Origin of the sequence: Amycolatopsis sp. lyj-112 (assembly GCF_046549055.1) — a bacterium.
In the GTDB taxonomy this organism is placed as follows: Bacteria; Actinomycetota; Actinomycetes; order Mycobacteriales; family Pseudonocardiaceae; genus Amycolatopsis.
Genome location: NZ_JAJPWS010000009.1, coordinates 168,757 through 284,099 on the forward strand (window position 1 = coordinate 168,757; position 115,343 = coordinate 284,099).

The window sequence follows — 115,343 nt, forward strand, 5'->3', positions numbered from 1 at the left end:
CGGCGGGCAGACCATGCCCAGCTCGAACTTGCGCTCGTCGATCAGCGGCTTTTCCACCACGGCCACCGGCTCCGCGACGCCGTCGCGCACCAGGACGTCGACCGCGTACTCCGGGCCGCGCAGCAGGCCTTCCACGAGGAACACCTTCACCGGGTCGATCGGCGACGGTCCGCCACCGACGAGCCGGTGGTAGCGGGCGTCCTCCGACAGCGGCAACCGCTCGGCCAGCAGCCGGTACGCCGCCGCCAATTCGTCCACAGTGGACACCGTACGCACCAGATTACTCGCCGCGCCGTTCACCGGCTTGACGATCGCCGGGAGCCCGACCGCCGAAGCCACCGACGCCGCCTCGGACTCGGCGGAGATCAGCGCGCAGCGCGGCCCCGGCAACCCGGCCGCGGCCAGCGCCTGCCGGACCGCGAACTTGTTGTGCGTCACGGTGAACACCGACGCCGGGCAGCGCGCGACGCCGAGTAGCTCGGCCGCACGGGCGACACTCGCGATGATCCCCTCGGCGGCGGTCACCACCCCGGCCGGACGCGCGGTCCGCGCCCGGATCGCCCCGGCGACGGCTTCGGCGTCACGGACGTCGTCGACGACGACGAAGCCGTCCACCAGTTCTGTCAGCTGCGCCTGCTCGGCCGGTTCCAGGGGCTGGGTGACCAACTCGGCCCCCAGCCCGGTCGCGCGCACGGCGGCCACGACGTCGGCGATCCACTGCCCCGCGGTCTCCCGGACCACGAAAACGGTGTTCACACTTCCTCCAGGTCGAGCCGGACGAGCTTGCTCGCCTCCGCGTGCAGGGCGGCGAGGTCGTCGTGATCGGCGAACCCCGCCACGACGATGTTGACCGCGTAGGTCTCCTGTTCATCGGTGAGCACCTGTCCCGGCGAGACGGTGGTGACGACGTCGATCACCTCGGGCAGCTCGGCGATCTCGTCGAGCCCGCCGATGCTCGTCAACCGGCCCGAACCGGCCGCGTAGAGGATCAGCATGCCCAGCGGGATCGGCAGTTTCGCGGGTTCCCGTACCGGCGGCGGAGCGCCCACCGCGAGCGCCCCCAGCTCGGCGAACACGTCGATGCCGGTGCGCAGCTTCGCCAGCAGCGGCATGATCGACCCGGCGGGCCTGCCCGCGTTGACCTCGACGATCGTCGGGCCGCGGTCGACGTCGTCGATCACCTCGACGTGGGCGCAGGTGTTGTCGAGTCCCAGCGCGCGGACGGCGGCGACCGCCGCCGCGGTGACCAGCTCGGCCCGGTCGGCGGTGAGCCCGGTGGGCGGGCACGACAGCGCCAGCTCGAACTTCCGCTCGTCGATCAGCGGTTTGTCGAGGATCTCGACCGGCTCGGCCACCCCGTCTCGGACCAGCACGTCCACCGCGTACTCCGGGCCGCGCAGGAACCCTTCGACGAGGAACGTCGCCGAAGGGTCCAGTGTCCCCAGTGGACGGTGATAGCGCGGATCCGCGGACTCGGGCAGTCGCGCGGCCAGCAGCTCGTACGCTGCCGCCAGTTCGTCCACAGTGGACACGGTGCGCACGAGATTGCTGCCCGCCCCGTTGACCGGTTTGACGATCGCCGGGAGCCCGGCCGCCGAAGCCACCGACTCCGCTTCGGCGGCCGACGAGATCAGGGCGTATGCGGGTCCGGGCAGCCCGGCCGCGGCGAGGGCCTCCCGGACCGCGAACTTGTTCGCGCACAGGGCGAACACCGACGCCGGGCAACGCGCCACCCCGAGCAGTTCCGCGGCGCGGGCAGTGCTCGCGATGGCGCCGTCCGAGCCGGTGAAGATCCCGGCCGGCGCGCCACCTGCGATCTCCCGGACCTTCGCCGCGACGGCTTCCGGGTCGTGGACGTCGTCGAGCGCGACGACGTCGTCCACCACGCCGGCCAGTGCGGCCCGTTCGGCGGCGTCCATCGGCGGGGCGAGCAGCACCACGCGGTGCCCGGCCGCCCGCATCGACGGCGCGACCTCGCCGACCCAGTGCCCGCGGGCCTCCCTGACCAGCACTGCCGTGCTCATGCGGCTTCCTTCCCGGCGAGCTTGCGCTCCCGTTCCTGCGCCCCTACCAGGTCGTCGGGCAGCGAATCGGGCACCTCGGTGTCGAACCGGCGCAGCCGCCGCATCGAGAACCCACCCACGTTGATCAGCAGCAGGATCAGCGCGAAGACGACATAGGCGAGCCCGATGCCCCGGGTCTCACCAGTGCCGAGCACGGCGCCGACCGACCCGGTCAGCGCGCCGCCCGGCGCCAGCAGCGGCGAGAACCAGCCGACGGCCAGCGGCGCCAGCACGGCGAACCCGATCGGCAGCGTCGACCACGTGATCGTCTGGTTGATCGCGAACACCCGGCCGTGGAACCGCTGCGGCACCTTGACCTGCACCAGCGTCGCGTAGATGCCCTGCGACACGGACATCGCGGCGGCCAGGAGGAACACACCGGCCGCGACGACGATCAGCGACGGCCGCAGGCCCATCATGAGGCTGCCGACCGCGATGCCGATGTTGCCGGCGAGCACGCCGACCATCCGCCGGTGCCGCGGGCCGCCCCACAGCGCCATCCCGATCCCGCCTGCCACGGCGCCGACGGCTTCGGCCAGCGCCACCTGCGCGACGTCGGTGATCGAGCCGAACGACAGCACGAGCGGCGAGACCAGCACCAGCGCGGGTGCGAGGAAGACGTTCGCCAGCGCGAAGTACAGCAGCATCGTGCGGAAGCCGCGGTGGTTCCACGAGTACCGCAGCCCGCCCGCGATCGCCGTCAGCAGCGGTTCGCGCGGGCGCCAACCCAGGAGATCCGGGAACCGCACCAGCAGCAGGCCCACGATCGCGAACGCGTAACTCGCCATGTCCAGGATCAGGATGCCGGACAGCTGGATCGTCGCCAGCAGCCCGGCCGCGAGCACCGGCATCAGCAATTGGGCGAAACCGGTGGACAGCTGCGCGAGGCCCATCGCGTGCCCGAGGTACTGCTTCGGCACCAGCTGCGCCACCGACGACTGGTAGGCGATGCGCTGGAACGAGGCGGCCACCGACCCGAGCGGGATCAGCACGTAGAACAGCCACAGCTGGACGTGCCCGGTGATCAGCAGCAACGCCAGTACCAGCTGGATCCCGCCTGCCGTGCCGCTGGCCGCGATCATGATCCGCCGCCGGTCGCCGCGGTCGACCAGTGCGCCCGCCACGGGCAGGACGAGCACGCCGAACAGGAGCGCGAGCGCCCACAGCAGCCCGAGGTCGGCGACCGAGCCCGTGCGGGTGTAGAGCCAGATCGGCACCGCGAACGACGTCAGGGCCGAGCCGGTCGAGGACACCAGTTGCCCGACGGTGATCGTGAGGAACCGGGCCATACTCGGCCGCACCACGGGTTTTTCGTCCACTTCCGCCCGATGGGTCTCGTGCACCGCCCAGGCCGCGTCCTCCCCGCGGGCCTGGACGTCGAGCTCGCCGGGATCGTCCAGCACCGGGTGCACTTGCGTGACGATCTCCGCGAGTTCGTCGGCCCGGTAGCGCAGGAAGAAGTGCCCGGCCCGGTCGAGCACCACGAGCGCGGTGGTGTCGGTGAGGAACTCCCATTCCCGGTACCGCTCGGTGTAGTAGTCGGTGACCGGGTCTTCGGAGCCGACCACCGACACGATCGGCGCGCGCAGCTTGGCCACGCGGGCGTCGAGCAGGCCGCTGAAGTACTCCTCGGCGGCGCGGCCGTCGGCGCGCATGTTCGTGATGATCCGATCGGCCTGCGCCGGGTCGAGGTCGTCGGTGTCGACGCCCATCCCCTTGAGCCAGTTCGAGTAGTACCGATTGCTGCGCAGCTTCTCCAGCCGGGTCCGCAGCGTGCCCACCGCACCCTTCATGCGGGCGAACGGGAAGATCGCGCCGATGTAGACGACCTCCAGCTCGCGGCCGCGCTCTTCGAGCAGCCGGGCGACGGCGACGGCGAGCGCGTTGCCGACACCGCAGTGGCCGTAGATGGCCAGCGGGCCGTCGACGCGGTCGAGGATCTCGCCGGCCAGCCGCTCGACCAGGTCGTCGAAGGGCACGGCCTCTTCGGACAGTCCGACGTCGTGGCCGGGGATGGCGACCGAATAGAGCGAGTAGCCCTCCGGGAGCGCGTCGGCCAGCGGCTGGTAGACGATCGCGCTGCCGCCGCCGTAGGGGAAGCAGACGTAGGTCAGCGTCCGCCGCGTCGTCGACTTGGTCAGCTCGTACAGCAGGTGGCGCGGCCGGTCGGCGGCGTCACCGTCCATAAAGGACGCCAGCTCGCGGATCGTGCGATGCTGGAACAGGTCCATGACGCCGACCTGGCCCGCGTCCGCCTTGCCGATCCGCGCCACCACCTGGGTGGCCAGCATCGAGTGGCCGCCGAGGTCGAAGAAGTCGTCGTCGACGCCCAGTTCGTCCACTTTGAGCACGTCCCGCCAGATCCCGGCCAGCAGGACCTCGACCGGGGTCGACGGCGCGACCAGCTCCTTGGTCGCGTCCCGGGACGCGACGGGAGCGGGCAGCGCCTTGCGGTCGAGCTTGCCGTTCGGGGTGAGCGGCAGTTCGTCGAGCGGGACGAACGACGGCGGGACCATGTAGTCCGGGAGGCTCTGCTTGAGCGCCGTCCGCAGCGCGCCGGGGTCGGCGTCGCCGACGACGTAGCCGACCAGCCGCTTGTCCCCCGGCGTGTCCTCGCGGACGATCACGGCGGCGTCGCGCACACCCGGCTGGGCGCGCAAGGTCGTCTCGATCTCCCCCAGCTCGATGCGCAGGCCACGCAGCTTGACCTGGTGGTCGATCCGGCCGAGGAACGCGATCGTCCCGTCCGGGCGCCAGTGCGCGAGATCGCCGGTGCGGTACATCCGTCCACTGTGGAACGGGTCGGGCACGAACCGCTCGGCCGTGAGCTCCGGGCGGTCGTGGTATCCGAGGGCGAGGCCGACCCCGGCGATGTGCAGTTCGCCGGGCACGCCGACCGGGCATGGCCGCCCGGCACGGTCGAGGACGTAGATCCGGATGTTCTGGATCGGCGCCCCGATCGGCACCGACGCGACCTCGGCGAGCGCGGCGGGCGTGCAGTGCCAGGCGGTGACGTCGATGGCGGCTTCGGTCGGGCCGTAGAGGTTGTGCAGCTCGCAGTCCGGCAGCCGCCGGGTGAACTCGCGGGCGGCGTCGAGCGGCAGTTCCTCGCCGCTGCACACCACCCGCCGCAGCGCCGCGCAGGTCTCGACGCCTTGTTCGGCAAGGAAAAGCGTGAGCATCGACGGCACGAAGTGCGCGGTGGTGATGCCTTCGGACGCGAGCAGCTCACGCAGGTACGCGGCGTCCTTGTGGCCGCCGGGTTCGGCGAGCACGAGCCGCGCGCCGGTGCTCAGCGGCCAGAAGAACTCCCAGACCGACACGTCGAAACCGGCCGGGGTCTTCTGCAGCACCGAATCGGTGCCGTCGAGGCGGTACGCGCGCTGCATCCAGTCGAGCCGGTTGACGATGCCGCGATGACCGTTGGGCACGCCTTTCGGCAGGCCGGTCGAGCCGGACGTGTAGATGACGTACGCCGGGTCGCCCGGTCCGGCGAGCGGCTCGGGCGGGGTGCCCGGCCCGGCCGTCTCGGCAGGATCGGCAGGGTCGTCCAGCACGACGACGGTCGCGTCACCTGGCGGCAGCGTTTCCCGCAACGCCGCCTGCGTCAGCACGACGGGCGCGGCCGCATCCCGCAGCATGAACGACAGCCGGTCGGCCGGGTACTCCGGGTCGAGCGGGACGTACGCGCCACCGGCCTTCAGCACGCCGAGGAGCGCGACGACCAGCTCGAACGACCGCTGCGCGAACACACCGGTGAGCACGCCCGGTCCGACGCCGAGGCCACGCAGCCGGTGCGCGAGCCGGTTGGCCCGCTCGTCCAGCTCGCGGTAGGTCAGCGACGCGCCGCGGAAGGTCACCGCGGGCGCGTCCGGCGTCCGGGCGGCCTGCTCCTCGACGAGCGCGTGCAGCGTGGTCTGCGGGAAGTCGGCCGTCGTGGCGTTCCAGTGCTCCAGGACGAGTTCGCGCTGCCCGGCGTCGAGGATGTCCAGTTCGGACAGCCGCCGGGCCGGGTCGGCGACGATCGAGCGCAGCAGCGTGACCAGCCGCCCGGCCATCCCGGCGACCGTGTCCGCGGTGAACAGCGCGGTGTTGTGCACGAACTTGGCGATCAGCCCGCTTTCGACCTCGATCGCGTGGAACTCGAAGTCGAATCGGGTCGCGGGCAGGTCCATCGGCAGCCAGCGGAAGTCCACATCGGACTTTCCGGCCGCGCCCATCCGGCCCATCTCGTAGTTCTGCAGCGCGAACATCGCCTGGAACACCGGTGAGCGGCTGACGTCGCGGGGTACGCCGAGCGCGTTCACCAGCCGCTCGAACGGGACGTCGGCGTGGTCGAACGCGTCCAGCACGTGCCGCCGGGTGCGGTCGAGCAGCTCGGTGAACGTCGGGTCACCCGCCAGCTGGGCACGCAGGGGCAGCATGTTGATGAACATGCCCGCCACACCCTCCAGCTCGGGCAGGCCACGCCCGGCCGACGACGAGCCGATCGCGAAGTCCTCCTGGCCCGAGTACCGCGCCAGGAGGACCTGGTAGGCGGCCAGCAGGGTCATGAAGAGCGTGACTCCGTGCCCGCGGCTCAGCTCGCCGAGGGCACGGGCGAGGTCGCGCTCGACGAAGAACTCGTGGATCGCGCCGTCGAAACTCTGCTTGGCCGGCCGGGGCCGGTCGGTGGGCAGCTCCAGGGGCTCGACCCCGGTGAGCTGCGCCCGCCAGTGCTCCAGCTGCCGGTCGAGTTCGCCGCCGGTGAGCGTTCGGCGCTGCCAGTGCGCGAAGTCGCCGTACCCGATGCTCAGCGCGGGCAGCTCGGCCGTGCCGCCGGTGCTCAGGGCGTGGTACTGCGCGGCGAGGTCACGCAACAGCAGATCGACCGACCAGCCGTCGCCCACGATGTGGTGCGTGCACAGGACCAGCAGGTGCTCCTCGTCGGACACCCGGGCCAGGGTCGCCCGCAGCAGCGGGCCCGCTGCCAGGTCGAACGTCGCGGCCGCGGCGGCGTCGACGACGGCACGGGCCGCTTCCTCGCTTTCGACGTCCACAATGGACAGATTGACCATGGCCGAGGGTTCGATGTGGACGGTCGGCTGTCCGTCCTCCCCTGCCGGGAAACGCATCCGCAGCGCCTCGTGCCGCACCGGCAGGGTGTCCAAAGCGGACTGAAGCGCGGCGACGTCGAGCCTGCCGGTCAGCCGGATCGGCACCGGGATGTGGTACGACCGGGTGTCCGGCGCGAACTGCTCCATGAACCAGACGCGTTCCTGCTGATAGGACAGCGGGACAACGGCGTCACCGGGACGCGGTGTGATGGTGGCGGCCTGCTCCATGCGCCGTCGCAGCCGCCGTTCGAGCAGGGCGCGGCGTGCGGCCGCGCCGCTGGTTTCGTCGATCGTGGTCATGAGAGCTCGCCTTCGGCCAGCTGGCGCTGGACCTCTTCGTCGCTGAGCTGGTCGAGGTCTTCGGCGAGCCGCCGCTCGATCTCGGCGGCGAGCTCGGCGACGGTGGTGAAGGAGAACAGCCCCCGCACCGGGATGTCGACTTCGATCTGCTTGCGGAGCCGGGACATCGCGCGGATCGCCAGCAGCGAATTGCCGCCACGGGCGAAGAAGTCGTCGTGCACGCCGAGGTCGCCGATGTCGAGCAGCTCGCCGAGCACCTCGGTGACGAGTTCTTCGGCCGCGGTCCGGGGTGCGACGTACGCCGTCCCCTTGCCGGGTTCGGGATCCGGCAGCGCGGCCCGGTCGAGTTTGCCGCTGGCCGCCATCGGCAGCGCGTCGAGCGTCACGAACCGGGTCGGCACCAGGTATTCGGGCAAGGTCTTCCGCAGGGCCTCGGCCGCCCCCTCGGTGCTGCCGACGACATAGCCGACGAGCGTGCCGCCGCGTACCGCCACGGCCGCGTCCCGCACCTCCGGCAGCTCGCGCAGCGCCGCTTCGACCTCGCCGGGCTCGATGCGGTAGCCGCGCAGCTTCACCTGCTCGTCGACGCGGCCGAGGTAGTCGAGCGTGCCGTCGCGGCGCCAGCGGACGAGGTCGCCGGTCGCGTACATCCGGCCGGACGGACCCTCGGTGAACTTCCCGGCGGTCAGGTCCGGCAGCCCGAGGTAGCCGCGGGCAAGCTGCGGCCCGGCGACGTACAGCTCGCCAGGGACCCCCGGCGGTACCGGCTGCCGCCGGGCGTCGAGGACGTACACGCGGGTGCCGGGCACCGGACGGCCGATCAAAACGGGTCCGGACGGCAGCTCGTCCCCGGGTTCGATCCGGTGCACGACGCAGCCGACCGTGGCCTCGGTCGGGCCGTACTCGTTGACGACGAGCGTGCCGGGGTGCCGGTCCCGCCACGGCTGAACGGCCTCGGCGGTCAGCGCTTCGCCGCCGAGCACCAGCTCACCCGTCGGGAACAGCTCCTCGGCGAGGACGGCGAGGTGTGTCGGGGTCGCCTTGACGAACGTCGGCCTGCCGCCGTCGACTACGGCGCCCCCGGCGGTGAGGGTGCCGAGCAGCGTCGTCACGGTGAGGTCGAACGACGGCGACGTGTGCAGCAGTGCCCGCCCGGCCAGGCCGGGGTATGCCTCACGCGCCCAGGCCAGGTAGGTGTCGACAGCCCGGTGCTCGACCTCGACGCCCTTGGGCCGCCCGGTCGAGCCCGACGTGTAGATCACATAGGCGACGTCGCCTGGCCCTGACGCCGGTTCGGGGTCTTCGGTGGCCGCGGCGGACCACTCGGCCGGCTCGTCCAAGGCCAGCGTCTTGGTGTCCAAAGTGGACTCTCCGGTGACCAGTACGAACGGGACACCCGCGTCGGCGAGGATCAGCGCCTGCCGGGGCGCCGGGTTGGCCGGGTTGAGCGGGACGTAGGCCGCGCCGCTCTTCAGCACCCCGAGCACGCCGGTCAGCAGGTCCGCCGAGTTCGGCACACAGACACCGACGACGGTGCCGGGACCCGCGCCCAGTTCACGCAGCCGGTGTGCGACGCGGTTGGCTCGCGCGTTCAGCTCGGCGTACGTCAGGCGAACCCCGCCGAAGTCGACGGCCGGCGCGTCCGGGGTCCGCCGGACCTGGGCCTCGAACCGGGCGGGCACGGTCATCGCGTCCGAATTCGACACTGTGGACAGTTCCGCCGTGTTCCACCCGGTCAGGACCAGCTCACGCTCGGCGTCCGACAGCAGGGGCAGGTCCGCGATCGACCGAGCCGGATCGGCCAGCGCTGAAGTCAGCAGCCGCAGGTACCGCTCGGTCACGGCTTCAGCGGTCTCGCGGTCGAACAGGTCGGTGCGGTAGACGAGCCTGCCGTCCACGGCGGTCAGGTCGATCGTGATGTCGTCCTTCGCGGTGGCCGAGCGGGTCGGCTCCAGCCCCGAGTCGGGCAGGAAGTTGAACCCGAGCTGATACAGCGCCTGCACGCCGGGGTCACGCTCGGCCACGGCCGCCTCGGCGACCGCCTGGAACGGCACCTGGCTGTGGTCGATCGCCTCCAGCAGCGTGGTCCGGACCCGGCCGACCAGTTCGGTGAACGCGGGTGCGCCCGAGCAGTCGACACGCACGGCCATCTGGTTGACGAACATGCCGATCAGGTCGGCCAGCTCGGGCAGGTCGCGGCCGGCGACCGGGACGCCGACGACGACATCGTCCACTCGGGACAGTCGCGAAAGGAGTGCCGCGTAACCGGCCAGCAGCACCATGAACGGCGACGCCGAGAGGTCCCGGCTCAGCTCGCCGACCCGGTCGATCAGTCCGTCCGGGAGGGCGAAGTCCACCTGGTCACCGGCGAACGTCAGCGCCGCCGGCCGCGGCCGGTCGGTGGGCAGGCCGTGCACCGGCGGCAGCCCGGCGAGCTGTGTCCGCCAGTAGTCCAGCTGTTCGCGGGACGTTTCGAGCTGCCCGCGCTGCCAGGCCGAGTAGTCCGGGTACTGGATGGCCAGCTCGGGCAGCTTCGGCTCGCGGCCCTCGAACACGGCGTCGCACGCCTCGCTCAGCTCGGCCTCCAGCACCAGCACCGAGCGGGCGTCGAACACGGTGTGGTGCACGACGAACGTGAGCACCCACTCGTCGTCGGCCACGCGGCAAATCTGGGCCCGCCACGGCGGCGGCGAGTCGAGCGGGACGGCCTCGCGCAGGACGGCGCCGACGAGTTCGGCGAGCCGGTCGCCGCGAGCGTCGGCGGGCAGGTCCCGCAGGTCGTGCACCTCGGGCTCGATCGGCACCTCGGCGTGCACCACCTGCACGAGCGCGCCGCCGTCCATGCGGAACGTCGTGCGCAGCGCCTCGTGCCGCCCGACGACGACGCCGAGCGCGGTGCGCCACTGCGCGGCGGTCAGCGGTCGGTCCAGCCGGGCCCGGCAGTGCAGGTTGTACACCGGGGACGCCGGGTCGAGCTGGCCGGACAGCCAGATCCGCTCCTGCCCGAACGAGGCCGGGAACGTCCATTCCTTCGTGTCGCTCATGGTTTCCTGTTCTCAGTGTCTGTTGGCGGGTTCAAGACCCGACGGGGGTCTCGGCTGCCGGCCTGGCTGGTGTGCGGAATGGCAGATGGTGTTGGCGTGGCTCAGGCATTGGTCCCGAGAGTCGGCGAGTGTCGACACCCTGCCGCGACGTTGCGAAAGCCACTTTCGCAACGTTGAAGGTTGCGAAAGTGGCTTTCGCAACCCGCCGCCTGACCGCCGAGGCCCACCCGGCCCGAATCCGCCAACGGTCTCAGCGCTCGAGCTTCGGGATGGTGGTCCGAGCGGGTTCGGCCGGCGTCTCGGCCTTGTCGGCGCGCAGCTCCTCGATCCGCTCGACCAGAGTGGCCACTGTGGACGCTTCGAACAGCGTCTTCATCGCCAGCCGCGTTCCGGTGGCCTTGCGCACCTGGGCGATGAGCTGGATGGCGACCAGCGAGTTGCCGCCGAGGGCGAAGAAGTCGTCGTGCACGCCGATCTTCTCCACCCCGAGCAGCTCGGTCCACTGGCGGGCGATCTCGGCCTCCAGGTCGGTGCGCGGGGCGACGTAGTCGTCCTCCGACACCGCCACCGGCGCCTCGGCGGGTCCGTCCAGTTCCTCGGCGCTGACCCGGCGCTCGATCAGCTCCCGCACCGGGAGGGTGCTGATCACCACCTGCCCGCCGAGACCGGGGGCCAGCGCCCGGACGAACGCCTCGGCGCCGTCCACCGGCCGGATCCCGGTCGACGTCTTGTCCACAGTGGACACAGTGGCCGCTGTGGCCGCCGAAGTCAGGCCGCCGCCGACGGCGTCCTGATCGACCTGGCGCAGCACGAAGTCCTCGATCGTGACGAGCACGCGGCCGGTCTCGTCACATAAGGAGAGGTCTGCCGCCACCACCTGGTCGCCGCCGGAGTCGCGGTAGCGCAGGTGACTGTGGAAACTCGCCGGGAGCGCGTCGTGCACGACGATCCTTCCGTAGCCCATCGGCAGGTAGGCGCCGCTCCCCCGGCCGCGGCCGAACGCGGTCGCGACGTCCAGCAGTGCCGGGTGCAGCCCCCACGCGGCGGCGTCACCCGCCGCCGCGTCGGGAGCCGTGATCGTGGCCAGCTCCTCCTGTGCGCCGATACGGTGTTCGCGCAGCGCCGCCCAGCGCGGGCCGAAGGTGACCATGCTGGTGCGGCCGGTGCCGAAGCCGTGCCCGTCGTCGATCGGCTCGGTCCGCCCGGTCACCGCCTCGATGTCCACAGTGGACGGTGATCCGGCCGCGACCCACCCGGCGGATCCGCGCACGTGGGTCCGGCTCGCGCCGGCGACGTGGCTGGTCACGGTGAATTCGTCGTCGCCGAATTCCACGCGGTACTCCGCGGTGGCGCCGTCCGGGACGCCGAACGGCTCCAGGAACGCGACGTCCCGCAGCTCGACGACGTGCCCGTCAGCAGGCTTCGGCAGCGCGGAGGCCACCGCCGCGCGGACGGTCTCCAGATGTCCCGTGCCCGGCACCACCGGCACCCCGGCGATCCGGTGCTCGTCGAGCAGCCAGTGCGTGGCCGCCGAGACGAGCCCGTGCGCGCCGTCCTCGGTGCGCGTGGTGAGCACGGGGTGCTCGACCGGGCCGAGCGCCCGCGACCGGGCGGTACGGATCGTGGCCGGCGCGGCCACCTCCGCGGCCATGCCGACCTCGTCCCAGCCACCCCAGGCGTGCGAGACCAGCCGCGCCTGCCAGCCGTGACGGCCCCGCGCGTAGGCGTCTAGGAAGTTGTTGGCGGCGCAGTAGTCGACCTGCCCGATGCCGCCGACCACCGCGGTGATCGACGAGCACAGCGCGACGAAGTCCATCGGCAGGTCGGCGAACGCCTCGGCCAGGGCCAGCGTCCCGGCGATCTTCGGGGCCAGCACGGCCTCGGCCGCGGCCCGCTCCTTCACCTCGGCGACGCCGCCGCCGGGCATCCCGGCGGCGTGCACGATCCCGTCGAGCCCACCGAACTCGCGCTCGGCCAGCTCGCGTACCTCGCGCAGGCGCGCCGCGTCGGTGACGTCGGCGGCGGCGACGTGCACCACCGCGCCCGCGGCCTCCATCCGCCGCACGGCGAGCATCGTCCGCCCGGCGCGGTCGGTGCCGCCGTGCGCGGCGAGGTGCGCGTCCCACTCCGCCCGCGGCGGCAGCCCGGTGCGGGCCAGCAGCACGAGCTTCGCCCGCACCCGGCGGGCGAGGTCCTCGGCGAGCGTGATGCCGATGCCGCCGGTACCGCCCGTGATCAGGTACCGGCCACCGTCGACCAGCACCGGCTCGGTGGCCGAGGGCAGTTCGATCTGGGTGTGGTCGAGCACCCAGCGGCGCCCGGAACGCAGCGCGACCTCGGCCGCCGCGTCGGCCGGGCGGAACAGCTCGGCGACGACGTCCTCAAGACGGGCCACGTCAGCGTCGACGACGTCGATCCGGCGCACCACCATGCCCGGGACCTCCAGCGGCACCACCCTCGCGATGCCCGCGAGGGTCGCGTGCTCGGGACGGGTCAGGTCGGTGCCGGTGACGTCGGCGGTGCCGGTGCTCAGCACGTCGATCCGCACCGGCTCGCCCCAGGCCTGGACGAGGTTGAGCAGGCTGAAGAACCCGTGGTCCTGTGCGGCCATGCCGCGCTCTCCGCCGGCCAGCGTCCAGGCGTGCACGACCCGCTCGGGCCGGGCGGGCAGCGCGGCCACGAGCGCGTCGTAGTCCTCGCGCACCCCGGGCCGGACGGTGAATCCGGTCTCCGTCGCGGCGAACCCGTCGCCGGGGCGCACTTCGGTGACCGTCACACCCGCGTCGCGCAGCAGGCCGGTCAGGACGTCGCCGGCGGCGAAGACGAGCGCGTTCGCGAAGGGCTCGCGTCTCAGGTCCGGTTCCGCCTGCCGCCACGCCGGGACCGCGAACCACTCGGACAGGGGCAGCGGGCCGCTCGGCCGCGCGGGCCGGGTGGCCGTGACCGGGTCCGGATCGACCCAGTACCGCGTGCGTGCGTACGGGTAGCCGGGCAGCGGTACCCGGTGGCCGGGCGCGCCGAACGTCCGTGCCTGGAGGGAAACCCCGTTCGTCCACAAGAGACCGGCCGCGCCATACAGTGTTTCGACGTCGCCGAGGCGCTCGGTACGGCCCGGCAGGCTCGGCTGCGGCGCGGGCATGCCCTTCGGGACCTGGCCGCGGGCCAGCCCGGCCAGCTGGTGCCCCGGGCCGCATTCGACGAGTACCCAGCGGCCGCCACGCGCGAACAGGGTCTTGACGCAGTCGCCGAACCGGACGGCCTGGCGCAGATGAGAGGCCCAGTAGGCGGGGTCGGTGGCCTGGGCGTCGGTGATCCAGTCGCCGGTGACGTTCGACAGGAACGGCAGCGCGGGCGCGGTGCGGGCGACGGCGGCGACGGCCTCGGTGAACTCGGCCAGTACCGGATCCATCATCGGCGAGTGGAACGCGTGCGAGGTCACCAGTTCGCGGCACTGCACGCCGCTGGCCTTGAGCGTCGCCGCGAAGTCCGCGACCGCGTCCGACGGCCCGGCCACGACGCACGTGCCGGGCCCGTTCACCCCGGCGACCGAGAGGGTGCCCGGCAGCCGGGCGGCGACGCTCTCCTCGTCGAGCTGGACGGCCAGCATGGCCCCGGCGGGCATCGCCTGCATCAGGCGGCCGCGCGTGGCGACCAGGTTCAGCGCGTCCGGCAGGGTGAAGACCCCGGCGACCGTCGCGGCGACGTACTCGCCGATCGAGTGGCCGATCATCGCCGCGGGCCGCACATCCCAGCTCTGCCACAACTTCGCCAGCGCGTACTCGACGACGAAGAGCGCGGGCTGGGTCACGCGGGTTTCCCGCAGCGCCTGCTCGCCACTGGATGAGAAGATCAGGTCGCGCAGCTCCGGCAGCTCGGGTTCGAGCAGCCGCAGGCACTCGTCGACGGCCGCGGCGAACACCGGCTCGGCCTCGTACAGCTCGGCGCCCATCCCGGCGTATTGGGAACCCTGACCGGAGAAGAGGAACGCCACGTTCGTCTCCCCGGCCTGTCCGGACACGAGGCGCCGGGAGTCCCGCAGCCCGTCGACAGCGTCCTCGGAGTCACGGGCGACGACGACCGCGCGGTACGGGTACTCGGTGCGCCCGGCGGCCAGGGTGTGGGCCACGTCGGCGAGGTCGAGGTCGACGTCCCCCGCCAGCCGCTCGGCCAGCCTCTCGACCGCGGCCGAAAGCGCTTCCGCGGTGTTGGCCGACACCCGCAGCAGGTGCGCCGGATGCGGTGTCCGGCCTAGCTGCGGGGCCGGCGCCTCCTCCAGCACGACGTGCGCGTTGGTACCGCCGACGCCGAAGGAGCTGACGCCCGCCCGCCGCGGCGCCTGGCCCGCCTCCCACTTCGTCAAGCCGCGCGCCGGGTAGAACGGGCTCTCCGGGAAGTCGATACCCGGGTTGGGTTCGTGGTAGTTGACGGTCGGCGGGATCAGCCCGTGCTCCATGACGAGCACGGCCTTGATCAGCGAGACCACGCCTGCCGCCTGCGACAGGTGACCGATGTTGGACTTCACCGAGCCGATCGCGCACCAGCCGGTGTCCGCGACCCTGTCCCCGTACACAGTGGACAGTGCGGCGATCTCCATCGGGTCGCCCAGCGCGGTGCCGGTGCCGTGCGCCTCCACGTAGCCGATGGTGCGCGGGTCGACACCGGCCATGCCGACGGCCTGCGCGATCGCCTCGGTCTGCCCGGCCACGCTGGGCGCGGAGAAGCCGACCTTGGTGGCGCCGTCGTTGTTGATCGCGTTGCCCAGCACGACGCCCCGGATGTGGTCGCCGTCCTCGATCGCCTGCGACAGCCGCTTCACCAGCACGACCCCGGCGCCGCTGCTCCAGACCGTGCCGTTGGCGCCTTCGTCGAACGCGCGCACGTGGCCGTCCGGCGAGGTGAAGCCGTCGACGCCCAGGTAGCCGATGCCATGCGGCATTTCCAGGTTGACCCCGCCCGCCAGCGCCATGTCGCACTCACCGTTGCGCAGTGCCTCGCAGGCCAGGTGCACCGCGACCAGGGACGTCGAGCAGGCGGTGAACACCGCGAGGCTCGGGCCGCGCAGGTCGAGCTTGTACGACACCGAGGTCGTCAGGTAGCTCGGCTGGTTGCCGGTCGAAATGCCGATGCCGCCGTGCTGCGAGGCGAGGATCCGCTCGTTGCGCAGCAGGTTCTCCTTCAGGTAGCCGGTGCCCCCGGACCCGCCGTAGACGCCGATCGCGCCGTCGAAGCGGCCCGGGTCGTAGCCCGCGTCGGTCAGCGCGGCGTGGCACGACTGGAGGAACAGCCGATGCTGCGGGTCGGTGATCTCGGCCTCGCGGCTGGTCATACCGAACAGCTCGGCATCGAACTCGTCGAAGCCGTCGACCACGGTGGTGGCGTTCACCCAGCTCGGATCGTCCACAGTGGCCGGTTCGGCGCCGCGGGCGATCATCTCCTCGCGGGTGGCGGGCACGATCGACTCGACACCGTCGACGAGGTTGCGCCAGAACTGCCGCGCGTCACGCGCGCCGGGCACGCGCACGTCCAGTCCGACGATCGCGATCGGTTCGGCTCCGGGATCGCCGGCGCCGGTTTCGGGGAGGTGGGTCACGGTGGTGCTCCTATCCGAGGCCGGCTGGACCGGCGGTGCTACGGGGTCTTCTGGTCTGGGTGCGGCCGCGGCGGGCGGCGACGCGTTCGGCCGCGCGGGCCAGCTCCGGGCTGGGGGCGCCGCCGGAGTGCAGGTGCGCGGCGAGGGCGCGGACGGTGGGATGGCTGAGCAGGTCGACCATCGGGATCCGGCGGCCGAGCCGGGCGGTGACCTGGGCATGCACCCGGGCCAGCGCGAGCGAATGCCCGCCCACGTCGAAGAAGTTGTCGGTGTGCCCGACTTCGGCGACGCCGAGGACGTCGCACCAGGCACGAGCGATCACCGCCTCGGTCACGGCGAGCGCCGCCGGGTCCGCGGCGGCCGCCGGTGGCCGTGCCAGTGCGCGAGTCATCGCGTCCGGCGTGGCGGTGCGGATGCCCGCCCGCGGCAACTCCGGCACGCTCGTCCCGACCGGTGTGTCCGGCGCCGCGGCCAGCGCGTCGAGCAGGGCGACGTAGTCCTCGGCGAGCCCGGCCATCCGGGCGTGGTCGAACAGGTCCGGGTTGTACAGCAGTTCGACGCCGTCGTCGTGCACGTACACCGTGAGGTCGAACGGCGACCCCGGCTTGTCCACCGGCAGCCACGCCGACCGCACGCCGGGCAGGCCCAGCCGCGGCTCGGTGAAGTTCAGGACGTTGAACATCACCTGCACGAGCGGGGCATGCGCGGGATCACGGCGCACGCCGAGCGCTTCGACGAGCCGCTCGACCGGCGCGGCCGGATGCGCGGTCGCGGCGAGGAGTTCCGCGCCGCCGCCGCGGACGTGCGTCGCGAAGTCCGCGGCGTCGTCGGCCCGCAGCCGCACCGGCACGATGTCCACGAAGAACCCCGCGACCTCCTGGAACTCGGCGAGCTGCCGGTCCGCGACGACCGTGGCGACCAGATGGTCGGCCGCGCCGGTGAGCCGCCGCAGCAGCTCGCCGAACGCGGCGAGCAGCACCCCGGCGCGCGTCGTGCCGGTGCGGGCGGCCAGTGCCCGGACCGATTCGGCGGCACCGTCCGGAAAGGACTGACGCAGGCTCGCGCCCCGGTAGGTCTGCACGGCCGGGCGCGGCCGGTCACGTGGAAGGTCCACTGTGGCCGGTGCGCCGGCGAGATGTCCGGTCCACCAGGCGACGTCCACGGCCTCCCGGCGTTCGTCGCGTCCGGCCCGCCACACCGCGTAGTCCGCGTAGGACGCCACCGGCGGCGGCAGCGGCTCGCCCCGGTAGGCAGCCGACAGGTCGGCGCAGAGCAGGTCCTGCGACCAGCCGTCGAACACCGCGTGATGCAGCGTGAAGCCGAGCACGTGCTCCGTCTCGCCGAGCCGGTAGAGCCGCACGCGCCAGGGCGCGTCGCGGTCGAGGTGCACCGGCGTCGCGGCGTCGGCGGCCAGCCGGGCCCGCAGACCGTCCTCGGTCACCGGCGCCACCGGCAGCGGAACATCCGACGGCGGCAGGCGATCCGCCAGTGGCGCGCCGTCGACGGACCGGATCCGCCAGCGGAGCACGTCGTGCCGCTCGGCGACCGCGCGCAACGCGTGGCGCAACGCGTCGACGTCCAGCGCGCCGGTCAGCCGGAACGCCATCGCGATGTTGTACGGCGCGGCGTCCGGGGCGAGCTGGTCGAGGAACCACAGCCGCCGCTGCGGCGGGGACAGCGCGGGCGCGTGCCCGGTGGTCAGCCCCGGCCCGATCAGTGGCGGCGCGGCCGCGACCCGCCGGGTGAGCCCGTCGAGAGTGCCGCCCGCGAAGACGTCCTCCGCGGCGACGTCCGCGGCCAGCTCCGCCCGCAGCGCCGCGACCAGACGCATCGCGGCGATCGAGTTCCCGCCCGAGCCAAGGAAATCCGTCCCCGCACCGGCGCCGAGCACCCGCCGCCAGATAACCGCGACCGCGCGTTCGGCCGGGGTGCCGAGCGGGCCGAGGTCCTCCCGTTGTCCCGCGAGCGCCGCTTCGGCCAGGTCGCGCAGGGCAGGCCGGTCGATCTTGCCGGTGACCGGGTCGACCGGCAGGCGGTCGAGCACCCGGACCGCGGCCGGGCGCATCGCCGCGGTGAGCCGGTCCCGGCCGAGTGCGTCCACATCGGACGGTGCGGACGCGGGTGTCAGGAAGGCCACCAGCCGGATGCCCGCCGGGCCGGGGACGGCCGTCACGGCGGCGGCGTCGACGTCCGGGTGAAGCGTGAGCGCGGCCTCCACCTCGCCCAGTTCGATCCGCTGGCCGCGGACCTTCACCTGCCGGTCGGCGCGGCCGGCGAACTCGAGACGGCCGTCGGGCAGCTCGCGGGCCAGGTCGCCGGTGCGGTAGAGCCGTTCCCCCGGCGTGGTCGGGTCGTCGACGAACTTCGCGGCGGTCAGCTCCGGGCTGTCGAGGTAGCCACGCGCGACGCCCGGACCGCCGATGAGCAGCTCGCCGATCTCGCCGGGCGCGACCGGCCGCAGGTCGGCGTCCACGACGTACGCCCGGTGGTTCGGCGTCGGGCGGCCGAGCGGCAGTGGGTCGGCAGGGATGCCGGTGACCTCGTCGGTGACGACCACCACGGTGGTCTCGGTCGGGCCGTAGGCGTTGAAGAACCGCCGGCCCGGCAGCCAGCGCGCGGCGAGGTCCGCGGGCACCGGCTCGCCACCGCAGGCTATGACACGCCAGCCGGGAACGGCCGCGGGATCCAGCATGGACAGCAGCGTCGGCGTGACGAAACCCCACTCGACGTCGTGCTCGACGAGAAACCGCCGCAGCCGTTCGGGGTCGGCCCGATCGGCGGTACCGGCGAGCTGGACCGATCCGCCGTGCGCCAAGGGGACGAACACGTCCATGGTGAAGGCGTCGAAGGCGGGCGAGGAGATGCCGAGCGCCCGGGTGCCGGGCCGGAACCCGAGGGCGGCGGCGAACCCGGTGACGAACGCGACCACGTTGCGGTGACTGGTCAGCACGCCCTTGGGACGGCCGGTGGAGCCGGAGGTGTAGAGGAGGTGCGCGAGGTCGTCCGGCCCGGCGGGGCACTCGGCGGGCCCGTCCGACGGCGGGGGTACGTCGAGAGCCTCGATGCCTTCCGTGGCACCGAATTCGGCCTTTGCGCAGTCGCCGACGACGACGGAGATCCCGGCGTCCGCGGCGATTTCGGCCAGCCGCGCCTTCGGGCCGCCGGGTTCGAGCGGCACGTAGGCGGCTCCGGACAGCATCACGCCCACGACGGTCGAGATCAGCTCCGGCCGCCGGTCGGCGCAGACGCCGACGCGGGTGCCGGGCCCGGCACCCCGGGCCCGCAGCAGCCGAGCGACGCCGGTCGCCGACGCGACCAGTTCGCGGTAGGCGAGCCGGGTGTCACCCTGCCGGACGGCGACGGCATCCGGGGTGCGCGCGGCCTGGGCGAGGATCAGCCCGGTGATCGTGGTGTCCGGATAGGACAAGGGCGGGCCGTGGCCGCCCACGACGGGCAAGGTGTCGGTCACCGAGGGCTCCCCTGGTCGGATGTGTGCTGAGGCGGTGGGTCGATCCAGTACCGCTCCCGCTGGAACGGATAACCCGGCAGGGGGACGCGGCCCGGTTCACCGCTCGCGAACCGCGTGGCCCACTCGACCTCGCCGCCCCCGGCCCAGTGGACAGCCAGGTCCCGCACCGCCCCGGCCGGGCCCTCGACGTCGGTTCCGTTCACCAGCAGCGCATCGAGCGCGGCGACCGCCGACGCGACCGAGTCCGCCACCACGGCGGCCCGGCACGCGAACACCCGCCGGACCGAAAGCGTGTACGCCGCGTCCCCGAGGTCCGGCGCGTCCGTGGTGAGCCGGTCGCGCAGCCGGGACACCACCTCGCGCAACGCCTTCGCGTCACGCGCGGACACCGGCAGCACGAACGGACCGCTCGCCGCCTGCCGTGGTGGGCCGGCAGGCGCCTCCGCCACGATCACGTGCACGTTCGTGCCGCCCATCCCGAACGAGCTGACCCCGGCCACCCGCCGTTCGCGGACGGGCCAGTCGGTGGCCTTCGCCGGGACGTACCAGGGGCCGCCCGCCAGGTCGGCCTCCGGGTGCGGGGCCGTGAAGTGCAGGCTCGGCGGGATGACGCCGTGCCGCACGGACAACACGGCCTTGATCAGCCCGGCGACGCCGGCCGCCGCGTCCAGGTGCCCGATGTTCGTCTTCACCGAGCCCAGCGCGCACGTTTCCGGCGGCGCTCCCCGATAGACGCGGTTGAGCGCGGCCACCTCGATCGCGTCGCCGAGCGGGGTGCCGCTGCCGTGGGCTTCGAGCAGCGCGACCTCGTCCGGGGCGACCTCCGCGACGGCCAGCGCCTCGGCCACCGCGGCCGCCTGACCGGCCGGTCCCGGCACGGCGTAGCCCGCGCGGTCCGGGCCGTCGTTCGTGATCGCCCAGCCGGGCAGCACGGCGTAGACGTGGTCGCGGTCGGCGAGTGCGTCCGCCAGCCGCCTCAGCACGACCACCCCGGCGCCCGAGCTGAACCCGGCGCCCGCCGCGGCGACGTCGAACGCACGGCACCGGCCGTCCGGCGAGACGAGCCCGCCGCCGCGGTACCGCGGCCACGTGACGTTCGCCCCGCCTGCCAGCGCGACGTCGCATCGGTAGTCCGCGAGGCTCTGCGCCGCCAGCGCCACCGCGGCGAGCGAGCTGGAGCACGCGCTCTGCACGGCCACCGCCGGCCCGGTCAGCCCGAGGCGGTAGGCGACCTGGCCGGGCAGGTGATCGGCGAGCTGGCGTCCGGTCAGCCGCCCCTCCCAGTCGTCCGGGTCGACGTCGCCGGTCACCGCCGGGTTGCCGAACAGGTGGAACAGGAAGTAGCGATTCACCGAGGTGGCCGTGAACACCCCGACCGGCCCGGTCTCGGCGGCGGGGTCGCGTCCGGCGTCCTCGAGTGCCTGCCACGCCGTTTCGAGGAACAGCCGGTGCTGCGGGTCGGTCCGCGCGGCCTCGTCGGCGGCGAACCCGAAGAACCCGGCGTCGAACTCCTCGACACCGTCGATCCGGCCACCCGACCGCACATACGCCGGGTCGGCACGCAGGCCCGGCCCGACGCCCAGCGCCGCCAGCTCGTCGTCGGCGTAGTCGTGGATCGAGTCGACGCCCGCGCAGAGGTTCCACCAGAACGAGGCGGCGTCCGGCGCGCCGGGGAACCGGCAGGCCAGCCCGACGACGGCGATGAGATCCCCGGCCTGCTCCTCCGCGACAACCGGCGGCGGAGTGTCCGAAGTGGACTCCGCGAGCCAGGCGGCCTGCCCGGCGATCGTCGTGCGCTCGAACAGGGCGAGCAGCGGGACGTCCACCCCGAACTCGTCGGCCAGCCGCGCCTGCACCCCGCCGAGCCGCAGCGAGTCGCCGCCCGCGTCGAAGAACGCCTCGGTGCGCCCGACCCGGTCACGGCCCAGTACCGCGCACCAGATCCGGTGCACCCGTTCCTCGGCCGGGGTCAGCCGCTCGGCTGGGACGGTCGCGGCCGCCCGCGGGTCCGGAAGCGCCAGTTCGTCGAGTTTTCCGGTGACGGTCAACGGAAAACCGTCCAGCACGGCGACGGCCGCGGGTACCGAGTGGCCGGGCAGGACGTCCGCCAGCGCGGCCCGCAGCACCCGGCCGTCCGGACGCGGGCAGGCCGCGGTCACGTAGGCGAGCAGGTCGCCGTCGCGCACGATCGCGCGGGCTTCGGCCACGCCGGCCTGTTCGGCGAGTCTGGCCTCGATCTCGGTCAGCTCCACCCGGAAGCCGCGGACCTTGACCTGCCGGTCGAGCCTGCCGAGGCAGACGAGGTTCCCGTCCGGCAGCAGCTGGCCAAGGTCACCGGTCCGGTAACGACGGACGCCGTCGGCCGTCACCCCGAACGCCGGGCTCGGCTGGTCGAGGTAGCCGTCGACGAGGTGCCGCCCACGCACTTCGAGTTCGCCGCTGTCCAGCACGGTGAGGGTGAACCCGGGCAGCGCGCGCCCGATCGGCAGCGGCCCGTCAGCGTCCGGGCCCAGCTCGGCGACGGTCGTCCGGTACTGCGCGGCGAAAGTCACCTCGGTGGCGCCGTAGCCGTTGACGAACACGCACTCCGGCGCGAACCGGCCGCGGCGGACGTCGGCGTGGGTCGCCTGCTCGCCACCGAGCAGCACGGTCCGCACGGACGGGAGGCCGGTCTCGCCGAGGACGTCGAGCAGGTGCCGGTAGACCGTGGGCGTCGAGTGGTAGACGGTCACCTCGTGCCGGGCAAGCTCGCGCGCGGCGTGGGCGAGGCCGTGCGCGCGCAGGTCGACCGGCACGAGCGCGGCGCCGGTGAGCAGTGCCGGGTAGAGGTCGGGAATCGCCGCGTCGAAGCCGAACGACGCGAGCAGGCTGAGCCGGTCGGCCGCGGTGATACCGAGCGCGGCGACCTGGTTGTCGACGACGTGCAGGAGGTTGCGGTGGGTCTGTGCGACGGCCTTCGGCAGGCCGGTGGACCCGGACGTGAACAGCACGTACGCCGGACCGTCCGGATCGGATTCGGGCACCGGGAGCGGCGCGGACTCCGAGCCCGAACGCACGAGCCGCGCGGATCCGTTGCGGCACAAGGACTCCGCTAGCTCGACGTACCCCGGATCCGCGAGCACGGCGGTCACCCGCGCGGCCGCGAGCTGGTGGTCGAGACGCGCCCGGGGGAAGGTCGGGTCCAGCGGGACGTAGGTGCAGCCCGCGGCGAGAGTGCCGAGGATCGCCGCGATCGCGGCGCTGCCGTGCTCGGTGACGAGCCCGACCCGCTCCCCCGGCCGGACACCGGCGTCCCGCAAGCGCAGCGCGCGGCCACCCGCGAGCCCGGCGAGCCGGGCGTAGGTGAGCCTGGTGCCGTGCTCGAAGACCGCGATCCGGTCGGGCGACTGCCGGGCGTGCACGTCGAATCGGCTGACGCAGCCGGGTCGTGTCATCGGGCGTCGAGCAGTCTCTCCGAGGCTTTTCGGGCACACGAAAACAACGACGTGAACTTCATCTTGCTCCCCCAGGGACGATCAGGTGAAGAATCACGCAAGGTTACGGCGACCGGCCGCGTCGAGGAATACGATTTCTGCGGATTTAGCCCGAACGATCTATCGATATTGGACCATACGTCGCAGTTATCCACGCCTTACACGCGAATCGGCGACCCGGACAGCGCCTCGCGACTGGCCCCCGGCCACCATCTACACTCGCTTGATCACATTCGGTGACACGTCGGATATTAACCGACACTGCGCCGCAGAATACGTTTTCAGGCAACCGGCGAGCCAATTCGCACAATCGATTCAGAAATACGATCCGGACGCCTTTGGCGCATTCGCCGACGTCGGCCCATCCGATCAGCAGGAGCGAGCCGACTGCGTCGGACAGTGCCAGGCCGATCTCCCCAGCGATGAACGGTTCAGCACCGATGACCGCCTCCGCGCTCCAGTCCTCGGTGTCGGTGCTCACCTGGAATCGGGCGCCACGGCGGTCACCGTCTCCGAACGGCGGATCGGGAGTTCGTACGAGTCCACGGGGCAGCTCAGCGCCGGCGAACGTGCGCCTGGATGGCGTCGGCGATATCGGGCAGGGCCAGCACATCGTGAACCAGGCCGGTGGCGATCGCGGCGCCGGGCATGCCGAAGTGTTCAGAGGTGACTTCGCTCTGGGCGAATACGGTGCCACCGCAGTGTGAGATGGCACGGATCCCGGCCTGGCCGTCGGTGCCGCCGTCGGTGAGCACCACGGCCATCGCTCGGGGTCCGCAGGTGACAGCGAGGGTGGCCAGCAGGAGATCGGCCGACGGGCGGGCCGGCGGCAGAGCGCCGGTGTCGAGCAGTCCGATCCGTGCTTCGGAGGTCACGAGCAGGTGCCGGGCAGCGGGGGCCACGAGCACGGTGCCAGGGACGAGCTCGTGGCCGTCGACAGCGTGCCGCACACGCAGCGCCGTGCGATTCCGGAGGATGCCGGTCAGGCGACTGGTCCGATCCGGGCTCAGATGCTGCGCGACGATCACGGCGGCGGGCAGGTCTGCCGAGAGCGGGGCGAGGACCTGCGTGAGGGCGTCGAGGCCACCGGCGGAGGTCACCAGCGCGATGACAGGGAACCGCAACGCGTAAGGATCAGGTGTGGCCATTGGCCCATCTTCCTCTCCGGTCGGACCGACCCGCTTCGTCAGAGCGGATCCCATCCAGGCATCGGAGCAGGACACTCACACCGTTTAGCGGCTGATCAGCATCCTGACGGACGCGCGCCAAGCTGAAGACACCACCCGTCTGGCGGACAGCGTCCCGCTACGACCCGCCCGCGGTACCCGTCCACGCTGGTGATGACCGCTCCATCCGGTGGCGCCGCGCCGGGCAACCACCGCGAGCCGTATCAGCCCAGAACGTCCCCGAGCGATGGCCTTGTGCGCGCCTACCGAAAGCGGTTCTGTCGCGTCTCGCGAGGTGCTGGTTGGTCTTGACCGCTCGTCGCGGCAGGTCTGGGACCTTGTCGAGGAGGGCGGCGCGCGTCGTGTTCGGGTCTGCCGCGGTCAGCTGCCGCCTCCTCGGCGCAGCTCTCACTTGCCATAAGAAACTGCGCGAACAATCCACATGAGACACGCTCTAAGCCGAATCAGGCTCTACTTCGGCTCGACCGATATGGGCAACGTCTCGCTGCGCGTTCCCGCCATCCAACATCTTGTCCGGATAGTTCCCCGGGGCGGCAGTCGAGGCGCCTTCAGTCCGACGCGAGGATTTCAGCCAGCCGGAGGGTGTCTTCGAGGTAGCGCTCGTAAGGAAAGCCGGCCGCGATGAGTCCCTCACGGAACTCGTCGTAGAGCGGTTTTCCCGCGGCATGGAAGGCTTTCCGGCCGGGCTCGGTGAGGCGGACCAGCCGGCGCCGCGCGTGTTCGGGGTCGACGGTGATCTGCACCAGACCGTCCGCTTCGAGTGGCCGCAAGGCCCGGCTGACCGCCGGATCGGAGATCGACAGCGCCTGGGCGAGCCGATGCTGCGTCGTCGGCTCGATCTCCTCAAGTGTGCCCAGAAGCCGTATCTGGCTGTAGGTCAAACCGTCGGGGTCATCGGCGCGCCGCCGGGCCGCCTCGCCCATCAGCATGACCACGCGGTGCAGCAGGTCTGCGAGTCCGTCATCCACCAGCTCACCATACCAGAGTCTTGACTAGTTAATATTAACCAGGTAAGACTGAAGCCATGGACAACTTCGCTTACCTCGCCCAATCCGCCTTCCCGCTGGTCTGGATCGTGGTGCCCGCCGTCGGAGCCTTCCTCCGGGCCCGCCACGCGACGTCACCTCAGGAACGGCTCGAGATCTGGCAGCGCTGGTGGGCCATCGGCGCCTTCGGCTGCGGCAGCCTGTGGATGACGGTCGCTTTCCTCGCCTTCCCGGACGTCATGGCCACGGCGATCGGCTTCGACCGGACACCCTTCATGTTCGAAATCGCCTTCGCCAACCTCGCACTGGCCGTCATGGGCTTCCGGGCCGCCTCGGCATCCGCACGCGAACGCATCACCATCGGCCTCGGCGGCGGGATGTTCCTCTGGGGAGCCGCGATCGGTCACGTCCACCAATGGTTCGCCAACGGTGACCACTCCCCCGGCAACACCGGCGGAGTCCTCGTCAACGACATCCTGATCCCGGCGGTCATGATCATCCTGGCCGTGCGATCCCGGCGACTCGCGACCCTCCCACGACCGGCCGCGGAAATCGCCGCCTGAGACCGCGGGAGCTGTTCCTCACCATGACGACACAGACCGACCACACGATCGGGAAGGCCGCCGCCGAGCGGCTCACCATCTTCGTGGACGCGGTGATCGCGATCGCGCTCACCTTGCTGGCACTGGATCTCCCGATCCCCCACGGCGACACCACCGAGGCCATGCTGAGCTCGATTTCGGCCCACGGCAAGGAATACGTCGCCTTCGCGCTCAGCTTCGTGGTGATATCCGCCCACTGGCGCGCCCACCACGAAATCTTCCCCTATGTCCGCTCGCTGAACGGCCGCCTGATCAGCCTCACCCTGGCATGGCTGTTCATGCAGGTCCTGATGCCGTTCGCGACGCGGGTGATCACCGCCGAAGGCGCCTTCCCACTCCGATTCAGCCTGTACGCGATGGTGCAGGTTCTGGCCTCCGCGTCGTTCGCGCTGATCATCCGGGAGATCCGGCGCGAACACCTGTACCGAACCGACGGCCCGCCAAGAGTGTTCGCCCAAAGCCTGCTGCGCAGCGTCTGCTTGGCCACGGTGTTCGGGATTTCGATTCCGGTCTCGTTCCTGACCGGGGACACCGGCGCGTACCTGTGCTGGCTCCTGGCGCCGATCGCACTCACCATCGCCCGCCGCGTCCAAGACCACAAGTCATCCGATACATGACCAGGATCGCCTGGCCGTTCTTGCCGACGACGCCCTGGTCCAGGTCGGTCGACCGCTGCGAGAATGGATGTGTTCTCGCAGGGAGTCGTAGTCACCCCGCCCTACCGGGGCGCCGCGAGCGCGTTCCAGAAGTCGAAGTTGTGCAGCTCACCCCGATCGATCCGGCCGATTCGGTGCACGTCCAGCCCTTGCACATACGGGGTCACCGCGTCCGGCAGGACGCGCCGCCACAACGGCAGTCCAAAGCGGTTCGGGTCGCCCGTCGACGCGAACCGTGACCAGTAGCCGATCATCCCATCGCCGAGCCTGCGTTGGGCTGCCGTCAGCGGGCGATCGTCATACGGGAAGTCGAACAGATACTTCAGCTCCGACGCGTGACCGGCCAACGGCTCCACCCCCGTCGGGAACTCGGGGATCGCCGGCGCCGTACGGTCCAGGAACTCGTAGGCGTACACCGGCACCGTAGCCGCGAACCGGCGGTCCGACGCCGCCTGCGCCCACGCCCAGTCCAGATCACTCATGACCGCGCCGATGGCCTGCACCGGCGTGCCGTGCGCGGCGACAGGGTACGCGGCGGCCACCGCTGCGGCTTTGGCACCGAAGTGGGTGCCCAGAGTCTGCCGGTAGCCCTCCTCGGTCAGCCCGGGGAACATCGGCGGCGAGAACAGTGTGCCCTCGTCACGGGTGACGCCGGTCAGGAAGGGCACGTGCTGGAACCGGCCGGCCGGCACCGCGACCGCGGGGTCTTCCGGCAACACCGCGTTGCCGTAGGCGGGCAACGGGAAGGCCGGCGCGGCCAGCAGGTCCACCGCCGGCACCTTCCGCAGACACTCCAGAGTCGCGCAGCCGAACCTGGCCGCCAGGTTCTGCCCGTGGCCCTGCTGCCACTCCTGTGGCACGAAGTACGGAACGTCCAGCAACGGCCGGAAGGCCGCACCGGCGAAAGCGTCCGACACACACGGCGTGCTCTGCCCGATGGCCCGTTGGAACAACCCCGCCGAGCCCGGAGACGCGAGCAGACCACAGACCGAGTGGGCACCGCCCGACTCACCCGCGACCGTCACGTTTCGCGGATCACCACCGAAACCCGCGACGTTGCGCTGGACCCACCGCAGCGCGGCCTGCTGGTCCTCCAGACCGAACGCGCCACCGTCGGCCAGACCCGGAAAGCCCATGAACCCGAGGTTGCCGAGCCGGTAGTTCACCGTCACGACGACCAGGTCGCCGCGCTCGGCGAGCCGGGCCGGGTCGTAGTCGCCGCCCGTGCCCGACACCAGCCCGCCGCCATGCACCCACACGAGCACGGGCGCCTTCCGAGCGTGCTTCTTCGCGGTCACGTTCAGGTACAGACAGTCCTCAGTGTCGCTCGCGGGCCTGCCCGGCAATGCGGCCTGCGGACACCTGTTGCCTGGCCGGGTCGCGTCGCGCACCCCCGGCCACGGCTCCCGCGCGACGGGTGCATGCCAACGGAGCTCACCGATCGGTGGCGCCGCGTATGGAATGCCCTGAAAGCCTCGGAGATCCCCAGTGGCAGTGCCGCGTACCGATCCCGACTCGACCCGAACGACATTTCCCGATGCCGCCGCGGCAGGCGTCGCCCCTGCCACAAGTCCCACGACGACGACCAGTGCCCCCAGAATTCCCCTCATGTCGTCCACAGTGGCAGTCCACACGACGAACGGCATCAACCGATCAGTTGATACCGTGATCAACCGCCGCGCGACGGCAGCCGCTGCTCAGCGGAATCACGACTCTTGCGCGGCCGGGCAGGAAGACTATCCGCTGGATGCCGCATTTCCTCGTACGCCCGGGCGTACGCGTCGCAGTCGCCACCCACAGGCCCGGGTCCTGTCCGGTTCAGAGACTGCGTTGCCCAGAACGGACCTGCAGATGGCGCATGAGGATGCGCCGCCTGCATCATCCGGTGCCGGGTGTTCTGCTCTGTTCGAGTGGTTGTGATTTCCGGCCCCGCGGATGCTGATCACCGGGCGCTAGCGTCGGCTGGGGAGCACCTTTGGGCCTTGAGGGGAGATTTTTCTTATCATGCAAAGAAAATCATTTCGGCCTTCGCTGAGGATCCGACTTGTGGCCGCGCTCACCGCGGCCGGACTGGTCGCCACCGCGGGCACCGCGCTCGCCGACACCAGCGCCGACCGCAAGGTTGTTCAGGAGGCCCTGGACCAGATGATCGCGAGCGGGGGAACGCTCGGCGTGCAGGCCAGGGTGACCGACGGCCGCCAGCGATTCACCGCGCGCTCCGGCAAGGCGGAGCTGGGTTCGAACCGCCCGGTGCCGGACAACGGCCGGTTCCGCGTCGGCAGCATCACCAAGACGTTCGTGTCGACTGCGCTGCTGCAGCTTTCGGGCGAAGGCAAGGTAGTCCTGGATACGCCGGTCGTCCGCTACCTGCCCGGTCTGATCGACAGCCGCATCACGGTGCGTCAGGTCCTGCAGCACACCAGCGGCCTCTACAACTACACCAACGCGTTGCCGCTCGACCCGGACGAGTTCGAGCAGATCCGCTACAAACACTGGACGCCGCAGGAATTGCTCAAGATCTCCACCGACAAGCCGCTCGACTTCGACCCCGGCACCCGGTGGAACTACTCCAACACCAACTACGTGGTCGCGGGTTTGCTGGTGGAGAAGCTGACCGGCAGGCCGTACGCGAAGGCGGTCGAGCAGCGGATCCTGAAGCCGTTGCGCCTCGACGACACCGAGGTTCCCGGCGACAACATCGACATCAGAGGCCCCCACGCCCACGGCTACGTGACCGTGGCGGGCAAGCCGAACGACATCACCCGCATCAACCCGTCGGTCGCCTGGGCCGCCGGCGAGGTGATCTCCACGACCCGCGACCTGGACACGTTCGGCGTGGCGCTGGCGAGCGGCAAGCTGCTCAGGCCCGCGCAGCAGCAGGAGATCGGCAAGACCACCGCGGTCAGTCCCGAGTACGGCCTGGGCCTGCAGGTACAGACTCTGCCGTGCGGCACCAAGGTGTGGGGCCACGGCGGCGGCATCCCCGGCTACTCCTCGCAGGTCCTGACCACACCGGACACCACAAAGCGGCTGGAGCTCTCGGCCACGAGCGCGCCGACCGCCGGGGGCGACCCCAACGAGGCGTTCGGCAAGCTGCTCACCGAAGTCTTCTGCTGACAGTGACTCTTGCTGCGCGGTCGTCGTTTCGACCGCGCAGCAAGCCCGCTTGCTAGGGCCAGCCCCACCAGGACATCGGGGGCGCGCCCGATGGTCTTCGTCTCGCACGGCCGACAGGCTGACCGCATGTCGCTCTCTCCCTCTCGCCGTGACTTCATCAAAATAGGTGCCACGGCCGCCGTCGGTGTTGCATCACTCGGTATCGCGGGCACAGCACAAGCCGCCGAGCCGACGCGGATCACGCCGCTTCGGATCCCTACTCCCGCCGGCACCTTCGACGCTGTTGCCGCCGGCCCGCGGCATGGCCGGAAAGTTCTTTTGTTGCACGGCTTCCCTGAATTCGGCATCGAGTGGGAGCACCAGCTGCGAGCACTCGCTGCCGCCGGCTACCGGGCGGTGGCACCTGACCAGCGGGGCTACTCGCCGGGCGTACGGCCTGCCGAGGTCGAGCACTACCACCTGGACTACGCCGTCAGAGACGTCCGGGCGATGGCCGACGCCCTTGGCTGGCACAGGTTCGACCTGGTCGGACACGACTGGGGTGCCGCGGTCGCCTGGATCGCCGCAGCGAAGTACGCACGCCGGGTCCGGTCGCTGACTGCCGTGTCCGTGCCGCATCTCGGCGCCTTCGCCGAGGCGCGGCGGACCGACCCCGCACAGCAGGAAGCATCCAAGTACATGGAGTTCTTCCGGCAACCGGCTCCGATCCCCGAAAACTCGATCCTCGCTTCGGGGCCGCCCAAACTGCCAGGCGTCGCGCCGGAAAAGTGCGCGGAGTACTTCCGGCGACTTTCCCGGCCAGGCGCTCTGACCGTCGCACTGAACTGGTACCGGGCCAACGATTTCGAAGGCTACGAACAACGGGTTTCGGTACCGACGCTCTTCATCGCGAGCACGAAGGACCCCATGGTCGCACCGTCGGGGATCCATGCGACGAAGAACTGGGTCAGCGGCCGCTACCGGCTCGAAGTGCTCGAGGGGATCGGGCACAACATCCCAGAGCAAGCACCCGAGGCCACGAGCACTTCGCTCCTCGCGCACCTCGCTTCGGCGTGTTCCTAGCCCAGAGCCGAGTTCGCGATGTGCTCCGCGGCTGGTTCGTGCTTACGGGGTCGGCCGGAAGGCGTCTCGGTGGTCCTGGACCCAGGTGGTGAAGGCGGTGGCCGAGCGTCCCAGTATCCGGGGCACGTCCTGGGTCAGGACGGCGTTGTGTCCGGCACGGGCCCAGGCCATTCCGGTGAGGGCCGCGTCCGCGGCAGCCGGGCCCATGCCGTGGTGCAGCATCTGCTCACGGGCGGCGTCGAAGGGAAGGTCGACCGTGGTGACGGGGCGGTCCAGAACGGATTCCATGATGGCGGCCTGGTCGGGGACGCTGAGCAGGTCCGGACCGGTCAGGGTGTAGGTCCGTCCGTCGTGGCCGGGCGTGGTCAGTGCCTCGGCGGCGACGGCGGCCACATCGCGGGGGTCGATGACACCCTGGGTGGCCGTCCCGGTCATGTTGGGGACGGGCTGCCCGGCGTTGATCGGGTGCGCGAATCCCAGGACGTTCGAGGCGAAGCTGGAGGGCCGCAGCACTGTCCAGGCCATGCCACTGGACCGCACGGCCTGCTCGGCCCGCAGATGCCACGCTCCGACGGTCCGGTCGCCGCCGATCGTCTCGCCGGTGCCGATCGCGGACAGTTTCACGACGGTGGTCACTCCTGCCGACCTGGCGGTTTCCAGCATGGCCAGGTCGTGACGCGGGGCGGGTGAAGTGGGCGCGGTGAGCAGAAACAGCGCCCGCACATCGGCCACCGCCGCCGCCAGTGAAGCCGGATCGTCGAAGTCCGCCCGGACGAGTTCAACGCCAGGTTCGGCCCGCACGGCGCCGGGGTTGCGGGTCATGGCCCGGACCGCCTCGCCGCGAGAGGTCAACTGGCGCAGGAGGTGGCTTCCGATGGTGCCGGTGGCACCGGTGATCAGGATCATGCCGGCCACGCTGTCATGGTGATCATGCCGTCGGCTTGGAAGTTTCGGCACGATTCGCCGCGCCGGGCGCGGCTACGATGGCGCCATGGGGGTGGATGAGCGCGCCATCGAAATGCCCGATGGCCTGCGAGCGTGGTTCTCCGGGCTCAGCATCGCGACGGTCGACGATCATGGCCGTGGACAGACGTTGCTCGACGAGCCGGACCACGCCACCACGCTGGTCCTGCGCGCGGTGCCCGGTCATGGCAGCGAGTTCGTGGTCATGGGACCACGCACCCGCGCCCGGTATCACGTGGGCCGACCGGGACCATGGTGTGTCAAGGCCAGGCTCCATACCGGCTGGACCCGGCGCCTGCTCGGCCGTCCCGCCCGTGAACTCGTCGACCAGGTCCTGCCGCTCAGTACGTTCTGGGGTGAGCCTGCCAATCGCTTCGCTCGTGAGATGGCCGATCTCGCCCCCGGCCAAGCCGGTGCTCTGTTCGGCCAACGCCTCGCCGCCGTGCTTCCGGCCGGTGAACAAGGCAGCAGTCTGGAGCGAGACCAGCTCGTGCGCGAAGCGACCATGTTGCTGTCCGCGGGCACCGCCGGGGTGGCGGCGGCCGCGCGGCGGCTGCACGTCAGCGAACGCCACTTGCGTGACCTCTTCGTCGACGGAGTCGGCCTGTCACCCAAGCACTTCGCCAGAATCGACCGCGTACGAACCGTGCTCGCCCACGCGGGGGTCCGGCCCTGGGCCGACCTCGCCACCGAGGCCGGCTACTACGACCAGGCGCATCTGACCGGCGAGTTTCGCCGCCTCATGGGCGTCCCGCCCGCCGCACTCCGCCGGGGTGAGCTGCCCGCCCCCACCCCGTGCCACGCGCCCGCGGCCGTTCGGCGACAAACCTGATCGCTGTAGACCTTCGTTCGAGACACTGCGTCATGTCACCCGATGTCGGCGAGGAACAGCGCCAGCATCGCCAACGGCGCCGGTGTGCCGTCCCGAAGCTTGATCGACTCCGCTGCCTGCCGGATCTGTGCCTGCGTCTCCGGGTCGCCGAGCGTGCCCGACGACAAGGTCGTCGAGAACCGGGCGAGCAGGACGGCGCGACGGAGCCGGGCCACATGCTGACGGCCGCCGGTGCGCGCGAGCACCGCGATCGCCTCGTGGACGTCGGGATCGAGCAGGAGAGCGGTATCCGGTGTGACGTCCGGGTCCCGCTCGAACCGGCCATTGTCCTCGTGTCGTGTCAGCCCGCTGAGAGCTTTCTGTCGCCGTGTGACGGTGTTTCGCCGCCGCGCCAACGGTGTCGGGATCACCCGCCCCGGGGCAGGGTGCCCGTGCGGAGGGCTCGCTGTCCGTGCGGGCCGGCTGCGCTCGGTGTCGCCGTAGACGAGCTGCATCCGTTCTGCCCAGGCCTGAAATGTGGTCCCGGCGACCGGCGGATCCGGCATCCCCACCGAATCGGCCTCGGTCCGGCTCCAGCTGGCGAGACGCCGATTGAGGTAGACGTGAAGCGTTCCACCTGGCGGGCTGCTGGTCTCGCCGAGGAACCACGGCGGCTGCCGAGCGCCGTCAGGGTCTGAGTCGAGCATCCGCACGATCGCGTCGTTGCACCAGCCCGCCTGGTAGAGCGGGGCGAACGCGGCGGCCAGTGATCGTGCCTGCTCCCGTGGCCAACGGGTGCGGCTGAGGAAGGTCCATACCGCCGCCTTGGCCTGCCTGTCGTTGGCGGGAACGACCTTTCCCGGCCAGTCCCGGCTCTGCCGCGCCCATCCTGGCACCCCGCCGCCGGTGCTGTCCCGCAGCGCGGTTTTCAGCTCGGCCGCGATGATGCCCGGCACCGGGCTGGGTTCGACATGCGGCTGGGTCATGACTTTCGGTACGCGGCTTCCTCTGCGACTCTGGCAACACGTGGCACCCCGATCGTGCCATCCGCCGCCGAGGAACCGCGACACCACCGCCATCCGGGGTGTCGCCCGGGCTTCACCAGCTTCGCGCAGTGGCGGCCGGCGCTCGGCGTGAACAGTGCACCTCGCCGAGGGCTGTTCCGTCGGCCTTGCGGAATGTCTTCAAGATCTGCAGGTTGCCCGAGCACGGCACGTCGTCGGCGACCGCGGTCGTTTGGCGATGGTTGAATACGCGATCTCACCAGTGGTGGGACTATCGCCGGAACCAGCTCCGCCGCTTCAGCGAGTTTTCCGCGAGGTCGGTTGGCTGTAGTCCCAACCTTCCGGTCAGGAAGAAAGTCCCGGTCACGATGTTGCCGCGCGCGGGCGGGCGCTCGACGTCGGTGGTCGCGATGGCGACGTCGAGTTCGATCGCGGCGATGGTGCGGACCCGGATCCGATGGAATGCCGTACCGGTAATGGTGTTCACCGGAGTCTCGACCTCGATGACCTCGCCGGCGAACAGCGCGTGAGCGGAGGGCGTCCAGCCGGGCGAGGGTTCTACGGGCCGGATAGTTCCGGAGGGGATGAAGTGGTCGGCGGCGAATTTCGGCCCGTCATCGTCCTGCGAGGCAAAGTAGGCCTCCGCGTCGGCGTGCACCGTGACGTCTTCGGCCAGAGCCGCCAGCACCAGGGATCCACTCTCGAGCCGCCCACCGGAGTGGGCGAGGACCGCGCGGTCTTCCAGCTCCACCGCGATGGGACACCCCAACTCCCCCTCGACGCCGTCGAGGAGTTCGAGCATCGCGGTCTCGTCATCGACGAGGCGAACGTCGCGCACCGATACCGCGGGCGTCGTGCCGGCCAGACAGGGCAGGAGGAACTCGATCTCGCCCTTGCGGACCTGCGCGACGAGCCGGGCACCAGAAGGATCAGTCCACACATGCTCGCTGGTCTTCCTGGCGATCTGCCGGGCCGTGCCCGCGCCGATCAGCGAGACCACCCTCTCCCCGAACTCGTCCTGGCTGGTGACCCCGATCCCGATCGCCTCGAAGTGGCTGAACATGATCACTCCCCCTGTTGTCCGCTGGACACTACTGGCCAGGCCGAAACGAAATCATCCTGGTTTACGTGGGGTACGGCGGGCCTCGACTCCCCGCCGGGCCGGTGATCCGAGCGGTATCGTGCGGAAGTGACTGACGTGATCATCCTTCACGGGGCCTGGCACCAGCCCGCGCACTACACCGAGCTTGCCGATCTGCTGCGCGGCTTGGATCTGTCTGTGGAGGTGCCAGACCTCTACGAACTCTCGCTCGCCGAGAGCACCGCGAAGGTCGAGGCCATCGTCTCGCGCTCGCCAGAGCCGTCGGTGGTGGTAGGACATTCGTTCGGGGGTGTCACCGCCGGGACGGTGCGTGGTGCGGCCGCTTTGATCTTCCTCAACAGCTGGATTCTCGACGTCGATGAATCCCTGGCCAAGGTGCTCGCGGAGACCCCGGGCGAGCCCGGCAAGGGACTGCTAGCGCTGCCAGACGCTGACGGGCGGCTTCGGCTGGACCCGGACGACGCCCGGGCGAAGCTCTACAGCGACGTCGACGAACCCGCGGCCGCGCGTGCGGTGGAGTTGCTGCGTCCGGAACCTCCGTCGATCTTTGCCGCCACACCTGCTCACGTGAGCTGGCGGGACACCCCGTCGGTCTACCTCCGCGGGCAGCAAGACCGGACCATCGCGACTCCCCTTCCGGACCGCTTCGCCGCGCGCTGCTCTCGCACGGAAACATGGGACACCGGCCACTCGCCATACCTGAGCCGCCCGGCCGCGGTGGCCGATCTGATCCAGCGTCAGCGAGCGGGCGCCGGCGACTGAGCGAACGTGCCGACAGGAGCATCTCCCGTGATCACCTCCGCGCCGAGAATCCGCGTCGCCGCCTACGTCATCCGCCCGCGACCGCGGCCCGAGCTCCTGATCTTCGAGCACATCGACGTCCCCGAAGCCGGACGACAAGTTCCAGCCGGAGGAGTCAATGCCCACGAAGGTCTCCCGAAGGCAGTGCTGCGAGAAGTCACAGAGGAAACGGGGTTGACCGGCGTCACGATCGTCCGGGCGTTGACGACCGAGGACAAACCCCACCCCGAGACCGGACAACCACACCGCACCACCTATTTCCACTTATCGGCACCGACCGACACAGCCGATGACTGGCTACATCGCGTCGAGGGAGCCGGCAGCGACACCGGCATGACGTTCGCCTGCCACTTCCACCCGCTTCCTTTGCGGCATCCGCTGGCTGACGACCAGGACGCCTGGCTCGGCCTGATCGATCCCGCCCTGGCCACGCGCTAATGCGGTCTTGACTTCCACCGCGGTCGAGGTTTCACGATGGGTCACCGCTGCGGGCCGATGCCCAGAGCGACGCTGCACAGAAGGGATGATCACGAGGTGGCCGAGGAAGAGTTCGAGGTCGACACATTCCTGTCTCTGCCTCTCACCGCCCGAATCGCGACGAACGGCCCGACCGTGCGGCCGACGTGGTTCCTCTGGGAAGAAGAAGCGTTCTGGATCCTGACTGGTCCGTGGGCGAGATTGCCGGGCCGGGTGCTGACGGATCCCGTGATCGCCCTCGCCGTCGACGAGTGCGATCTCGCCACAGGGGTGGTGCGGCAGGTCATCGCTCGTGGACGAGCCGAGATCCTGCCGTTCGACGTGCCCCGCGGACGGCGCAAACTCGGCCGCTACCTCGGCGCCGACGAGACACGCTGGGACCAGCGGTTCCTCAGCTATCTCTACGACGATCCCGCTGAGAAGGGGACAAGTTGGCTGCGACTGCGCCCCGACTCCCTCATCGCGAAGGACCTGAGCTACACAGTCGGACCGTGACGCCGCTGTCAAAAGACCAGGATCGAAGCGCGAGCGGGAGGCCTTGATGGACGAGTTCAACGAGTACCTGGACCTTGTCGCCGAGGTGCGGCGACGACACCCCGAACAACGCGAGGGCCAGGCCTACTTCAACGCGGCCAGGATGATGTGGCCAGGTCTGCTTGACGACATTCCTGCGGAGCGCGATCCGTTCACGGTCGATCGTCGTCTTCCGGCGTTCCTCGAGTGGTTGCCGCAAGCCCATGCCGCGCACGAGAATCGGTCGTCAGTCGCGGACGCCATCGAGAAGAAAACTCGAGTGCGGGAGGTCTGATCAGCTCGCTACGATCCCGGGTCATGCCCGCGAACGAGTTCGTGCCAGCCGGTTTCGAACCGCCGACCTCGCTCGCCACCGACCAGTTCCACCTCGAACCGCTGGGGCCGCGGCACAATCCGGCCGATCATGCCGCCTGGATGTCGAGCATCGAGCGCATACGCTCCACTCCCGGCTATCCCGACGGCAACTGGCCACCGCCCGATGGCATGACGCTCGAGGAGAACCTCACCGACCTTCGCCGTCACGCCGACGACTTCACGCGCGGCACCGGTTTCACCTTCACCGTCCTCGCGCCGGCCGACAACGACGTCATCGGTTGCGTCTACCTGTATCCCTCGTCCGCCGCGGAGTGGGACGTCACGGTGCAGTCCTGGTGCGGGCCGACAGGTCGGGTCTCGACGTACCACTCGCCGACGCCGTCGCACGCTGGCTCGCCACGGACTGGCCCTGGAAGCGTGTCGACCGCTGCGGTCGCTGACTCCTGACGAAACACTCAATCTTTGTTTGCCTGCAACAGTTTTCGCAAGGACTCACGGAGTGCGGCCAAGCCGGCGTCCGGCTGATCCCAGAAGACCATGTGCCCGGCCTCCGGAATCCCGGCGAACTCCGCCGCCGGATTGTGCTCGGCGGCTTCGGCCGCACCGGCGGCGGTGACGACCGGACTCGCGCCGCCGTACAGGAACATCGCCGGGGCAGGCACTTTCGGCCAGTCGGCGAAGAAATCCTCGGATTCGAAACCGGCGTGGGTCGCGGCGATCGCGGTGCGGGAACACGAAGACAGCCAACGTGCGCGCAATTCCTGTTCCCGGCGCGGCCATCGCGGCCAGGAACGCGCCACCTCATCGGCGTCGGTGCCCCTGCGGGCTTGGTCGAGCTGCCCGAGGAAGGCGTCGAGAGTGGTGGGGTACGGATCCCGCCCGGGACCGCTCAACGGAGGGTCGACCAGCACGGTGCCGCGAAGAGGTGCGGCACCGGTGACCGCGGCCCGCGCGGCGATCCGAGCGCCCATGGAGTGCCCGAGCAGGATGGGGCGATCCAGGCCGAGCCCGGCGACGACCGCGTCGACGTCCGCGGCGTAGCTCGCCAGGTCGTAGCCGTGCGGCGGATCGGTCGCCGGGGCGTTGTCGGACAGCCCCCTGCCACGGACGTCGAGCACGAGCGGCCGCACGAGATCGGTGAGTTTCCGCGCGACGAAGTCCATCGTGACGGCGGGGCTGGTGATCCCGGGCAGCACGAGCACCGGGACACCGTCGGCCGGCCCGTAGTCGAGCACGTGCAGCCGTACCTGCCCTGACCGTACCCAGCGGCTGGTCGCGGGCACCTCACCGAGATCGGCCAGTGCGGGCTGAGCGAGTGTGCGGAGCTCCGGGGATTCGGTGACCATGGGAACCTTTCTGCTGAGGGGCCGGATCGGAGAGGTACGCCAGGGCGTCCTCAACGGTGACGACATCGGCGTACTTCGCTTGCAGGTCGAACAAAGCGGCGTCGTGGGGCCCCTGGGCACGGTCACCGCAGGCTTCTCGCACGACGAGGGTGTTGAAGCCGGACTGGACGGCGTCGACGGCGGTGGCCCGGACGCATCCCGAAGTGGTGGCGCCGCAGACGAGGACGGTGTCCGTGTTCAGGCCCGCCAGGACCGCGGCCAGCGCGGTGCCGTGGAACGCCGACGCCCCCTTCTTCAGGATGAGATGGTCGACGTCGCTCCGTTCCAGGCGGGGATCGAGAGCGATCTCTTCGCTTCCTTCGCGGAGGGCTCGCATCCCCGGCGCCTTTCGGAGCCAGGCGATGGCGTCGCCGTCCGCCTCTGCGGCCGTGTAGGCGATCGCGGTGTAGATCACCGGCACGTCGTGCCGCCGGGCCGCGGTCACGAGCGAGGCCGCCGCGGTCACTTCGGCGGTGAGGTCGGCTCCGGACGGGAAGCCGGGTTCGGTGAACCCCCGGGTCAGATCGACCACGACCAACGCCGGCCGGGCGCCGCGCGGCACCGTGGCGCCGAAGCCCGCGCGGTCGTAGACGCTGACGGTCTCGGCGCCGTGCAGGCCGAGGTGCTCATCGACGGGCACGCTGCAACTCCTTGATCAGTTTGTCCTGGGTGCGGATCCGGCCCAGCAGCCAGCCCTGGAACAGGCCGAGCGCCGCAGCCGCCACGATCGGGCCGTAGCGCTTGACTCCCGGGGGAAGCAGGACGCCCAGCCCGTCGAGAGCCTCCGAGCCGCCCGCCGAAACCGGCTTCGCCGCGGGGGCACCGCTCGTGGCCGGAGCGGGCTTGGCCTGCAACTGGTCCGCGAGATTGCGGGCGAACTGGTCGAGCAGGCGGGTCGAGACGGCGCCGATCGCGCCCTTGCCGAACTGGGCGAGCTTGCCGCGGAGGGACAGGTCGGTGCGGAGATCGATCGTGGCGCCGCCGGGTGCCTCGCGCACGGTCAGCGTGACCTCGGCTTCGGCATCGCCGTTGCCATGGCTGTCCGCTCCCCTGGCCAGCAGCCGCAGTCTGCGTTCGTCCGCGGCGACCTCGGTGAAGCGCACGGTGCCGGAGTAGGCGGCGGTGATCGGACCTACTTTGACCTTGACGCGGCCGAGGTACGCGTCGTCCTCCCGGCCGTCGAGGGTCGCGCCGGGAAGGCAGCCCGCGACCCGCTCGACATCGTTGATCAAGGCGAAGACCGCGCCGGGCTCGGCCGCGACGGACAGCTGGTTCTCGAGAATCACGGTGTCGTTTCCTTTGCTGCGGCGGGACAGGTGCCGGTTTCCTTCGCGTGGCATCGGCGGGTCGCGGTCGCTTCGATCGCGTCGACGATCGTCTGGTAACCGGTACAGCGGCACAGATTCGCCGAGATCGCCTCGCGGATCTCTTCGCGGCCGGCGTCCGGCCGCTGGGCGAGGAAACCTTCGGCCAGCATCAGGAATCCCGGTGTGCAGAAACCGCACTGGAGACCGTGGTGCTCGCTGAAAGCCTGCTGCAGATCGGAAAGTTCGCCGTCCCGCCCCAGCGACTCGACCGTGCGGATGTCGGCGTTCTCCGCCTGTACGGCGAACATCAGGCAGGCCCGCACCGGTTCGCCGTCGACGAGGACGGTGCACGCGCCGCACACCCCGTGCTCGCACCCGACGTGGGTGCCGGTGAGGCCGAGGTCGTGCCGCAGGACGTCGAGCAGGGTCATGCGCGCCTCGACGACGGCCTCGTGCTCGCTGCCGTTGACGTCCAGGACGATCAGATGCCGATCGCTCATGCCGGGGTACTCACTTTCCCACGAACGCTCACCGCGTCGAGCGCGGCGAGCACGGTCTGCGGGTGGACCGGTGTCGTGTCGAGTTCGACTCCGGTGTGGCGCAGGGCGTCGTTGACCGCGTTCAGCACGGCCGCCGGCGCGCCGATGGTGCCGCCCTCCCCCGCGCCCTTCGCACCGTTTTCGGTGAAGGCGCACGGCGTCTCGAGGTGCGTGACGGTGATGTCGGGGATCTCCGTGGCGGTCGGGACGAGGTAGTCGATGAAGCTGGCGGCCGACGGCTCCCCGTTACCGGCGTAGGTGATCTCTTCGAACAGCGCGCCGGCGATGCCCTGGGCGATCCCGCCGCGGCACTGTCCATCGACGACCTGGGGATGGATCACCACGCCGCAGTCCTCCACGCACGCGTACCGCAGGATCTTGACCTGACCGGTGCCAGGATCGGCCTCGACGACCACTGCGTGTGTGGCGTTGGAGAAGGTGCCGTCGCCGGGCACGTCGAAGCTCGCCGTGGCCGTCAGCGTCGGTTCGACGTCCTTGGGCAGCAGGTGACTGCGGAGATAGGCCACGTCGGCGATCTCCTCGAACGACGCGCGCCTGGCCGGGTCGTCGATCTGGACGACGCCTTCGTCGCCGTCGAGGCGGACGTTGTCAGGACTCGTTTCGAGCAGGTGCGCGGCGATCGTGCACAGGATTTCGCCGAGTTTCCCTGCCGCGAGGGACACCGCCGAGCCTCCGATCGTCACCGAACGCGAGGCGAAGGTGCCCCATCCGTAGGCGATGCGCTCGGTGTCGCCCTGGCGGAGCTTGACCTTGTCGATGTGCAGCCCCAGCCGGTCGGCCACGATCTGCGCCAGCGTCGTCTCGTGCGACTGGCCGTGGTTCATGGTCCCGCTGGTGACCACGACGGAGCCGGTGGTGTCCATCCGGATCTCGGAGATGTCGAAACCGGGGACCACGGTCATCTTCCGTTTGGCGAAGGCTCCCGAGCCGTATCCGGTCCGCTCAGAGAAGCAGCAGTAGCCGATGCCGATGTGCCTGCCCTCGGCGGCGGCGCGGTCCCGGATCTCGTACCACCCCTCGTCGCGCATCGTGGCCTCTGCCAGATCGAGGGACTCCCGGTAGGTGCCCGGGTCGTAGGTGATGTCGTTGACGCCGGTGTACGGGAACTGGGTGATCACGTTGCGGCGCCGGACTTCGACCGGGTCGAGGCCGAGTTCCCGGGCTGCGCGTTCCATGACCCGCTCGATCGCCATCACGTACTGGGGGCGGCTGACCCCGCGATAGGGCGCCGTCGGGGCCTTGTTGCTGGCGATGGCGCGGGCACGGACCCGGTACTCGGGCACCTGGTACACGCTCGGCATCTCCGCCGACGCCATCAGTGGCTCGATCCCCGCCGTGAACGGGTAGCAGGAGTAGGCGCCCATGTCGCAGACGACATCGACGTCCAGCGCGGTGATCCGCCCGTCTTCGTCGAACGCCGCCAGGGTCCGGTAGCGCTGTTCCCTGGCAAGGAATCCCGCCGTGAGCGCCTCGCGGCGGTCCTCGATCCATTTCACCGGCCGGTCCAGGCGACGGGCCGCCGCGGCGACCGCGATCTCCTCGCGGCCCACCACGCATTTCTGGCCGAAGCCACCGCCCATGTCCGGGACGGTGACCCGCACGGTGCGTTCGGGAACCCGCAGCGAACGGGCCATCGCCGTGCGCACCTGATGCGGTACCTGGGTGCACATCTGCACGAGCAACTGATCGTCGCGATCGTCCCAGGACGCCACCACGCCGCGTGTTTCGAGCGGGAGCGCGTTCTGCCTTCCGCTCTTCGTGATCACCTCGATCACGCGGCCCCGGCCGGCGCGGGCCGCCTCGAATGCCGCGTCCACCCCGGGTGTGTCGAACATGGACACGTCGACCAGCACGTTGCCAGGCGCTTCCTCGTGCACGAGCGGCGCGCCCTCGGCGAACGCCGTCTCCTCCGAGACGATCGCCCCGAGTGGCGCGTAGTCCACCACCGCGGCCTCGACACCGTCCTCGGCGCTGTACGGGTCCCGCGCGACGACCAGTGCCACCGGTTCGCCGGTGAACCGCACCTTCTCCCGGACGAGGATCGGCATCGCGGTCGGCGAGAACTCCTCGGGTGGGCGGTCGAGCAGGGCGACGATGTCACCGAGTTCCAGGTCCGCCGCCGTGTACGCGGCGACGACTCCCTCGACCGCCAAGGTGGCCGACAGGTCGATGCCGGTGATCGTGCCGTGCGCGACCGTCGAGCGGACGAAGGCCGCGTGCAGCATGCCGGACAGCTGGATGTCGTCGACGAAGCGGCCCCGGCCGGTGAGAAAGCGGGGGTCTTCGCGCCGGGGCACCGACGCCCCGACCCAGCGACCGTTCCGCCCGTCGAACCGTGCGGTCATCGCGTCTCTCCTTTCTCCCACGCCTGCCGCAGCGCCTGGGTGACGAGGGTCCGTGCCAGCCGGCGGCGATACGCGGCGCCGCCGGCCGCGTCGTCGGGTGGGTCGATCGCGGCCGCCGCGGCCTCCCCGCAGGCGGCGAACAGCTCCGGTCCGGGAACACCGCCGTCGAGCAGCGCCTCGGCCTCGGGCACCCGGACGGGCGCCGGTGCCACCCCGCCGAGCACGACCCGTCCCCCGGCCAACGAGTCGCCGTCAGATGCGGCGTCGAGGCTGACCGCGGCGTCGACGATCGCAAAGTCACCGTGACGGCGGGCGAACTCGGTCAGCGCGGCCCGCGGCGCCGGGCGGGTGAAACGCACGGCCGTCACCACCTCGTCCGGTTCGACCGCGGTGGTGTAGAAGCCGTGGAACATGTCCCCTGCCGGGATCTCGCGTCGGCCGTTCGGGCCTTCGGCGACGATCTCCGCGTCGAGCAGCAACGCGAGCAGGCACCATTCCGCGGTCGCGTCGCCGTGGACGATGCTGCCGGCCACCGTGCCGCGCGAACGGATCGGGAGGTGCCCCACCCACCGCATCGCGCGGGACAGCACGGCGAAATCCGGTCCCAGCGCGGCACCGGAGACCTCGACCGTCCGATGGGTGACCATCGCGCCGATCGTGAGGCCGGAATCGTCACGCCGGAAGGAACTCAGCGCCGGATCCCGGCGGAGCGGGCCCAGATCCACCAACGCCGTCGGGCGGGCGAGCCGGAAGTTCATCATCGGCATCAGGCTCTGGCCCCCGGCGATCAGTTTCGGGTCCTCGCCCGCCGTGGCGAGCTCGCCGAGCAGACCGACGGCGTCGGTGACGTCGTGAGCCCGGTGGTAGCGGAAGGCGGCGGGCTTCACGGAGCGGACCTCGTGGCGGAGGGCGTTTCGGTCGCGGGTTCCGCCGGGTCGACGATCCGGTCGAGTTCGCGGCCGCGGGTCTCCGGTGCGCTCGTCATCATGAACGCGACCGCGGCCACCACCAGGACGCCCAGCAAGGTGAAGGTGAGCGGCAATCCGAGCACCGGCCACAGGACGCTGCCGAACAGCAGCGGCGCGAAACCGGTGATCGCCCGGCTCGACGACGACGCCCAGCCGAAGCCGGAGGCACGGAGTTCGGTCGGGTAGAGCTCGGAGACGTAGGCGTACATCACCGGGATGACCACCAGGGCGAACAGGCCGAACGCGCCGATCGCCACGACCGCCGCCACCGGTGAGTCCAGCACCAGCGAGAACACGACGAGCGACAGCGCGGTGAGCGGCCCGGCGACCACGATGATCCGCTTGCGGCCGACCTTGTCGACCAGGAGCACGGCCAGCGCGACACCGACGATGCCGAGCGCGTTCATCAACGCCGTCGAGGCGAAGGCGGCGATCTCCCCGAATCCCTGCGCCCGCAGGATGGACGGCATCCAGCTGAGCGCGGCGTAGTAGACCAGCATGACGCTGATGAACAGCGCCCACGCGACCGCCGTGATCCGCGGATTGAACGCCCACACCCGGCGCAACTGGTCGAACGCCGCCGTCACCGGGCCACCACGGGTGTCCTCCACGACGGCGGGCGGAACCGAGTAGGGCTCGGGAGTCGTTCCCGTGCGGCGCACGAGATCGTCGATGACGGCGCGGGCCTCGACTTCGCGGCCCTTGCGGACCAGGTACAGCGGTGACTCCGGCACGCCCCGCCGTACCCAGAACAACAGCAGCGCCGGCAGGATCATCAGCACCAGCATCCAGCGCCAGTTCCCTTGAACCGGGAGCAGCACCGTCGCGGTGACGGCGGCCAGCGTGGTGCCGACGGGCCACCAGCCGTCCATCGCCGACAGGACCCGGCCGCGATGACGGCGTGGGGAGAACTCGCTGACGATCGCGTAGTCGACCGGGATACAGCCGCCGAGTCCGATACCGGCCAGGAAACGCAGGGCCAGGAACGTTTCCACGTTCGGCGCGAGCGCACCGAGCACGGAGAAAAACGCGAACAGCAGGAGCGTGACGCTGAACGCCCGCTTCCGGCCGATGCGGTCCGCGACCGTGCCCCAGACGACCGCGCCCACCGCCATCCCGATCAGGTTGGCGGTGGCCACCAGCCCCTTCTGCCCGGCGGACAACCCGAATTCCGCCCCGACCAGCGGGGTGAGGAACCCGTTCAACGCGACGTCCCAGGCGTCGAACATGTAGCCGAGGCCGCCGATGAGGAAGATCTTTCCCTGCACACTCCAACGCCAGGGCAGGTCCTGGACGATCTGATCTCCAGTACGCATGAACCGCTCCGTTGCGATTTGCCGACCAGTTCCGTCTTCAGCGGGCGAACTGGTAGTGGATGGACTCGGTGTCGGGGTCGGTGAGCGGGCTGCCGTTCCACAGCCAGTCGTAGGAGACGTCGGACTCGCCGTCGAACCGGCGCAGCTTCTCGTCGCGCTCGCGCTGCTCGGCACCGTCGGGCAGGTGGTAGAAGTCCATGTTCTGCAGTGAGGCGTCCTGGACCATGCCCGCGTGCTTGGCGCGCCGGTCCACATACCGGATCAAGGCGGCGTCGATCCCGTCGCGCGTGACGCGGCCCAGCTCCTCGGCCAGCACGGCGGCGTCTTCCATCGCCTGGGACGCGCCCTGGGCCTGGTAGGGCAGCATCGCGTGGCATGCGTCGCCGAGCAGCGCGACCCGCCCGTCGACCCAGACCGGATCACGGCGCCGCCGGTACATCGCCCACACCGAGACGTCCTCGTCCTTCGCCTTGGCCAGCATCGTCGGCACACGATCGTCCCAGTCGTGGTACTCCGCGGCGAGTTCGGCGGCGGTGGCGGGCCCGCTCCAGTCCCTGGCGACAGTCTCGGTGCACGGCACGATCGCGACCACGTTGAGGTACTCCCCGCCGCGGATCATGTAGTGCACCAGATGTTTGTTGGGCCCGTACCAGATCGTGGAGTGGTACCGGTCGGCCAGAAACCGCGTCGCGGGGTCCTGCGCGATCAGGTCTCCGGAAATCAGGGCCCGGTAGGCCATCTCGCCGGAGAACGCGAGCGTGTCGTCGAACCCGGCGAGATCGCGCACCGAAGACCGGATGCCGTCCGCTCCGACCACCACGTCGCCCGCGAACCGGCGCCCGTCGGCGGCGACCACGGCGGGCCGGTCCGCCACGGTCCGGTCGAGTTCGACCACCCGCGCGCCGGTCGCCACCCGCACCACCGGGCCGGCGCCGTCCGGATCCAGGCAGGCGTCGAGCAGAACACCGTGCAGGTCGGCACGGTGGTAGTGCCAGTAGGGCGCGCCGTACTGGTCGGTCACCCGGCCGCCGAGTTCCAGCTGGGCGATGATGCTCCCGTCGGCCCAGCGACGGCGGACCTGGTCCTGCGGCTCCGTCCGCACCCGCTCGAGCCGGCCGCGCAGCCCCAGGCCGATGAGGATCCGGCTGGCGTTCGGCGCGGTCTGGATACCCGCGCCGATCTCACCCAGCTCCGGAGCCGCCTCGACCACGGTGACCCGCATACCTCGCTGCCGCAGGGACAACGCCGCGCAGAGCCCACCGAGCCCGCCACCGACGACAACGACCTCAAACGACTGACTCGCGGCCATGCCCGCCTCCCGTCTTCGTCCTTGCTACCGCACCGCTGAGCAGCCTCCCGGCACCGGGCACGCGAGGCTCGACCCCGAGTTCCGACAGGATCCGGAACGTCGTGGCGGTCGCCGCCGACAGGACCGGGATCCCGACCTCGTCCTCCACCGGCTGAATCGAGGGCAGCGACGGCATCTGGACGCAGGCCGACAGCACCAGGGCGTCCACATCAGACAGATTCAGCCGGCGATGGTGCTCCCGCAACCCGGCCGGGTCCAGCCGGGCCACGGCGAGATTGTCGGACACCTCAAGGGAAAGCGCGTCGACGACCTCGAATCCGGCGTCTTCGATGTAGTCGGCCACCGCCTTGGTCAGAGGCTTCAGATACGGCGTGATGATCGCGACCTTGCGAGCCTTCAGCGCGCCGAGCCCGGACAACAGCGCGCCGGCACTGGAAACGACCGGAGATTCGCAGCCCTCGTCGCGCAGCACGCGTGTGATGTCGGCCTCGGCGGTGCAGTGATAGCCGGGCCCCTGAGCCATGATCGCCACCAGGCACGCGGTGGCCACCACGTCGGGCCTGGCGTCGGCGAGTTCGGCCGCCGCCCGGCCGGCCTGGGCGTTCATCGCCCGCAGCTGTTCGGGTTCGACGTGCCGCATCCGGGCGCGCGCCGAATGGAAGACGAACCGGTCCCCCGGCTCGGCGTCCTCCCTGGCGCGCAGCATCCGCGGCAGCTCGGTCTCCATCGTGAGGTTCGAGCTGGGGACGATCATCCCGATGTGGTGGTCACGGACCATGCTCGCGCTCATCGACGGCCTGCCGGACGCATCTCGGCCACCGTCAGCTCACCACGATCGACGATGATTTCGTCGTCCAGGTAAAGGGAATTGCCCCGCATCGGGATGTCGAAGTGGCAAGGGGTGTCGTTCGGACCGCCCAGCTCGTTGTTGGGGCCGATGGAGAACATGACGTTGCCGTAGAAGCTGCGCAGTTCCATGCCCATCCCGCCGGGGAACTGGGTCAGGCCGTGCCAGTGCGCGCGCTCGTCGAGTCCCCAGCCCACGTGGCTCATGCCGTAGCCGCGGGGGTCTTCGAAGCTTTCGATGTAGGAGCGCAACAGGTCCGCGTCCAGTCCGGACGATCCCGCGCCGCCGCGGATGTCCCGGATGAAACCCTGCTCGATGGTGATCTCCACCGGGGTCTGCACATAAGTGTTGAACGGCAGCAGCACATCCCCTGGCGAAAGCACGATCTTCCCGTCGACACCGTCGTCGGCGCCACCGGTGAACACGAACGCCGCCGGCCAGTGATCCCAGCGGCCGGGAGTGTCGGTGTAGCCGTATTCGGACAGCGTCGGGTACACCCCGAGCCGGTAGGTGACGTCGGTTCCCGCCGGGCTGGTGATCCGCATCGTCCCCGCCTTGGCCAGGAGCTCGGCCCCGATCTCCACCCGCTCGCGCAGTTCCTGCGTGGGCATGAGCCGGGCCAGCAGCTCGGGCGGTTCGACAGCCGTGAGGATCCGCGTGCCCGCGTCCTGGATGGCGAACTGTTCCTTGCTGAACAACAGGAACGTGCAGTCGACCACCATGTCCACGCTCTTGAGCGCCTCGACGGCCAGCGGGATGTTCCCGAGCCCCGAATCGCCCACCGCCCACGCGCCCGCCGCACTGGACGGCGAGGGCAGCCGCATGTGGTAGGCCGAGGCCCCCAGCTGCTGGGCGGCCCACAGGAAGGCGTCGGCGTACTCCGCGCGCTCACCGCCGCGGGTCAGCACCACCACGGTCTCGCCCTCGTGGACCCCCGAGAAGGTCAGCTGGCGCAAGCAGATGTCGTTGAACAGGTTCTGGTCCATCGTTGACCACCTCCGTACTAATCCGAGCACGTACTATCCGGGTACGCAAGAGTTGAAGCCGAATCCGTGATCCCGCAAGCTCTACCGGTGCCCTCATCCGAACACGTACTATCCGGATACGCAAGAGGTGACACTGGACAAACCGGCCTGGCCGTGAGCGACCGTCCGGACACGTAGGATCACCCCTGGCCCGGACATCGGGTGGAACCGACGAGGGAGAACGCGATGGCTGAACCGGCGCGCACGGGCCGGCACAGGGAAGACACGGCGGCCGTCACTCCCGCGCCGCCCTCCGATCTTCTCGCGGCCCCCGGCTACGGCGCGCGGCGGCTGTACCAGGCCTACCTAGCCGCCTGGAATCGCCATGTGGACCCCGTCCTGACCGGTCCGCAGTTCGCGGTCCTGTCCGCGGTCCGCGCCTATCCCGGCAGCGACCAGAGTTCCTTGGCGGGCGCCGTCGCCCTCGACACGTCGACGATGGCCGACCTGTGCCGCAGGCTCGAACGGCGGGGCCTCATCCGGCGCGTCGAGTCCCCTCACGACGCCCGGCGCAAACTGCTGTCGCTCACCGACGAGGGCAAGACGACGCTGAGCCAGGTGAACCGGCGCGCCCGCCGACTGGACAAGGCCCTGCTGGACGACGGCACGGCGGGCGACATCGACACGGCGGCGCTGCTCAACGCGCTCGGCACGCACTGGGAGCGGATCGCCTCGGTGGAAAAGCTGCGCTGAGCCGACGGGGCGCCGCGCGCGAAGTTCACTTCTCGGTCGTGGTGGCCCGACCGCTGTAGTCGGCCATTCGATGCCCGGTGCGCCACGGCCGCGCCGCGCCGGATGTCCACCAGCGTTGCCAGAGCGAGGGATGCTTGAGTATCGCCGGCAGCAGCGGCAGAGGGTCGAAGTAGTTCGTCCGCTCGATCGCTTTTCCGTCGCGCAGGACGAACCGGTCGATATTCGGCCATTCGATCAGGTCACGCCCGACGTGAGCGCGCAGCCGGAGTTCGATGAACAACAGATCCGGGTCGCCGCGCCACCGGTCCACCTGGGCGTGCAGGTCGGGCAGAAAGCGCCAGATCCGCCGGAACTCTTCCTGCGCGGCCGCCATCCCCCGCATCGGTGCGGCCAACGGCTGGGTCAACACGACGTCGGGGTGCAAGATCTCTGGTATCCGCTGGGGAGAGGGGTCGTTCCAGAAGTCGATGAAGTTCGCGACGAACTGCTCGGACTCTCGCATGTGGATGTGCCTTCCGTGCGGGCTGGTCTTGATCGACAACCAGGCTGTCCACCGCGAAAAGCGGCGATGGCCCGTCTCACGGTGCTTATTCTCGATCACATGACCGCTCCGGCACTTCCACGAACGTGCGCCCCCGTTCAGTTATGGCTCCGGCTCGGGCACGCCGTCTACCTTGGCCCGCTGCTGCGCCTAGGACCTCACTCTTCGGCGATCGCCTGTCTGGGCGTCGGCCTCGACGGGCCCTTCACCGTCCGGGCCGAGGGGGTGCCGGACCTGACCGTCCGCAGCTTTCTGTTCCGCGCCAGGGTCCGGCACGAAATCCGCGACGGCACGGGCCGGATGCTGTTCTGCTACTTCGACCCGACCTCGGCACGGATGTCCCGATGCCTGGGCGGTATGCGGCGTGCCACCGACGCGTTCGGCACCGACCACCGCCACGAGGCGGACCTGATCGACCTGGCCACCCGCGACGAGGTGGACTTCGACCAAGTGCTGGCGGCAGCCAGCATCCCCGTGGTCGTCGCCGGCGATACGCGGATCGCCGACGCGGCGGCCCGGATCCGGGCCGACCCCGCGCGCCGGCAGCGCGCCGAGGCTGCCGCGCGCGAGGCAGGCCTGTCCAGGTCACACTTCCTGCGGAAGTTCTCCGACCAGACCGGCACCAGTTTCCGTCGCTATGTGCAGTGGGCACGGATTCTGCGCGTGGCCACGGCCTTCGCTGACGGCCACGATCTCACCCGCGCCGCGGCCGACGCGGGATTCGCCTCGCCGTCGCACCTCACCGACACCTTCCGGGGCATGTTCGGCCTCACCCCGACAGCGCTGGCCGCCCTCGACCCCCAGCTCCTGCTCCACTAGCTGTTCGTGCTTGGTCCGGGGTCACCTCGATCAAGCCTGCGGCTCGTCCTTGATCACGCCGACCTGCTCCGGGTCGTCCGGGCCGGGCATGTGACGGATGCTTTCGCTGCCCTTGTGGTCGTGTGCGCGGTCGTACCGGGAATCCAGCATCCTCCCCAATTTGAGCGCCGCCCCGGCGTACGCGTCGTCCACGGTGGCCGCGTGGTGGGTGACCGCGAGCGGTTGTTTACCGCCGGGTCGCGCCTCGATCACGCACTTCTTGTCTTCCGGCTTGCCACCCCCGTCTTCGCTGAGGTGCACCTCCACCCGGGTCAACCATCCGACGAACCGGGACAGGCCGTTCTCCAAGTCGGTGGTCACATAGGTGGCCAGTCGTTCGCCACCGTGGATGTTGTGGTCGGTGTTGACTTGGATCTGCACGAGCACCCTCCAAAGCGGGATTGCGATGATCCCTAGGTACCTCGGGAGCGGCTCACCCAAACGCGCCTGTCCTGACCGGTGAACCTTTTCGCGTCGACCGGCGGTCTTGGCAGAATGAGCCGGTGACCGACATCGCTGAGTCCAAGACGAGCGCTCCGCGTTCGAGGCTGAACGAGATCATGGGTGGACGCCCGCACACCATCGGCAGCTTCCGCTTCCGCTTCGCCGACCAGTCCTGGGAATGGTCCGACGAAGTCGCGCAACTCCACGGCTACGAGCCAGGAACGATTCAGCCCACCACCGAACTGCTGCTGTCACACAAACACCCCGAAGACCGCGACACCGTCGCCGGCACCCTGGCCGCGACGGTCCGCGACGGCACCGCGTTCTGCAGCCGCCACCGCATCATCGACACCGCCGGGATCGAACACCATGTCCTGGTCGTCGGCGATCGCCTCTACGACAGCACCGGCACCGCGGTCGGCACCACCGGCTACTACGTCGACCTCGACACCAGCCGAGACGAACACCGCCAGCAAATCCTGGCCGAAGCCCTCCCCGATCTCCTCGGCGCCCGCGCCTGCATCGAACAAGCCAAAGGCGCGCTCATGCTCGTCTACGGCATCACCGCCGAACAAGCCTTCCACGTCCTGCGCTGGCGATCCCAGGAAACCAACACCAAACTGCGGGACCTCGCCGAGAAACTCGCCACCGCTCTCACCACCCTCGGCGGCGGCCCCCTGCAACAACGCACCCAGTTCGACCACCTCCTGCTCACCATCCACCAACACCCCGACCCGCCGGCCACCTGACTCATGCCCGGGAGCGGCTAGCGGGCGTCGGTGCGTTCTCTGACGGGTGTTTCGCTGAGGAGCCCACGTTCCAGGTTACCGAGCCCACGCGGTGACATGGTGTAGCCAGGGTTGAGTTTGCGAGCGAGGCGATCCGCCTTCGGCCAGCGGACGTCGGTGGCCCAGCCGGCCTTCTCGAACAGCCAGATCGTCCGCGCGGACATGTCCAGCTGGCCGCGCCGGACACCGTGCCGGGCGCCGGTGGGATCGGCGTGGTGGGAGTTGTGCCAGGACTCGCCCATCGACGCGATCGCCAACGGCCAAAAATTCGCCGACTTGTCCCGCGCCGCGAACGGCCGGTCACCGATCATGTGACACAACGAGTTCACCGACCAGGTGACGTGATGCAGCAACGCGACCCGGACGAGACTCGCCCAGAAGAACGCCGTCACCGCACCCCACCACGACATCGTGATCAACCCGCCGAGCAAAGCCGGAGCGAGCAGCGTCACGACGGTGAGCAGCGGGAACAGGCGGTCGACGCGGGCGATGTCACGATCGGCCAGCAAGTCGGGGGCGAACCGCTGCGCGTTGGTCTTCTCGCGGTCGAACAGCCAGCCCATGTGTGCGTGCCAGAACCCGCGGGCCAGTGCCGCCGGAGACGTGCCGAACCGCCACGGGGAGTGCGGGTCACCATCCCGGTCGGAGAAAGCGTGGTGGCGGCGGTGATCGGCGACCCAGCCGATGACCGGGCCCTGCATCGCCATACTGCCGGTGACCGCGAGCGCGATCCGCAGGCCACGACTCGCCTTGAAAGCACCGTGGGTGAAGTAACGGTGGAACCCGACGGTCACACCGAGGTATAACGACGAGCCCACCGCACATGTTCCCGGCTCACTGCTTCAGCACCCGCGAGGACCTCGTCAGGCGTACCCCACCACCAGGGGGGAACAGTCGGCTTTGTCGGTCCAGTCGTTCCCGCACCGGTAGAGGGTGATCGTGGTGGTGTAGCCGTGCCGCGCGCCCAAGATGTTGTACTCGGTGACGTCGACCCGCCCGGCGATGTAGTGGTCGGTCGGTGTGCCGGTCGCGGTTTCGGTGTAGGGCGGGCGGGTGGTGGTCGGGCTGCTGGTCGGCCCGGTCGGGGTCGCGGTCGGGGTGGGCTGGGTGCCGTCGATGCCCCAGAACTTGACCAGGTAGTGGGCCGAGCAGATGTTGACGTCGAGGATGTAGGCCCCGGCGGTGCCGCACTGCGCGGCGCCGCTGCCGGGGTCGACCGGGTGGCCGTGGCCCATACCGGTGATCTCGTACTGCTCGACCGTGCCGCCGTAGACGCGGTGCGGGTAGCCGGCGACCGTGTCGCGCACCTCCGGCGTCTGGTCGGTGCCGTTGGCGTTGGTGAACTGCTCGACCAGTTCGTTGGCGTTCATCGGGCGCACCGTGGTGTCGGCGGCGCCATGCCAGATCGAGACCTTCGGGCGGGGTCCGGAGTAGGACGCCGCCGCACGCACCTTGTCGCCCCACTGGGCGGGGGTGAGGTCGGTGCCGGGGCTCATGCAGCTGTAAGCGGTGGCCACCGAAGTGGCGCAGCCAAAGGGCAAGCCCGCGATCACGCCGCCGCCGGCGAAGACGTCGGGGTAGGTGGCGAGCATGACCGAGGTCATCGCGCCGCCCGCGGACAGCCCGCTGACGTAGGCGGATGTGGCGCCGTTGTCCTGTTCGGCCTTGTCCACCATCTGGTTGATCGACAGGGCCTCGCCGGAGCCGCGGCGGGTGTCGCCCGGCTCGAACCAGTTGAAGCAGGAATTGGCGTTGTTCTGCGACCGCTGCTGCGGGAACACGACGGTGAACCCGTGCCGGTCGGCCAGTTGCATCCAGCCGGTGCCTGAGGCGTAGCCCGAGGCGTTCTGGGTACAGCCGTGCATCGCGACCACGACCGGACGGCCGGACGGCAGGTTGTCCGGCACGTAGCGGAACATCTGCAGATTCCCCGGGTTGGAGCCAAAGCCCGTGACCTCACGCAGACTGGCCGCGGCCGCCTCGCGCGGCGTGGCGACAAGGACGATCGTGACGGCCGTCAGCACGGCGAACAACGCCAGGACCATCGCGACGGGACCGCGAATAAGGGGAAAGGAACGAGAACGATCCGACATGACGCAACCTCCACAGTGAGGTGATCAGGAATCAGCGATGTGGGGAGATACTAGAAACGGAGACGCCGTTCGGTCTCTGGCGAATATCACCATTCTTCTCGTCGCCCAGGTATGGCGTCGAACCATGGCGTCACGCGACACACCCGGCCCGTTACCGGATCGACGCTGGTCACGGGCGCCGCAGAGTCATCTAGTGTCGTGCGTCGGAAATTCGTGTGTTTTATCGGCGGATCCAGGTTTCCGCTGGGCGTGCGGCCGGAAGCGGCTTGTACTGGTTGTACCCGCGCTTTCGGCTGTGCGTCCAGCGGGAAGCTGGGCCGTCGAGAAGGCCACGAATTTCCGACGCACGACACTAGCTCTCCGGCATGCCGTCACGACGTTCGAGCATTCCTGCGAGGGCCGACGCGATGAGGGCGACGGCGCGATCATCGTCGTCCGCCAGGTTCCGCAGCACGCCGCGCGCCGGTTCCGGCGGCATCTCGGCGAGGGCCTGGGTCAGGCGTATCCGCGTCGCCGGGTCCGCGGTGGGTGCGGCGAGCTCGTCGACCAGCGCGCTCATGATCCGATCCGCGCACCCCGCGTCGCGCGCCAGGGTTCCGAGGACCTCGGCCGCCTCGACGTCGGTCGTGCCCTCGGCCACCATGCGGACGAGTGCCGGCACGGCGGTGGTCTCGCCACGCGAACCCAAGGCCAGCGCGGCACGGCCGCGGACCGTCTTGTCCGGGTCGCCGAGCGCCTCCGTCAGCACCGCGGTCGCCTCGTCACCGGGCATCCCGGCGATCGCGAGGACAGCGCGCCGCCGGACGTCGACGTTCTCCGAACGCGCGCCGGACGCCAGGCTCGCCACACCGTCGCCGCCCGCCCGCGCGAGAGCCCACCGAAGGGCTCCGGCGACGTTCGGATCGGCTTCGGCGAGGACCGCCCCGGCCAGCATCTCGGTGGGCACCGGCACGTCCTCGCCCGGAGCCAGGACGGTCTGCTGCCGGCGCGCGGCGTGCGGCGAGTTGAGCCCGTGCAGGAGCTCGACGATGCGCAGGACGCCCTCCCAGCCGAAGGGCGCCGAGGCGTCGACCGCCCGAAGCCGTTCGAGCAGCTCCTGCTCCCGCTTCAGGCGTTCCTCGGTCCGCCGGATGAGGTTGCCGACCAGATCGGACGGCTCGAAGGCGGGATCCTCCAGGGCGCGTCCGATCTGGCGCAGCGACAGGCCGAGGGACCGCAGGCTTTCCACGTGGAAGATCCGGCGGATGTCCTCGTCGGAGTACTCGCGGTAGCCACCGACGGTGCGGCCCGTCGGGCGCACCAGCCCGAGGGAGTCGTAATGCCGGAGCATCCGGCTGCTCACCCCCGAGCGGCGCGCCACCTCACCGATCAGCATTCACGCTCCCCCGGCTCGTTCCGGGCCGAGCGCGACGATCCGTTTCGCCTCGTCGACGGCCGGGTCGAAATCGGCGTCCGGGTCACGCAAGAGCCGCTCCGTGGCGCGGGCGTGCGCACGCACCTCCGGGTCGGCACTCGCCAGGCCCGTCCGCAGGGCGGGCTCGATCTCGTCTCCGAGCGCGACGAGCGCCCTGCTGAGACTCAGCCGCACCTTCCGGTCGCCGCGGCCGAGTTGTGCGACCAGGTCCCCGGCCAGCTCTTTCCGCTCCCCGTCGGGGACGAGGACGACAGCCGCACGCCATGCGCTTCGCGCGACCTCGTCGTCGGCATCGTGCAGCAGCGACCGGGTGATCGCGGGCCACGCGGCGCCGTCCCCGATCTTGGACAGCGTGTGCAACGCCTGACTCCGGGCCTGGGCGACCTCGGAACCGAGCTCCACCAGGAGCACCGGCACCGTGCTCTCCGCCGGGAAGCGGGTCAACGCCCAGGTCAGCATGTCTCGCACGAAGAAGTCCGGCTCGATCGCGCACCGCGCGACGAGCGTGTCGACGTATCGGGCGTCCGGGTGCGTCCCGGCCGCCAGCGCCGCCTGGAGCCGCGTCGACGAGCTTTCGGAACTCAACGCGTCGAGCAGCCGCATGTCCGGCGAAGTCCTCTGTGTCGTGTTGATGGGGATCACCTCCTGCCCACAGTGAAGACCTTGTCACGATGTCAAGGTCAAGCATGATCCATCCGTGGAAGTTCGACCTGCTGGAACCCGCCGCGACGATTGACTCGCGCTATTCAACAAGTTATATATAAATGATGTCATATCTGCGGCGAGGTCGAGCGGTGGTGCTCGGCGCGGGGATCGCCGGTCTCGTGACCGCACGGGTGCTGTCCGAGCACTACGACGAGGTGCTCATGGTCGAGCGCGACGAGCTTCCGGACCGGCCGGAGCATCGGCGCTTCGTTCCGCAGTCGCATCACGCACACGGCCTGCTGGGTTCCGGCCGCCGGGTGCTGGTCAGGTTGTTTCCCGACCTGTCCGCGGAACTGGCCGCCGGCGGCGCGCTCACCCCGGGTTCGGGCGACCCCGCGATGGGAGATCGTTCGCTCTTCCTGGTCCGCGGCGGGACGACCATCCGGATCCCCGCCTGGTGGAGCGCGGGCTTCGGCGCGAGCCGGGTCCTGATCGAGCACGCGATCCGCGCCCGCGTCCGGGCGCTGCCGAACGTCACGGTCCTCGACCGGACACCCGCCACCGGGCTGCTGACCGACCGGGCCCGCCGCCGGGTCACCGGTGTCCGGACACCCGGCGAGGACCTGGACGCCGATCTGGTCGTCGACGCCTCAGGCCGCGGCTCGCCACTGCCGGAATGGCTGGAGCGGATCGGGTACCGGCCCCCACCGGAATCGGTCGTGCACTCCGACGTCCGCTATCTCAGCGTGGTCACCGAACCCGATCCGTCCTTCGATCCCGAGTGGCTGGCCATCCTCGGCGGCCAGGCCGAATCCGGCTCCTCCGTCGGCGGTGTCGTGCTTCGCGTCGAGCACGGCCTGCTGCACATCTCGTTCGGCTCGATCGCCCGGAGCGGACCGGTTCCGGCGAACCTGACCGAGTTGCGTGACTTCGCCGATCGGCTGACGGCACCGGTGGTGGCCGAGGCGCTCCGCCGATCGACACCGACCGGCCCGATCCGGACCTTCCGAGTCCGCACGAACACCCGGCGCCACTACGATCGAATACGCGAAATGCCCGACGGCGTCCTCGCGCTCGGCGACGCCGCCAGCGCGGCCAATCCCATCTATGGTCAGGGAATGAGCGTGGCCGCCCTGTCCGCGGCCGCGCTCGGCCGGGTACTCACCGCCGGGGACGACGCGGGGTTCGGGCACCGGGCGGCGCGGGCCGTCGCCGCCACCTCCGCCGAGGCCTGGCGCCTCGCGCTCGGAGAAGACCTCCGCTACGGATGCCGCACCGAAGGGGTCCGGTCACCGTGGACGGCCAGGTTCGGTGAGGGCTACCGCAACCGCTTGGAACGAGCGGCGGCGCTGGATCCCGAGGTGGCGGCGGCCTTCAATGACGTGCTCAATCTCCACCGGCCGTTGTCGTCACTCGGTTCCCCGCGGATCGTCCGGCGGGTGCTGAGGCCGTTGCGTGACCGCGATCCCGGCCCCCTGTCCGCGACCGTCGCCGCCGTGCTCGGCGCCGGCTGAACCCGTCCGCACGAGGAGCTCCCCCATGTTCCAGCCACAGTTCGTCGACGTCGACGACGTCTTGCTCCACGTCGAGACCGACGGCCCCGAAGCCGGTCCGGCCGCCTTGTTCCTCCACGGCTGGCCCGATCTCTGGTTCACCTTCGAGCCGCAGATGACCGTGCTCGCCGAGCAGGGGTACCGGATACTCGCGCCGGACCAGCGCGGCTACGGCCTTTCGTCCAAACCCGCCACCGTCGCCGACTACGAGATGCCCCGGCTGGTCAACGACATCGTGCTGCTCATCGAGCGGCAGAAGGCGGCGCCGGTGCATCTGGTCGGGCACGACTGGGGCGGGGCCGTCGCCTGGTCGGTGGCGATCGAGCGGCCCGATCTGGTCCGGTCGCTGACCATCGTGAACTGCCCGCACCCGCAGGTGTTCGCCGAAGCGCTGGCCCGTAAGCCTTCCCAGCTGCTGCGGAGCTGGTACATGGTGGCGTTCCAGATCCCCGGCCTCGCCGAGACGATTCTCGGCGCCCGCGACGGCGCGGTCCTCGCGGCGATGCTCAAAAACGGCGCCCGGCTGAGCGACACCGACCTGGACCGCCACCGTGCCGTCTGGCGCCATCCGGGCACGATCCAACGGCCACTGTTCTGGTACCGCGCGCTGTTCCGGGCGACGCTGCCGTCGATCCGCGCCGCACGCCCCGCACCCGACCTGACGGTCCGGGTACCGACCCAGATCATCTGGGGACGCCGCGACGGCGCACTCGGCAAGCACCTCGCCGAACCCAGCGCCGCCCTGTGCGAACAGTCCGAACTGCATTGGCTCGACACCCGGCACTGGCCGCACCGCGAACAACCCCAGCGTGTCACCGAACTCCTCACCGCCTGGTTCGCACAGCACGCGGACCGGACCTGATCACTTGCTATTCTCCGGGTTTCCGCCGAAAGGAGCCCGATGCTCAGATTCGCCCTACTGGGTTTCCTGCTCCGGCAACCGATGACCGGCTACGACCTGGCCACCGCGATCCGCGCCAGCATCCACTTCGTCTGGCCCGCCCAGCTCAGCCAGATCTACCGCACGTTGAGCCAGCTCGAGGACAGCGGCCTGGTCGTGTCCGAAGTGGAGCCACAGCAGAGCAGGCCCGACCGCCGGGTGTACACGGCCACCGAAGCCGGACGGGCGGCGTTCGGTTCCTGGGTGAGCGAACTGGTCACCGAACTCGACCCTGTCCGTGTGCCCTTCATGGTCCGCTTCTTCTTCAGCGCATCCCGTCCGCTGGAAGACACCGTGACCCAGCTCCGGGTCATGCGTGATCTCCATGTCAACGACCGCGACCGGCTCGCCGTCGAACTGCCCGGCCAGATCGCCGAGGCCGAGGCCCTCACCGGCGGAACCGAACTCGACCCCCTGATCTGGGACTCGGTCCGCCGGGCCGGCGAGATGATGGCCCAGACCTGGGTGGACTGGATCGACGAAACCATCGAACGACTCCAAGACGCCGCACGCACCGACCGCGAATAACAAGCTTGATCTTCAAGCAGTCCTGGCCGCTCGGCAGCGGACCTGGCCGGCACTGCACTCGAGCCGTTGCGATGAGCCGGAACCGACGCGGCTAACGAGACGGTGGCCGCCCGGCGGTCGGTGTCGTGGTGGTGTCCACTCCGACGTTGAGTGTCACGGTGTAGCCACTGGTGACGTCGCCGGTCACGCTCGCGAGCTGTAAGGCACCGCTGTCGTCGCCGAAGACGTTGTCACTGCTCAAACTCACCTTGGCGAGGTTCGGCACGGACTTCTCATAACCGGTCTGGGCGTAGACCGTTTCGCACACGTTCTGCGGCAGGGCGATCTGCGAGGTGGCGATCACCTGGGCGGAATCGGTGATGCCGGCCTGGTCGGGATAGACCTCGAAATGGATGTGCGGCCAGCGGCCGTCGTAACAGGAAGGGAAGATACTGGTGAAGCGCACACGCCCGTCGGCGTCGGCGATCTGGACACCTCGCAGGTAGTTCTCGTTCTCGATCCCCTCCGAATAGAGGGAGTATTCCCCGGAGTTGTTGCAGTGCCAGACATAGACGGCCACCCCGGCGAACGGGGAGCCGCCCTTGGCCAGGTCCGCGATCACCAGTTCCAGGGTCATGGGCACGCCTTCGGCGGTGCCGCTGCCGGTGCCGAAACTGGACCGGATGTCACTACGCACGACGCCGCTCTGCTCGAGCACGTCCGGCCCGTTGGAGCCGTCACCCGGATACGGCCCCGCTGTCTCGTCCGGGATCTCACCCGACGCCGCCGAAGCCGACGTGGTGGTGGTCGGGGAACCGCTGGAGGCCGTGCCACACGCGGTCAGCACGGCCCCGGCCGCGCCGAGACCGAGAAAGGCCAGCGCCCGGCGACGGTTGAGCAGCGTTCCGATATCGAAGCCAAGGCCTTGGTCCACCACCTCGTCCTGCGGTCGAGGCAGCGGACGGCCCTGGTAAGTCAGCTCAGGTTCACTCATGACCTCAATGTGCACTGAAAAGTTAGAGGTCTCTTGTGTGAGAACTGTGAGCCGGCTTTGGATCCTGGTCAGGCGCGACCCAGCGACGGCACCACTGTCTCGGCCACGGCGGCTACGGGACGTAGAAGTTCCGCTCGGACACCTCGGTCCGCAGCCCCGTCTCGTTGATGCTCCAGAGGCGCAACACCAGATAACGCCCGGAAGGCTGATCGGCGGGCACGGTGAACTCGATCGCCGCCGTGCCGTCCGGCCCCGGCGGGACGGTGTTCTCGGGTCCGTCCGCGAGCGACCAGCCGAAGGTCGCCACGTTGGCCTGCACCGGGCTGAGCGTGCACCGGACCACCTGACCGGGTTTGACGTAGCCCTGGTCGTCGCAGGCCGCCTGGGGAGCCCAGTGCCTGACGGAGATCTGGTAGGTCGTGGTCTCGGAAGTCCCGCCACCGGGCAGGGCACTGGTCACGGTCAAGATGGTCCAGTCCGGCCGCGTCGGGGTGAAGGTGATCGACGCCTTGCCGTCCGCGTCGGCGGGCACCGTGACCGGTGGCGCGGAGTCGAACGAGTAGGTGTACGCGGTGACGCCCGGAAACGGTGAGGTGAAGGCGAGTGTGCCGGGGATGCCGACCCCGCCGCTGGGTACGTACTCCGGATACTCCGCGCTGACGACCTGCGGTTTGTTCGAGGCGACATCCACGTTCAGGTACTGCATGCCCGACCGCTGGCCCTGCGCTGTGGCACTGCGGACGTAGAGCATGTTCCAGCCTGAAGCGGCGGCGGCCACCCGCAGGGCCGCGGTGCCGTCCGCCCCGACCGGGACGGTCGTCCACTCACCGCCGGCCCATTGGTACGTGAACGTCTCCGAGCCCGGCAGCACCGCGCGCAGCGTGAAGTCGATCGGCCGGCCGAAGATGGGCCGCTCGGTACGCCTCTCGATGATCGGATGGCCGGGATCGATGCCGAGTTCGGTTTCGCCGAGCGAGGTCAGGTAACCGGTGCTGAGCTTGGCGCGGACGTGAATCCAAACCCTGAAGTCGGGATTGTCCGGGTAGACGGTGACGGTCGCGGATCCGTCCGGGCCGGCGGGCACCGTGGTCTCGGCTTCCTGATTGAGCCGGTAGACGTACCCGGCCACCGGGGTTTCGCCCTGCGGCGTGAAGGTGCACTGCCGCGGCTCGCCGACGTAAGCCCTGGCCGGGGTGCAGCTGACATCGGGCTGGTTGCTGAGGACCCAGAACCGGTATTCGGCGAAGGGGGAGCTGTTGCCCGCCGCGTCGACGCCGCGCACCCGCAGCGAGTTCGAGCCCGAATAGTCGGGGGTGTACCGGACGACGGCCTTGCCGCCGGGGCGGTCCGCGGTCGCGTGGAATGGCCTGTCTGCGCCGTCGACGTAGAAGAAGCCGACCACGTCGGTGTCCCCGCCCGCGTCGAAGACGAACGTGCCGGGCACGCCGGTGCCGCCGGTGCCCGGATGGACGTCGGCGTAGTCGGGTGAGGTGACCGTCGGAGCGGTGGCGGGCGAGGTGAAGTCGGTGGTGAACTTGCAGACCGCGCTCCACGGCCCGAGCCCGCCCGCGTAGTCCTTGCCTCGCAGCTGCCAGGCGTAGGCGACGCCCCCGGTCAGGAAGCGGCTGACGTCGGCCCACACCTTGTCGCCGACCATTCTTCCGGTTTCGGGGAACGTGACCCGCTGGTCAGGGCGATCGACGGGCCAGAGCGCGTACTCGGCGCCGATGCCGGAATGGTCCGCGTCCTTGACGGTCGCACCGAGTTGCACCGAGTCGTCGACGATCCTGGGTTTGGCGGTGCACGGCTGACGGTCGATGGTGAGGTCGGTGGCCTTGCCGGGGAGCTTGTTGTGGCTGAGGGTCAGCTTCACCTTCGGCGAGTACTCGCGACCGAACCGGACGTCGGCCTGCTGGGTCTCCGGCAGCCGGAAGGCGAAGCTGACGGTGGGACGCCCGGCGGCGATCGCGTTGCGGACGCCTTCCGTGACCGTCCAGGTGAGACTCGGTGACGGGCAGCGGTCGTCGATGTAGGGCCCGCCCATCTTGGCCAGCTCGGCGGGCTGGTTGTTCCAGGTGGGCTTCTTGGCCGGTCCGGTGAGCCAGACCTCGGTCGCGCGAGGGTGGGCGCAGTCGGTGACCCCGGTTTCGGCGGTGCTCAAGACGGCGTAGGAGAGCTCGCTGCCCCGTAGCGTCGACAGGTCGAAGGTGACGTAGGACTTGGAGACGTGAATCGTGCCGTTCGCGTAGGTGCGGGCGCCGACGGGGGCGCTGCCCGAATGGTCGACGAAGCTGGCCTTCGGCGCGGCCGAGTCGATGTAGGCCCACGACGTCGGCACGACGTCGGTGACGCTCGCGGCGGCAGCCGGTACGGCCGTGCTGCCCATGACGAGTAGCGCGCTGACGAGCACGGTGCCGATCGAGCGTGTACGCAACTGGTCCTCCCCCAGATCAGTTGATTCCCCCAGCGCACTGACGTGCGGCGAACCTCATATCGATGGTGATCATGCCGGCGTTACCGGCTGATCCGTACGGCGCAGCAACAGCAGCGTGTGGCCGGAGATGGTGACCTGTCCGTCGCCCGGCACGATCACGCCTTCGGTTTCACCAGGCCGCCCCGTTTCGGTGTCCAGGATGGACGTCCACTCGTCGCCGAGGTCCGGCGGGACGGTCAGTTCGATCGGCGAGTGGTGGGCGTTGAGGCAGAGCAGGAAGGAGTCGTCCACTATCCGCTCGCCGCGCGGGCCGGGTTCGACGATGCCCGCACCGTTGAGAAAGACCATGATGCAGCGGGAAAAGCCCAAGTCCCAGTCGCGTTCGGACATTTCCCTGCCGCCGGGCGTGAACCAGGCGATGTCGGGCAGCGCTTCGCCGTACCGCACAGGGCTGCCGGAGAAGTGCCGCCGGCGGCGGAACACCGGGTGGGCGCGGCGCAGATCCGCCACCGCACGGGTGAAGAGGAGCAGGTCTTCGTCCGCGGCGCACCAGTCCACCCACGACACTTCGTTGTCCTGGCAGAAACCATTGTTGTTGCCTAGCTGCGTACGGCCGAGCTCGTCGCCGTGGAGCAGCATGGGCACACCTTGGGAGAGCAGCACGATGGCCAGGACGTTGCGGCGTTGACGGGCGCGCAGGTCGTTGACCAGGGGGGCCTCGGTCGGCCCCTCGGTGCCGCAGTTCCAGGAGCGGTTGTCACTCTCTCCGTCCCGATTGGACTCGCCGTTGGCCTCGTTGTGCTTTTCGTTGTAGGAGAACAGATCTGTCAGCGTGAAGCCGTCGTGCGCGGTCACGAAATTGATCGACGCGGCCGGATGGCGGCCATCGTTCTGGTACAGATCGGACGAACCGGTGATGCGGTAGGCCAGCTCGCCGAGAACGCCCGGCTCGCCGCGCCAGAAACCCCTGACCGTGTCCCGGTACTTCCCGTTCCATTCCGTCCACAGTGGAGGAAAGTTGCCCACCTGGTAGCCGCCGGGCCCGATGTCCCAGGGTTCCGCGATCAGCTTCACCTGACTGACCACCGGATCCTGCTGCACGATATCGAAGAACGCCGACAGCCTGTCCACGTCGTAGAACTCCCGGGCGAGAGTGGCGGCCAAATCGAACCGGAAACCATCCACTCGCATTTCCAGTACCCAGTAGCGCAACGAGTCCATGATCAGTTGCAGGGTGTGCGGGCTGCGCACATTGAGCGAGTTCCCGGTGCCGGTGTAGTCCATATAGTAGTGCGGATCGCCATCGACCAGCCGATAGTAGGACTGGTTGTCGATTCCCCTCATGGACAGGGTCGGCCCGAGATGACCGCCTTCTCCGGTGTGGTTGTACACCACGTCCAGAATGACCTCGATACCGGCGGAATGCAACGTCCGCACCATGGACTTGAATTCCTGTACCTGGCCGACCGCCGGGTACGCGGCGTATTCGTTGTGCGGCGCGAAAAACGCGATCGTGTTGTAACCCCAGTAGTTACGCAGCCCGCGTTCGACCAGCCGGTCGTCGTGGATGAACTCCTGTACGGGCATCAGCTCGAGAGCGGTCACCCCGAGCCGGACCAGGTGGTCGATCATCACCGGATGCGCCAAGCCCGCATACGTTCCCCGTAATTCTTCGGGAATCTCCGGATGCATCCGCGTCAGCCCCCGCACGTGGGCCTCGTAGATGACGGTCTCGTGATACGGCGTGCATGGCGCCCGGTCGTCGCCCCAGTCGAAGAACGGGTTGATCACCACACCGCGCGGCACGAACGGCGCCGAGTCCAGGTCGTTGCGCGCGTCCGGATCGGCAGGCTGATGGCCGAACACCGCCTCGTCCCAGCGCAGCCCGCCGCTGACCGCCTTCGCATACGGGTCGAGCAGCAACTTGGCGGGGTTGCACCGATGTCCCCGCGCCGGATCGTAGGGCCCGTGCACCCGGTAGCCGTACTGCTGACCCGGCCCGATCCCCGGCAGGTAGCAGTGGTGCACGAACCCGTCCACCTCGGGCAGCCTCAGCCTGTGCTCGCCACCCGATGGCGAGAACAGGCACAGCTCGATGGTTTCGGCCACCTCCGAGAAGATCGCGAAGTTCGTCCCGGCACCGTCGTAGGTGGCCCCGAGCGGGTAGGGCGTTCCGGGCCACGGGCGCACTCTTCCTCCGCGAAATCCTCGACGGCGCGGCTCAAGCCGAACACCGGACGGATCAAGGGACCGATGATGTCAACTGTCCGGCGAAAGAGGAAGAACGGGCCAGGCGTTCACCGACGGCGGTCCCGAGGGCCTCATCGATGTGCCCCCACGGTGAGCAGAACAGCGGAGTCCTCGATGGCCTCGAGAGTGTGGCGCGCCGCCGGCACGATGAGCAGATCCCCGGGCGAGCCTTCCCAAGCGGCGTCGGCGGTCGCGAGGCGCACCCGTCCGTGCAGGACGTGCACGGTGGCCTCACCGGGACTGTTGTGCTCGTCCAGGCCGTGGCCGGCGACGAGCGCGATCAGGGTCTGACGCAGGACATGCTCGTGGCCGCCATAGACGGTGCGCGCGCTGCGCCCGCTCGAGGCTTGTCCGGCGATTTTCAGCTGCTCGCGGGCCAGCGCGGTCAACGACGACTTCTTCACAGGTGCACCTTCTCCTTGGTTCGCTGGGCCGACCTGCTGGATCGCCCATTGTCCGACGCCCTCGGGTAACGTCATACCGGTGGCCGCCAACGACTTCCGGCCTCAGTACGCACCCGGGTCCTCAGCTACGAAGGGCTAGGAGCAGTCCTCATGGCCGATACATCAGACACCCTGAACACCACGACTCACAATCGGGAGCGGAGGGTGTCTCGCACGTTCGTCAAGCTCGCCGACACCTTGGTCGCCGATTTCGACATCTCCGAATTCCTCGGCACCCTGGCCGAGGATTGTGCGGATCTCCTTGGCGTGACGGCGGTCGGAGTGGTCTTGCTGAATCCTCGAGGCGGCCTTGAGGTCGCGGCGACCTCCACTCACCGGGCGAGGCTGCTGGAACTGTTCGCCGTCGAGACCGATGACGGACCCTGCGTCGACTGTGTCCGCGGCGGTAAAGCGGTCTTCTGCGAGGACCTGGGCAGCGAGGCGCACCGATGGCCGAGGTTCCGCGCCGCCGCCCACGAGTGCGGATTCAAGTCCGCGCAGGCCTTGCCGATGCGGCTACGCGATCAGATCGTCGGAGTCTTGACCCTGCTCAGCAGCGAACCCGGCGGCGCGGATCCGCACGATGTCGAACTCGCCCAGGCCATGGCCGACGTCGCCACCATCGGGATCCTGCAGCAACGCACGATCGAAACCGGAGGCCGGCTCACCGGACAACTGCAAACCGCGCTGAACAGCCGTGTCGTGATCGAGCAGGCCAAGGGTGTCCTCGCCGAACGCGGCTCACTCACCGTGGACGAGGCGTTCCTCCGGCTCCGCGGCTACGCCCGGACCAATCGCCTTCGCCTGACCGAACTCGCTCGCTCCGTCGCCGAAGGCACGACAGACCTGGAGCCGATTCTCACCCACCCCGCCTGACAGCAGGCCGACGCCGTGAGTCAGAGGACTCGGCCGCCGTCCACGGTGGTTTCGTCCTCGTCTTCACCAAGGATGTGGACGTCGGAGATGGCGATGTTCACCTCGACGACCTCGAGCCCGGTCATCTTCTCGACGGCGCCGATCACATTGCGCCGCACCGAGCGGGCCAGATCGGCGATGGACACGCCGTACTCGACGACGATCTGCAGGTCGATCGCGGCCTGCCGCTCACCGACCTCGACAGCCACACCCTGCCCCGCCGACGCGGTCGCACCCGGAATCCGCTCACGCAACGCGTTGAAAGCCCGGGCCGCGCCGCCGCCGAGGGCGTAGACGCCGGATACCTCGTGAGTGGCGAGACCCGCGATCTTCTGCACGACGACGTCGGTGATGGTGGTCGTGCCCTGCGGCGAGGTCAGCGCGGCAGCAGGGTTCGAAGGGGCGGTGGGGTTCGGAGGGGTCGCTGCCTTCACGGTGGTGGCGCTGACGGCGTTCGTCATGGTGACTCCTTGGCTGAGGGGAGCGGCCCTGTCGGCTACGGCTTCCCTGCCGGGGCCAAGGGCAAACTCGTTCATGCCTTATTCAGCTGGGCGAATTCCTTACCGAGCGTAGGGCCACCGACCACGAGCAAGTCGGCCTCCGCCACGCTTCCGACGTCGTCGATGTTCACGACGTCTACCTCGGCGTTGGGAGCCAGCCCATCCGCCACCGCCTTGGCCACTTGCTCGGTGTTCCCGAACATCGACTCGTACACCACCATCGCACGCATCACAGTTCTCCTAGTCCTCGATATGAAGTCGACATCTACACGATCCAGCTCCTTCCGCTATGACGACAGAAACGAAGGGCCCTGTCAGGCGGGCCCTCCGACCCTCCTCGGCCGCACAAACACTGACTCCGCTGATAGGCGATCGGAAATCAGCCATAACCTGAAACAGATTTCGCCAGGCTTGCGGCCAATATCTCGTGGTGAACGAGAGCGCTTTCCGGTGCACAGAGCGCGTCCATTCGAGGTACAGCGGTATCGCTCTCTTCGGAAACAGGAGTAAATTCGCGTGGCGCACCCCCGACCTCGGTGCTCTTGACGTGCGGCGGCTTGTGGTCGCGCACCTCAATCCCGCCGGTGCGCCGCGCCCGCGTGAATCATCACCGAATTCGTTTCAGGAAATGAAGACATGAAAATTCAACAGAATCCTGTCCGCCGGGGAATCGTCGCCATTCTGGCCGGAGCCCTCGCGGTCCCGGCCTTGTGGGCGGTCACCCCGATGACCGCCCACGCGGCGGTCAACTGCGTCGTCGGCCCCGGCGTGACCCAGACCGCCACCGTCGTGACCGGAAGCCCCGGCAACGACACGATCGACTGCGGCGGCACGAACCCCGCCAAGACGATCAACGGCAACGGCGGAAACGACACCATCACCGGTTCGGACTTCGACGACACGATCAACGGCGGCGACGGCAACGACACCCTCACCGGCGGCACCGGCATCGACACCCTCACCGGCGGCCTGGGCGTCGACACGATCTCCGGCAGTACCGGCAACGACAACCTCATCGGCGCTTCCAATGACGGCGGCCAGGACAGTCTCGACGGCGGAGACGGCATCGACACCTGCCAGGGACCGGCACCGGATCCCGACATCCATGCCAGCTGCGAGAACACCAGCACGCCACCGACAACGGGACCCGGTTCGAGCACCGGAAACGCCACCGAACTATGCAACGCGACCGGCGGCGTCTTATCCCTCACCGCCAACCCGGTGGGATACATCTGCGTGTTCAACCCCCTCAACCCCGCCAACCGCCGCGTCCAAGAGGCCACCGGCATCTGCAACGGAGCAAACGGAACCTTCGTGAACCTGCTCCCCCTGAGCTACGCCTGCCTCCTCCCCACCACGCCACAAGCCACCCACTCCCCCAGCGGCGTCACGCACCGGTAACGCCCTCGCCGACAGGATGTGGTCATTCGATTTCCGGAATGAAGAGGAGGTCCGGCTCAGAAGCCACGTCCGAGCACTTCGTCGACAGCACGACGCGGACTGGAAGGCACCGCGCCGGACGGGTAGCCGAACCTCATGAGGGCCTGGGGGAACCCGGCCAGTTCGAGGTCCTCGCACAACGCAGAGCGCACCTCGGGCAGGTGCAGAGGCTGGGTCAGGATGGATCCGACCAGTCCCCCGTCGACCGCGTCGAGCCAGGTGCTCTGCAGGGCATGACCGGCCCGCAGGTGGTCGTGGCGCGTGTCGTCGAGCGTCAGGAAGACAAGAAGCGTCTCGTCGGCGAGCCGCCGCTTCAACACCTCCCTGTCCGGCAACGCCGTGCCGGCCCGGACCAAACCCGCCCAGGGCAGGGAACCGGGCGGGAGCGCCGTCACGGCGATACCGGCGCCGTGACGCAGGGACATCTCGTCGTGGACCGTCCACATCGCGAGTTCACGCTGATACCCGTGATCGTGCTGGAAGGCCTCCGCCGCGAACTCGAGCAGGTCCGCGACCCGCGACAGTTCCAGTTCGTCGCGAATCGGCCTCGCCTGGACACCGGCCGCGGCGGCGGTGGCCGTCAGGTCGCCGATGCGCTGCGGCGAGACCGGGCGCCCGGAGAACCGTTTCCGGTAGCTGCGCCGCCGCTCGATGGCGGCGTACCGATGCAGGTCTTCCGCCGACGGCAGTGACCGCTCCCCCGCTTCGATCGTGGCCACCAGTTCCGGCCGGTCCGGGTCGGGGAACGTCACCGTCCTGGCCTCGTAGCCGAGCACGCGGATCGCGAGTTCCAGGTTCGCCAGCGCGGCGCCGCAGGACATCAGGCGGTCCCTCCCCGGCGGATCATGTTCGGGTAAGGGCAAGTCCCGGCGCTCGGTGAGCAGCAGCCGGTCGTGCTCGAATTCCAGGAGCCACGGCTGGATGTTGTGCACCGACGGCGCCCTCAGCAGGGTTCGCGCCAGCACCTCGGTCTCCGCGGTCGACCAGCGTCCGTGGCGCGTTCGCTCAGCCATGTTCCGTCCTTCCGCACTGTCTCCGTGTCCGGTTCAACCGTGCTCCCCGCCGGGGTCCGCGCGCAGGTACGGAGGGCTCCGATATCCGGGACCTAAGCCCCATCGGTTCCCGCTGAAGGCCCAAGGTCCCTGCCGGCCGGGACGTCCAGCGGGCTATTTCCCCGTTCTCCCGAGTAGGTTCATGCTGTACGGCCAAGACCCCGCGGCAGGAGGACGATCCGATGACGACCAAGGTGTTCCTGGTCGACGACCACGAAATCGTGCGGCGGGGGCTCTCCGATCTGCTCGGCAACGAAGCGGACATCGAGATCTCGGGCGAAGCGGCCTCGGTTTCGGAAGCACTCGCGCGGATCCCCGCGAGTGACACCGACATCGCGGTGCTGGACGTCCGGCTCCCCGACGGCACCGGCATCGAGCTGTGCCGGGAACTGCTGTCCACCCGAACAGATCTCCGCTGCCTGATGCTCACGTCCTACGCCGACGACGAAGCGCTCTTCACCGCGATCATGGCCGGTGCGTCCGGGTTCGTCCTGAAACAGGTACTGGGCATCGACCTCGTGTCGGCGATCAGGACGATCGCCGACGGCGGTTCGCTGCTGGACAGCCGTACCACCGCCGCGCTGATGAATCGCATTCGCCGGGAAAGCGACCGCAACGACCCGACCGCGTCACTGTCGGAACAGGAACGCGCCGTCTTCGACCTGATCGGGGAAGGGCTCACCAACCGGGAGATCGGGGCACGCCTCTTCCTCGCGGAGAAGACCATCAAGAACTACGTCTCCCGGATCCTCGGCAAACTCGGGATTCAGCGCCGGACACAGGCGGCCGTGCTGGCCACCGAGCTGAAGCAGAACGACCGGACACCACTGTTCGGCGAGCACTGAACCCTTTCAGGGCAAGGGAACCTGCCAAACGATGCGCGTCCCGCCCCCCTCGCGTCCGGTGAACTCGGCCAGGCCCCCGCAGCGTTCCGCTCGCTGCACGAGGTTCTTCAGGCCGCTGCGCCTGCCGGCCTCCGGAAGCCCGACCCCGTTGTCGGTCACTTCGATGACGAGGTCACGATCGGCCTCGACGGTCACGACGATGTCGTCCGCGCCGGAATGACGGATCGCGTTGCTCAACGCCTCGCGCACGGCCGCTTCGGCGTGCTCGTGCAGTTCCACCGGGACGATGGTGTCCACGGCGCCGCCGATCCGCACCGAGGGCGTCACCGCGGGATCGGTCGTCAGCTCCGTGATCGCGTCGAGCAGCCGACGGCGCAGGCTGATGGACTTGTCGGCTCCCGAGGTGTGCAGGTCGAAGATCGAGGTCCTGATCTCGCGCACTGTCCGGTCGAGCTGCTCGACACCTTGCACGAGCCTGTTCCGGGCGAGGTCGTCCGAAACACGCGGCACGATGCTCTGCAGGCTCATCCCGGTGGCGAAGAGCCGCTGGATGACGTGGTCGTGCAGGTCCTGTGCGATCCGATCACGGTCGGCGAGCACATCCAGGAGTCGCCGGTTACGGAGTTTCTCGGCGAATTCGAGAGCGACGGCGGCCTGATCGGCGAACGAGGCCAGCATGGGGAGCTGATCGGCCTTGAACTGCTGAGCGCCCTTGTCCCGGCCGACGACCAGGACCCCTCCGACCCCGACCGCGCTGGTCAAGGGCACCATCACCCCCGGCCCGGCGAGCAGCGTCTCCTCCGCCGCAGGGAAAACACTGTCGAGCTCGGCGACAAGGCTCGCCTGCCCTCTCGTGAAGACCTCCTCGATCGCCGGGTGCTCGCCTGAGATCGACGCCCCCGGCGACGAACCGGCCCGTTCACTCGACGTCGCGGTCACGGTCAGTGAGCGCGCTTCCTCCCCGGCGGACTCGGCCAGCAAGATCATCACTCCGCCCGCGTCGGCCAGTTCCCGGACACTGGTGACGATCAAGCTCAGGGTGTCGGTCACCGAGGCGCCGGCGAGGAGTTCGCCGTTGACCTTGGCCACCGCTTCCAGCCACCGTTCCCGGGTGCGGGACTGCTCGAACAGCCGGGCGTTGTCGATGGCCACCCCCGCCGCCGCGGCCAGGGCGCGCAGGACCACCTCGTCGTCCGCGGTGAACTCGGCCGCTCCCCGTTTCTCCGTCAGGTACAGGTTGCCGAAAACCACGTCCCGCACGCGGACGGGGACACCGACGAAGCTGTGCATGGGCGGGTGGTTGGCGGGGAAGCCCACCGACGCCGGATGCCGCGACAGGTCCGGGACCCGTACCGTATGCGGCTCCTGGATGAGCAGGCCCAGCAGGCCTCTGCCCTCGGGAAGATGTCCCATGCTCGCCCGGGTTTCCGGATCGATCCCCGCGTAGACGAACTGCGAGAGCCCGTCCTCGTCACCGAGGACGCCCAAGGCACCGTATTGGGCGTCTACCAGCTCTACGGCGGCCTGCACGATGCGCTGAAGGGTCGAATCGAGCTCGATGCCGGTCGCCACGGCCAGTACGGCGTCGAGCAGTCCCTGCAACCGGTCCCGCGTCTTGAGGATCTCGGACAGCCGGTCTTGGACCTCGTGCAGCAACTCGTCCAGCCGCAGCCCGGTCAGCACCGCCGCGCTGGGCGGTGGCACGGGTCCAGCCGCTGGCGGCTCGGCCGACATCGCGGCTCCTCTCCGCAGGCGTGGCCGCTGGTTCAGCGTTACGGCCGCTCCCAGCGTCTACCCCGTGTGGCTGGTGCCAAACGTGCGTATTTCACTCGGCCGGGTAGCCCAGGCGCATGATCACGCCCGGAAACCCGGGCAAAGCCGGCTCGGAGACGAGCCTGTCCCGCACCGACGGCGTCAGCACTGAGGCGGCGACTCCGATCTCGATCGCGGCAAGCCAGGCGAACTCCATCGCCCGCCCGACCAAGACCTGCCCGGCCCTTCGATCAGTGTAGGCAGAGATGATCAGCAACGTCTCCCGCCCGATCTGACCGGTCAAGGCGAGACCGTCCGGAATCAGGCTCGTGGTCCAGTCGGCCGGCCCGGCCGCTTCGAGCTTCACGGCCAACGGCCGCAGTTCCCCTGGGCTCACCACCTGGCACAGCACATCCCCGGGGACCCGGCCGATGATCCGGGACAGCAGCGCCGGAGCCACCGGAGTCCTGGAGAACGCGGTGTCGTGGCTTCGCCATCGGGAAATCGCGGAGTAACCATGGAGGTCTTCCGCCGAGGGCGAGAGCCGCCTGTCGGCCACCACGACGGCCACCAACGGCGCCTGATCCTCGAAGACCAGGCTGACCCGCGCGTTCCAGCCGAGAGCGCGGACGGCCACGGCGAGGTTCGCCAAGGCCGCGCCGCACGAGATCAGCCGATCGCGTCCGTCGTGGCCGGAATCGGCGCCGCGGACGTCCGCCCGCTCACTCAGTTCGATACGCCGGCCCGGCAGCGCCAAGGACCACGGTTGAGAGTTACGCACCGACGGGGCGCTCACCGCGGCTCTGGCGAGCACCTCGACTTCGGCGGTCGTCCACTCCCCGCTCGGCGGGTCATTCGGCTGTCGCATCCCTCGCCTCCCGGCCGGCCGTCACTTCTCGGCACCGAGCTCGACGCCGACGACGCCCGGCACGGTCTTGGCAAGGGCTTCCAGTACTCCGCGCTCGACCTCGTCGCGGAATTCGCCGCGAATCCGCACCAGCCCGGCCTCGATCTCGACCGTCCACTGAGGACTGTGTGAGGAGTAGCCCGCCAGCAGACCGCCTAGCTGAGCGAAGATCGCGTCGTCGGCCCGCACCAGCGGGCGGAGCAGATCGCGCCTGCTGACCACGCCGACCAGGACACCGTCTTCGACCACGGGCAGGCACCGGAGCCGGCCGGTCAGCATGCGGCTGCTGATCTCGGTGACGTCGGTCCCGGGCACGACGACCTCGACCGGGCTGGTCATCAAGTCGCCGACCGTGGTTCCGTTTCCGCGTTCCTTGGCACCACGAAGTGCGTCGAACTCGGTGAACGTGCCCACCACACCACCCTCGGCGTCGACCACGGGCAGCCCCGCGAAACCGTGGTCGACGAGGACGGCGACGGCGTCGCGAGCAGGAGTCGCGGAACTCGTGGCCACCGCCGGACTGGTCATGATTTCCGCGGCACACATCGGATTCCTCGTCACGACGCCTTCTCCCTGACGACAGCTTCGAGCGGGCGGCGCGGCGTCGGGACACCGGGAAAGCCATACCCCAGGCGAAAGAGAGTCTGCGGATAGTCGTTCCCGCCGAGCAGAGCACGCAGTTCGGCACGTGCGGACGGGATCTCCATGGGCTGTGAGTAGAACGAGGCGCTCAGCCCCTCCGTGGTCGCGGTGAGCAGCACGCGTTGCATGGCCCGGCCCGCTCGGAGCCGGGCCACCGGGCCATCATCGGAAGTCGTCAGCACCGCGACGACCGGATCCTGCTCGTACGGCCGCGGCGCGACGCTCTCGTGAAAGTGCCGGACCGGCAGGAGGCCGCCCGCCGAGCGCGGTCCGCCGGCGAAGGCGGGCACCCCGTCGTCCCGGTCGTGTGTGCCGGTCCACGCCCGCATCTCCGTCTGGAAGGCTTCGTTCTGGGTCTGCAGGTGGTCGGCGCGCCGGATCAGCGTCGCGGCCGCTTCCAGGTGCCCCGCCTCGTCGACGAGGACCAGTCGCGCGTCCTCGACACGGGCGGCCTGGCGGACGGCGTTCCGCACCGGCGTCGGCACCGGCTGATCGGTGAACGGGCGCCGATTGCTGTAGCGGCGGGGAATCGCGGCGGCGAGCCGCAGTTCCTCGGTACCAGGACGGTGCCGGTCGCCGATTTCGACTCGGGCCAGCAACGACGGCCTGCTCAGGTCGGGCATCAGATCGGTGTCCGGGAACCAGCCGGCGGCGGCGATCGCGAGTTCGATGTTCAGCAGGGCCGCGCCGCAAGCGAGCCGGGCCTCCCGGCCGTCCGGGTCACACACCTCGAGCACCCGGTCCTCGTCGAGATGCACCTCCACCACGCCACGCCCCAGTTCGAAGAACCAGGGCTGGGTGTTATGCGGCGACGGCGCTCTCACCGCAGCCTCCAGCGCGGTGGTGAGTACCGGGAAATCGGTGAGGATCATCGTGCCGCTCCAAGCCGGTCGGTGGACGCTTCCAGCCTGTCCCCGCCCGGCCGTTCACGGGAGTGCCGTGGGCCCCGGCGACCCGGGACCTTCGGCACCCCTTCGCGCGAACGCACGAAGGGGGGTCGTCGGTCCCGGATGATCGGGACCTCCAGCGGTACCGGGCCGCGCCGTGGCCGGTCGACACTGCGGTCATGCTTGTACGTGAGGTCATGACCACTCCCGTCCTCGCGGTGACTCCGGCCGCGACGATCGGTGAAGCGATCGCGGTACTGGCCGGGAAGGGGATCACCTCGCTCCCGGTCGTCGACGACACCGGAAGGCTGCTCGGCCTGCTGAACGAGGACGACGTGATCCGCGCCCGCTACCTGCCGGAACAGCGTTCGGCCGGCGACCCCGACACGGGCGTGATGCTCGGTGCCCGCACCACGGTGCGGGAGGTGATGCGGACGCCCGGACCGGGGACGCATCCCGACACGGATCTCGCGGACCTCGCGGCGCGGATGCTGGAGCACCGGCTCCGTTCGGTGCCGGTGCTCGAGCGGGGACGGGTCATCGGTGTCGTCACCTGGCAGGACCTGATGCGCGCGCAGGACATCGAAACCTCGCAATGGACCACGCCATGAACCGGCGGGCGGGCCTGGAACGCAGGGTCGTCGTCGGAACCGACGGCTCGGAACGCGGCAGTGAAGCGGTCCGGTGGGCGATCATCGAAACCCGCGCACGGGGTGCCCGCCTCGAAGTACTCCTCGTGCGGCCGAAGGAGGATCTTCCGCCCGGCACGTCGTTCGCCCGTGGACCACACGGCCGGGCCCCGATCCAGGACGGTCGCCCGATGACGGACCAGGTGACGAAGATCTGCGAACAACTCGCCGCGGACATCGTCATCGAGGCGTCGGTCCGCACCGGCGACCCGGCCTCTGAACTGCTGGCCGCCGCGCACGGCGCCGATCTGCTGGTACTCGGTTCCCCGCCGGAGGGGCCGCTCGGGCAGCTCGCTTTCGGAAGTGTGGCCGCCGCCTGCGTCCGCCACGCGACCTGCCCGACCGTGCTCGTCTCACCGAGGGCGGCGCACCGGTTCAGCCCGTCGTCTCCCTGAAAACGCGCGTCGAGGTCACCGCGCGTTCCTCGGCCGGACGACCAGCACCGGGCATTCGGCGTGGTGGGCGAGCGCCTGGCTGGTCGAGCCGAGCAGCAGTCCGGCGAACCCGCCGCGACCGCGGCTGCCCACGATCACCAGTTGTGCCTTCGCGCTCCACTCCAGCAAAGTCTGACGTGGCCGGTCGCGGACGAGCACGCGTTCCACGGTGACGTCCGGGTACTTCTCCTGCCAGCCCGCCAGTCGTTCCGCGAGAAGACGGCGTTCGTCGTCCTCAAGGGACTCCCACTGGGTGGCCAGGCGTGCCATCCCGAAAGCATCATCGTAGGTGACATCGGTCCAGGCATGCACCGCCACCAAGTGCGCGCGACGTCGTGACGCCTCTTCGAACGCGATCTCCAGGGCCCGTTCGCTCAGCGGGCTACCGTCGATCCCGACGACCACCGGGCCGCTGGTGAGGTAATTCGTCGTGCCCTTCCGGCCCCGAAGCACCATCACCGGGCAATGAGCGTGAGCGAGGACAGCGGACGCCGTCGAGCCGATGGCCATCTCGGCGAAGAAACCCTTGCCCGAGCCGCCGACGACCACCATGGCCGCCGACTTCGACGCGTCGAGCAAGAACGGGATCGGCGAATCCGGAAGCATCGAGGTGTCCACTGCGACACCGGGTGCGACCGACTCCGCCTCGGCGACGGCCTCGTCGAGCACCCGCTGCCCGTCCGCCGCGAGCACGTCGGACCACGGGGCCGCTCCGGTGAGCCCAGCGCCGTAGCTGATCCGCTCCGTATGGAGGGCGTGCACGATCAGCAACCCCAAGCCGCGTTCGACGGCGGAGCCGGCCGCCCACCGGACGGCGGCCCGTCCGGGATCGGCGCCGTCCACCCCTACGATGATCTTGTGGTCAACGGTGCTCATCGGTCAGCCTCCTGATAGGTCACTTTTGCTTCCACGACACCGGGAATCGCCTCCGCGATGACCTTCGCCACGTGATGGTCGGTGTCGTTTCCGTACTGGTCGCCGATCCGGCACTCGCCGTCGTGGACCGCGACGGTCCACCGGCTGGGGCCGCCGTAGATCGCGAGGTGGTGCCGCACGTCGGCGGCGATCACGGTGTCCTCGCGGGCGAACGCGCGCACGAAGTCGCCGCGAGTGAGGATGCCCACCACCTTCGAACCGTCCACCAGGGGCATCGTCCGGATCCTCCCGTCGAGCAGGACCCTGCTGACCTCGGTGAGATCCGCTCCGGCGCTCATGCCGATGGCGGGGGTCGTCATCACCGCCGCCACGGTGGTTCCCGGCTTCGTACGCTCTCCGGGATGTCCCCAGGAGCGGATGTCCCGGGGGAACCGGTCGCGGATCAGGTCCGTCTCGGTCACGATGCCGACCAGGCAGTCGTACTCGTCGACCACCGGCAACCCGGTAAAGCCGTGTTCGGCCAGGATTTCCGCGGCGTGTTTGGCGGTCGTCTCCGTGGTGACGGTGACGACCGGGCTCGTCATCAGGTCTCGTGCCCGCATGTCTTCTCCCGGCTCACAGTTCCCTGGTGATGGGGTCTCCGGGCCGGATGACCGCGACGGGACACCCGCAATGGGCGATGAGTGCCTGGCTGGTCGACCCGAGGAGCATCCCTTCGAATCCCCCGCGCCCCCGGCTGCCGACGACGAGAAGCCCTGCCGCCGCACCGAATTCGAGCAAGGAGCGGACCGGTCGTCCCTTGCGGATGACGATCTCGACCGGAACCTCCGGGTACTTGTCCCGCCAAGGCGCCACCTGTTCCTCGACCGCCTTCCGTTCGGCGGCCTCGATCTCGACGGGGTCGACGTCAAGGAAACGCGGCCGGAGCGCCCCGCGATCAAGTAGTTCCGACCAGGTCCGGACGACGGTCAGCCCGGTCTCCCGCAACTTCGCCTCGTCGAACGCGAACGCGAGTGCAGCGTCGCTGGCCGTCGAGCCGTCGGTACCGACGACGACCGGCCCTTCACCCTCGGCTTCCGGTCCGCGCGCCACGACGATCGGGCAGTGCCCGTGATGGGCCAGCGCCACGGCGATCGAACCCACGAGCATGCCGGTGAAACCGCCCAGCCCCCGCGAACCCAGCACGACCATCGACGCCCGCACCGACTCCTGGATCAGCGCGGCGACCGGGCTCCCTTGGCGGACCGCTGATTCGATGACAAGCTCCGGGTACCGAGCGAGTACTGCTTCCCGGACCTCGGAAACCCATTCCAGGCCTCGGCTCTCGAAACCCTCACGGATTCCTCCGGACGCCGGGATGACACCCGGCATCGTCACGACCGGCATCGTGAACACGTGCACGAGCCGCAGCGACAGGCCACGCTTCGACGCCTCGCGTGCCGCCCACATCGCGGCCGCCTTCGCGGACTGCGACCCGTCGATCCCGACGACGATGGATCTTTCGGTGGCAACCGGCATTCCCGCTCCTCTACTCCGTCTTGCTGTTTCCGCACGGTCGCGATCTCCGGCCGGCGTGCGGACCAAGTCTTGTCCCAGTCTCGGCCGACACGGGGTGCGGAACGCAGAGGATGAAGTCCCGCAGGCCCTGCCCCAGGGTCCCGCTCACCTCGCCGGTGGACCCGCGCCGCGAGGACCAAAGTCCCTAGTGCTCCCGCACAGGTAAGCGGCGTGAAAGCCAAACGGTGTACCCGCGGGTGTGGTGGCCCTTGATTTCTCAACGCCCCACTGTGCGGCGGGGTATGGCGCTTGCCGGGCCGGGTGCTGCGAGCCCCGCTGGCCAGTGGGGCGTTGATCACGGACCAACAACCCGGAGACGACGGCTCAAGGTGTGGGCCACCCGTTCGGTCTCTCGTCCGCCGGCGCGGGCGATCTCCCGTGCGAGATCGCCGGCACTTTCGAGCAGGTGCCTGGCCTTGCGCCGGGAGTGCAGTTGCTTGCGGTACGCCTTGCGGTCCTTCCGCAGGCCACTGACCGCGTCCAGCAACGCCGAATCGACCACGCGCCCTTTCGACCGTGTCCGACGCCGTCCGGCCCGCCGAGCGGGCGTAAGTTTCCCGGCGAACCGGAGGTATGACCGCCGAGAGGGGAGGCTGAGGTGACCGAGAGGGCACTGGCCGAGGTGATGGCCGAGTTGGCCGGGCTCGAGGACCCACGGTTCCGCGAGGTGAACGAGAAACACGGCGACGATCACGGCGTGAGCCTCGGCAAGCTGCGCGCGCTCGCGAAGCGGCTGAAGACGCAACAGGAACTCGCGCGCCGCCTCTGGGAAACGGAGGACACCGCGGCGAGACTGCTGGCGACCCTGATCTGCCGTCCGAAGGCGTTCGAGCGCGACGAACTGGACGTCATGGTGCGCGGGGCGCGCACCCCCAAGGTCCAAGACTGGCTCGTGAACTACGTGGTGAAGAAGGGCCCGCACGCCGAAGAGCTGCGCACGGCCTGGTTCGCCGATCCCGACCCGGTCGTCGCGAGCGCCGGCTGGGCACTGACCACCGAACGCGTGGCGAAGAAACCCGAGGGCCTCGACCTCTCAGGACTGCTCGACGTCATCGAGGCGGAGATGAAAGCCGCCCCCGATCGCCTGCAGTGGGCGATGAACAACTGCCTCGCCCGAATCGGGATCGAGCACGCCGAGCATCGCGCCCGCGCGCTCGACATCGGCGAACGCCTGGAAGTGCTCAAGGACTACCCCACTCCCCCGAACTGCACGTCCCCGTTCGCGCCCCTCTGGATCACCGAGATGGTGCACCGGCGTCACGACACGTAGCCGGTGCGCGCCGGCGGTTCAGAGCGGCTCCATATAGGACCGCTCGGACCAGTCTTCATCCTCGTCGTCACGCGGTCGGGATCGCCTGCTCGGTTCGGGCGGGGTCTGCGCCCGCGCGGCCAGCTCCTCCAACTCGGCGACAGCGGCATCGGCGTCCAAAGCGGCCAGTTCGCCGACCTGCCGCTCCAAGGACGACCAGGCGTCGGCGGCGAGCCGTCGCCGCTCCTCGGCGGGCAGCGCGTCGATGACCTGCCACCAGCCCTTCGCCTCCTGGACGAACTCGTCCAGGACCGGGCGGTGAGCCAGCAGTTCGTGCGGCTGCCGTCGTCCGGCGACCACCTCCGCGGCGAAGTCCCCGGCGGCGCCGCCGGTCGCCGCCAGAAGCCGCATGGCCGTCTGCCGCGCCCGCTCCCCCTGCTCGGAGTCGAACGGATCGTGCATCGCGTGGCTTCCCGTCACAGCAGCACCCGCTTGCCCTTGGCCGGACATTCGGCGTCCCGGTGCTCGTAGTTCTCCGGCCACTGCGGCGGATCGCCCATGGCTTTGAGGGCTTCGATCAGTTCTTCGATCGCCTTCTCCCCCGCGAACATGTGGGCCAGTCCGAGCGCGGCACTGATCAGGGTCTGGATGATCCCGACGATTTCGCTGAAGGACAGCATCAGATGGATGATGTCCTTCAGCTCGCCGCCCTTGAAGACATCGACGAGCTTCTTGCGACGGCCGAGCTGGGACAGTGCTTCGCTGATCACCTCCGCCACCCGGACCCCTTTTTCCAGCCCGAGTTTCTTGCCCTTCGTGAGGATCAGCAGCGCGATGTCGATCGCCGAGCTGTAGCCGTGCCGGATCTCCTGCATCAGGTGGTAGGCGAGCTTCGCCAGCACCTGGATCGCCAGGCTCGCGCCCCGGTAGTACTCCGCCAGCTGGACGACACTGGCGCGGTAGCCGGTCAGCCAGTTCTTCGCCCGGTCGGCGGCTTCCCCGCTCCAAGGCTCCTGGATCCCGAACCGGCCCTGGTCGATGTTGGCCGCGATGTTCTCGAAGCCGGCGGCGGCGTCGGAGTAGAGCACCGCCTGCCGCTGCAGCACGCTCCAGTCACCGGCGAGCAGGTCGGCGATCATCGTGATGAAGTCTTTGTCGGAACCGGTGAGCATCTGGATCACCTCGGCGACATCGCCCAAGGACCCGCCGAGATCGAGCAGATCCTCTTTCTCCTGCTCGGCCTTCACCGGCCACCAGGCCGGGTTGGTGACCTGCTCCGGGTCAGGGCCGCCGTAGCCCACCGGGACGGCGTCGCGGAACGACGCGGCCGCGGCCGGGTCACGGACCTCGTCCGCCGGGACCCGCGCGGCGTCCGGCTCCGGGTTGAGCCGGTCCAGCAGTTCCGCCGCCCGCGCGTCCACCACGGTGTACCAGTGCGCCACGCAGCGCAGTTCGTGACCGGCGTCCGCGGCGAGGCCGGCCGCGAACCCCGACTGGCTCAGCGCCGTGCGCTGCCAGTCGTCCAGTGTCGGCCAGGCGACGGCCAGGAAGCTTTCATCGCTTTCGGTGCCGGGCCCGCCCCCTGCGACCGCGCGGTCGAACCACTGGCGGTAGCTGTCCGCACCTCCACTTGCCCGCAAGACCAGGTCGCCGAGACCGCGCACCGCGGCCGGCTCGACCGAGAACCCCTGCCCCATTCATCCCCCTCGTACTTCGGAAGTACCCCTACTACGTCCAAGGAGTTTGACAGGTTGCCTCAAAATGTCACACTGCTGGACCGGAGTACCGCCGCGGGCGTGGCTCAACGCCGGCACTCCGCGTGATCACCGAGGTCGGAAATAGTACCGCCGCCCTCCGAATGGCCGCAGTGAAAGACACACAGAGTGTGTTTCTCGTCGACGTTACCGAAATCGCTTTTCCGCACCGATCGAGTGAAATCGACAAACACGGTGAACTGCGAAAACTCTGGAAAACCGCAGGCAGATCCGATTTGATCACCTATCGTGCGCATTGATTAACGCACCGCCTTGCTGTTAGAGATGACCATTCTGGATTCGCATCCCCGTTGCGGATGACTCTGCGCAAGGACAAGCCTGATGACCGACCTGCAGACCTCTTGCGGTGGCGCGCGCCCTCATGCGGTTCACGCGCTCCTCGCACTGATGCTGGTGGTGCTGCCGCTGTCCGGCTGCGGCACCGCCGTCAGCGACGGTGGCGGGGCCGCCGCCCTCGTCGCCCCGCCACCGCCACCGCCCGAAGCGCTCGCCGGACTACCCGAGGCGAACACCTTCGGCGAGCTGAACTCCGCGCCCGCCGACCCGTCCCCCGCGCTGCCCTCCGGCGGTGAAGTGCTGCATCCGAAGGCGGACGCGGTGGTCTACCGCGCCCCTGGCGCGGAGCCGATCGCCCGGCTACCGGAGACTCAGATCGGCTCGCCGACCTGGGTCCCGGTGATCGCCCGGCAGGGTGACTGGGCGCAGGTGCTGCTGCCCGCGCGTCCCAACGGCGCGACCGGCTGGCTGCACGCCACCCCGGAAACCGTGGAATCGGCGCACAACGACTTCCAGGTCAGCGTGGACCTCACCGGATTCCGCTTGGAAATCCTCGAAGCGGGCAAGCCGACCGGCTCGTGGGCCATCGGCATCGGCAAGCCCGAGCACCCCACGCCCACCGGCCGCGCGTTCATTCTCGCCTCGATCAAGGAGAGTGTGAACACCTACAGCCCGATCGTGCTGCCGCTGAGCAGCCATTCCGATTCGCACGAGACCTTCGGTGGCGGGCCCGGCACGGTCGGCCTGCATACCTGGCCGGACAACAGCTTCATCGGCGAAGCCACCAGTGACGGTTGTATCCGGGTCACCCGCGAGGCACTGGACCGCCTCGTCGAGTTGCCGCTCGGCACCGTCGTGCAGATCACCTAGTACCCACCCACGGAGGTAATTTCCTTGTCCCCACGTACAACGAGCGTGCTCGCCTGCACGGCGGCCGCCTGCCTGGTCTTCGCCGCCACTCCCGCGGCGGCCGCCCAGGCCGAGTCCGCGTACGCCATCGCCGCGTCCGGTCTGGTCAAGATCCCCCGCACACCTTCGGTTTCCGGACCCGGCAAGGAATCACTCGCCTCGGTGGCGCTGCCGACCTCCGGCCCGTCGCTGGTCAGCGCGAAAGCCCTGAACGCCGAAGTGAAACCGGGGCACGCCAAGTCCAGTGTCGCGGGCCTCTCGCTGAAACTCGGCGTACTGCCCGCCGCGGCCGCTCTGCCCGGCCTGAGCGCCGAGGTGATCAAGTCCGAATGCCGCGACGGCAAGGGTTCGGTGTCGATCGCGAACCTGAAGGTCGGGGGCAAGACGGTCGAGCTCGACCAGGTCCCGCCCAACACCACCGTCCCGCTGGCCCCCCTGCTCGAACTGGTGGTGAACAAGCAGACCAAGAACGCCGACGGCACGCTCACCGTGACCGCGGTGTCGGCCACCCTGCTCGGCCGGACACAGACCCTGGACATCGCGTCGGCCACCTGCGCCAAATCACCGGGCGACACTCCGGAACCGCCGGCCAAGCCCGGCGACAAGCCCCGGCCCGGTGGAAAGGCCCCCAAGCCCACCCCGGTTTCCGCGCATCTCGACGTCACCGGCTGACGTTCTGACGCACGCCGAAGTCTAAGCCCGCCAACGGGTTCAGCCCGTTGGCGGGCTTATCGGTTCGCTCCCCAGCTGCGTTCGATGTAGCCGGTGATCCTCGCGATGTCGTCGGGAAGCACCTTCTCCGGCTCCCCGTGTTCGAGCGGGTCGGTGTGGAAGATGTAGAGCCGCGACGCGAACTGGTCGAACGGCAGCGAAGCCTCGCCGAACCGCTCGCCGTTGCCCGCGGTCGAGACCACGACGCCGTCGCCCCAGTCCTGCCCGCTGTCGTTGTTGGGGTTGTAGAAGTACACCCGCATGACCCCCTGCGGGTCGGCGGTCACCCGCAGGATGGTGATCGCGTGCCAGCCGACGTAGCGGGCCGCGCTGTCGGTGACGGCGACCCCGGCGGGCTGCGGGTGGATCAGCGGCTGCCCACCGTTGTAGCCCGGGTGGTAGCTCGCATGGAACTGCCGCAGGAAGGTGTCGAGCTCGATCAGGTTCCCCGTCTCGACGTCGACGTTGATCCGGAACCCGCGCGCGGACCACCAGCCGTGGAACTCGGGGTTGACCCAGCGGTGCGGATCGCCGGGCCTGCCGATGCAGCGGCGCCCCATTTCGGCGTAGATCCGGTCCAGGTGCGGCACCACGAGCAACGAGACCGGGTCCAGGTCCGCCGGCGGGGTGCTCGCGAGTCCATCGCCACTGTCGAGCGAGGAGATCCGCTGGCCTTCGAAGTGCATGACGATCTCGTCGTCCCGTGCCGCCCAGACCACGATCTGCAGCAGGTAGTCCGGATCGTTGTAGGCCCACATCGACAGCGCGCGGGCCGACTGGCAGGTCGGGTTGTCGCCCTGCCCGACGCCCAGTGGCTGGCCCAGCATCGACAGCACGCCCGCGATCAGCCGTGCCTCGGGCCCCGGCTCGTCGCCGAACACCGTCGTCAGCCGCTCACGCGCGTGCTCGGACAGCTCCAGTCCCAGCTGACGCCACAGCGCGGGCACCACCGCCGGCGTGTGGAGGATGCCGCGGTCGAGGAGCAGCGCCAGCCCGTAGACGCACTGGGCGGTCTGCGTGTGCACCGCCACCTCGACCAGCCGGTGGATCAGGTCGCGGTGGCGCAGCAGGCAGTTGCGGCCGGTGTCGGACAGGCCGAGCGCCTCCCCGAGCAGGTAGTCGCTCTTGTGCCGCAGGAACCGCAGCAACTCGGCGTGGTACGGCGAGACGAGCCCGGTGTCGTGCATCGCCCTCGCGAACCCGGAGGCCTCGTACTGCAGGCCGCCGTCGTCCATCGCCTCCAGCCGGGACCGGAAGACGTCGGTGCCCGGATCCTCCCGGCAGGCCTCCGTGGTGCCGAACAGGGCGCTGATCAGCCGGTCGATGCCCTGCCCGGAGGCGTTGCGGAGATCGACCTCCGGATCTCCGCGGTAGACCGAGATCCGGGTGATCAGCGACTGCACCTGGTCGACCTGGATCGGGCGCTGGCGCAGGATCCGCCAGATCTCCTCGACCAGCTTGTCCAGCACGCTGTCGTAGCCGATCTCGTCGGCGACGTGCCGGAACAAGTCCCTGATCAGCTGAGCGGTCCGGCCCTGCCGAGTCCGCTCCGCCTCGGTCGGCGGGGTGAACAGCAGTTCCAGGTTCATCGCGAGCACCTGGGACAGGAACTCGCGGGCGTCCTCGGCGGAGAGCGCCGGGTGCGCGTAGTCCCCGCAGGCCACGGCGAGCGTGCGCAGTCCGCTGCACGCCTCCATCACCACGGTGTCCGCGTCCCCGGCGTGCAGGCCAGGTCCGACCAGCGCCGGGATCAGGATCTCCGGGGTGTCCCAGTCCGTCCCCAGGAACAGGCCGGCCTCCTCCAGCGCCTGCGCCCTGGCCTGGACCGCAGCGGCGCCGCCCGGCTGCACCAGCACCCGCCGCAGCGCCTCCAGCATCCGCCTCAGCTTGCTGTGCTTGCCGAAGTCGCGGGTCTCGGCCATCACTCTGATGGCGTCGTCGAGCGAAGCCACGCGTTTGCCCAGCGTGGTGGCCGCGTCATGCACATCGACGGTCGGTTTCAAAGGCTTCCCTCGGGTCGGTCTCCTGCGTCCGCGGCTGCCCTCAGACGTAGAAGTCGAACTCTTCCTGTTGCTTCAGCAGGTCGCGCATCTGATAGGAATCCTCGCCGAAGAAGTACAGCAGGCCCCAGTGGGTACCGAACGCGGTCCTCTTGGTCACCGTCTCCTCCAACGGTGCCGACAGGTCGTGTGACTCGTAGTAGTCGTGATCCTCGGTTTCCGGCGGGATCCGCAGCTCGCTGACCACCCTGCGGCGCGGATAGACCCCGAAGCAGCCCGCGACTCCGGTTGCGTCGTCGACCTCCTTCGGGAAGAAGGCGTCGATCTCCTCCTCGGTCGTCTTCGGGTCGAAGGCCAGCGCCAATCCCTGGTAGGCGTTGAACCCGTAGGCCCGCTCGAGAAGCTCGAACACCTTGAAGCCCGGCGGCCGGTAAGCGACCTCGCCGAAGTACATCTCACCGTCGTTGGTGACGAAGTACTCCGGGTGCACGAAGCCGAACTCGATGTCGAAGGTCTTGATCAGCTTCTCGATCTGCGCGGTGATCTGCGGCCGGTACCGCTCCAGCTCCGGGGTGGCCGGCACGAACACCGAGTAACCCAGGGTGACGTACTCGGAGATGTTCAGGAACTTGATCTTCCCCTTGTGGATCCACGCCTCGACGGCGAACTCCCAGCCGTCGAGATGCGACTCCATCAGCACCGGGAACTCGTCCTCGGGGATCGCGTCGACGTCGTCGGGGGTACGGACGATGCGATGCCCGAGGCAGCCCGCCTTGTCGAAGGCCTTGAGGTGGATCGGGTCGTTCGGATCGCCGTCGAGCTTGAGGAGCGTCTGGTTGACCCTCTTGAGAAAGCGGATCACGTCGTCCCGGTCGTGGGCCTCCTCGAAGATCCCGACCCGGATGCCACCGAGCTGCGCCCGGCGCTTCATCAACGATTTGTCCCGCAGCAGCATGGCCTGGCCGAACAGGCGCGGGTTGTCCAGCAGGACAGAGTTGATCGCCCCGGCCCACTCCACGGTTTCCTCGAACAGCGGGATCGCGACGTCGACGCCTTCGCGCTGGAGCGTCTCGGCGATCTCCAGCGACCGGTCGTTGAGCCGCTCGAAATTCCATGGCAGATAAGGAATATCGTGTTCCACGCAGTACTTCTCGGCCCACTCCGGCGCCACGACGATGTACCGCCGATCGAACCGGTCGAGTGCCTCTACGGCGTTCAGGCTCCACCCTAAAAGAGCTACGTACCCTTTGTCTGGATTCTTCCTGGCCGGTTCGGGTCGCGTCATGTAACCGTTCCTCTGTGTCGGCGTCGTCAGCTCCTCAAAAGCGTGGCGGACCAACCGTACCCACGAGTGACACCACCCGCTGAACAGAATCTATGAGTCCACTGTGGACGACCGTGGCCGGGGCTGTTCGGCGAAGAGCCGCGCGACGAGCCCGCCACGGCTGGAGACCGCGGTCTTGCCGAAGAGGGCCTTGAGGTGATCTCGGACGGTGTGGGGCGAAAGGAACAGTGCCGAGGCGATCTCGGCGGTGGGCAGGCCGCGGGCCACGAGACGGGCGACTTCGAGCTCCCGGGGGGTCAGCCCATATGCCTCGGCGACGAGGACCGTGAGGTCGGCGGCGGCCGCGGGTTCGATGACCAGCGCCACCGGTCCCGGTTTCCCGCCGGGCCCGGTGAGGCAGGAGGCGTGGCAGGTCAGCCACACGCCGTCCACGGTGCGGATCCGGACCCGGGCGCTGCCTCGATCCCGGCCCAGCGCGATCGCCCGTGCCTGCAGTGCCGCGCCCGCCACCCAGATCGGCAGGCTCAGGCCCAGCGCCGAGGGAACGGACGGGCCGTCGGGCAGCCGGGCGAGGTACCGCCGCGCCTCGTCGTTGATCGAGGTCGCCTCGCCATCCTGGTCGAGGAGTATCAGCCCTGGTGCGGAAGAGCCGTCTCCACCGTCCGATTCGGACGGACGAGCGAACCGGCGCAGCCGTCCGGCGAGGGGTTCGGACAGCCCGGCGAGCAAGGTGACCTCGTCCGGCGCGAACTCGGCGCCACCCCGCATGCGGAACAGGCTGACCAGCCCCCACGGCCGGTCGCCGACGCGCAGCACCGCACGGAGTTCGTCGTCCACGCCTTGGGCGCCGAGCAGACGACGGAACCGCGCACTGCGCGCGGGCACGCCATCGGTGGCCGCCCGCAGCGCCGCCGCGGGGACGACCGCGCGGGTCAGATCGCGGAACGGGAGGACGTTCTCCTCCAGGTACTCGCTCTCCCAATAGGCCCCGCATCCCTCACCGGTGCCGAGGTTCTCCACCAGCATGGGCGCGGTGACCAAGCCGGTTTCGGGGTCGGTCGCCGTCCACACGGCCGCGTCGAACGGCACGAGCCGCCGCAGCCTGGCCGAGGCACGGGTGAACAGGTCCAGCGCGCCACCGGCGCGCTCAGCCGCCGCTACGACGTCGGCATGACGGCGTGGGTCGCTCACGAGGACGTCCTCCCGCTGATCGGTACTTCGGTGACCATGTCCGATCTCCGGCCGCGAGACCATCCCTCGTTCGCGGGGGTCGGTCCCGGTCTTTCGACCGCACTTGAGGGATGGAGCACGGCACCCGCCACGGCGAGGCTCGAAGACATGGACATCGCAATCGTCGGGGCCGGCGCGGCCACGGTCGCCCTGCTCGACACACTGGCGACCACTGCCGCCGGACCCACCGCCATCACCGTTTTCGAGCCGTCCCCGCAGCTGTGGCGCGGCCGCCCGTACGGGCCGGACCTGGACACCGTGCTCGTCAACTCCCCACCCGCCCTCATGTCGATCCGCCACGCGGACTTCGGGCACTACTCCGCCTGGCTGGGCGGGCGTGGCGCCGCCCACCTGGATCAACTCCTGGGGCAGCCACTTGTTCCCCGCGCGCTCTACGGCGGCTACCTGGAACACACCGCCGAGGCGGCGCTGGCCACGCTGCGCGAACGCGGGGTGGCGGTCCGCGTGGTCGCGCGGCGCGTCACCGCGATCGCCCGCTCCGGCGAACGGCTCACCCTGCGCACCGACGACGGACAAGGGCACGAAGCCGACCGGGTAACGCTCTGCGTGGGCGGAGGACCTCCGCAGGACCACTATGGACTCGGCCGGGCCGCCGGATTCGTCGCCGATCCGTACCCGCTGGCGCGCACTCTCGACCGGATCCCGGCCCGGAGTTCGGTCGCGGTCATCGGCAGTGGCCTGACGGCGGTCGACGTCGTCGTCTCGCTCGCGGCGCACGGTCACACAGGGCCGATCACGCTGGTTTCGCGCACCGGTCTGCTGCCGCACGTCTGGCAGCGCCCGCTCGACCGGCGCCCACGGCAGGTCACGGCGGACCGGGTGGCCGCGCTGCATCGCGAAAACGGCACGGTCACCCTCGACGATCTGGTCCGCCTGCTGCGTTCCGAACTCGCGGAAGCCGGGGAAGACTTCGACGACCTCGTGACCGACCTGCTCGCCGCCGAGTCCGAACCGCCCATCGAGCGCCTGCGACGCCAACTGGCCACTGTGGACGATCCCGCGCTGGGACGCCGTGTCCTGCAAGAGACGGCGCACACCGTCGGCCCCTTGGTCTGGCGGCTGCTGCCGGAAACCGACCGCGTCCGGCTGTGGCGGCGATCCCGCCTGGCGAGCAGTCTCGTCTCGCCCATGGTGCCGGTGAACGCGGCCATCCTGCTGCGGCTGCTGGACGGCGGGCAACTCGGCGTGACCGCCGGCATCCGAGAAATCCGAGCCGCACAAGGAAGTTTCCGGCTGCACAGCGATGCGGGCACTTCGAGTGCGGACGTCGTCGTCAACGCCGTGAACCCGGCTCCGCACGCCGTACCGCGTGCGGCGGAACCCCTGGTCGCGTCGCTGCTCGCGGGCGGTCTGGCCACGCCGCATCCCGCGGGCGGCCTCGTCCCGGCCGATCCACGCCTCGCCGTCGTCGGGGACTTCGCCGGCGGTGGACCGTTCATCACCTCCGGCATCCCGGGGGTCGCCGCCCAAGCCGCCCGGGCCGCTCGAACGGCGTTCACGGTGCCTGTCGCCTGACCGCATCGACACCGGGCAGCGGCGCGGTGTCGGACCCGGCAGGCTGGGAGCCTGCCGGGTCCGACGTGGCACGATCAGTCCCCGAAATAGCCCTTGAACAGGATTTCACTGATCTTGGTGGTGGTCTCCTGACCGGTTTCGAACCCGTTCTGGATGACCTTGGTGTTGTTCATCAGAGCGAGGGTGTACCGCTCATGCGGCCCCACGAAGCCGACCGAGTTCATGATCCAGGAGCCGTCGTCGTTGTCGTCGGACCACCCGTCCTTGTTCCCCGGCCGCGCGGCGGCGCCGGCGCCCCAGACCCCCCACTGCTGATTGACATCGACGGTGCGCATCTCCTTGACGATGTAGTCGCGGTGCTGCCAGGGCAGCCGCGTCAGGACGTAGTTGACCAACCGGTCGAGGTCGTTCGCGGTGGTCAGGATCCAGCCCCAATGGTGCGGGTGCTGATCGGTGAACCGCATGTCGGTCATCCCGTAGGACGGGAACCGCTTCGCGAACTCGGCCTCCCCGCCGTACCGGGTCCACAGGGTGTGGGCGGCGGCGTCATCGCTGGAATTGAGCATCCGGTGGATCAGGTCCCGGTCTTCAGCGGTCAGCTGAACAGCTCCGGAATCGTTGCGCAGCAACAGGTCGACGACCATGGCCAGCTTCGGCGTGGAGCAGGCCCAAATAAGGGTCCCGGCGGCCGTGCTCCGGTAGACGGCACCGGTCCACCGGTCCCGCAGGACGATCCCGGTCTCCCCCGGCCTGCTGTCGGCGTAGGCCTGGGCGCGCCCGATGCGCGCCTGCAGCTCCCGGTCGAATCGAGTAGCCGCCCCGGCGGGCGCGGCGGTCGTCAACGCGAGCACGGACAGCATCGCCACCAAGATGACGGAAAGTCTCTTCATATGTTCCCCAAGTGTCGGTAAAAGTCCTTCCGGAGCTTCAAGGCGTCCACAAGTACCAGAGGTTGTCACAACTTGGCCCGCAGTGATTTTGATCACTTCGGCGAGCAGTCATGCGGGTGCGGACCACGACGTCCGGGCTCCTCGACACTGATCTGTTTTCACTGGTCAGAGAGGACTTTCGACTCTCGAAGCGGGTTTGCGGCGTGCGGCATGCTGGAGTAAACCGCTCGAACCTTGAGGTGAGCGTCATGTATGACGAGCCCGCCACGTGTACCTCTGCTCGCGCCAGGAGCGGTCGCCAGGCGGTGGCTCGTGGCCGTCTCGGGCTCGACGACGTACGGAGGGTCGAGGCCAAGACGAGGAGGTTCCGCGCGCTGGATTACCGCCACGGAGGCGGCGGGTGCTCGAATGTCGTGGCGGCTCAGCAGATGTGGGCATCGCGCCTGCTGAGCGGAGACTGCGGCGATTCAGTGAGGCGCCGGCTGTGTGCCGCGGTGGCGGATCTGACGAACCTGGTGGGGTGGACGGCTTTCGACTCCGGCCGCGGCGATCTCGCGCACGCCGCGTTCGATCGGGCGCTGGACTTGGCCGGCGCCGCCGACGACGTCGTGCTGGTCTCGAACATCTGCTATCGCAAGGGGCGGGTGTTCCTGCACCACGGCCGTTCTCGGCAGGCACTCGGCACTTTTCGTCGCGGCGAGCACGCGGCGGCGTCCGGCGGCTCTTCGTTGATGCTCAGTGTGCTGCGCGCCAACATGGCCTGGGCGTACGCACAGCTCGGTGACGGCCGGCAGGCGAACACCTGGCTGGACCGGGCGCGTGCGGCGTTCGATGAGGCCGATCTGACCGATGTTCCGCCGTATGTGGCGTTCTTCGGCGAGACGGACCTCGTGGCGATGGCCGGGACGGTGCACAACGAACTCGCCACCACCGCGGATCCCGGCTACGCCGACGCGGCGATCACCGAATTGACCGAAGTGGTCGACTCCTACTCGGGCGCCATGGCGCGCAGTAAGGCATTCTGCCTGACGATGCTGGCCACGAGCCACCTCATCAACGGCGACGCCGACCACGCGATGGAGGTGGCCGGTGCCGCGCTGGCCGGTGCGGCGAGCCTCAACTCCACCCGCCTGACAGACCGGCTGCGTCCACTATGGACCCAAGCGGACCAGCGCCGGACCAACACCGACGCGGGTGACCTCGCCGACAGGATCGCGGATCTCCACGCGGCGGCGTAACTCGCGATGGCCGTGCCGGGCTCCCAGGGTTGCGCGGTGAGCGCCGACTGGGCTACCGTGGTGATGTTCCTCTAGCGGATGCAGGCAACGCCTCCCGCGAGAGCTTCTCTTAGATTCCCTTCTCCATACGAAGGTTTCTTCCGGCGTTTCTTCGCCCTTCTCCTTACCCAGAAAGAACTTCCCATGACCATCAACGGAATACTCGATATCGTGCGCGACCGCGCACACGTCCGGGCGGACGGCTACCTGCCCGGACCCGACGACGTGCCCATCCCACAGAAAGTGGTCCGCGACCTCGGCCTCCGCCGCGGCGACCTGGTCTGCCTCGGCGACAACGGCGAAGTGACCGCGGTCAACGGCCGTGATCCTCGCCCGGTGCGGCACCGTCCCGCCTTCGCCGACCTGATTCCGCTCTACCCCAACGAAAGACTGCGGCTGGAAACCGAGTCGCACGCACTCACCACCCGGGTGATCGACCTGGTGATGCCGGTCGGCAAGGGGCAGCGCGCACTCATCGTGGCGCCGCCGAAGGCCGGGAAAACCTCGGTGCTGCAAGCGATCGCGCACGGCATCAGCAAGAACCACCCGGAGTGTCACCTGATGCTGGTGCTGGTCGGTGAGCGCCCGGAGGAGGTCACCGACCTGTCCCGCGCGGTGCCCGGCGAGGTGATCGCCGCCACCTTCGACCACCCGCCCGCCGAACACACCGCACTCGCCGAACTCGCCATCGAACGGGCGAAGCGCCTGGTCGAGCAGGGCCGAGACGTGGTGGTACTACTGGATTCCCTGACCCGGCTCGGCCGGGCCTACAACCTGGCCGCGCCGGCGTCCGGCCGCATCCTTTCCGGCGGCGTGGATTCCGCCGCGCTCGCTCCACCGAAGCGGTTCCTCGGTGCCGCGCGCAATATCGAGAACGGCGGCTCCCTGACCATTTTCGCCACCGCGCTGATCGAGACCGGCTCCACCGGGGACGCGGTGATCTTCGAGGAGTTCAAGGGCACCGGCAATGCCGAACTGCGACTGGACCGCCGCCTGGCGAACAAACGCGTATGGCCGGCCGTCGACATCGCGCAATCCGGCACCCGCCGAGAAGATCTCCTGGTGTCCGCCGGCGAAACAGCCGCCACCAGCACTCTGCGCCGCGCCCTGGACGGTCGGGACAACGCCGTCGAAACCCTGCTCGACAGCCTCCGGAAAACCGAGACCAACCACGACTTCCTGACCCACCTGACCCGCCCCCACCCCTGATGCGCCGAGCGACGCGAACATCATCCCGTTTGAGCGCCGGCCTCGACGAAGTTCCACCCGGCGCCACAAGTCGCGATCGAGCGAGTGGGATCACCCTGCACCCGCCAAGCGCCATAGAAGTTGGAATAGTCGAAGCTGCCAGAGGGAGTCAGGTACCGGCAGCGAGCTACTGCCCGGAACTTCGTACCTGAAGCAGACGTATAACAGTAGGCAGTCGTCCCGTTGCCGTACTGCGAGGCAGAGCAGTAGGGAGGAGGAGCCGCGGATGCGGGTGACGCCACAGCAAGAGACAACCCAACGGTTGTCAACGTCGTGGCGAGCATGATCTTTGCGGTCCGAGATTTCATGAAAGTCCCCTATATCTCGAGATTTGCCCCAGTGCTCGAATGAGCTTTTCGATTCCCCCTGGGGCAGTGTGACACATAATTCCTACTTGTCACAACCTCCCGGGTGGCCGATACCGCGACGGAACGCGGCGCGGTAGTCCCGTGGGCGTCGTCCCGTGTGTTTGGCGAAGAGGGCGGCGAAGGTCCCGGGGTCCCGGTAGCCGACCGCGGTGCAGATGCCGGCGACTGTGCGGTCCGTCGTTTCGAGAAGGTGGCGGGCGCGCCGGACGCGTGACGAGTGCAGGTATTCGAGCGGGCTCTGGCCGGTCTCCTCCGCGAAGCGCCGCAGCAACGTCCGCGAGCTGACATTGAAGGTGTCGGCCAAGGCGCCGAGATCGTAGCGAGCGGCCAGGTTCTGGTCGAGCCGTCGCCTGACCCGGTGGGAGAAATCGTTGCCAGGCTGCGGAAGGAGCCGCGCGTCGACGTAGGGAGCCTGGGACGACCGTGCGTCGTCGACCAGCGCCACCCGGGCTGTCGTCCGGGCCACGTCGGCGCCGCTGTGTTCGCGGATCAGTTCGAGCGCGAAGTCGTACATCGCACTGAAGGCCGCCGTCGTCGTGACTCCCTTGTCCGTGACGACGAGGTGTTCGGGCCGGACGTCGGCGTCGGGGCAGCGTTGAGCCAGTTTGTCCGCGAAGAGCCATGACGTGGTGGCGCGGCGATGGTCGAGGAGCCCTGCCTCGGCGAGCAGGAACGCGCCGACACAGATCGAGACGACGACGTCGCCCGCGGCCGCGTGGGACCGGATCGCCGTGATTTCCTTGGACAGGCCTGAGATCTTCGCGTCGATGTCGAGGCCGGTGACGAGCTCGAATCCCGGCACGACAAGGACGTCGACGTCACACAGCGGGGAAACGGCCAATGCCACCCCACCCGACGCGACGACTCGGCGGCGAGGCGAGACGACGGACACCTCGTATCCGGCGCGGTCCGGGCCCGCGATGTGCGTCGCCATGGTGAGGAGATCGGGGACACCGAACACTGCGGACGCGAAGCAGCCCGGATAAGCCAGAACGCCCACTCGCAGCATGTGGCGAGATTACCCCCATAACTGGCGATCTGGCCGCTCGCTATCGGCCGGCACGATGATCCAGGCTGTCGGTATGCACGGACCTCTCGACGATGCGATCACCGACTTCTCCCGCCGCCCTCTGGAGGTGGACGGCGTGACGAAGACGGTGCATGTCGCGGGTTCCGGGCCCGCCGTGGTGCTGATGCCCGAGATGCCCGGCATCAGCCCCGACGTCCTTCGGCTCGCGCGGTGGGTGCGGGACGCGGGGTTCACCGTCTACGTCCCCTCGCTCTTCGGGGCCGACGGGATCTATCCCACGGCCGAGGATGGCGAGAAGGTGGCCCGCCGCGCGTGCGTGAGTGCCGAGTTCCGGGCGTTCGCCGGGGGCGGCACCAGCCCCGTCACGGCATGGCTGCGCGGGCTCGCACGGCTCGCGCACGCCGAATGCGGCGGTCCCGGGGTCGGCGCGATCGGCCTGTGCTTCACCGGCAACTTCGCCCTCACCATGGCACTCGAGCCTGCCGTGATCGCGCCCGTGGTCAATCACCCGTCCTTGCCACTGGACGACCCGGGCGGGCTCGAACTGAGCGACGAGGACGCCCTCGCGGTCCGGGATCGCGTCACGCGCGATGGACTGAAGGTCCTCGCCTACCGCTTTGAGGGCGACCGCTGGTGCACCGGCCAGCGCTTCGCTGCCTACCAGGCCCTCCTCGGCGACGCCTTCGACGGCCGCGTCCTGCCGGACAGTGCCGCGAACACCGACCCTCCCCCGTTCTTCCGCGACGTGGTCGGCACACCGCACAGCGTCGTCACCGCCCACCTCGTCGACTCCGAAGGGCATCCCACACTGCGGGCCAGGGACGAGATCCTCGCCTTTCTCACCGACCGGCTGGGCAACATCGCGTGACGCTTCGCCAGGTCATCCGAGTGGCTCCCGCTTTCGCACGGAGGTCGTATCACTCGTCACCGGCAATCCGTCCGCGGCCACGGGGACGACCCGCGGAACGACCTCGCCGTGTTCGTCGACCAGGACCGAATGCGGCTCATCCGGTTCGAAGGCGTGACTCTCACCCCATTGGCGAAGCGTGACGATCACCGGGAACACGTCCTTTCCCGCCGCGGTGAGCGCGTACACCCGGCGTTTGCCCGACGGCGCCTCGACCTGGGCGATGAGCCCGTGAGCGGCTAGCTTCCGGAGCCGGTCGGCGAGGATGTTGCGGGCGATTCCCGTGCGCTGCTGGAAATCGGTGAACGAGCGGGCTCCGTCCATCGCATCCCGGACGATCAGCAGGCTCCACCGATCCCCGAAGACGTCGACCGCCCGCGCGACCGGGCAGTCCGGGTCCGTCCACGCGAGGCTCGGCCTTACGTCGTTCGCCATCACTCCTCCATTGAGTTGTGTAATGAAACCATTCTGACCTACTCTCCGAAGAGTTGCAATTCGCAACCAACCGACGAGGGGGTACCGGTGGGACGGGGAACGAGACTGCTGCTGGCTGTGGTGTGCGGAGTGGCGGTGGCCGCCGTCTATGCCGGGCAACCGGTGCTGGCCGAGATGGGCCACGACCTCGACGTCCCCCGCGAGGCGGTCGGCTGGTTCGTGGCCGTCGGGCAGCTCGGCTACCTCGCCGGGCTGGTGCTGCTGGTGCCGTTGGGCGACATGCTCGACCGCAGACGTTTGATCGCCGCGCATCTGGGACTGGTGGCGGCCGGCCTCGCGGTCACCGCGGCCGCGCCGGTGGCCTGGGTGGCGTTCGGCGGCCTCGCCGTCGCGGGCGTGTTCGCGGTGGTGGTACAGACCGCGGTGGCCTACACGGCCTCGATCGCGCGGCCGGACAGGCGCGGACGCGATCTCGGCGTCGTCACCTCCGGCGTGGTGGCCGGGATCCTCGGCGCCCGGGTCATCACCGGAGGCCTGGCGGACCTCTGGGGCTGGCGCGGCGGCTACTTCGCCCTGGCGGCCCTCGCCGCCGCCCTCGGCGTGCTCAGCCTCATCGCGCTGCCGGCGGACGTCCGGTCCGGCACCGAGCGGTACGGACAGGTCATCCGGTCCCTGGGCTCGCTGTTCACCCAGCCGACGTTCCTCAGCCGCGGGCTGATCGCTTTCTTCCTCTTCGCCTCCTTCGGCACCCTCTGGAGCGGCATGGCGTTGCCCCTGGCCGGCGAGCCGTGGCACTTGAGCCCGGCGCAGATCGGACTGTTCGGCATCGCCGGGCTCGCCGGTGCCCTGGGCGCCGCCCGATCGGGTCGCTGGGGCGACGCCGGGCACGCCGGACGGGTCACCGGCCTCGCGCTCGTCCTCCTGCTCGGCTCCTGGCTCGCGATCGGACAGCTGAGCAGCTCGCTGCCTCTGCTGATCCTCGGCGTGATCGTGCTCGACTTCGCCGTCCAGGCCGTGCACGTCGGCAATCAGCACATTCTCACCACCACCTACGCCGACCGCACCAGCAGCACGATCGGCGGTTACATGGTCTTCTACTCCCTCGGCTCCGCGCTCGGAGCCACCGCGACCACCACCCTGTTCGACGCCGCGGGCTGGACGGGCTCCACCCTCCTCGGCGCGGCATTCGCACTCTGCGCGCTCGCCACCTGGGCGCTCGCGAACAGGAGCCGGGCTTCAGTCCTCAGTGGACTTCGGAACGGCGAGCGTGGTGGGCCGGTTTCGGCCCCGCAGTGTGATTTCCTCGGTCGCCGCCCATAACGCGGCCTCGTGGTCGGCCGCCGATTCGACCGACGCCCAGGACGCGAGCAGGTGGCCGTCGACGTTCTTCGCCAGTTCGGTGAGGCGGGCGGCCTCATTGACCGGGTCGCCGATGACGGTGTACTCGAAGCGGCGCGGGTCGCCGACGTTCCCTGCCACCACTTCCCCGGTGGCGACGCCGATTCCGGCGGGGCACTCCGGCACCTCGACGGCGAGACGCCGGGAGATCGCGCGGCCGGCGGCCAGCGCCGCGGCCGCGTGGTCCGCCAGTGGCGTCGGCGCACCGAAGATGGCCAATGCGGCGTCACCGACGAACTTGTTGACCAGGCCGTGGTTCCGGTCCACCTCGTCGACGACCACCGCGAAGAAACGGTTGAGCAGGCCGACGACCTCTTGGGGCGGCCGGCTCGCGGCGAGCGCGGTCGAGCCCACGAGATCGACGAACAGCACCGACACCGTCCGCACCGTGCCACCGAGTTCGCTGGGCGTGCGCATGGCCTCGACCGCGACCTCCTGCCCGACGTGCCTGCCGAACAGGTCCCGCAGGCGTTCCCGTTCGGCGAGACCGGCGGCCATCCCGTTGAACCCGGCCTGCAGCAGGCCGAGTTCGGTGCCGTCGTAGACCGGGATCTCCACGGCGAAGTCTCCGGTCTGCACCCGGCGGAGCGCCCCCTGGACCGACCGGATCGGGTTCACCACGGCGCGGGCGGTGAACACGGTCACCAGCAGGCCGAAGCACAGCACCACCAGGCCGAGCGCGATGACCGACGCGGCGAGCTTCGTGGTCGACACGTCGCCGCGCACCCACGCCAGGATCGCCGTGACCACGAGCCCGGCCACCGGCACCCCGGTGCCCAGGCACCAGAACAGCAGCATCCGCAGATTCACCCCGCCGCTCAGCGGCCGCGCGGGACTGGTGCCGGCGAGCGCCAGCGCCACGTACGGCCGCAGCGAGAATTCCCCGGCGAGATAGGCGATCGCGCAGACGACGACACCGGCGAAGGCGACGACGAGCACCTCGGTCAGCACGACTTTCGGCTGCACCAGCGCGGTCAGGACCCCGAAGACGGGAGTGGCGGCGCCCCACAGCACCGCCTGCACCAGGGTCAGGTGCAGGGGGACGCGCAGGCTCGCGGCCCGTTCGGCATCGGTCGGGTCGCGCCCTTCGGCCGCCCAGCGCAGCGTGCGCAACGCGCCTCGGGTCCCCCACAGCGCGCCCACGACGACGGCCGAGATCACGTACACCGGCACGGCGATCGCGGTGACCCGGACGAGGTCGGCGGACATGCCGGGGGCCGGCATGAGCAGGGCCGCCAGCCCGACCACGACGAGCGCACCGATGACGTTGGTGGCGATCAGCGTCCCGGTGAGCAGGCGCTGGACACGGCGGCGCAACACGGCCGTGTCCTGGTCGAGTGGCCCGAGCAGCCACGAGCCGAACGGGCTGGGGGCGCCTTCGCGGGCGGAGGGATCTTTGAGCTGGCGCACCGGTTCCTACCGTTCGACTCAACTGAGTGAACGACTGTACACCGAAACTCGTCCGGCCACGACACCGCGTCGACGCCGGGTATTCCGGTGTACCTCCCGGATACGATCATGACGCTGTTTCCTCGACCGCGACTGGAGTCGACCCATGGCCTGCCGGATCACCGAACTCGTCCTCGACTGCGCCGACCCGCAACGGCTCGGCGACTTCTGGTGCGAGGTCCTCGGCTACGTCGAACTCGGCTGGGACGGCGACGACCTGGAGATCGGCCCGCCCGAAGCCGGATTCGGCGGCCCGCTCCCCACGCTGATCTTGAGCCTCAACCGGGAACCCAGGCGCGGCAAGCTTCCTTTGCACCTCGACGTGAACGCCACCGATCAGGACCAAGACGCCGAACTCGACCGCCTGCTCGCGGCCGGCGCGCGCAAGGCCGACGTCGGGCAGACCGGGGAGGAGTCCTGGCACGTGCTGGCCGACCCGGAAGGCAACGAATTCTGCCTCCTGCGCAGTCGGGTGGAGCCGGTCAAGTCCTGACCGAAATCAGCTGGGTCACCCCGGCGCCCTTACGACATCCGGTGGTAATTCCGCGTGAAATCCGGAGAAATACGCCCGCTATCCCGGCACGGTGATCACGGGTGGTGCGGAAATCGACGACGGTCGTCCCACTTGAGGGTGATGACCGCCGCGGTTTGTTCCCTTTTCCGGCCCAACGCGATCATGGTCTGCGTAGCCCGCTTCCGGGGCGATAACCCGTTGAGCGCCTTGACACAGGGCGCTCCGAGTGACGTTCGCAGGAGGCGCTAACGAAGTGCGCCGTATTCCGTCTTCCCCTGGCGACCCGTAGCAAATCCGGCCACTTCCGGTTCGAAAGGGAAAGCCATGTCACGAAGACCTCTCTTCGTCGCTTTGACCGCCATCACCGCATTGCTCGTCTCTCCCGCCGTCGCCGCGGCGGCCCCACCGGGAGTCGACCCGGCCACCGTCAACCTCACGCTCGCCGCGGGGCAGAGCAAGACGATCACCAAGAACGTGACGACCTCCGCGGTGCCACCGAACCCGGACCTCGTGCTGCTCGCCGACACCACGGGCAGCATGGGCGGGGCGATCACCAACGTGCGGTCCAACGCCGGCGCCATCACCGGGGACGTGCTCGCCGCACAGCCGACCGCGCGATTCGGCGTCGCCGAGTACAAGGACTTCACCGACTCGGTGCCGTTCAAGGTCAACCAGGGCATCACCGGTGACACCACCGCGGTCCAGTCCGGGATCAACCAATGGACCGCTTCCGGCGGCGGCGACACTCCCGAAGCGGGGCTGAACGCGCTCTACGAACTGGCCACCGGCGCGGTCGCCTTCCGCCCGGACGGCACTCGCATCATCGCGTGGTTCGGGGACGCGCCGTCGCACGACCCGAGCGGCGGGCACGACCTGGCGCAGACCATCGCCGCACTCAAGGCGGCGAACATCCGGGTCGTGGCGGTGAACGTCGGCGCTCTCGACTTCACGGGCCAGGCCGCCGCGATCACCTCGGCCACCGGCGGCGTGCTGCTGAACAACGTCCCGGCCGGCCAGGTCTCGCAGGCCATTTTGGACGGTATCAAGGCCATCGAGGTCACCGTGACCCCGAAGGTGACCAGTTGCGATCCGCAGCTCACGGTCACCAACTCCCCCGCCAGTGTCAAGGTGGCCAGTGGAGACGTCGCCACCTTCACCGAAACGATCGCGGCGACGGCCTCGGCGGCCCCCGGGACCTACCACTGCGTGGTCGACTACCAGGTCGACGGCGTTTCGCGCGGCTACATCGAGAACACGACCGTGCGAGTGCTCGGCTTGAGCATCAACGACGTGACGGTCGACGAGGGCTCCGGCGGTGCGCAGGTCCCGGCGACCTTCACGGTGTCGCTGCTCGGTGGGGTGAGCCCGGACCCGGTCTCGGTCACCTACGCGACCGCGAACGGCACCGCGACCGCGCCGGCCGACTACGCGGCGGCGGGCGGCACCGTCACATTCGCGCCCGGTGAGACCGCCAAACCGGTGACCGTGCTGGTCAACCCGGACACGGTCGACGAGCCCACCGAGACGTTCACGGTGAACCTTTCGGCCCCCGTCGGCGCCGGCCTGGTCGACCCGGCGGGCGTCGGCACGATCATCGACGACGACCGTGACGGCGTCTTCTCCTGCACCGGCACCGCGGCCAACGTCCTCGGTGTGACCGCGGCGCGGGCGAACCCGGCGAACCTGCCGTGTGTCGACGACTCCAGCACCGTGGCGGCGGCGACGCTCAACGCCGGCCTGATCAAGGTGGAGACGAAGGTGCTCACCGCGTCGACCGATCTGACGCCGGACAACCAGTCCGCGGCCCCGGCGGCGGGCGACCGTGCGCTGGCGTCCGCCAAGATCGACAAGACGGTGATCAGCACACTCGGGCTGAACATCGAGCTGGGCGTGATCCAGTCGCAGGCCACGGCGACCTGCCAGCCGGCTCCGGGCGGGCTCGCCCCGGTGCTCGCGGGTACTTCGAACGTCGCCTCGCTGAAGATCAACGGCTTGGCGGTCACGGTGGGATCGGCCCCGCTGACCATCCCGCTGGTCATCGGTTCGCTGAAGCTGAACGGCCAGACCGTGGCGAACGGCGTCGTGAAGCAACAGGCCGTCGCGCTCGACACCGCGCTCGCGAAGATCGTGCTCGCGGAATCCCAGGCCGATGTGCACGGCACCACCGCGCACCCGGCAGGCAACCCGTGCCGGCGCTGATCCGGTGAAGTTCGGCCGGGGCGGGCGGCTTCCCTCCGCCCCGGCCTTTCCCGGCCGGAAAGTCCGGATATAGACGTTAGATGGTTGCCGATTCACCACGAACTGCGCATGCTGAGCGACTACTCGGCAGTAGCAGGGGTGACCTATGTACCAGGAATGCAAGGAGCCCATCACCACGCACGGAGACCGGCGAGCGCCGGGAACGGTGCCGAGTGCGGTCCGGTCCGGCCCCTTTCACCGAGCGCTCTCCGAGGCGGTCGACCATCGCGGGCTCTCCCTGTCCCGTATCCGGGCGCATCTGGCCTCACGCGGTGTGTCGGTGGCCGAGTCGACGTTGAGCTATTGGCAACGCGGGCTCCGGCATCCCTCGACACCCCGTTCGCTCACGGTGGTTCGCGCGCTCGAGTCGGTCTTGGGCCTTCCGTCGGACAGCCTGGTCGTCCTGATCGGCCCCCGGCACCGGCTGTCCGGCGAAAGCGACCACAGACCGTCGTTGCCGGAACTGCGGCGAAGCTGGTCGGAAACCTGCGCCCTGCTGGACGAACTGAGCGACTCGCCCGGAGCCGAGGGAAACGCGAAGCTCGACGTGGTGACCGTGATCGACGTCCTGACCCTGACCGCGCAAGGCAGGGTCGAGAAGATCACCTCGACCATGGTGGTCCGGGCACGCCAGTCCGGAGCGGACGGTTTCGTGGTGACCCACCAGGACGAGGACGGCACCGAAATGGAGGGCACGTCGGTCTTCGCCGTCGACGGCTGCCGGCTGGGCCGGGTGCGCCGCAACACCCCGTCGGCGGGGATGGTGTTCGAGCTCCTTTTCGACCGCGGCCTGACCGAAGGGGAAACGCACACCTTCACCTTCACCCTGCTGCTGGCCGCGTCGGTCCGCTCGACCTGCTTTCACCGGACCGTCCGTTCCCGTATGTCGGCATATCTGCTTCGGCTTCGCTTCGACGCCGCCTTGCTTCCGGCCAGGTGTCTCAAGACCGTCCGCGAACGTGAGGATCTGGCTCCCGTGCTCAGCGAGCCGTTGTTCTGCGGGCCCGGTGCCACCGCCAGCGCCTACTTCGAGGATCTCGGCGTCGGGATCGCCGGAGTCGATCTCATCTGGGAATAGCGCGGCGCTTCCGGCGCAGTACGAACAGAGCGGCGACCAGCAGTGCGGCTCCCCCGGCGATCAGCCCGGTCACGGCCGGCGTCGGCAGGCCGTCGGCGGGCGGCTTCTCCGCTTGCGCGAACCCGATTCCGCGCTTGCGCTGATACTCCGATCCCGCCATCTTGTCCGCATAGCGGTCGTGCACATTCCTTTGATACTCGGAAAGCGGGATGAGCTGCCCCACCGGTGACTGCGGCAGGCTCGCCTGCAGGAGCACCACTCCGGCCGGGCTCAAGGCATACCAGCCGTTGATCTGCGGCTCATTGAGCAGGACCGTGCCAGGCTGAAGCCTCGCGCTCAAGGTCTCTTCGTCGTTTCCGGACAACGCGGTGGCCACCATCCACTCGGCCGGCTTCTCTCCGTCTTGAGTCACCCGCAGCGTGGTCTTCTGGCCGGAATCCGCGGTGGCCGTCACGGCGATGGAGCGCAGGACACCCGCCGGGGCCCCGGCCGCTCCCCCGACGAAATCGGGATTGAGGGTGTAAACCGGGACGCCTCGCTCGCCCACGATGATCCGTCGCGGTTCGATGTGGTGGACCTGCCGGAAGTTCGATCTCGCGAAAGCGATCGCGCCCGGCGTGCCCGCGGTGCGCACGGCGGCGGCGAGGTCGCCCGCCGAGGGCGGAGTGACGCCCTCATTCGCCACGCCCTCATTCGCCACAGACGGCGGCGCGCCCATGGTGAGTGTCGCGAGGGCGACCACGAAACAGAAAGCGAACTTCCGGCAGATCCCGTTCCTCACCGCGCGTCAGCCCTTCCGGATGTTGACGATGGTGTCGTTCCAGTTGAACTGGCTGTTCCGGACGTACTGGTTGTAGTTCCAGGTCTGGTAGCGCTGGTAGGTCGGCCACGGGTCGCCGACCATGATGGACTGGTTCGCGGTGTCGTAGCCGTAGATCACCTCGGCGTGCCCACCGCCGGAGGTCCAGTAGATTCCCGTCAGGTTCAGGATTCCAGCGTCGATCTGGCTGACGACCGAGTTGAAGCCGATCGGGCCGCCCGCGTCCTGCGCGGAGAACCCGGTGCCCCGGAATCCCCGGATGATCTCGGGGATCTGGGCCGCCTGGTTCGGGCAGTACCCGGCCTGCGTGCCCTTGCCCGCGGCGCAGAACTGCGCCTGGGTGGCGCCGCCACCCTGCGAACGTTCGATACTCGAACCGTCGGCGGCCCAGCACCATTGGTCGTACTGCTGCACCTGTTGGCTGTAGTTCAGCTGCTTCGACGTCGCGACGGCGTCGGCCACGACGGCCGCGCCCACGCCACCTCGCAGGGGCGCGACCTCGCGCACCTGAGTGTGGGTTCCGGTCTTCACCAGTCCGCTGGGACGGCTCCCTTCGTCGCCGGGCTGGGCGAGGGCGGCGGCGGGCAGCAGGCTCAACGCGAGGGCGGTGGCTCCGGTCACCAACGCGAACCGGGTCGCCCGCCGGCTGGATAGGCTTTTCACAGACGTCTCCTTCGACAGGGTTTGGGGAGAACGGCCGGACGGGGTCTCCGGCCGAGATCACCGTCCGCCGAAGGGGCCTCGACGGCAACGGCTTCCCCTGCCCGCAAAGGAAGGCTGTGAGTGTTCACAGCATCCGCGCCGGGTGAGCGGCCAGGAAAACGCCGAACTCGCCGCAAGATTCACAGCGCGTTCACACCGGATGAATTCGCCGAAAAGGTCGCTCTTGCCGTGGCCCTATGATCGAACCCCGTGATCGCAACACTGACCCGTTCGAAGCCGGATCAGACCGGTTCGCGGCAACCACCTTCGGACCGCGAGGCGACGCTGCTGGGCAAGCCGATGCCTGCCGACCGGGTGCGCGGCTGGGTGGTCACGCTGGTGCTCACGGCGATCGGTGGTCTGGTCCGGTTCCAGAACCTGGGCTTCCCGACCGACAAGGGCACCCCTGTCTTCGACGAGAAGTACTACGCCGGGCAGGCTTGGCAAATCCTGCGCAACGGCGGTTACGAGGACAACGCCGGCTACGAGTACATCGTGCATCCGCCGCTGGCCAAGCAGCTGATCGCGACCGGCGAGTGGCTCTTCGGTTACGACGGCTGGGGCTGGCGATTCGCCTCGGCGATCGCGGGCACGCTGATCATCCTGCTCACCATCCGGATCGCCCGGCGGCTCACCCGCTCGACGCTGCTCGGCGGGATCGCGGGCATCCTGGTGGTCTGCGACGGCGTGCTGCACCTGCAGTCGCGGATGGCGATGCTGGACATCTTCATCGCCCTGTTCGTCCTCGCCGCGTTCGCCTGCCTGCTGGCCGACCGGGACCAGGTCCGGTCCCGGCTCGCGACCGCGGTGCGGGAAGGCTGGATCGGCGAATCGCGGTTCGGGCCCCGGCTCGGCTTCCGTTGGTGGCGCTTCGCCGCCGGGCTGATGGTCGGGCTCTCGTTCGCCGTCAAGTGGTCAGGGCTCTACCACATGGCCGCGTTCGGACTGCTCTGCGTGGCCCTCGATGTGGCGGCCCGGCGAGCAGCCGGGGTCCGGCGGCCGTGGGCGGGCACCCTGATCCGCGACGTCGCCCCCGCGCTGTGGGCGTTCGTCGGGCTGGCCTTCCTGATCTACCTCGGCAGCTGGTGGGCGTGGTTCGCGAGTGAGACCGGAACCGACCGCCACTACGTCGAGATCGCCAACATCGCTCCGGGGATCTTCGGCTGGATCCCGCCCGCGCTGCGCTCGCTGGGCGACTACTCGATGAACGTGCTGCATTTCCACGAAACACTGCTGACGCCGAAGAACGAGCCGCATCCGTGGGAATCGAAGCCGTGGACATGGCCGATGGGACTACGGCCGATGCTCTACTACTACGAATCCGGCGAGGCGGCGGCCGGTTGCGGCGGTGCGGACTGCGTGCGCGCGACCATGCTGATCGGCACTCCGGCGCTGTGGTGGCTCGCGCTGCCGATGCTCGGCTGGGGACTGTGGCGGTGGTTCTTCCACGCGGACTGGCGGTACGCGACCGTGCTGGTCGGCTACCTCGCCGGGCTGCTGCCGTGGTTCCTCAATCTCGACCGGCAGATGTACTACTTCTACGCCACCTCGTTGGCGCCGTTCCTGATACTCGGCCTGACGCTGGCGCTCGGGCAGATTCTCGGCCACGCGAATCGCGGTTTCGAGCGAAGAGGGACCGGCCTGGTGGTCGTCGCGCTGTACACCGGCCTCGTCGTCGCGAACTTCGCTTGGCTGTGGCCGGTTCTCAACGGCGACACGATCACCAACGCGCACTGGCAAGCCGAACTCTGGCTGCCTTCCTGGCGCTGATCGCTTGGTCTCAGCCCGGCCTGATTGAGCAGTCGCTCAACTTGGCGTATCGTGCGTCTTGAGCGGTCGCTCAAACTGGGGGGTCATGGCTTTGTACACGGTTGTCGTGGTCGGCGGCGGAATCGGTGGCTTGGCGGCGGCGGTCGCCCTGCGACGTCGCGGTTACCAGGTCACAGTGCTCGAACGGGCGGCGGAGTTCACCGAGGCCGGCGCCGGGCTTTCCCTGTGGCCGAACGCGATGCGCGCGCTCTCGGCGCTCGGTCTCGCCGAGCCGGTGAGCGCGCTCAGCGTGGCGGAGACGACGGGCGGAGTACGTGATCGCACGGGCCGCTGGCTGTCGAGAATGGACAACTCCGAGTTCGTTCGCCGCCATGGCTGGCCGTTGCGGGTGGTGCACCGGGCGGATCTGCTTCGGACACTGGTCTCCGCGTTGCCGCAGGAGTGCCTGCGGCCGGGAAGCGAGGTCCACGCCGTACGCCCGAGCGGCGACGGTGTGGACGTCGAGCACTCCGGCGGAACCGTGCGAGCGGACGTCGTGGTCGGAGCGGACGGCGTCCACAGCACCCTGCGCGAACGTTTCTGGCCGGACGCGCCAGGACCTCGCTACGTTGGATGCACCGCCTGGCGCATGGTCACCGGCCCGATGGGCGACCTCGACGCCGACGGCGCGGTGCTCTGGGGCCGCGGCGAGCGCATCGGGTTCACGAAGCTGCCAGGCGGACGTTTCTACTGCTTCGCGACCGCCACGGTGCGCGCGGGCGAGGCCGCCAGCGACGGTGAGCACGCGGCCGTACGGCGCAGGTTCGATCGCTGGCCCGACCCGATTCCCGCTTTGCTGGCGGCGACCCCGGAGAACGCCGTCCTCCGGCATGACGTGTACGACCTCCCGCCACTGCCGGCCTTCGTACGCGGCAGGCTGGCGCTGCTGGGAGACGCGGCGCACGCGATGGACCCCGCACTCGGGCAGGGTGCCTGCCAGGCCCTGGAAGACGCCGTGACCCTCGCCGAGGCGCTCGGCACGAACGCCGACGTCGACTCCGCGCTCGCGAGCTACGACCGATCACGCCGTCCGCGCACCCAGCGGATCGCCCGTCGCGCCGGACGTCTCGGCGCCGTCGGCCAATGGTCGTCACCTCCAGCGGTCCTGCTCCGCGACGTCGCCGCCCGGCTGACCCCGGCTTCGACGACTCTGCGCTCGATGGATTCCGTCCTGGCGTGGACGCCCTGATGCCCGACTGGACCTACCATCCGTTGCGCGGCATCGCGGCGAAACTCCTCGGAACACGCCGGTCGCAACGCTTTGCCTTGCGAACCTTGGCTTCGGCCGGCTCCTCCCCCGGCGGCGGACGGCTGATCGCGAGCGCGTTCGGTCATCGTCATGTCCCCGCGCATCTGGCAGGTTCCGTCGCCGGAGTCAGGATCCACAGCCGGCTCGGTGCCGTGGTCCCGCCCGGCGTCGCGAGGGACGCGGTCCGCGCTCTGCCGCTGCTGGGGGCCGGCCTGATCGAGGTGTCACCGGTCGGCCTCGCCGACGTCCCGGCGGTGCGGCAAGCCGCCACCGGCCGTCGTATTCCGGTGATCGCCCATGCGCCGGGACCCGACGCGGAGGCCGTCGCGGCCGCGTTGGCCACGCATGTCGACGCGATCACCACCGAGCCCGACCCGAACGTGCTCCACGTGACCTCCTCCTCGGTCGCCGCGGCCGCCGACACACTCGACGAGCCCGAAAAGGTGGTGCTGGCAACGCCTTCACTCCTGATCGACGCGGGCCCGGGTTGGTTCGCCCGGGTGATCGAAGCCGCGACTCCCACCCAGTCGACGCCGCCGGCACGACGCCCGGGTCGCGACCCTCGCCGGTGGCCCGCCTGGTGGTGGGGCCTGCTGGTCGGCCTGGGCATGATCGGCGCCGGTCTGGGCGCCGCGGCGATCACCCTCGGGCCGGTCCTGCTGTGGTACGACCGCGCGTACCTCGGCATGGATGTCGATCAGCTCCACGCGATCGACCACCATCTCGTCCATTTCCTGCAGCACGACCGGATCACCATGGCCGGCACCATGATCGCCATCGGTGTCCTCTACACCGGCCTGTCCGTCGGAGGTCTCCGCCACGGATGGCCTTGGGCCCGCGAGGCCTACCTGCTTTCCGGCTGGATCGGTTTCCCGACCCTGCTGTACTTCCTCGGGATCGGCTTCGTCGAACCGCTGCACACCGCGGTCACCATCGTGCTGTTCCCGATGTTCCTCCTGGCCACCCGGAGCCGTACTCGTCCACAGTGGACGGTCATGCCGGAGGGATCGGAACCCCTGCGCCGCAGGGCCCTCGTCGGGCAGCTCCTGTTCGTCCTAGTCGGAATCGGGTTGTTCGGCGGCGGCGTCTCGGTGTCGGCCGTCGGCCTCACCACCGTGTTCGTGGACAGCGACCTGGAATTCCTGCGGACCTCGGCCGCGCTCATCGAAAGTGCCCATCCACGGCTGCTGCCGTTCATCGCCCATGACCGGGCCGGCTTCGGCGGGGCTTTGATCGCCGCCGCCACCGCGATCATCCTGGTGAGTGCCTGGGGATGGCGTCGCGGCGAGTCCTGGGTCTGGTGGTCCCTCGCCCTGGCCGCGGCCGCCGGATTCCTGCCCGCCGTCGCCGTGCACAGCACCATCCACTACACCGACTTCCTGCATCTCGCCCCGGTCTTCGTCGGTGTGGCGCTCACCGTCACCGCGCTCGTCCTCGCCCGCCCGTACTTGTGCGCGCATGTCCCTAAGATCGTGGAGTGTTCTCTCTGACAGAGCCTCCCCTGTTCGCTCGCCTGAGTTCCGCTTCGAACGTCCTCCTCGCCGGAGCGGGCGGCGGATTCGACGTCTACGCGGCTTTGCCGCTGGCCTTCGCGTTGCGGGCGCAAGGAAAGCGGGTGCACCTGGCGAACCTGGCGTTCAGCGAACTCTCACGGCTCGACCTGGATGACTGGGTGGCACCGGACGTCGCGGCGATTCGCCCGGAGAGTGTCGGCAACGACGACTACTTCCCCGAACGCACGCTCGCCCGCTGGCTGCACGAACGCGGCCTTCCCGCGACCGTGCACGCTTTCCCCCGCACCGGCGTAAAACCGCTGGAGGCCGCGTACCGGGCGCTCGTGCGGCACCTGGAGGTGGACGCGGTCGTACTGGTGGACGGCGGCACGGACATCCTCATGCGCGGCGATGAAGCCGGAATCGGTACCCCGGAAGAGGATATGAGCAGCCTCGCCGCGGTTTCGGCGATCGAGGGCATCAGCCGGCTGGTCGTGTGCCTGGGCTTCGGAATCGACGCCTACCACGGTGTATGCCATACGCATGTGCTGGAGAACCTGGCCGCGCTGGACCGGGCCGGCGGCTATCTCGGCGCGTTGTCCATCCCGTCGGCTTCGCCCGAGGCGCACGCCTATGTGGACGCTGTCGCGCACGCCCAGAAAGCCACACCGATGCTGCCGAGCATCGTGAACGGGCAGATCGCGGCGGCCTTGCGAGGCGAGTACGGGAACGTGGACTTCACTTCACGCACGGCGGGCAGCGAATTGTTCGTGAACCCGTTGATGGGCGTGTACTTCACCGTCGACCTGCCGGCGCTCGCCGCGTCCGTGGGCTATCTGGACCGCCTGCGGGGCACCGAGACCATGATCGAAGTGGCACAGGCGATCGAGGATCACCGGGAGGGGATGACACTGCGACCGCGGGAAGTCTTCCCGCACTGAGCCGGGCGTGCTCGGTGAACAGGCCCGAAACCACGGCGCCGCATCGCGACCCGGAGGCGGTGACGGTTGCCACCGAGATTCCCGGCACGACCATCGGCATCTCGTCGGCGGCCACCTAGGTAGGTGTTACGGCCTCCGGTCCACACCAACTGGCCCCACCCGAGGCCGATGGAGCGTTCTGCCTCCAGGAACAAGATCGCGCCATCCAGATCGGGCAGTCCGACACCGAGGCGTGGGCGAGGACTCCTATGGGACCACCTGCCAAAGTCGATGTCGGTCGAGGTGGTCGTGGGCATGCCGAGGGGCCCGTCGCCGGTGTGGCTGGCGGGCTCCTCGGGTCATGCGGGTCAGACGAGGGCGCGGTGGAGTGTGTTGCGCCTCGGCTGTCGTAGCGGGTCCAGGTACTGCGGCGGAATGAACTCCGGTAGCCCGTCGGCGGCCATGCGGACTTCCCAATCGCCGTGGTGGATCAGCCGGTGGTGGAAGGAGCAGAGGAGGCACAGGTTGCGGAGGTCGGTCATCCCGCCGTCTGCCCAGTGATGAATATGGTGAGCGTGACAGCGCTTCGGTCTCCGCTGACACCCAGGGAATGAACAGCCCCTGTCCCGCGCGTTCAGGGCTTTCCGCTGACCCGGGGTGACGAACCGTTTGATCCGTCCGACATCGAGGGGTTCACCGGCGGCGTTCATGACGATCGGGAGCATCAGGCAGTCGCAGGCGGCCATGCGTGCTTCGCGGGCGGTCATCTGACCGACAAAGTCCATACTCGCGGTGCCGAGACCGGTTTTCAATTCCTCGAAGCCGACCAGGACATGCACCATCGTCCGATACCCGCAGGTACCTGGCTGGTCAGGGCTCGCGATCGCCAGGTCAAGCAGATCCACCCACGCGTCACCCTGACGCTCCCACACCGTCCGCAGGTCGGCTTGGCCGAACTCGTCGACCGGACGAGGCTTGGAGTAAGCCTCGATCGCCGCCATCGTCCGCGCACCGGCTTCGTCATCAAGCAGGCCGGTGAGCTTCCAGAACCCGTCCTTCCGACGGTGCAACCTCAACTCACGACGCGGCTCAACCGGCTCAGGATCCTTCGGCTCATTGCCGTCCGGGTCCAGCCAGGCCATCAAGCCCTCTTCAGCGGCCGCGATCTGCCCAGGACCCCCATCACGAGCCAGATCAGCGAGAATCTTCTCGGCAGCATCCCGGTTCTCGACCGAGACATGCGCGGGGATCCTCTTCAACACCGCCACGATCTGATCGATGTGCTGCTCCCCGACCGCACCTTCTGCCGCAGCGACGGCGGTGGCGGGTGCCAAAGCCGGGACTTCGGTGCCATCGAGTGCGCGGGACGGGTTCAGCGCCACCGCACGATCCACGAGTTTCTTCGCATCGACAGGAGCGATCCGCGCGACATCAGCCAGCCACATTTTCGTGTTCGCATAGCCGTACAGATCCTTGGCGCCACGAGATTCGATCTCCGCCAGATAGATGCCCAACACAGCGGACGCGGCGCGGATCAGCGTCAACGTCTCAGTGACCCCGTGGGCGAGCTCCAGTTTCCCGGCACGCCACAACTCCTGCGGCGGCCGAGGAAGAACGGGAGTCTCTGACACCCCTCCATGATACCGCACATTGTCGAACAGGTGTTCGTAATTATCTGCAACAATGAAACCGACGCTAATAACACTAAAGGGTGATCGGAGTGCACAACCCGATTACCCAAAAGGGCCAGCGAGCGGCAATGATGGCTAACGAGAAGGGGGCAAAGGTGTCGTGTTCGAGGGCGAGGGGTCACGCTTGCAGTCTCACCAGACAGTTCCTGCCCGTCCCCCGATCGTGGATCGCCTGTGGCCTAGATGGCCGATGCGTCACTACGACATCCGGTCCTATCGTCGGACGCATGTCAAGCGACCTGCAGCGACGGAAGATCTCGGGCGTCTTCGCCGCGATGGACGGCGACGGCGACGGATTCCTTGAGGAGCAGGACTTCCAGGCGCTGGCGGGCCGGTGGACGCGGCTGCGTGGTCCGGGCGACGAGCGGCGTCTGTCCGAGATCATGCTGGGCTGGTGGACGACGTTGCTGGCTGCCTCGGATCTCAACCGCGACAACAAGGTCACGCTCGACGAGGTCCTGCTGGTGGTCGACAGGCTGCCGGATATGCCCGAGGCCGTGACCGCGACGGCCGACGCGATGTTCGAAGCGATCGATGAAAACCGGGACGACCTCATCTCGGCGGCGGAGTACCGCCAGCTGATCGAAGCCTGGAACGGCCTGCCCACCGACACCGACGCCACGTTCCCGCTGCTGGACTCCGACGGCGACGGCAGGCTGTCCCGGGACGAGTTCAGGGTGCTGTGGCTGGAGTTCTGGGCGGGCGACGACGCCGAGGCACCCGGCACCCTCGTCTTCGGCCCGCTCGCCGCCTGACACCGGATCAGACGAGCTTGCAGGCCTCGGTGGCCTTCATCGCCTGATCCAATCCGGGGATCTTGCCGGTCTCGACAGCGGGCTCGCGCGTCGCCAGGTCGATCCCGCTCAGAGTGAGTGCCGACTGGGCGTACCTGACACCCCCGCGCGGGAGAATCGCGCGGTACTCGGTCACTTTTCCGTGCAGCTTCCGATAGAAGGCCAGGTCTTGGGAGGCCAGGGTGTTCGCCTCCTGGGCGGGCGGGGCGATCTTCGGCAGCTTCTCGAGTCCGGTGATCGCGGCCGTCAGCATCGTGCCCAGTGACCGCAGGGCGGTTTCCGCTTTCGGCAGGTCGGCCTCGGACTTGATGTCGTAGCCCTTGGGCATGGTGTAGACGACCAGCCGCAGATCCTTGACGGCGCCGCAGTAGGCACCGGCCCACGACACCAACGTCTGATCCGGCCCGGTCTGCGAAGGCGGGGGCGCCGCCGGTGCCGGCTCAGGCTCCGGCGGGGTCGAGCTGCACGCGGCGAGGACACAGGTGCCGAGGGCTGCGGCCGCACAGGCGCGCACGAGCAGGTGACTGGTCATCCGACGAGGGTAGAGCCGCCCGGTGGGACCGGTCCCCACCTCGGTCAGCCGAGCGCCCAGTGCCCGCCCACGCCCCACCCGAGCCAGCGTCGTCCCTTCTGGACAGTCCCGTCGGCACCGAACCGGTAGCCCGCCACGACGGCGGCGAGCCCGTCGACGGCCGCGCCGAGGTCTGTGCCGGTGAGCTGCGGGCGCAGCGTGTCGACCGTGGCCTGTTGGGTTTCGGTGTCGCAGAAGCTGAGGAAGAAGATCCCTTGCCGCCACGCGTAGGCCGCGTTCTTGACCGCCATCAGCGCGGCATGTGTGTCGGTGGTGGGCACGGACGCACGGCGCAACGCCCAGCTCAGCGACCTGGCCGCGAGGCCCGGCGCGATCGCGGTCAGCCGATCCCGCAGACCGAGCCCGTCGACCAGCACGGCCAGGTTGTGCGTGGTGACGATCTGGGCCTGTTCGAGGACCGTGCCGTTCACGGCCACGCCGGAACCGCGGCCACGGCGTGCTTCCGCCGCCCGCACCGCACAGACCTTGGCGAAGTCCTTCGCCGTCTTCCGGCCCCACCGGGTTCGGGTCTGTCCGGACCAGCTTTCGGGCAGGTCGTAGTACCGCGCGTACAGCGTGCCCGCCATGACGCGGCTCGCGATCACCGCGGCGTCGCGGAACTTCGTGGTGAAGGTGCCCATGAAGATGTCCGCCGCGATCTCCTCGACCAGCGGCAGGCTCAGCCCGGCCTGCTTGGCGAGTGCGCCGAATTCGCTCACCAGCGGGTTCGGCAGGATCGTGTGCGGGAAAGCGGTCAGCGCCAGCATCGTGGTCTGGGCGAGGGTCTGCCGCGCGGCGTCGGCGTTGTCCCGCCGGTGCGCGCGCAGGGGCTCCAGCGCCGCCACCCACGGCAGCTCGGTGAACCCGACCTGAGTCTCCAGATCGAGCAGCAACAGGCTGCGCCGACGACGGAAAGCCGCATACGTCCGGGCGTACAGCGCGGACAGCGCCGAGTCCTCGATGTTCGCCGCGAGGAGCGACGCGGTGATCTGCGGCAGCACCATGGCGAGCACCTCGCCGGAGGTGATCACGTCCCGCTCGACCAGTTCCTCGACGGGCGCCTCCAGCGCCCGCGTCACCTTCACGACAAGGCTTTCCGGAACTTGCCAGCCGTCGACGTCCATGGCCACCGGATCGATCGACGGCAGGCCGCTCTCCTCCGGATACGCGCCGAGACGGCCGACCATGACGCCGGCGATCTCGGCGCGAGCCGGTCGCGCCACGACGGAAAGCTCGGCCTCTCGCAAGGCTGTCCGCTGTTCGGAGCCGGGAGCACCGTGCTTGCCGATGGTGTTGGCGAGCGCGCGGCGCACCCAGCCGACGTCCCGTGCGGTCAGCGCGCGGCTGTCTGCCTCGCACTCGCTCAGCGCGGCTCGTAGCCGGGCGAAGTTGCCGCGCGGATGTGCTGTCACAGCAGCGGTTTCGGTGAGCAGCGCGGACCGGCGCTCGGCCCAGTCCGCGGGCCAGACGCGGCACGGCCAGCCGCCCGTGACGACGCCGTCGTCGTCGAGCCGGGGCAGATCGCCCTCGACCGTTTCACACCAGAGCGCGACGAGCCGGTCGTACAGCGGCCGCTCCCGCAGCCTGGTCCGCATCGTCGCGATGGCGGGCGGGGTGGTGACCGCGCGCAGGGTTTCCTTGACCTGTCCGACGGACGCGAGCTTCACGATGGAACCGGCGGGTGCGGGCGGCTCCCCGAAACGCGGTGTCATGCGCAGCCGGTGCATGAGTGGCCGCAGTTCGGCGACGAGGTCGAGCGCCGCGGCGTGGTGGTCGTGCGCGAGCAGCCAGACGACCGTCATGAGCGCGGCATGCTCCGGGATCGCGATCCGGTAGGTCCCGGCCGCGAGGGCGTCGAGCAGTACGGTCTGGCCCTCGTCGGAGAGGTAGTGCAGGTTCAACCGCTCCCGGTCGGTCGTGCCCGGCGCGTCGGCGGGCAAGGACCGCAGCACGTCGATCTCGTCGTGCCTCAAGGGCGCTTCCGCGAGGTAGCGGCCGCTGGCGAACCCGCCGTGCAGCACCTCGAGCGTCACCCATGCCGGGGTGTCGGCGACGGGGGTGCGAGAGCCGACGGTCAGCGTGCCGTCGGCGATCCCGTCGAGCACGGCACGCCAGGCATCGGCGCGCGCCGAATCGGCGCCGGCGTGCAACAGTGCGCGCCGCAACTGGCCGAACGCGTAGCCGAACTGGTTCACCGGTCTCCCCCTGTCTTTCGAGACCTGGAGGCGAGACTCGAACTCGCGCCCTCCCGGGTAAGAGCCGGGTGTTCTGCCGCTGAACTACTCCAGGGTGACATGGAGGCGGGAGTCGAACCCGCGCCCTCCCGGCCCCGAGCCGGGCGATCTGCCGCTGATCTACTCCATGATCACCACCGATGTTAGTCAGTCCAGGGTGGAACGGCATCCGAATTCATCGCTGTCGCCAGGGTTTCTGGCCCGGGCGCGGAGCCGCCACCTTGGGCGCGGCGATCGTCCTGGTCTCCTCTTCCCGGTCCACGACCTTGGTGAGGACGTGCTGCTGCCCCAGGGTCCATACGTTGGTGGCCAGGAAGTACAGCAGGACACCGATGGGCACCGGGAAGAAGAATCCCGAGACCAGCATGCCGATCGGGGCCAGGTACATCATCAGTTTGGCGATCCCCGCGGCCTGCGGGGCGGTCGCGGTCTGCCGGGTGAGGCCCGCGCGCATCGAGAGGAACGTGGCCAGGCCGGCGATCAGCATCAGCGGCACGCCGACCGCGATCATATGGGCGTGGTCCGTGCCGAACGCGGCCAGGTCCGCGGCCGATTGCGAAAGCCAGTTGCCGAGCTTCGCCCCGAACAGGTCCGCGTTCAGAAAGGACTGCACGCCCGCCTGATCGAAGACGTGATTCGACTGCGCGCCAGGGGTGAAATCGCGCAGCACCCAGTACAGCGACAGGAAGACCGGCAGCTGGATCAAGGCCGGGAGACAGCCGCCGAGCGGGCTGGAACCGTTGTCGGCGTGGAGTTTCTGGATCTCCTTCGCCATCCGCTGGCGATCTTTGCCGTACTTCTCCTTGATCTTCTGCATCTGCGGCGCGAGCGCCTGGGTGCGCCGTCCGGCCCGGAGCGCGCTGAGCGCCGGTTTGACCAGCAGGAGCCGGAGAGTGAAGACGAGGAACACGATGGCCAGCACCCAGGCGACGCCCGAATCGGGGCTCAACACGGCACCGAAGACCTTGTGCCAGAACCAGAGAATGGCCGAAACCGGGTACAGAAAGAAATCGAACATGAACGAGTCACTCCGTCATTCGAAGGTGAACAGGGCAGGAGCGACTGCCTCACCCTCGAACGAGGAGAAGTTTCAGGCAGCCGGGCTGCCGAGTGACGGGGCCCGGGGCCGGGTGCGGCCGCGCGCGTCGGGATCGCGCAGGCTCACGAACCACTGAGCGCGTTCACGCAGGCTGATCGCGCGGACCCGCATCGCGGCGGTGGCGGGTTCGAGCCGGAAGTGCACGGCCATCGCGAGCAGGATGACGGCGAGGGACGCGGTCAGCGTGGCGGCCAGGCCCAGTGGATTGGCGACAGCCACGGACGCTGTCAGCGCCGTGACCAGGCTCAGCGGGTTGACGCCGCTGACGACGGGAAGGACGACGAACAACTCCGGCAGGAACAGCGCAAGCATCAGCTTGAGCCGCATACCGGGGTAGGTCCGTTCCATATCGTCGAGACTACCGAATATCTCGGTTGCCGGTTTCGCGCCCGGCAAGGCACCCTGTCGGTGACGGGAACGGGAGTCAGGATCTCATGGGGCATGTGGAAGTCGCGCACGTCGAGTACTACCTGCCCGACGGGCGGATACTCCTGAACGACGTCTCGTTCCGGGTCGGTGAGGGCAGCGTCTGCGCCCTCGTCGGTGCCAACGGCGCGGGCAAGACGACGTTGCTGCGGATGATCTCGGGCGAGCTCAAACCCGACGACGGGTCGGTGACCATCAGCGGCGGGCTCGGGGTGATGCCCCAGTTCGTCGGGTCGGTGCGCGACGAACGGACCGTGCGGGACCTGCTCGTCTCGGTGTCCCCGGACGCGCTGCGCACCGCGGCCCGCGCCGTCGAGGACGCCGAACTCGCGTTGATGGAACGCGACGACGAGGCCGCCCAGATGGCCTACGCGCAGGCACTCAGTGACTGGGGCGACGCCCGCGGCTACGAAGCCGAAGTGATGTGGGACAAGTGCACGACGGCCGCGCTCAACCTGCCCTACGAAAAGGCGCGTTGGCGGGAAGTACGCACTCTGTCCGGCGGCGAACAGAAACGGCTGGTGCTGGAGGCGCTGCTGCTCGGCAGCGCAGGCGTTCTCCTGCTCGACGAGCCGGACAACTACCTCGACGTCCCCGGTAAGCAATGGCTTGAAGAGCGGCTGCGCGAGACCCAGAAGACCGTGCTGTTCGTTTCGCACGACCGGGAACTGCTGGCGCGGGCGGCGAAGAAGATCATCAGCGTCGAGCCCGGGGCCGCCGGCAGCGACGTCTGGGTGCACGGCGGCGGCTTCGACACCTACCCGCAGGCGCGCACAGAGCGTTTCGAGCGCTTCGAGGAACTGCGGCGCCGCTGGGACGAGAAGCACGCGCAGCTCAAGAAACTCGTGGCCGACATGCGTCAGTACGCCGCGCGCAGCGACGAGATGGCCTCCCGGTACCACGCCGCGCAGACGCGGCTGCGCAA

At 69.4% G+C, this 115,343-nt stretch carries 98 protein-coding genes and 2 tRNA genes (2 of these 100 only partly in view); 38 read left to right on the forward strand and 62 right to left on the reverse strand.

Going from position 1 to position 115,343, the window contains the following annotated elements; genetic code table 11:
- The 9 genes from ACLJRL_RS27650 to ACLJRL_RS27690 all read right to left on the reverse strand — a co-directional run.
- On the reverse strand, positions 1-756 hold the 5' portion of the coding sequence (locus tag ACLJRL_RS27650; protein WP_410659211.1) for an ATP-grasp domain-containing protein. It extends 522 nt beyond the left edge of the window; 756 of the gene's 1,278 nt are visible here — the first part of the coding sequence; it begins with the start codon at positions 754-756; its stop codon lies beyond the left edge, outside the window.
- Positions 753-2,024: an ATP-grasp domain-containing protein gene (locus tag ACLJRL_RS27655; protein ID WP_410659212.1), complete on the reverse strand. Its 1,272-nt coding sequence runs from the start codon at positions 2,022-2,024 to the stop codon at positions 753-755. Before ACLJRL_RS27655 ends, ACLJRL_RS27650 begins: the two co-directional genes overlap by 4 nt.
- A complete protein-coding gene (locus ACLJRL_RS27660) occupies positions 2,021-7,459 on the reverse strand; it encodes an amino acid adenylation domain-containing protein (protein ID WP_410659213.1) in 5,439 nt (1,812 codons plus the stop codon). Before ACLJRL_RS27660 ends, ACLJRL_RS27655 begins: the two co-directional genes overlap by 4 nt.
- Positions 7,456-10,503, reverse strand: coding sequence for a non-ribosomal peptide synthetase (locus ACLJRL_RS27665; RefSeq protein ID WP_410659214.1), 3,048 nt, complete (start codon positions 10,501-10,503; stop codon positions 7,456-7,458). Before ACLJRL_RS27665 ends, ACLJRL_RS27660 begins: the two co-directional genes overlap by 4 nt.
- 250 nt (positions 10,504-10,753) lie before the next feature.
- On the reverse strand, positions 10,754-16,093 hold the full coding sequence (locus ACLJRL_RS27670) for an SDR family NAD(P)-dependent oxidoreductase (protein WP_410659215.1): 5,340 nt from the start codon (positions 16,091-16,093) through the stop codon (positions 10,754-10,756).
- Positions 16,094-16,103: 10 nt separating this feature from the next.
- Complete coding sequence (locus ACLJRL_RS27675) at positions 16,104-19,562, reverse strand: amino acid adenylation domain-containing protein (protein ID WP_410659216.1); 3,459 nt, start codon at positions 19,560-19,562, stop codon at positions 16,104-16,106.
- A complete protein-coding gene (locus ACLJRL_RS27680) occupies positions 19,559-22,996 on the reverse strand; it encodes a beta-ketoacyl synthase N-terminal-like domain-containing protein (RefSeq protein WP_410659217.1) in 3,438 nt (1,145 codons plus the stop codon). The genes ACLJRL_RS27675 and ACLJRL_RS27680 overlap by 4 nt, the downstream gene beginning before the upstream one ends.
- A 593-nt stretch (positions 22,997-23,589) precedes the next feature.
- Complete coding sequence (locus ACLJRL_RS27685; RefSeq protein WP_410659218.1) at positions 23,590-24,183, reverse strand: chemotaxis protein CheB; 594 nt, start codon at positions 24,181-24,183, stop codon at positions 23,590-23,592.
- Positions 24,184-24,770: 587 nt separating this feature from the next.
- Positions 24,771-25,190 carry a MarR family winged helix-turn-helix transcriptional regulator gene (locus ACLJRL_RS27690; RefSeq protein WP_410659219.1) on the reverse strand — a complete coding sequence of 140 codons (420 nt, stop codon included), beginning with the start codon at positions 25,188-25,190 and terminating at the stop codon, positions 24,771-24,773.
- Between the two features lie 56 nt (positions 25,191-25,246).
- On the opposite strand from ACLJRL_RS27690, the gene ACLJRL_RS27695 reads away from it, so the two are divergent.
- Together ACLJRL_RS27695 and ACLJRL_RS27700 are read left to right on the forward strand one after the other, a co-directional pair.
- Positions 25,247-25,771, forward strand: coding sequence for a DUF6790 family protein (locus ACLJRL_RS27695; RefSeq protein ID WP_410659220.1), 525 nt, complete (start codon positions 25,247-25,249; stop codon positions 25,769-25,771).
- A 23-nt stretch (positions 25,772-25,794) separates the two neighbouring features.
- On the forward strand, positions 25,795-26,427 hold the full coding sequence (locus ACLJRL_RS27700; protein ID WP_410659221.1) for a TMEM175 family protein: 633 nt from the start codon (positions 25,795-25,797) through the stop codon (positions 26,425-26,427).
- A gap of 101 nt (positions 26,428-26,528) precedes the next feature.
- Here ACLJRL_RS27700 and ACLJRL_RS27705 read toward each other — a convergent pair whose 3' ends face one another.
- On the reverse strand, positions 26,529-28,112 hold the full coding sequence (locus ACLJRL_RS27705) for a carboxylesterase/lipase family protein (RefSeq protein WP_410659222.1): 1,584 nt from the start codon (positions 28,110-28,112) through the stop codon (positions 26,529-26,531).
- A gap of 358 nt (positions 28,113-28,470) precedes the next feature.
- Between ACLJRL_RS27705 and ACLJRL_RS27710 the strand changes: the two genes are divergently transcribed.
- Together ACLJRL_RS27710 and ACLJRL_RS27715 are read left to right on the forward strand one after the other, a co-directional pair.
- On the forward strand, positions 28,471-29,583 hold the full coding sequence (locus ACLJRL_RS27710; RefSeq protein ID WP_410659223.1) for a serine hydrolase domain-containing protein: 1,113 nt from the start codon (positions 28,471-28,473) through the stop codon (positions 29,581-29,583).
- Between the two features lie 252 nt (positions 29,584-29,835).
- Positions 29,836-30,645 (forward strand): alpha/beta fold hydrolase, encoded by an 810-nt coding sequence (locus tag ACLJRL_RS27715; RefSeq protein ID WP_410659354.1) that lies wholly within the window; start codon positions 29,836-29,838, stop codon positions 30,643-30,645.
- 42 nt (positions 30,646-30,687) lie between these two features.
- Here ACLJRL_RS27715 and ACLJRL_RS27720 read toward each other — a convergent pair whose 3' ends face one another.
- Complete coding sequence (locus tag ACLJRL_RS27720) at positions 30,688-31,551, reverse strand: NAD(P)H-binding protein (RefSeq protein ID WP_410659355.1); 864 nt, start codon at positions 31,549-31,551, stop codon at positions 30,688-30,690.
- An 85-nt stretch (positions 31,552-31,636) separates the two neighbouring features.
- On the opposite strand from ACLJRL_RS27720, the gene ACLJRL_RS27725 reads away from it, so the two are divergent.
- Positions 31,637-32,440, forward strand: a complete 804-nt coding sequence (locus ACLJRL_RS27725) for a helix-turn-helix domain-containing protein (protein ID WP_410659224.1) — start codon at positions 31,637-31,639, stop codon at positions 32,438-32,440.
- A gap of 35 nt (positions 32,441-32,475) precedes the next feature.
- Here the strand turns inward: ACLJRL_RS27725 and ACLJRL_RS27730 are convergent, their stop codons facing one another.
- Together ACLJRL_RS27730 and ACLJRL_RS27735 are read right to left on the reverse strand one after the other, a co-directional pair.
- A complete protein-coding gene (locus tag ACLJRL_RS27730) occupies positions 32,476-33,405 on the reverse strand; it encodes a hypothetical protein (RefSeq protein WP_410659225.1) in 930 nt (309 codons plus the stop codon).
- Positions 33,406-33,694: 289 nt separating this feature from the next.
- Positions 33,695-34,486, reverse strand: coding sequence for a hypothetical protein (locus ACLJRL_RS27735; protein ID WP_410659226.1), 792 nt, complete (start codon positions 34,484-34,486; stop codon positions 33,695-33,697).
- A 126-nt stretch (positions 34,487-34,612) separates the two neighbouring features.
- Here ACLJRL_RS27735 and ACLJRL_RS27740 point away from each other — a divergent pair, with 126 nt between their 5' ends.
- The 5 genes from ACLJRL_RS27740 to ACLJRL_RS27760 all read left to right on the forward strand — a co-directional run bounded on the left by ACLJRL_RS27740 (position 34,613) and on the right by ACLJRL_RS27760 (position 37,099).
- The gene (locus tag ACLJRL_RS27740) at positions 34,613-35,287 is read left to right on the forward strand and encodes an alpha/beta hydrolase (RefSeq protein ID WP_410659227.1); all 675 of its coding nucleotides are present in this window, start codon (positions 34,613-34,615) and stop codon (positions 35,285-35,287) included.
- A 27-nt stretch (positions 35,288-35,314) separates the two neighbouring features.
- Positions 35,315-35,764, forward strand: coding sequence for an NUDIX hydrolase (locus ACLJRL_RS27745; protein WP_410659228.1), 450 nt, complete (start codon positions 35,315-35,317; stop codon positions 35,762-35,764).
- A gap of 96 nt (positions 35,765-35,860) precedes the next feature.
- On the forward strand, positions 35,861-36,298 hold the full coding sequence (locus tag ACLJRL_RS27750; RefSeq protein WP_410659229.1) for a pyridoxamine 5'-phosphate oxidase family protein: 438 nt from the start codon (positions 35,861-35,863) through the stop codon (positions 36,296-36,298).
- Between the two features lie 46 nt (positions 36,299-36,344).
- A complete protein-coding gene (locus tag ACLJRL_RS27755; RefSeq protein ID WP_410659230.1) occupies positions 36,345-36,611 on the forward strand; it encodes a hypothetical protein in 267 nt (88 codons plus the stop codon).
- A gap of 23 nt (positions 36,612-36,634) precedes the next feature.
- Positions 36,635-37,099, forward strand: a complete 465-nt coding sequence (locus tag ACLJRL_RS27760) for an N-acetyltransferase (protein WP_410659231.1) — start codon at positions 36,635-36,637, stop codon at positions 37,097-37,099.
- An 8-nt stretch (positions 37,100-37,107) separates the two neighbouring features.
- Here ACLJRL_RS27760 and ACLJRL_RS27765 read toward each other — a convergent pair whose 3' ends face one another.
- The 10 genes from ACLJRL_RS27765 to ACLJRL_RS27810 are packed head-to-tail and all read right to left on the reverse strand — an operon-like array spanning position 37,108 to position 47,675.
- The gene (locus ACLJRL_RS27765; RefSeq protein WP_410659232.1) at positions 37,108-37,998 is read right to left on the reverse strand and encodes an alpha/beta fold hydrolase; all 891 of its coding nucleotides are present in this window, start codon (positions 37,996-37,998) and stop codon (positions 37,108-37,110) included.
- The gene (locus ACLJRL_RS27770) at positions 37,937-38,677 is read right to left on the reverse strand and encodes an isochorismatase family protein (protein WP_410659233.1); all 741 of its coding nucleotides are present in this window, start codon (positions 38,675-38,677) and stop codon (positions 37,937-37,939) included. The genes ACLJRL_RS27765 and ACLJRL_RS27770 overlap by 62 nt, the downstream gene beginning before the upstream one ends.
- Positions 38,664-39,323, reverse strand: coding sequence for an SRPBCC family protein (locus ACLJRL_RS27775; RefSeq protein WP_410659234.1), 660 nt, complete (start codon positions 39,321-39,323; stop codon positions 38,664-38,666). Before ACLJRL_RS27775 ends, ACLJRL_RS27770 begins: the two co-directional genes overlap by 14 nt.
- The gene (locus tag ACLJRL_RS27780) at positions 39,320-39,844 is read right to left on the reverse strand and encodes a (2Fe-2S)-binding protein (protein WP_410659235.1); all 525 of its coding nucleotides are present in this window, start codon (positions 39,842-39,844) and stop codon (positions 39,320-39,322) included. The genes ACLJRL_RS27775 and ACLJRL_RS27780 overlap by 4 nt, the downstream gene beginning before the upstream one ends.
- Entirely contained in the window at positions 39,841-42,249 is a 2,409-nt protein-coding gene (locus tag ACLJRL_RS27785; protein ID WP_410659236.1) for a xanthine dehydrogenase family protein molybdopterin-binding subunit, read from the reverse strand. The genes ACLJRL_RS27780 and ACLJRL_RS27785 overlap by 4 nt, the downstream gene beginning before the upstream one ends.
- On the reverse strand, positions 42,246-43,136 hold the full coding sequence (locus tag ACLJRL_RS27790; protein ID WP_410659237.1) for an FAD binding domain-containing protein: 891 nt from the start codon (positions 43,134-43,136) through the stop codon (positions 42,246-42,248). The genes ACLJRL_RS27785 and ACLJRL_RS27790 overlap by 4 nt, the downstream gene beginning before the upstream one ends.
- Positions 43,133-44,533, reverse strand: a complete 1,401-nt coding sequence (locus ACLJRL_RS27795; protein WP_410659238.1) for an MFS transporter — start codon at positions 44,531-44,533, stop codon at positions 43,133-43,135. Before ACLJRL_RS27795 ends, ACLJRL_RS27790 begins: the two co-directional genes overlap by 4 nt.
- 37 nt (positions 44,534-44,570) lie before the next feature.
- Positions 44,571-45,842 carry an FAD-dependent oxidoreductase gene (locus tag ACLJRL_RS27800; protein ID WP_410659239.1) on the reverse strand — a complete coding sequence of 424 codons (1,272 nt, stop codon included), beginning with the start codon at positions 45,840-45,842 and terminating at the stop codon, positions 44,571-44,573.
- Positions 45,820-46,632: an aspartate/glutamate racemase family protein gene (locus ACLJRL_RS27805; RefSeq protein WP_410659240.1), complete on the reverse strand. Its 813-nt coding sequence runs from the start codon at positions 46,630-46,632 to the stop codon at positions 45,820-45,822. Before ACLJRL_RS27805 ends, ACLJRL_RS27800 begins: the two co-directional genes overlap by 23 nt.
- The gene (locus ACLJRL_RS27810; protein WP_410659241.1) at positions 46,629-47,675 is read right to left on the reverse strand and encodes a leucyl aminopeptidase; all 1,047 of its coding nucleotides are present in this window, start codon (positions 47,673-47,675) and stop codon (positions 46,629-46,631) included. Before ACLJRL_RS27810 ends, ACLJRL_RS27805 begins: the two co-directional genes overlap by 4 nt.
- 225 nt (positions 47,676-47,900) lie before the next feature.
- Here ACLJRL_RS27810 and ACLJRL_RS27815 point away from each other — a divergent pair, with 225 nt between their 5' ends.
- On the forward strand, positions 47,901-48,407 hold the full coding sequence (locus tag ACLJRL_RS27815; protein ID WP_410659242.1) for a MarR family winged helix-turn-helix transcriptional regulator: 507 nt from the start codon (positions 47,901-47,903) through the stop codon (positions 48,405-48,407).
- 25 nt (positions 48,408-48,432) lie between these two features.
- On the opposite strand, the gene ACLJRL_RS27820 is transcribed toward ACLJRL_RS27815, so the two are convergent.
- On the reverse strand, positions 48,433-48,909 hold the full coding sequence (locus ACLJRL_RS27820; protein ID WP_410659243.1) for a nuclear transport factor 2 family protein: 477 nt from the start codon (positions 48,907-48,909) through the stop codon (positions 48,433-48,435).
- Between the two features lie 99 nt (positions 48,910-49,008).
- On the opposite strand from ACLJRL_RS27820, the gene ACLJRL_RS27825 reads away from it, so the two are divergent.
- Positions 49,009-49,767: a helix-turn-helix domain-containing protein gene (locus ACLJRL_RS27825; protein WP_410659244.1), complete on the forward strand. Its 759-nt coding sequence runs from the start codon at positions 49,009-49,011 to the stop codon at positions 49,765-49,767.
- A gap of 30 nt (positions 49,768-49,797) precedes the next feature.
- On the opposite strand, the gene ACLJRL_RS27830 is transcribed toward ACLJRL_RS27825, so the two are convergent.
- Complete coding sequence (locus tag ACLJRL_RS27830) at positions 49,798-50,187, reverse strand: HPF/RaiA family ribosome-associated protein (RefSeq protein ID WP_410659245.1); 390 nt, start codon at positions 50,185-50,187, stop codon at positions 49,798-49,800.
- Positions 50,188-50,309: 122 nt separating this feature from the next.
- Here ACLJRL_RS27830 and ACLJRL_RS27835 point away from each other — a divergent pair, with 122 nt between their 5' ends.
- Positions 50,310-50,999: a PAS and ANTAR domain-containing protein gene (locus tag ACLJRL_RS27835; protein WP_410659246.1), complete on the forward strand. Its 690-nt coding sequence runs from the start codon at positions 50,310-50,312 to the stop codon at positions 50,997-50,999.
- A gap of 17 nt (positions 51,000-51,016) precedes the next feature.
- Here ACLJRL_RS27835 and ACLJRL_RS27840 read toward each other — a convergent pair whose 3' ends face one another.
- The 4 genes from ACLJRL_RS27840 to ACLJRL_RS27855 form a co-directional block, all read right to left on the reverse strand.
- Positions 51,017-51,856, reverse strand: a complete 840-nt coding sequence (locus ACLJRL_RS27840) for an acyl-CoA desaturase (RefSeq protein ID WP_410659247.1) — start codon at positions 51,854-51,856, stop codon at positions 51,017-51,019.
- Between the two features lie 45 nt (positions 51,857-51,901).
- On the reverse strand, positions 51,902-53,131 hold the full coding sequence (locus tag ACLJRL_RS27845; RefSeq protein WP_410659248.1) for an alpha/beta hydrolase family esterase: 1,230 nt from the start codon (positions 53,129-53,131) through the stop codon (positions 51,902-51,904).
- Positions 53,132-53,483: 352 nt separating this feature from the next.
- Positions 53,484-54,506, reverse strand: coding sequence for a HEAT repeat domain-containing protein (locus ACLJRL_RS27850; RefSeq protein WP_410659249.1), 1,023 nt, complete (start codon positions 54,504-54,506; stop codon positions 53,484-53,486).
- Entirely contained in the window at positions 54,507-55,148 is a 642-nt protein-coding gene (locus ACLJRL_RS27855; RefSeq protein WP_410659250.1) for a HEAT repeat domain-containing protein, read from the reverse strand.
- A gap of 191 nt (positions 55,149-55,339) precedes the next feature.
- Between ACLJRL_RS27855 and ACLJRL_RS27860 the strand changes: the two genes are divergently transcribed.
- The 3 genes from ACLJRL_RS27860 to ACLJRL_RS27870 are packed head-to-tail and all read left to right on the forward strand — an operon-like array spanning position 55,340 to position 58,211.
- A complete protein-coding gene (locus tag ACLJRL_RS27860; RefSeq protein ID WP_410659251.1) occupies positions 55,340-56,704 on the forward strand; it encodes an NAD(P)/FAD-dependent oxidoreductase in 1,365 nt (454 codons plus the stop codon).
- A 25-nt stretch (positions 56,705-56,729) separates the two neighbouring features.
- Positions 56,730-57,605, forward strand: coding sequence for an alpha/beta fold hydrolase (locus ACLJRL_RS27865; protein WP_410659252.1), 876 nt, complete (start codon positions 56,730-56,732; stop codon positions 57,603-57,605).
- A gap of 39 nt (positions 57,606-57,644) precedes the next feature.
- Positions 57,645-58,211, forward strand: a complete 567-nt coding sequence (locus ACLJRL_RS27870) for a PadR family transcriptional regulator (RefSeq protein WP_410659253.1) — start codon at positions 57,645-57,647, stop codon at positions 58,209-58,211.
- A gap of 91 nt (positions 58,212-58,302) precedes the next feature.
- Here the strand turns inward: ACLJRL_RS27870 and ACLJRL_RS27875 are convergent, their stop codons facing one another.
- The 4 genes from ACLJRL_RS27875 to ACLJRL_RS27890 all read right to left on the reverse strand — a co-directional run bounded on the left by ACLJRL_RS27875 (position 58,303) and on the right by ACLJRL_RS27890 (position 64,272).
- The gene (locus ACLJRL_RS27875; protein ID WP_410659254.1) at positions 58,303-59,184 is read right to left on the reverse strand and encodes an intradiol ring-cleavage dioxygenase; all 882 of its coding nucleotides are present in this window, start codon (positions 59,182-59,184) and stop codon (positions 58,303-58,305) included.
- A 112-nt stretch (positions 59,185-59,296) separates the two neighbouring features.
- Entirely contained in the window at positions 59,297-61,618 is a 2,322-nt protein-coding gene (locus tag ACLJRL_RS27880) for a DNRLRE domain-containing protein (RefSeq protein ID WP_410659255.1), read from the reverse strand.
- A 69-nt stretch (positions 61,619-61,687) separates the two neighbouring features.
- Positions 61,688-63,808: a glycogen debranching protein GlgX gene (gene glgX / locus ACLJRL_RS27885; protein ID WP_410659256.1), complete on the reverse strand. Its 2,121-nt coding sequence runs from the start codon at positions 63,806-63,808 to the stop codon at positions 61,688-61,690.
- A gap of 131 nt (positions 63,809-63,939) precedes the next feature.
- Positions 63,940-64,272: a cupin domain-containing protein gene (locus ACLJRL_RS27890; RefSeq protein ID WP_410659257.1), complete on the reverse strand. Its 333-nt coding sequence runs from the start codon at positions 64,270-64,272 to the stop codon at positions 63,940-63,942.
- A 204-nt stretch (positions 64,273-64,476) separates the two neighbouring features.
- Here ACLJRL_RS27890 and ACLJRL_RS27895 point away from each other — a divergent pair, with 204 nt between their 5' ends.
- Positions 64,477-65,187 carry a GAF and ANTAR domain-containing protein gene (locus ACLJRL_RS27895; RefSeq protein ID WP_410659258.1) on the forward strand — a complete coding sequence of 237 codons (711 nt, stop codon included), beginning with the start codon at positions 64,477-64,479 and terminating at the stop codon, positions 65,185-65,187.
- A 20-nt stretch (positions 65,188-65,207) separates the two neighbouring features.
- Here the strand turns inward: ACLJRL_RS27895 and ACLJRL_RS27900 are convergent, their stop codons facing one another.
- Positions 65,208-65,687, reverse strand: coding sequence for an Asp23/Gls24 family envelope stress response protein (locus tag ACLJRL_RS27900; protein ID WP_410659259.1), 480 nt, complete (start codon positions 65,685-65,687; stop codon positions 65,208-65,210).
- A 71-nt stretch (positions 65,688-65,758) separates the two neighbouring features.
- A complete protein-coding gene (locus ACLJRL_RS27905; protein WP_410659260.1) occupies positions 65,759-65,956 on the reverse strand; it encodes a flavodoxin family protein in 198 nt (65 codons plus the stop codon).
- A gap of 406 nt (positions 65,957-66,362) precedes the next feature.
- On the opposite strand from ACLJRL_RS27905, the gene ACLJRL_RS27910 reads away from it, so the two are divergent.
- Positions 66,363-67,127 carry a calcium-binding protein gene (locus ACLJRL_RS27910; protein WP_410659261.1) on the forward strand — a complete coding sequence of 255 codons (765 nt, stop codon included), beginning with the start codon at positions 66,363-66,365 and terminating at the stop codon, positions 67,125-67,127.
- A gap of 56 nt (positions 67,128-67,183) precedes the next feature.
- Here ACLJRL_RS27910 and ACLJRL_RS27915 read toward each other — a convergent pair whose 3' ends face one another.
- Complete coding sequence (locus tag ACLJRL_RS27915; RefSeq protein ID WP_410659262.1) at positions 67,184-68,179, reverse strand: Acg family FMN-binding oxidoreductase; 996 nt, start codon at positions 68,177-68,179, stop codon at positions 67,184-67,186.
- A 221-nt stretch (positions 68,180-68,400) separates the two neighbouring features.
- On the opposite strand from ACLJRL_RS27915, the gene ACLJRL_RS27920 reads away from it, so the two are divergent.
- Positions 68,401-69,063 carry a response regulator transcription factor gene (locus ACLJRL_RS27920; protein ID WP_410659263.1) on the forward strand — a complete coding sequence of 221 codons (663 nt, stop codon included), beginning with the start codon at positions 68,401-68,403 and terminating at the stop codon, positions 69,061-69,063.
- Positions 69,064-69,069: 6 nt separating this feature from the next.
- Here the strand turns inward: ACLJRL_RS27920 and ACLJRL_RS27925 are convergent, their stop codons facing one another.
- The 4 genes from ACLJRL_RS27925 to ACLJRL_RS27940 all read right to left on the reverse strand — a co-directional run bounded on the left by ACLJRL_RS27925 (position 69,070) and on the right by ACLJRL_RS27940 (position 73,236).
- Positions 69,070-70,797, reverse strand: coding sequence for a GAF domain-containing protein (locus tag ACLJRL_RS27925; protein WP_410659264.1), 1,728 nt, complete (start codon positions 70,795-70,797; stop codon positions 69,070-69,072).
- A 91-nt stretch (positions 70,798-70,888) separates the two neighbouring features.
- Positions 70,889-71,683 carry a nitroreductase gene (locus ACLJRL_RS27930; protein WP_410659265.1) on the reverse strand — a complete coding sequence of 265 codons (795 nt, stop codon included), beginning with the start codon at positions 71,681-71,683 and terminating at the stop codon, positions 70,889-70,891.
- Between the two features lie 21 nt (positions 71,684-71,704).
- Entirely contained in the window at positions 71,705-72,268 is a 564-nt protein-coding gene (locus ACLJRL_RS27935) for an HPP family protein (RefSeq protein WP_410659356.1), read from the reverse strand.
- Between the two features lie 11 nt (positions 72,269-72,279).
- A complete protein-coding gene (locus tag ACLJRL_RS27940) occupies positions 72,280-73,236 on the reverse strand; it encodes an Acg family FMN-binding oxidoreductase (RefSeq protein ID WP_410659266.1) in 957 nt (318 codons plus the stop codon).
- 212 nt (positions 73,237-73,448) lie between these two features.
- Here ACLJRL_RS27940 and ACLJRL_RS27945 point away from each other — a divergent pair, with 212 nt between their 5' ends.
- Complete coding sequence (locus ACLJRL_RS27945) at positions 73,449-73,862, forward strand: HPP family protein (protein WP_410659267.1); 414 nt, start codon at positions 73,449-73,451, stop codon at positions 73,860-73,862.
- Entirely contained in the window at positions 73,859-74,335 is a 477-nt protein-coding gene (locus tag ACLJRL_RS27950; RefSeq protein ID WP_410659268.1) for a universal stress protein, read from the forward strand. The genes ACLJRL_RS27945 and ACLJRL_RS27950 overlap by 4 nt, the downstream gene beginning before the upstream one ends.
- Before the next feature lie 15 nt (positions 74,336-74,350).
- Here the strand turns inward: ACLJRL_RS27950 and ACLJRL_RS27955 are convergent, their stop codons facing one another.
- The 4 genes from ACLJRL_RS27955 to ACLJRL_RS27970 all read right to left on the reverse strand — a co-directional run bounded on the left by ACLJRL_RS27955 (position 74,351) and on the right by ACLJRL_RS27970 (position 77,309).
- Positions 74,351-75,250 carry a universal stress protein gene (locus ACLJRL_RS27955; RefSeq protein ID WP_410659269.1) on the reverse strand — a complete coding sequence of 300 codons (900 nt, stop codon included), beginning with the start codon at positions 75,248-75,250 and terminating at the stop codon, positions 74,351-74,353.
- The gene (locus ACLJRL_RS27960; RefSeq protein WP_410659270.1) at positions 75,247-75,852 is read right to left on the reverse strand and encodes an HPP family protein; all 606 of its coding nucleotides are present in this window, start codon (positions 75,850-75,852) and stop codon (positions 75,247-75,249) included. The genes ACLJRL_RS27955 and ACLJRL_RS27960 overlap by 4 nt, the downstream gene beginning before the upstream one ends.
- Before the next feature lie 13 nt (positions 75,853-75,865).
- The gene (locus tag ACLJRL_RS27965) at positions 75,866-76,768 is read right to left on the reverse strand and encodes a universal stress protein (RefSeq protein ID WP_410659271.1); all 903 of its coding nucleotides are present in this window, start codon (positions 76,766-76,768) and stop codon (positions 75,866-75,868) included.
- A gap of 334 nt (positions 76,769-77,102) precedes the next feature.
- Complete coding sequence (locus tag ACLJRL_RS27970; protein ID WP_410659272.1) at positions 77,103-77,309, reverse strand: hypothetical protein; 207 nt, start codon at positions 77,307-77,309, stop codon at positions 77,103-77,105.
- A gap of 123 nt (positions 77,310-77,432) precedes the next feature.
- Here ACLJRL_RS27970 and ACLJRL_RS27975 point away from each other — a divergent pair, with 123 nt between their 5' ends.
- Positions 77,433-78,077 (forward strand): DNA alkylation repair protein, encoded by a 645-nt coding sequence (locus tag ACLJRL_RS27975; RefSeq protein WP_410659357.1) that lies wholly within the window; start codon positions 77,433-77,435, stop codon positions 78,075-78,077.
- 18 nt (positions 78,078-78,095) lie between these two features.
- Here the strand turns inward: ACLJRL_RS27975 and ACLJRL_RS27980 are convergent, their stop codons facing one another.
- Positions 78,096-78,536, reverse strand: a complete 441-nt coding sequence (locus tag ACLJRL_RS27980; RefSeq protein ID WP_410659273.1) for a hypothetical protein — start codon at positions 78,534-78,536, stop codon at positions 78,096-78,098.
- A complete protein-coding gene (locus ACLJRL_RS27985) occupies positions 78,533-79,753 on the reverse strand; it encodes a hypothetical protein (protein WP_410659274.1) in 1,221 nt (406 codons plus the stop codon). Before ACLJRL_RS27985 ends, ACLJRL_RS27980 begins: the two co-directional genes overlap by 4 nt.
- A gap of 399 nt (positions 79,754-80,152) precedes the next feature.
- Between ACLJRL_RS27985 and ACLJRL_RS27990 the strand changes: the two genes are divergently transcribed.
- Both ACLJRL_RS27990 and ACLJRL_RS27995 read left to right on the forward strand, forming a co-directional pair.
- A complete protein-coding gene (locus ACLJRL_RS27990; RefSeq protein WP_410659275.1) occupies positions 80,153-80,977 on the forward strand; it encodes a L,D-transpeptidase in 825 nt (274 codons plus the stop codon).
- A gap of 24 nt (positions 80,978-81,001) precedes the next feature.
- Positions 81,002-81,688, forward strand: a complete 687-nt coding sequence (locus tag ACLJRL_RS27995) for a choice-of-anchor P family protein (RefSeq protein ID WP_410659276.1) — start codon at positions 81,002-81,004, stop codon at positions 81,686-81,688.
- A 56-nt stretch (positions 81,689-81,744) separates the two neighbouring features.
- Here the strand turns inward: ACLJRL_RS27995 and ACLJRL_RS28000 are convergent, their stop codons facing one another.
- From ACLJRL_RS28000 to ACLJRL_RS28010, 3 genes are all read right to left on the reverse strand, one after another.
- Entirely contained in the window at positions 81,745-83,730 is a 1,986-nt protein-coding gene (locus ACLJRL_RS28000; RefSeq protein WP_410659277.1) for a hypothetical protein, read from the reverse strand.
- Positions 83,731-83,770: 40 nt separating this feature from the next.
- Positions 83,771-85,012 (reverse strand): acetyl-CoA carboxylase biotin carboxylase subunit family protein, encoded by a 1,242-nt coding sequence (locus ACLJRL_RS28005; RefSeq protein ID WP_410659278.1) that lies wholly within the window; start codon positions 85,010-85,012, stop codon positions 83,771-83,773.
- Positions 85,013-85,102: 90 nt separating this feature from the next.
- Positions 85,103-86,203, reverse strand: coding sequence for a response regulator transcription factor (locus ACLJRL_RS28010; protein WP_410659279.1), 1,101 nt, complete (start codon positions 86,201-86,203; stop codon positions 85,103-85,105).
- Positions 86,204-86,350: 147 nt separating this feature from the next.
- Between ACLJRL_RS28010 and ACLJRL_RS28015 the strand changes: the two genes are divergently transcribed.
- Positions 86,351-87,778 (forward strand): FAD/NAD(P)-binding protein, encoded by a 1,428-nt coding sequence (locus tag ACLJRL_RS28015; protein WP_410659280.1) that lies wholly within the window; start codon positions 86,351-86,353, stop codon positions 87,776-87,778.
- Positions 87,779-87,852: 74 nt separating this feature from the next.
- On the opposite strand, the gene ACLJRL_RS28020 is transcribed toward ACLJRL_RS28015, so the two are convergent.
- The gene (locus ACLJRL_RS28020; RefSeq protein WP_410659281.1) at positions 87,853-88,668 is read right to left on the reverse strand and encodes a serine hydrolase; all 816 of its coding nucleotides are present in this window, start codon (positions 88,666-88,668) and stop codon (positions 87,853-87,855) included.
- 494 nt (positions 88,669-89,162) lie between these two features.
- Between ACLJRL_RS28020 and ACLJRL_RS28025 the strand changes: the two genes are divergently transcribed.
- Entirely contained in the window at positions 89,163-89,906 is a 744-nt protein-coding gene (locus tag ACLJRL_RS28025; protein WP_410659282.1) for a hypothetical protein, read from the forward strand.
- Positions 89,907-89,984: 78 nt separating this feature from the next.
- Positions 89,985-91,154 carry a transcription termination factor Rho, short form gene (locus tag ACLJRL_RS28030; protein WP_410659283.1) on the forward strand — a complete coding sequence of 390 codons (1,170 nt, stop codon included), beginning with the start codon at positions 89,985-89,987 and terminating at the stop codon, positions 91,152-91,154.
- Positions 91,155-91,583: 429 nt separating this feature from the next.
- Here the strand turns inward: ACLJRL_RS28030 and ACLJRL_RS28035 are convergent, their stop codons facing one another.
- Positions 91,584-92,570 (reverse strand): GlxA family transcriptional regulator, encoded by a 987-nt coding sequence (locus tag ACLJRL_RS28035; protein ID WP_410659284.1) that lies wholly within the window; start codon positions 92,568-92,570, stop codon positions 91,584-91,586.
- Between the two features lie 73 nt (positions 92,571-92,643).
- Here ACLJRL_RS28035 and ACLJRL_RS28040 point away from each other — a divergent pair, with 73 nt between their 5' ends.
- A complete protein-coding gene (locus ACLJRL_RS28040; RefSeq protein ID WP_410659285.1) occupies positions 92,644-93,459 on the forward strand; it encodes a dienelactone hydrolase family protein in 816 nt (271 codons plus the stop codon).
- A gap of 12 nt (positions 93,460-93,471) precedes the next feature.
- Here the strand turns inward: ACLJRL_RS28040 and ACLJRL_RS28045 are convergent, their stop codons facing one another.
- Positions 93,472-93,933 carry a winged helix-turn-helix transcriptional regulator gene (locus tag ACLJRL_RS28045; protein WP_410659286.1) on the reverse strand — a complete coding sequence of 154 codons (462 nt, stop codon included), beginning with the start codon at positions 93,931-93,933 and terminating at the stop codon, positions 93,472-93,474.
- 87 nt (positions 93,934-94,020) lie between these two features.
- On the opposite strand from ACLJRL_RS28045, the gene ACLJRL_RS28050 reads away from it, so the two are divergent.
- Complete coding sequence (locus ACLJRL_RS28050) at positions 94,021-95,253, forward strand: MFS transporter (protein WP_410659287.1); 1,233 nt, start codon at positions 94,021-94,023, stop codon at positions 95,251-95,253.
- Here ACLJRL_RS28050 and ACLJRL_RS28055 read toward each other — a convergent pair.
- Positions 95,170-96,741, reverse strand: a complete 1,572-nt coding sequence (locus tag ACLJRL_RS28055) for an adenylate/guanylate cyclase domain-containing protein (RefSeq protein WP_410659288.1) — start codon at positions 96,739-96,741, stop codon at positions 95,170-95,172. The genes ACLJRL_RS28050 and ACLJRL_RS28055 overlap by 84 nt on opposite strands.
- A 145-nt stretch (positions 96,742-96,886) precedes the next feature.
- Between ACLJRL_RS28055 and ACLJRL_RS28060 the strand changes: the two genes are divergently transcribed.
- The 3 genes from ACLJRL_RS28060 (at position 96,887) to ACLJRL_RS28070 (ending at position 100,610) form a co-directional block, all read left to right on the forward strand.
- A complete protein-coding gene (locus tag ACLJRL_RS28060; RefSeq protein WP_410659289.1) occupies positions 96,887-97,273 on the forward strand; it encodes a VOC family protein in 387 nt (128 codons plus the stop codon).
- 345 nt (positions 97,274-97,618) lie between these two features.
- The gene (locus tag ACLJRL_RS28065) at positions 97,619-99,493 is read left to right on the forward strand and encodes a Calx-beta domain-containing protein (RefSeq protein ID WP_410659290.1); all 1,875 of its coding nucleotides are present in this window, start codon (positions 97,619-97,621) and stop codon (positions 99,491-99,493) included.
- Between the two features lie 145 nt (positions 99,494-99,638).
- Positions 99,639-100,610 carry an XRE family transcriptional regulator gene (locus ACLJRL_RS28070; RefSeq protein ID WP_410659291.1) on the forward strand — a complete coding sequence of 324 codons (972 nt, stop codon included), beginning with the start codon at positions 99,639-99,641 and terminating at the stop codon, positions 100,608-100,610.
- On the opposite strand, the gene ACLJRL_RS28075 is transcribed toward ACLJRL_RS28070, so the two are convergent.
- Both ACLJRL_RS28075 and ACLJRL_RS28080 read right to left on the reverse strand, forming a co-directional pair.
- Positions 100,597-101,391, reverse strand: coding sequence for a hypothetical protein (locus ACLJRL_RS28075; RefSeq protein WP_410659292.1), 795 nt, complete (start codon positions 101,389-101,391; stop codon positions 100,597-100,599). The genes ACLJRL_RS28070 and ACLJRL_RS28075 overlap by 14 nt on opposite strands.
- 6 nt (positions 101,392-101,397) lie before the next feature.
- The gene (locus ACLJRL_RS28080; protein WP_410659293.1) at positions 101,398-102,093 is read right to left on the reverse strand and encodes a papain-like cysteine protease family protein; all 696 of its coding nucleotides are present in this window, start codon (positions 102,091-102,093) and stop codon (positions 101,398-101,400) included.
- A gap of 249 nt (positions 102,094-102,342) precedes the next feature.
- On the opposite strand from ACLJRL_RS28080, the gene ACLJRL_RS28085 reads away from it, so the two are divergent.
- From ACLJRL_RS28085 to ACLJRL_RS28100, 4 genes are all read left to right on the forward strand, one after another.
- Positions 102,343-103,902 carry a dolichyl-phosphate-mannose--protein mannosyltransferase gene (locus ACLJRL_RS28085; protein ID WP_410659294.1) on the forward strand — a complete coding sequence of 520 codons (1,560 nt, stop codon included), beginning with the start codon at positions 102,343-102,345 and terminating at the stop codon, positions 103,900-103,902.
- A gap of 85 nt (positions 103,903-103,987) precedes the next feature.
- Complete coding sequence (locus ACLJRL_RS28090) at positions 103,988-105,130, forward strand: FAD-dependent oxidoreductase (RefSeq protein WP_410659295.1); 1,143 nt, start codon at positions 103,988-103,990, stop codon at positions 105,128-105,130.
- Positions 105,130-106,680, forward strand: a complete 1,551-nt coding sequence (locus ACLJRL_RS28095; RefSeq protein WP_410659296.1) for a hypothetical protein — start codon at positions 105,130-105,132, stop codon at positions 106,678-106,680. The genes ACLJRL_RS28090 and ACLJRL_RS28095 overlap by 1 nt, the downstream gene beginning before the upstream one ends.
- On the forward strand, positions 106,668-107,624 hold the full coding sequence (locus tag ACLJRL_RS28100) for a DUF1152 domain-containing protein (protein WP_410659297.1): 957 nt from the start codon (positions 106,668-106,670) through the stop codon (positions 107,622-107,624). Before ACLJRL_RS28095 ends, ACLJRL_RS28100 begins: the two co-directional genes overlap by 13 nt.
- Positions 107,625-107,971: 347 nt before the next feature.
- On the opposite strand, the gene ACLJRL_RS28105 is transcribed toward ACLJRL_RS28100, so the two are convergent.
- Positions 107,972-109,234 (reverse strand): DUF222 domain-containing protein, encoded by a 1,263-nt coding sequence (locus tag ACLJRL_RS28105; protein WP_410659298.1) that lies wholly within the window; start codon positions 109,232-109,234, stop codon positions 107,972-107,974.
- A 287-nt stretch (positions 109,235-109,521) separates the two neighbouring features.
- Between ACLJRL_RS28105 and ACLJRL_RS28110 the strand changes: the two genes are divergently transcribed.
- On the forward strand, positions 109,522-110,049 hold the full coding sequence (locus ACLJRL_RS28110; RefSeq protein WP_410659299.1) for an EF-hand domain-containing protein: 528 nt from the start codon (positions 109,522-109,524) through the stop codon (positions 110,047-110,049).
- Between the two features lie 7 nt (positions 110,050-110,056).
- Here the strand turns inward: ACLJRL_RS28110 and ACLJRL_RS28115 are convergent, their stop codons facing one another.
- From ACLJRL_RS28115 to ACLJRL_RS28140, 6 genes are all read right to left on the reverse strand, one after another.
- The gene (locus ACLJRL_RS28115; RefSeq protein WP_410659300.1) at positions 110,057-110,620 is read right to left on the reverse strand and encodes a hypothetical protein; all 564 of its coding nucleotides are present in this window, start codon (positions 110,618-110,620) and stop codon (positions 110,057-110,059) included.
- 44 nt (positions 110,621-110,664) lie between these two features.
- A complete protein-coding gene (locus ACLJRL_RS28120; protein ID WP_410659301.1) occupies positions 110,665-112,854 on the reverse strand; it encodes a hypothetical protein in 2,190 nt (729 codons plus the stop codon).
- A gap of 22 nt (positions 112,855-112,876) precedes the next feature.
- Positions 112,877-112,948, reverse strand: a tRNA-Lys gene (locus ACLJRL_RS28125).
- A 3-nt stretch (positions 112,949-112,951) separates the two neighbouring features.
- Positions 112,952-113,023, reverse strand: a tRNA-Pro gene (locus ACLJRL_RS28130).
- A gap of 45 nt (positions 113,024-113,068) precedes the next feature.
- Positions 113,069-113,911 carry a membrane protein insertase YidC gene (yidC, locus tag ACLJRL_RS28135; RefSeq protein WP_410659302.1) on the reverse strand — a complete coding sequence of 281 codons (843 nt, stop codon included), beginning with the start codon at positions 113,909-113,911 and terminating at the stop codon, positions 113,069-113,071.
- A 72-nt stretch (positions 113,912-113,983) separates the two neighbouring features.
- The gene (locus ACLJRL_RS28140) at positions 113,984-114,340 is read right to left on the reverse strand and encodes a DUF6412 domain-containing protein (protein WP_410659303.1); all 357 of its coding nucleotides are present in this window, start codon (positions 114,338-114,340) and stop codon (positions 113,984-113,986) included.
- Positions 114,341-114,426: 86 nt separating this feature from the next.
- Between ACLJRL_RS28140 and ACLJRL_RS28145 the strand changes: the two genes are divergently transcribed.
- A protein-coding gene (locus tag ACLJRL_RS28145) for an ABC-F family ATP-binding cassette domain-containing protein (protein WP_410659304.1) crosses the window boundary here: on the forward strand, positions 114,427-115,343 show its 5' portion. It continues 703 nt past the right edge of the window; 917 of the gene's 1,620 nt are visible here — the first part of the coding sequence; the start codon lies at positions 114,427-114,429; the stop codon falls past the right edge of the window.

Bases quoted from the DNA above. Each gene is read 5' to 3' on its own strand.
- ACLJRL_RS27660 (WP_410659213.1), bottom strand. From the start codon at position 7,459: ATGACCACGATCGACGAAACCAGCGGCGCGGCCGCACGCCGCGCCCTG.
- ACLJRL_RS27695 (WP_410659220.1), top strand. From the start codon at position 25,247: ATGGACAACTTCGCTTACCTCGCCCAATCCGCCTTCCCGCTGGTCTGG.
- ACLJRL_RS27785 (WP_410659236.1), bottom strand. From the start codon at position 42,249: ATGACCGCACGGTTCGACGGGCGGAACGGTCGCTGGGTCGGGGCGTCG.
- ACLJRL_RS27910 (WP_410659261.1), top strand. From the start codon at position 66,363: ATGAAAATTCAACAGAATCCTGTCCGCCGGGGAATCGTCGCCATTCTG.
- ACLJRL_RS27815 (WP_410659242.1), top strand. From the start codon at position 47,901: ATGGCTGAACCGGCGCGCACGGGCCGGCACAGGGAAGACACGGCGGCC.
- ACLJRL_RS27765 (WP_410659232.1), bottom strand. From the start codon at position 37,998: ATGGTCACCGAATCCCCGGAGCTCCGCACACTCGCTCAGCCCGCACTG.
- ACLJRL_RS28035 (WP_410659284.1), bottom strand. From the start codon at position 92,570: ATGCTGCGAGTGGGCGTTCTGGCTTATCCGGGCTGCTTCGCGTCCGCA.
- ACLJRL_RS27875 (WP_410659254.1), bottom strand. From the start codon at position 59,184: ATGAGTGAACCTGAGCTGACTTACCAGGGCCGTCCGCTGCCTCGACCG.
- ACLJRL_RS28070 (WP_410659291.1), top strand. From the start codon at position 99,639: ATGTACCAGGAATGCAAGGAGCCCATCACCACGCACGGAGACCGGCGA.
- ACLJRL_RS27865 (WP_410659252.1), top strand. From the start codon at position 56,730: ATGTTCCAGCCACAGTTCGTCGACGTCGACGACGTCTTGCTCCACGTC.
- ACLJRL_RS27655 (WP_410659212.1), bottom strand. From the start codon at position 2,024: ATGAGCACGGCAGTGCTGGTCAGGGAGGCCCGCGGGCACTGGGTCGGC.
- ACLJRL_RS27850 (WP_410659249.1), bottom strand. From the start codon at position 54,506: ATGCTGATCGGTGAGGTGGCGCGCCGCTCGGGGGTGAGCAGCCGGATG.
- ACLJRL_RS27975 (WP_410659357.1), top strand. From the start codon at position 77,433: ATGGCCGAGTTGGCCGGGCTCGAGGACCCACGGTTCCGCGAGGTGAAC.
- ACLJRL_RS27900 (WP_410659259.1), bottom strand. From the start codon at position 65,687: ATGACGAACGCCGTCAGCGCCACCACCGTGAAGGCAGCGACCCCTCCG.
- ACLJRL_RS27985 (WP_410659274.1), bottom strand. From the start codon at position 79,753: ATGGGGCAGGGGTTCTCGGTCGAGCCGGCCGCGGTGCGCGGTCTCGGC.
- ACLJRL_RS28015 (WP_410659280.1), top strand. From the start codon at position 86,351: ATGGACATCGCAATCGTCGGGGCCGGCGCGGCCACGGTCGCCCTGCTC.
- ACLJRL_RS27920 (WP_410659263.1), top strand. From the start codon at position 68,401: ATGACGACCAAGGTGTTCCTGGTCGACGACCACGAAATCGTGCGGCGG.
- ACLJRL_RS27700 (WP_410659221.1), top strand. From the start codon at position 25,795: ATGACGACACAGACCGACCACACGATCGGGAAGGCCGCCGCCGAGCGG.
- ACLJRL_RS28045 (WP_410659286.1), bottom strand. From the start codon at position 93,933: ATGGCGAACGACGTAAGGCCGAGCCTCGCGTGGACGGACCCGGACTGC.
- ACLJRL_RS27810 (WP_410659241.1), bottom strand. From the start codon at position 47,675: ATGGACCAGAACCTGTTCAACGACATCTGCTTGCGCCAGCTGACCTTC.
- ACLJRL_RS27950 (WP_410659268.1), top strand. From the start codon at position 73,859: ATGAACCGGCGGGCGGGCCTGGAACGCAGGGTCGTCGTCGGAACCGAC.
- ACLJRL_RS27825 (WP_410659244.1), top strand. From the start codon at position 49,009: ATGACCGCTCCGGCACTTCCACGAACGTGCGCCCCCGTTCAGTTATGG.
- ACLJRL_RS27935 (WP_410659356.1), bottom strand. From the start codon at position 72,268: ATGTGTGCCGCGGAAATCATGACCAGTCCGGCGGTGGCCACGAGTTCC.
- ACLJRL_RS27705 (WP_410659222.1), bottom strand. From the start codon at position 28,112: ATGCCGTTCGTCGTGTGGACTGCCACTGTGGACGACATGAGGGGAATT.
- ACLJRL_RS28060 (WP_410659289.1), top strand. From the start codon at position 96,887: ATGGCCTGCCGGATCACCGAACTCGTCCTCGACTGCGCCGACCCGCAA.
- ACLJRL_RS27955 (WP_410659269.1), bottom strand. From the start codon at position 75,250: ATGAGCACCGTTGACCACAAGATCATCGTAGGGGTGGACGGCGCCGAT.
- ACLJRL_RS28095 (WP_410659296.1), top strand. From the start codon at position 105,130: ATGCCCGACTGGACCTACCATCCGTTGCGCGGCATCGCGGCGAAACTC.
- ACLJRL_RS27720 (WP_410659355.1), bottom strand. From the start codon at position 31,551: ATGATCCTGATCACCGGTGCCACCGGCACCATCGGAAGCCACCTCCTG.
- ACLJRL_RS28115 (WP_410659300.1), bottom strand. From the start codon at position 110,620: ATGACCAGTCACCTGCTCGTGCGCGCCTGTGCGGCCGCAGCCCTCGGC.
- ACLJRL_RS27685 (WP_410659218.1), bottom strand. From the start codon at position 24,183: ATGGCCACACCTGATCCTTACGCGTTGCGGTTCCCTGTCATCGCGCTG.
- ACLJRL_RS27930 (WP_410659265.1), bottom strand. From the start codon at position 71,683: ATGCGACAGCCGAATGACCCGCCGAGCGGGGAGTGGACGACCGCCGAA.
- ACLJRL_RS27795 (WP_410659238.1), bottom strand. From the start codon at position 44,533: ATGCGTACTGGAGATCAGATCGTCCAGGACCTGCCCTGGCGTTGGAGT.
- ACLJRL_RS27965 (WP_410659271.1), bottom strand. From the start codon at position 76,768: ATGCCGGTTGCCACCGAAAGATCCATCGTCGTCGGGATCGACGGGTCG.
- ACLJRL_RS27960 (WP_410659270.1), bottom strand. From the start codon at position 75,852: ATGCGGGCACGAGACCTGATGACGAGCCCGGTCGTCACCGTCACCACG.
- ACLJRL_RS28005 (WP_410659278.1), bottom strand. From the start codon at position 85,012: ATGACGCGACCCGAACCGGCCAGGAAGAATCCAGACAAAGGGTACGTA.
- ACLJRL_RS27735 (WP_410659226.1), bottom strand. From the start codon at position 34,486: ATGTTCAGCCACTTCGAGGCGATCGGGATCGGGGTCACCAGCCAGGAC.
- ACLJRL_RS27855 (WP_410659250.1), bottom strand. From the start codon at position 55,148: ATGCGGCTGCTCGACGCGTTGAGTTCCGAAAGCTCGTCGACGCGGCTC.
- ACLJRL_RS27870 (WP_410659253.1), top strand. From the start codon at position 57,645: ATGCTCAGATTCGCCCTACTGGGTTTCCTGCTCCGGCAACCGATGACC.
- ACLJRL_RS27800 (WP_410659239.1), bottom strand. From the start codon at position 45,842: ATGGCCGCGAGTCAGTCGTTTGAGGTCGTTGTCGTCGGTGGCGGGCTC.
- ACLJRL_RS27940 (WP_410659266.1), bottom strand. From the start codon at position 73,236: ATGATCCTCACCGATTTCCCGGTACTCACCACCGCGCTGGAGGCTGCG.
- ACLJRL_RS28065 (WP_410659290.1), top strand. From the start codon at position 97,619: ATGTCACGAAGACCTCTCTTCGTCGCTTTGACCGCCATCACCGCATTG.
- yidC (WP_410659302.1), bottom strand. From the start codon at position 113,911: ATGTTCGATTTCTTTCTGTACCCGGTTTCGGCCATTCTCTGGTTCTGG.
- ACLJRL_RS27665 (WP_410659214.1), bottom strand. From the start codon at position 10,503: ATGAGCGACACGAAGGAATGGACGTTCCCGGCCTCGTTCGGGCAGGAG.
- ACLJRL_RS27990 (WP_410659275.1), top strand. From the start codon at position 80,153: ATGACCGACCTGCAGACCTCTTGCGGTGGCGCGCGCCCTCATGCGGTT.
- ACLJRL_RS28020 (WP_410659281.1), bottom strand. From the start codon at position 88,668: ATGAAGAGACTTTCCGTCATCTTGGTGGCGATGCTGTCCGTGCTCGCG.
- ACLJRL_RS27820 (WP_410659243.1), bottom strand. From the start codon at position 48,909: ATGCGAGAGTCCGAGCAGTTCGTCGCGAACTTCATCGACTTCTGGAAC.
- ACLJRL_RS27925 (WP_410659264.1), bottom strand. From the start codon at position 70,797: ATGTCGGCCGAGCCGCCAGCGGCTGGACCCGTGCCACCGCCCAGCGCG.
- ACLJRL_RS27805 (WP_410659240.1), bottom strand. From the start codon at position 46,632: ATGAGCGCGAGCATGGTCCGTGACCACCACATCGGGATGATCGTCCCC.
- ACLJRL_RS27780 (WP_410659235.1), bottom strand. From the start codon at position 39,844: ATGAGCGATCGGCATCTGATCGTCCTGGACGTCAACGGCAGCGAGCAC.
- ACLJRL_RS27710 (WP_410659223.1), top strand. From the start codon at position 28,471: ATGCAAAGAAAATCATTTCGGCCTTCGCTGAGGATCCGACTTGTGGCC.
- ACLJRL_RS27755 (WP_410659230.1), top strand. From the start codon at position 36,345: ATGGACGAGTTCAACGAGTACCTGGACCTTGTCGCCGAGGTGCGGCGA.
- ACLJRL_RS28140 (WP_410659303.1), bottom strand. From the start codon at position 114,340: ATGGAACGGACCTACCCCGGTATGCGGCTCAAGCTGATGCTTGCGCTG.
- ACLJRL_RS27945 (WP_410659267.1), top strand. From the start codon at position 73,449: ATGACCACTCCCGTCCTCGCGGTGACTCCGGCCGCGACGATCGGTGAA.
- ACLJRL_RS28090 (WP_410659295.1), top strand. From the start codon at position 103,988: ATGGCTTTGTACACGGTTGTCGTGGTCGGCGGCGGAATCGGTGGCTTG.
- ACLJRL_RS27845 (WP_410659248.1), bottom strand. From the start codon at position 53,131: ATGTCGGATCGTTCTCGTTCCTTTCCCCTTATTCGCGGTCCCGTCGCG.
- ACLJRL_RS27915 (WP_410659262.1), bottom strand. From the start codon at position 68,179: ATGGCTGAGCGAACGCGCCACGGACGCTGGTCGACCGCGGAGACCGAG.
- ACLJRL_RS28040 (WP_410659285.1), top strand. From the start codon at position 92,644: ATGCACGGACCTCTCGACGATGCGATCACCGACTTCTCCCGCCGCCCT.
- ACLJRL_RS27730 (WP_410659225.1), bottom strand. From the start codon at position 33,405: ATGACCCAGCCGCATGTCGAACCCAGCCCGGTGCCGGGCATCATCGCG.
- ACLJRL_RS27725 (WP_410659224.1), top strand. From the start codon at position 31,637: ATGGGGGTGGATGAGCGCGCCATCGAAATGCCCGATGGCCTGCGAGCG.
- ACLJRL_RS28030 (WP_410659283.1), top strand. From the start codon at position 89,985: ATGCAGGCAACGCCTCCCGCGAGAGCTTCTCTTAGATTCCCTTCTCCA.
- ACLJRL_RS27680 (WP_410659217.1), bottom strand. From the start codon at position 22,996: ATGACACGACCCGGCTGCGTCAGCCGATTCGACGTGCACGCCCGGCAG.
- ACLJRL_RS27760 (WP_410659231.1), top strand. From the start codon at position 36,635: ATGCCCGCGAACGAGTTCGTGCCAGCCGGTTTCGAACCGCCGACCTCG.
- ACLJRL_RS27905 (WP_410659260.1), bottom strand. From the start codon at position 65,956: ATGCGTGCGATGGTGGTGTACGAGTCGATGTTCGGGAACACCGAGCAA.
- ACLJRL_RS28110 (WP_410659299.1), top strand. From the start codon at position 109,522: ATGTCAAGCGACCTGCAGCGACGGAAGATCTCGGGCGTCTTCGCCGCG.